This window comes from Arthrobacter sp. W4I7 (assembly GCF_030816215.1).
Classification (GTDB): domain Bacteria; phylum Actinomycetota; class Actinomycetes; order Actinomycetales; family Micrococcaceae; genus Arthrobacter; species Arthrobacter siccitolerans_A.
The window spans coordinates 3,325,520-3,440,862 of the sequence record NZ_JAUSXU010000001.1 but is presented as its reverse complement, the minus strand read 5'-3'; the positions used below and the strand labels follow the sequence as shown (position 1 = coordinate 3,440,862).

The window sequence follows — 115,343 nt, the reverse complement described above, 5'->3', positions numbered from 1 at the left end:
TACTCGTCGAATATCAGTTCTGCGGGGAGCGGTAGTCCCGCGCGACGTCCTACTTGGGCAGAAACGTTCAGGCGGCCACGGAACACTTGCAACGAGTCCTCGAAAGTCTTGTAGCCCTGCAGGAGTCCTTCTTCAGTCGCTCGTGCTGATTGACGAATGAAAGCATCACCAATTGTGTTAAGTAGATCATCATCCTGATCGATGATGATGTCCTGCGCTTTCCAAATCTTCCGGTCCGCGGAATAGCTCATCATGAAAAAGAGCCGCGAAACGGGTATTTTTGGTTTTATTTCAACTTGAAAGTCGCCGAGACGAATTACGCCTACTTTTCGGATGTTGGAGATAATCCAATCCTCAGCGCCAGTCGGGACGGCTGTGATTACGTCCAGTCGGCAGAGGGCGGCGACTATGTCTGTCGAGAGCTGGACACGTTCGGGTGCTGCTCCCTCCGTGAGTTCGAGCCCCTTCATTCTGCTGATTCGCCCGCTTCCTCTGCCCTCGCAGCAGGGATAACTTGGGGTTCCTGTCGGGTCTGGAGGGCAGTGAGGCCATACACCTGTTCGATGTTCAGGCCCTCGCCGTAGTGATGTTCTGCCAGCAGCGGGAGGATCTCGTGCTCCCAAATTTCGCCTAGCTGGTCCTGAAGCAATTCCGGGATTTTGGGCATGAGGAAGCTGGGACCGATTTGAAAGTCGCCGCCGCCTATCCGTTCGTTCACAGCGTCTAGGAGGTTTGCTGGGGCAGCATCCAGTCCGTGATGCGCCAACCACTTGCGGAGAACGGATTTTGTGGGTTCCCTCTGCGGATGTAGTTCAACAAACGAGAAACGACGGCGCATCGCAGCGTCGAGCAGTGCAATGGAACGGTCGCTGGTATTCATGGTCCCGATGAAAAAGAGATTCGAGGGAAGAGTAAAGGCAGCATCGTCTCCTCGGCTGTACTGCAGCTGGATCGGGGTGTCACGGTACTCGAGCAGGAAATAGAGTTCACCGAAAATTTTGGCAAGATTGCCCCTGTTGATTTCGTCGATGACGAGTACGTAGTTGAACTCAGGGTTGGAGGCCGCCTGCTCCACAATCCGACGCAAAGGTCCGTCCTGGAGCCTGTAGGTGAGCGAGCCGTCGTCAGAGGTGTCGGGACGGTATCCCTGGAAAAAGTCTTCATAGGAGTAGCTCGGATGGAACTGAACGATCGCAGTGTACTTTGAATCGCCGGCAACGTGTTCGGCTAGATGCATGGCTAGATATGTCTTGCCGGTACCTGGCGGCCCATAGAAAATAATTTGTCCCCGACGCTCGAGCAGGTTCAGCTGCTTCTGAAGCCACGTCTGATCAATGAACAGTGCCTCGGAGAGGACGGCATCTGCTGGGGCGAATGCGCGGCGAGCCCCCGTTGCTGGCGCCAGGAGGTTTTCCTCGTCCGGCGCAACTGTCACTTGCGGTCGTTCTTCCGGAGAGGGTGATGGATTCCACTCTTTTTCAAGGGGATCGGCGTAGAAGTTTACTGGTTGGCCTGTCTTTTGTTGGAGTTTGAGGATGATAGCTAGGAGATCGCGATCAATGTCTCCGCTAGCTTCGCTGATTTCGCCCACGAAGGCATCGCGGATTCGTATCTTGTGGTCTTCGGACACGGTAGATGCGATGTATTTCGGGTGGACGAGGTACAACAAGGCGTTTCGTTGCGTACGGAAGCTGTGTCCGGGCAGGTCATTGACAAATTGCCGCCACTTCCATGGGTCAGCCAGCAGCGCTTCCTTCTCGGCTTCGGACTTTTCCAACCAGGAATCGAGAAGTTCGATGATCAGCACGAGCGCTTCATAGAGCTTGTTATTCATGGCTTGGCCCGGATCGAAGCTGCCGAACTTGAAGGCCTTGGCGACCTCACTAGGGATCTGGACTGGGTGGTCCATATAGCCCAAGAGCGTTTGTACACGTTCTCTTTTTGCCCGCTCGCCGATTCGGTTCGGGCTGATCGGAAGTAATTGCCAACAAACGAGTTCGGCCATGAGCAATCGTGCATCGTCCGATACTTTTTCGAGCTGGTGCTTGAGCTTCCCGACGAAGTTGCCGGCGTCCGGATCGGGAGCATCGATAAATACTGAGCGTAATTCCTTCACCGGAGCGCGTTCCCATACGGTTCTGCCCTCGGAGAAGACTGATCCGCCTTCTTGGAGTCCACGTTGTACGAACGGCAGTGCCGCGTCCCGGATGATCTCCTCAGGCTTATCTACCGGCACTATGGTGCTTCGGAGCTGTTCCCTCTTTTTTTCCGCACTGAGGGCGCTCCAAGCGTTGTACCGGTTGCGGGCTTCGGAAGCCAAATCTCCTGCTTCTGGGAAGTCCTTGAGTGCCTGGCGTCCTTCATCGGTGATTCTCCAAAGACCCGTTCCGGTTTTTTTCAGCCATCCTGCTTTCACTGCGTCTACAGTTGACCATCCAAGTTGGATGTCCGCACGTGTCCTGCCATCGGGGCTCGTTTCGATCTCGGGGCCTTCGGGTGGCAGACGTTCAAATACTTGGGACAGGATGCCTTCGGACCCGGTGGTCTTATAGAAACCATCTGGCTGGGCTGCCAGCAGCTCGAGGACTAGACGCAGACGCCGAGCATTGTTTTCTGCGACCGTCATTGTGGCGGATCTCCTTGGTCAAGTAATTCGAGTCCTACCAGCAGACTACGACAGAGTCCAGGGCCATGGTGCTCGCCTCATGATGGAAAATTTGCTACGCACACTTTTCGTCATATCTTCTTCCATCTGCTGGCAACAGGTCATTGGTAAGTGGTGTTAGCCCCCGACCTCGGCCAGCCCCATAAACATCGTCCGGTGCAGTATGTCCACGTGCTTCCGGGAAACCTCCACTGCTTCCTCAACGCGACGGGCTCGCAGGGCTGCCACTAGCGCGATGTGGTCGTGGTTGGACTTGTGCAGCTTCTCGATGGGGTAGGGGATGAAGTAGTCGTAGAGCTCGGCCAGCGTCTCGTGATAAACCACGACGGCGGTGTCCAGGCACGACGCCCTGCCAACCAGCTGATGGAACTGTTCGTCCATCCGGTGGTAGTACGACCAGTCGCTCGACTCCGCCATCTCACGCGTGAGCCGCTCCAACTCATCCAGCTGATCAGCGGTGGCGTTGACCGCCGCGTAGTGCGTCACGGCGCATTCGAACAGCAGCCGCCGGTCCACCAGCCGGTTCACCGCCTGGGACTCCGCCGGGGAAGCCGAAAGTGACGCCAAAACCTCCGTAGGTGGCGAGTCCGCCACAAACGTTCCGCCCGCCCGGCCGCGCCGCCGGACCACCACGCCCTGCTCCGCCAGGCTCGCCAGCGCACGCCGGGCGGTAATCGGGCTGACCGAGAGACCCAGGGCCACATCCTCCTGGTCCGGCAGCCGCTCGCCCGGCTTCAAGAGCCCTAAAGAAATCGCCATGCCGATCCGCATCCGGACCGCGTCCATGGCGCTGCGCCGCTCCATCCCGGGCATCCTGCCGGCACCGAGGCGCGGGGACTCGGTGGTGTCTTCCAGCTGATCCGTCATAACCGCTACTTTACGGCCCACACCGGACCCTTCCCTTTATTGGATCATTCTGATCTAATATAACTCGGATCACACCCCAACGCGGAGAAAAACCCATGCAACGCATCCTTCCCCTCGTCGCCGCCCAGGCCCGGCCGCGGCTCATCGGCGAACCCCTCTCAGCCTTCGCGGACGAGGTCAAAGCAGCCCTCGAGGCACAGCCGCACAGCAAGCTGCTGGTCTTCCCCGAACTGCACCTCTTCGGCGATGAAAACCCGGACCTGCAGCGCACCGAAATGCTCCAAGCGAGTGCCGAACCCCTCAACGGGCCAAGAGTCAAAGAGCTCAAACAACTGGCGAAAGACCTCAACATCTGGCTGGTCCCCGGCAGCGTCTGCGAACGCGGCCCGGAAGGGCAGCTGTTCAACACCCAGCTGGTCCTGTCCCCGCAAGGGGAGCTCGCCGGCTACTACCGCAAGATCTTCCCCTGGCGCCCGTTCGAGCCCTACGACCCCGGCGACCGGTTCACCACCGTGGACCTGCCCGGCATCGGCAGGGTGGGCCTGAACATCTGCTACGACGCCTGGTACCCCGAGGTGTCCCGCCAGCTCGCCTGGATGGGGGCCGACGTCATCCTCAACGTCGTCAAAACCACCACCCCGGACCGCAAACAGGAATTGATCCTCGCCAAGGCCAACGCCATCGTGAACCAGGTCTTTATGGTCAGCGTCAACTGCGCCGGTCCCACCGGCCAGGGCAAGAGCATCATCGTGGACCCTGAGGGCAACACCCTCGCCGAGGCACCTGACGATCAACCGCAGCTGCTCACCGCGGAACTGGACCTGGCCGCCGTCGACCGCGTCCGCACCCACGGAACGGAGAACCTCAACCGCCCCTGGTCGCAGTTCCGCGAGGGGGAGCCCGCCGTCGAACTTTCCGTCTACCAAGGCCGGATCAACCCGGCCACCTGGACACCGCCGTCCTACAAGCCCTGAGGAAACACCGTGACAACAACCCTCACCCGCACGCTGAAGCTGCCCTCGTTGGTCCTGTTCGGCCTGGCGTACCTGACCCCGATCATCGTCCTGGGGATCTTCGGCATCATCGCCGAAACCACCGGCGGCGCCGCGCCCGCCGCGTACCTCGTGGCGCTTGTGGCCATGCTGTTCACCGCGCACAGCTACGGCCGGATGGCCATCGCCCATCCCGTGGCCGGCTCCGCCTACACCTACGTCGGCCGCTCGATCGATTCCCGCGTCGGGTTCCTGGTGGGCTGGGCCGTGCTGCTGGACTACCTCTTCCTGCCCATGGTCATCTGGCTCATCGGCGGCTCCTACCTCAGCGCCCAGTTCCCCGGCATCCCCATCGGCGTCTGGATCGTGGGCTTCATCGTCATCACCACGCTGCTGAACATCCTGGGCATCAAGGTGGCGGACAAGGCCAACTACGTGCTGATGGCGTTCCAGCTGCTGGTCCTCGTGTTCTTTGTGGCGCTGGCCATCGGCAGCGTGGTGTCCGCCAACGGCGCCGGGGGACTCGTGAGCAGCCAGCCGTTCTTCAACGACACCGCCAGCTTCGCCACCATCTCCGCCGGCGCGGCCATCGCCGCGTACTCGTTCCTGGGGTTCGACGCCGTCACCACCCTCACCGAGGAAACCATCAACCCGCGCCGGACCGTGCCGCGCGCCATCATGCTCGTGGCGCTGATCGGCGGCGGCATCTTCGTGGCGGTGTCCTACGTGACCCAGCTGGTGCACCCCGGCGGCGTGTTCGAGGACTCGGCGTCCGCGGCCAGCTCCATCGCCCTGCAGATCGGCGGGCAGCTGTTCGGCGCCGTGTTCCTGGCCGGCCTGGTGGTGGCGCAGTTCGCCTCCGGCCTCGCCGCGCAGGCCAGCGCCTCCCGCCTGCTGTACGCGATGGGCCGCGACTCCGTCCTGCCCAAGGCAGTCTTCGGAAGGCTCAGCGAGAAGTTCCACACCCCGGTGGCGAACCTGGTAATCACGGGCATCGTGGGCCTGATCGCGATCTTCCTGGACGTGGCAACGTCGACGTCGTTCATCAACTTTGGTGCCTTCACCGCCTTCACGCTGGTGAACGCCGCGGTGGTGTTCCACTATGTGCGCCAGCGCCGGGCCGGGCAGCAGCTGAACCCGGTGTCCTACGTGGTGGTCCCGGTGATCGGCGCCATCATCTGCGCCTACCTGCTCTCCCAGCTGGACAGCAACGCCATTACGCTGGGAGTGTCCTGGCTGGTGCTGGGCGTAGTGGTCCTGGCCCTGATCACGCGCGGCTTCAAGGCCGCGCCGCCGGAGATGACGGAAACGGAGAAGGCGACGGTCGAGGCCGCCGCCTGAGCTGGTCAGCTTTGTAGTTTGGCCCGCTGGGGCGAGGGAAGGAACTCTTGTGAGGATAGCGCTGGGGCAGCTGGAATCGGATACCGACATCCGGGCCAACCTCGCCGCGATCGACCGGTTCGCCGCCCAGGCAGCGCACGACGGCGCCGCGCTGGTCGCCTTCCCGGAGTACGCCACCTACGAGAAGAAGAAGGTGGACGCGACCTTCCCCGAGGTCGCCGAACCCCTGGACGGCCCCGTCTGCCGGGAGCTCGCCGGCATCGCCCGCCGCCACCGCATCGCGCTGGTGGCGGGCGTGGTGGAAACCTCGGAGGAGCCGGGCAGGGCGTACAACACCCTGGTGGCGTTCGGGCCCGACGGCGGCCGGCTGGCTTTCTACCGGAAGATCCACCTTTTCGACGCGCAGGGCTTCGGGGAGTCCACGTTCATCAAGCCGGGACCGTCCACGGATCCGGTGGTGTTTGAGCGCGGGGGAGTGCGGTTCGGGCTGATGACCTGCTACGACCTGCGGTTCCCGGAGCTGGCAAGGTCGCTGGCCGACGCCGGCGTGGAGGTCCTGCTGGTCTGCTCGTCCTGGGTGCCGGGCGAGCATAAGACGGAGCAGTGGCTGGCGTTGAACGCGGCGCGGGCCATTGAGAACAGCGTGTACGTGGCGGGGGTGTGCCAGGCGCCGCCGGTATCGGTGGGGCGGAGTGTGTTGGTGGATCCGATGGGCGTGGTGGAGGCTGACCTTGGGCTGGAGCCCGGGGTTCGTGTTGTTGAGGTCTCGCTGGACACGGTAAACCGGGTGCGGGAGTCGTTTCCGATGTTCCGGCAGCGGCGGCTGTTGGGGCAATGAACTTTGGGAAGTTCGGGTTATTGAGAGAAGTGCTCCGGTGCTTGCTCGTCGTTGGCTAACTGCTCCTGCCAATAGGCTGTGTAACGAGGAACGCGGGCTCTCCGTTCTCCCGCATTGAATTCCAAAGCGGCCGCGTAGACAAATTCTGGCGGGTCCCAATTTCCGATTTCTTCTACCGTTTTATTCATCACCCAAGCACGCAGACGCTCCAGCACCGGCTGGGTTGCATGTTCCACTGCGTCCTCCATATTGGCAACCAAGTCAGCAAAGCGTTCTGCGATTGCCATAGGCATTTGATTGATGAGGGATACCGGAGCAACCTTTGTTGGGTTTCCGGCATTGTCCAGCAAAACAACCGGAAGGGGCAAAGCCAAGTTTGATTGCGAATGCGCGATAGTCGTGTTGCGGTACTGCCGAACAACCTCGTGCAACCACTTCAGCGACGGCGGCACGGCTGGTACAAAGGGCATCTCGTCGAGGCGCCTGCGGACATTCGAGCGAATGAAGGGACGAATATAGGCGGTCACTGAGTGTGAAGTCAGCGGGAGCCACAGTTCGGCGCTTTCACCGGCCGCGAAGGCACTGGCCAACGTATGGGAGGCTTCCGACAGATCGCTCGCATGGCTGGTGAGTTCCACTAGCAGTCTTGAGTCGGGCATGTCCGGCAGCACGGCTATACGTTGCTGAGGGGATGTCACTGGATCTGTTGCTCCTGTCCTCTATGACTGGTGCTGGCTGTAGTGTTTAGGGGCTCGATCGACCTGAGTGTTGTTCATCCGCATAGCCAAGCCCGGCAGCTTGGAACAGGTGGCCGAGGCGCAGTTAGCAAGAAGCACCAACGTCCATACTCAGCCTTCACATGATCGGTCCCGGGCAAGCGAACCCTCGCATCGTTGGAGACGGACTCAGTTCTTCCTGGTCTTCCTGATGAACTCCGCGGCCTGTTTGTATGCCTGCTTTGCTTCCGGACTGGTCGCCGCCCTGTAAAGCTTCTGGCCGTCTGCGACCATGTTCCGAACCTTGGTCTGCACAGCAGGGTCCTTCGCCAAGGAGTAGAGTTTCCCGCTCCCCGTCTTTAGCTTGGCGCCGCCGTTCTTAATCAAGCCCAATGCTTTATCGCCCCTGTTAGGCATCGTTTTTCCTCCTATTCGTCATGGGACCCCACCTGAAGCGATCAACTCAGCAACCCTCAGAGGAATCCTCGTCATCCTTTCCCCGCCGAAACAGGGAGTGCTTTGAAATCTTGTTCGATAGTTTGTCCGTGACCGACTTGGCACGGTCAAGGGTGTCGTTACCGAGGTTTTTGGCCGCGTCCACGCCGTCGGCTCCGGTCTCGAGTGCCCGGTCTCTTGCCTCCACGGCCGCCTCGATCCATCGCTTGGCCTCAAGGGACTCACGGCTACGTTCAATTCCGAGTAATCCGTGGAAATCCACGACCCCGGAGGCTACGTGGTTGGCGGACACGACGACGGCCTGGGCGGTGATCGGGTGCAGCAGGACTTTAGAGTTGGCTGCGCTGGCAGCAGCCTGCATGCGGGCCATAACTCGTTCTGTGCTTCGAGAGATGCGTTCGAGACGGTTGTGGCGAGCGGCCCTCAGACCGAGGCGGTGTTCGTCCAGTTCATCCGGCGACGCATCGAGCACGCGATCAAGCTCCAGCACTGCTATGGCATCCAGCAACTGGAAGCAACGAGCCAAGATGGCGAGCCACTCACGCACAGAAGATTCGGCTTCTTTAGCCGTCTTGGCCAGATCGCCGACTTTAGACTTGTTTTCCAGCTTTTCCGCCAGAGCGTCGAGCTGCCTGAGTGCGTAGGCTTGCGTTCTGCCAACCGTGACTGACGTCGCCTGAACCTTGGACCACGTCACCTCGGAAACTCGACCCACCTGCTTCCGAATGGTCATTGCGTCCTCGATAGCGAGGTCCACGCCGATCATGTCCGCCACGACGGCGTCTTTCTGTCCGCGCAGTAAATCGTCGACTTTCTCGTCGATCGTGGCGAGGTAGTCGGTGATCTCATCCATGGTCTGCTGCATGGCAAGCTGTGCCATGATCCCGGCAGCGCCGGTAAGAATCGCGGGATTGGTCGCAATCGAGCCTGGACCCTTCGCGAATTGAACAATTCCCTTGATGCCGTGGGCTTGGCCCTTTGCCTGGATCACACCCATGCTGAGTCCGGACTTCGAATTAGTCATCAGTCCGTACTTCTTGATGGCGTTGGCTGACTCCCCGGTGAGCTTGACCCACTGTCCGGAATTTGCGGCGAGCTCAGAACCTAGCTGAACAACGCCAGCTGCGCTGCTAAGCGTCGGACCCAATCGTTGTAGTCCGAGATCCTTCGATGACAAACCCTCCGAGACGAGAAATCGGTCAACGGCCGCCGGATCGCCGATGACCGCTAAACCGTCGCCGTCAGCGATCAGCTGAATCTCGTCATTCACAGGGGCTCCTTGAGTCTCTTTGTCAGTACTGCATTGTCTGAGAACATTGTCGCCCACGGAGGGATGTCACCCGTGCACGAAACGGTTCTCGCGGTCTCACCGAGACTAGTAGGTGGCACCGACACTGCAGGTTGGCAATTCCTGTTTGCGGGGTGGCTAGTGACTTGTCCGCACCTGACCTAGATCGCGGCCATGCCTACGTCGGGCCAGAGGACCAGCAGGTCGATATCGTATTCATGTGGTCGTCGCGGACGTGGACCGAATGGGCCAGGAAGCAGTCATCGGAAGGCTGCTCTTCAGCACCTCCCAGACGGCCTTCTTCGCGTGAAAATCGTCGCCTAATTCCGGTCCTCTGGAATGCATTTCATCGCGCCCCGACCCTAGTGTCCTGGAAGGGGACCAGTCCTAGCTCGGCACGAATGTCAGCCAGATCCCGGGTATTCCGGTCGATCTGCTTCATCTGATCTCTTTCGATTTTCGAAGAAACGATGCGATTCGCGATCGCCAGAACAACCAGCACAAGAGACGCCCAGCCCGCGGCGAAAATAAATTCCGGCATGGTGAGGAACGCGTTCTTCAGCGCGATGACATTGTTAACGCTGCCCGCCAGGCCGTCCAGGATGTCATTCAGAGTATCGGTGATGGGCTGGAAGAACGGTCCAGCAGACACTTCAGGGCTCTCGACCGTTGCATCTCTCCCGACAGACCAACGCGGATCCATGAGGTGAGCCAAGATGTAGAAGACCACCGCCAAGTTGGCTGCGGCAAAAGCCGCCGTCCCTGCCGTCGAGGCAGCTAGCACTCTCGCTGCTATTTTCGGCGCTGGACACGCGGCTTCCGATGAGGAACAGCAGGCCGATAATCACGGCAACGATCCAAACAAGATTCTTGAACGTGTCTACGCTGGCTCCGCTGAGCATTTCAATCACGGCGTATCAATCTTTCCACTGCTGCGCTTTTGCACGCGCACGGTTCTTAAGCTCCGAACACCGCAGCGTGGCAATGCTCCGCGCAGAGTTCAGAAGTTATTTCAGGTCATATTTGTACCAGCAGTCTCCACGAACCTAGGACTGGGGTCCGGTGTCCGGACGGTGGATGTTTCGTTAAAAACTGTGGAGAGGGGCGGCGGGGAGTGGTTCCCAACGTTTCGGCAGCGGCGGCTGTAGGAATACGGGAAATCTTGAGAAGTGGTGCCTAAAGCGGCACCATAGTGGTTGCGGTGAGCATCGACAAGATCGAAAAGCAAGCTAGAAACTCACCTGACAACGTCTCCTACAGTGACATGCTCAAACTCTGTACTCATTACTTTGGGGAACCGAGGTCAGGTTCCGGGAGCCACAACGCAATCTTCAAATGCCTTGGTCGGGGGATCCCAGGATCAATCTGCAGAACAAGAATGGCAAGGCCAAGCCGTACCAGGTGAAGCAAGCCATAGCCGCCATCGATCGGAGCAAGAAGAAGTAGATGTCCACTCGAAAAGCAGCTGCCGCACCTTCCACGGTGGCGCAGTACCGTTACTCGGTCCAGTGGTCGCCCGAGGACCAAGAATTTGTGGCCACTGTCCTTGAGTTCCCTTCCCTCTCTTGGCTGGACGAGGACCAGTTCGAGGCGCTTCGGGGCATCGAACGGTTAGTGTCCGATGTCATCGATGAACTTACACAGTCAGGAGAGCCCGTGCCTGAACCCATCGCGACGCAAAAGTTCAGTGGCCGCCTCAACCTTCGGGTACCTCCGGAACTCCATCGCAAACTGGCAATTGAGGCTGCCAATCGCGGCGTGCCCCTGAACAAGTACGCCACTGAGCGGTTGACGGCATAAGCGAAGTTCACGGGTTACAAAAAGCGCTTAGCGCTAAGAAGTTTTTGTAACTGCCTGGAATGTCCGCGGCCAGGGCTAGGTTGCTTGCATGACCAAGGACGACAAGACAACGAGAGCCAATGCGACAACGAGAGCCAATGCGACAAGGAAGTGCCCCGTGTGCGGGCATGAAGCCTGGCGGGTCATGTACGGCATGATCATGCCCGACACCCGGGAGCAGTTTCCAAAGGCAGAGTTCGCCGGCTGCGTCATGATGGAGGAACTCAGGGTCTATCCCGCCACCGGAAAAGTCGAAATGGGTGTGCCGAAGTGGGCATGCCAGAATCCCGAGTGCCGCCACCGGTGGTGGTGACGGCATACGGCGACTACGATCCGCCCTCAGATGGGTCATGTCGTGCCTGATGGCGGATTTCGGCGTCTCCGGCCCTGCAGAAGATCAAGACGAGCTCACTTACCGTCTGGCCGGTGATGCGTTCCACCATTCCGGCGTAGGTCGTGAGCTGGCGCCAGTACGCCGCCAGCCTCTCCTGCGGAACACTGATGTCCGTCTTGAAATCGGCTATAACCAGCGTCCCGTCGTCCTCCCGGTACATCAGGTCGATGATGCCCTCCAGCGTCACACCATCCATGGACGTGACAACGGGCAGCTCTAGCCAGTGTTCCCGGTCGGCGGCGCGCTGAACCGGTGCGCTCCTCAGCGCGGAACGGGCCCGCTCCGCAAGGCCCTCCGGATCTGACAGTCCGGACGCGCTGGCGATCCTCTCGGCCAGCTCATCGAGGTTCGAGGCCTCGCGCAGGTCGCTGAGTTCCAGCAGCCGGTGCAGCGCTGTCCCGAATTCCTGGCCGTGCTCCCCGCCCGGCGGTGCGAATGACGGCAGTGTTCTGTCCTCTTCGATGCTCATAAAACGCGGCCACCCGTCGGATTCAAGTCCGGCCAGGTCCCCGGCTCCCTTGGCAGTCGCGGTGACCGAGGTGGCGGATGCGATGGCGGATTTCTTCTGCCACGTGTCGCGGCGCTGTTGCCACGCGTCGAACGCTTCCACTGGCAGGACCTTGTGGGACGCTCCCGGCTGCAGTGGCATCTCCTCCGGAATGTCGAGGTCCGGCGCCGAGGCAGTGTCTGCGTCCCTCAGGAACTGGCCAAGACTGTTTCTGGCGTTCACGTAGTGGGATACGACGAGGTGGCTTTCCGCGCGTGTGCACGCAACGTAAAGCAGCCGGATCCGCTCTGCCTCGCCGAACAGGTCCTCCACTCCCTCCGCGGCACCGTAACCGGCCGACCGGATGTCGCGGATGAAGTGCACCTGCACTTGGGAATCCTGGTCCCAGAGGGCTGCAGCTTTTTGGTTGTTCGGGCCGGAGCCCGTTCCCGCCAGGATCACCATGGGAAATTCCAGCCCCTTGGAGGCATGGATGGTCATGATCCGCACAGCCTGGACATCGGTCTCCGGCACGACGGCTTCCTTGACCCGGGAGTTCTCCTCCTGCTGCGCGGCAGCCCAGACGAGGTAGTCCCGCAGGCTGCCGTGGGTGGCCTCGGTCCAGGCGCGGGCCTGGTCGACGACGAAGCGGAGCCGGCGCCACACGTCCCGGTAGCGCGGGGCGTCGATAGCTGCCTCCAGCATGCGCCGGTCGGTGACAATGCGTTCCATGATCTCGGCCGGCGTCAGCACCTCGATATCGCGGCAGAGGGCCGCAAGGTACTGCAGGGAGTCTGCCACAGGGGAGTTACTGAGCGTCTCCGGCGCATTCGAGAAGATGTACCAATTGCCTCCCGCCTGCTTCCACTCGAACAGTTCATCGTCGCCGCAGCCAAACACCGCCGACCGCAGGGACAACACCAGCGCGGCTTCATCCGCTGTGTTGGAAATGGCGCGCATCGCGAGCAGCAGGTCCGTGACTTCCTGGGTGGAGTAGACCAGCGAAGATGCCTCGGCCCGGTACTCAATGCCTGCGTCGTCCAGAGCATCCTCAAGCGCGGCAAGCGACGTACGGGTGGGGATCAGTACACAGATGTCCTTCAGTTCGATGGGTGAAAGCTGGAATTTCCCTTTCCGTTTGCTTTGCTTTTGCCAGCCCGGCAGCCCTGCCGTGCCCGTTGCGATCCTGATTGCTGCCGCGACGTCGGCCGCTTCCTGCCGGCGCATGGCATCAGCTGTGACCTTTCCCGATTCGCCAGCTTGGGCGCCAGCCCGGCCAATGACCGTCACAGCGGGGCCGTGTTCGTTGTTCCAGTCAGGGCGCTGCGGATCGGGTGTTAGCGGGCAGTATTCGGGCTGGATGGTGCCGCTCGGCATGATGAGCTGCCCGAAGGTGCCGTTGATCCAGTCGAGGAGCGTCCCGGTTGAGCGAAAGTTGGTCTGAAGCGAGGCGATACTCGACGAGGGGTCGTTAGAGAAGCGCTGCTGTGCCGCGAGGTAGGTGGCGATGTCGGCCCGGCGGAAGCGGTAGATGGACTGCTTCGGGTCCCCGACGGTAAACAGCCGGCCCGGCGGGACGCTCAGCTGTTCCCAGCCCTCGGGCCCGCAGACCTCGTCCGCCGCAATCCGGGAGGCAAGTTCCGCCTGGACGGGGTCCGTGTCCTGGAACTCGTCCAGCATGATGCAGCGGTAACGATTATGGAGTGCCGCATGGACGGCATGTTTTTTTTCGCCGACCAGGAGGTCCCGGGCATGGATCAGGAGGTCGTGATACTCAAGCTCGCCGCTGTGCTGGCGTTCACGTGCAGCCTCCAGAAGAATCTCAGCCATGGCGGCCGTTACGGTTTCGACGGCGGGTTGGACGAAGCTGTTACGCAGGGCGATGGCTTGATCAGCCAGATCCTTGCAGGAGCTCCGCACTTCAGCGACATTGACGGACCAGTTGCCCTTTTGGCCTCCGCCGAAGCCCTTCGTCGGGACAGCATGCAAGAGCTCGAGGACCAAGCCAAGTTCGCCGGTTTCGGCCTCGGCGAGCCGGCCGTGCCAGCTCTTGATGTGTTCGAAGGCGGTGAGCAGCTTGTCCGCCGGATCCGTGCAGTGGTCAGCATTCGCCAGGACCTCGGAGGTCTGGCGCAGAAGCGGGCCCAGCGCCACGGCCGGGATGTGGCGCCGCTGAGGAGGGTGGCTTTCCAGCCGGTCCCAGTTCGAGTCCAGGTCAGACGCCACATTCTGCAGGTGGTCCAGTGAAACGCCCACGGCGAGGAGGATGCGGAGGGCGTCGTCGATGGACGGGTCGGTGAAAAGTTTATGCCGCGCAGCCTCCCAGCGGCGGGCAAAGGCGATCCGGGACCGCAGCTCATCCACCACGGTGATCAGGGGAGGGACACCGGCCTCGATGGGATGTTCGCTGATGATGCGGGCAGCGAAGGAGTGAATGGTGCCGATGGGCGCGGTGTCCAGCTGGTCGAGGGCCCGCCGGCGCAGGTCTGTCGGGCTGGCGTTCTCCAGCTGCCCCCGGACCCGTTCCCGGAGCTCTCCTGCCGCCTTTTCCGTAAAGGTGATGGCTGCGACGCTCCTAAGTTCCATCCCGGCGTCAACCATGGCGCAGATGCGCTCGACGAGTTCATGCGTCTTGCCGCTGCCGGCACCGGCTTCGACGAAGATGTTTGCGTCGAGCTCCTTCTCGATGAGCGTGCGGTCAATCTGGTCTGCAAGGTCCAGGACTTCGGATTTCATTTCTCCGCCTTCAGGAGCTGGGCATACGGCTGAATTTCGGGGGCATTCTGAAGCTTCAGCCACTGCTGGCCGAGCTCCGGGGCTCCCGTCATCGTGGTGAAGTTGACATAGCGGTCGGACTCGGGCCGTGGGGGGAATACCCCGTTCCGCAGTGCCGAAATGATGAGGCCAGCATCCCTGCGGAGCTGCTCCACGACGTCATCCGTCACGGTGTAGCCGATCTTCTCGAAGTTGCCGGCCTTCGAGATGAACCAGTATTCCGCTGCTACAGGGGAGGCAGAGGTTCGGAGGGTTTGCGCGAACAGTCCGTAGACGGGCAGCTGGTAGCGGGTGCCTTCCGCGGTCGGATGTTTCCCGAGGGCCTTGTACTTGTCGTTTACTTTGCCGGTCTTGTAGTCGATGACCCGGACCCGGCCGTCGTTATGGCCGTCAATCCGGTCCACCTTCCCGCGGAACCGGACCACGGTGCCGTCCTTGAGGGCCAGCTCAACCGGCGGATAGCTGTCCGTGTCCTCCGGGCCGAAGCTTGCCTCTTCCTCGAGGTAGTTCCAGCCGTCCGCGAACCTCTCGTTGTCATCTTCCAGCACCCGCGCCAGATCCTGGCGGATCATGGCCTGGTTGCGCTCCCAGACGTGGTTGAGCCACGCCGGGTTGGCGGATTGTGCAAAACCCGCGTCTGCCAGCTCCATGAGGCGGTCCGACGACGGCGGAAGGCCGTCCTTGGTGATGCTGCGGACATAGTCCTCCAGTATCTGATGGACAAGGGTGCCCCGCTCCTGCGGTGAAATCTGCACCTCCAGTGCGGCGTCCTCCAGGATGTTCACCTTCAGGACGTGCTTCAGGAAGTAGCTGAACGGGCTGGTCACCCAGTCTTCGAGGCCCGTGGGGGACAGCGCTTTCTTGGGGTCAATGATGGCGGCCCCGGCATCGGCGCCGAGGTTGCCGTTGAACCTGGAGAAGATGCCGTCGCGTCGGTCGCGGCTAGCAGCCAGTGCGCGCTGCAGCGCAGTATCGTCCCGGAGCGCCGCTGTGCGCTCCTCGGCAGTGAGGACGCGGCGCAGCCGCCATTCCTGGGCTGTCGGGGGAAGCGCAGCCACGGTGGGGGCGCTGTTTTCGATGCCGCGGGCAAATGACTGCAGTTCGTCCTCGGGCCTGGGCCTGGCGGTGATCCACCGGGAGATCTGGTAACTGCCGGATCCGCGCAAATCGCCACGCGGGTATGTGATGGTCCGCTCGGATCCGGAAGCGAGGGCGGCAAAGAACTGTTCTTTGGTGGCTTCCGCTCGCTGCTCCACACTGGGGAGTCCGCCGCCCATCAAGGCCCGCACGCTGTCCGGAAGGAGCGGGTCCTCCCGGATTCTTGCCGGTGCCAGACTTTCCGCCGCGCCGAGAAGGAACTGGACGTCCAGATCCCTTGCCACGGCGTCGGCATAGCTGCCGATGACGACGCCGGTGCCGCTTTTCCCGGTCCAGCCGCCTTTTGAGGTTATGGCGTCCTCCATGGCACTTTGGATGAGCGAGGGACGGGGCTTGGGGCCGACGCCGTCGAGGTGCCGGAGATCCAGGGCGGCCTCGACCAGGGCGTCGCGGGCAGCCGTTTTTTCCGGCCGTTCACCGGCTGTGCGGGGGCCCATAAAATCTTCAAGGAGCGAGACCAGCACGGCTGATGCCTCGCTCCAGGTTGCAGCCGTGTGGACTTGGCCAAGCCGGGCCGCAAGTGCTCCGGCAAAGGACTGGAAAATTTCGAACCGTTCAAGCCTGGAGGTGAAGGCAGCAGGGTCTTTCCCGACGGCGTCCTCTTCGGCCGGTGGATTGGCGTAAAGCCTTTCGCACGTGGCACTGCTGGGCAGTTGCTGTTCCCTCCAGACGAATGTGCCTTCCGCGTGGATGTTCAGGATGGTTCGCGTGTCGGGAAGCTGCGGGTCAAGTTTCAGCAACTGAAGCAATCCGCGCGCGAGGGGCGAGTCCGCGAGCCGGTGGGCTGCCGGACCGACGAACGTAACTCCGGCTTGGCTAAGCCGCTGCGTCAGCAAGGAGGCGTAGGGCTGGGCGGCGGAGTGGAAGATGCCTATGCGGTGGCCCGGAGTGCCTGCTGCCAGCTTTTCGACGACGAGCCTGACCACGGCGCGGACTTCGTCGTCGGCGTCTGAAGCGGTCATCAGGGTTGTGCCGCTCTCCGCGGACCCGGACGCGGTGATCTGCTGCATCCCGGCCTCTTGGAGGCGTGCTTTGAAGACGGCCGGTGAGGGCCGGGTTTCGGCGCCCAGCATGAAGCCGATGACAGTGCCGAGTCGCCGCGTCACAGTGCTGGTTCCAAGTTTGCTGCCTGCGAGGGCAAAGGCCTCATGGTCCGTGTACCACTGCGGTCCGAGCGCCTGCTTGGCCATACCGTGGATTCGAAGAACTTCATGCATGACGCCCGGAAGTGCAGAGTCGGGAAGGTCCGGTCCTGCGTCCAGCAGCTCGGCCGTCTTGGCTAGGGCGCGGGCGGTGGCGGGCTGGTCAGCGACATCCTTGAACAGCCCGGGTTCGTCGGTAAGGACCTTTGTTACTGCTCCCAGCCGGAGTACCGGAAGAAGCGGACGTCTTCCGTTGATGGTGGGCTCGTCGGCGATGAGGTCGCTAGCCAGGTCTTTCAGCGTGAGTGCTTTGATGCCCGCACTTCCTGCACCAGCGTTGAGGGTCCTGCCCAGGAAATGGGCCACATCCCTCCCGGAAGCGTGGGACGGGACCAGGATGGTGACAGGAGCGAGCGGATCCCGGGCCTGAATGCGACTGATAATTACTGCAAGTTCGGCCAGAGCATCGCCCACCGAAGCATAAATAGTGCTGGTCATACTGTCCCCCTCATCCTGACATCTCACAAAACATAGCAACCGGCACTGACAAAACTGCCACGGAAGTTAATCGTCGCTGTTCCCGCTGGCGCTTGCAGCGGCGGAGAGCAGACGGTCGAAGCTCGTTATTCCATAGTCGGGCGGGGTGGAGGTGATGGCGATGCGCGTTGTCCAGACCACGTTGTCCACGCGCTTTATGACAGGATTCCGCGCATGCATAGGCGGTTGCTCCCTGATCGCCACAAGCTCCAGCCCGGGAACACCATTGACGAGGATGGAGAGGGGTTTGCCGGTTTCGATCAGCGACCTGAACTGCTTCACCGACAACTGGTTGGCAATATTTCCTGTCAGCCCCGCGATTATGTCGTTGACCGTGCCTGTCAGTCCCTCCAAGAACCTGCGCTCGGCGGAGGCCTTCCCCTTAATTGCCAGTGTGGTGAAGACAAGGGCGAATACCCCGGTAAAGAGAGTGAAAGCCCCGCCGCTCCTGAGCCCGGGAATGAAAATCATCAGGACCAGGCACAGCACTGCGCCGATGACGGCGCATCCGACGAACATGTTTCCGGCGTCCTTTGCCGGCTGGCCGCTCCACTGTTCGGACGTAAAAGCTCTGAGGACGCGCGACTCCGGCTGGAATTTTGGCATCATTTCTCCCGTTTCGCTTCGAGCAGGGCCTCGGCCAGGATGATGGCGTGCCGTGCGTCCTGGAGATCGCTGCGCAGGCCCGGGTCCGGATTGACCACTCCAGGCACGTCCGCCGTTCCGCTGAGTTCGCCGATCGCCCTGCTGAGGTTCTCGCGCTCCTGCGAGAGCATCCGGGATGACGTCAGCTTGGTCCTGATCTTCTCCAGCGCCTGGAGGGCGCTGTTGATTTCGTCCCCGCGCGCCTGGACGGCGGCTAATCGAACATCGACCCGCTGCACCCGGTTTCTGAACAGGGGCTCCATCTTGAGCGCAACCTCATGGAGCTCAACCAGGGCAGTTCTCCTTGTGGACTTTCCAGCGGTACCTGCCAACAGCTCCTCGCACACGTGAAGCCGCTGTTCCCAGAACTGAAGACCGGTGGTGTTCTGCCTCATCAGCAGAGCCAGGATCTCAACAGTTGCATCCAGGGTGTTGCGCCGGGCCTTGAGTTTGGCGCTCGCGGCATCAAGGCGGCCGATGGACTCTTCGTAGTTGTCCACCGGCGCCGCGCTTTTGGTCGGCCACGGCAGTTTTCGTGGCTGCGCCATCAGGGTGCGCCTGCCTCGGTGCTTGTGGATCCGTCGACGCCGTCAAAGTTGTACTCGCGCAGGGACAGGGATCGTTCTGGTTCTCTGAGCAGAGCCATTGTCTGCGACTCGATCTGGCGGATGCGCTCGCGGGTTACGCCGTAGACCTTGCCGATGGCATCCAGGGTCTTTTCCTCGCCATCGTCGATACCGAAGCGCATCGCAATGACTCCGGCTTCCCGTTCCGTTAGCGTATCCAAAACCGCATGCACTTGGGCCTTCAGCTGTTCCTTGGCGATCTGGTCTAGAACATCCACGTGCCACGGATCGAGGAGTTGGTCGGACAGCGGCTCCAGGCCGCCCTTGCCGTCCGGGACGAGGTAGTCCAGCGAATGCATGGGCATGTCCAGGTTCAGAAGATACTCGGCTTTGCCGGCGGACTGACCCGTGAGCTTGCCGAGCTCCTCAAGGGTGTACTCAGTGCCCTTCCTGGCCGCTTCACGCTGAACAGACCGCACTTTGTTGATCTGCTCCACCATATGGACAGGGAGCCGGATTACCCGTGCCTGGTCAGCCAGAGCCCGGGTGACGGCTTGGCGGATCCACCACGTTGCGTACGTGGAGAACTTGAAGCCCAGGGTGTAGTCGAACTTGCAGACCGCCCGGTGGAGGCCGATGTTGCCCTCCTGGATCAGGTCCAGCAGGTCCATGCCCTGATACACGTACTTCTTGGCAATGGACACGACCAACCGGAGGTTCGCTTCAAGCAATGCGTCCGCAGCCCGCTCACCCAACTGTGCGATCATCCGCAGCTCCCGGGTTTCACGGCGCCCGCGAGGTGTCGAATCCGCGAGCAGGTGTGAAGCATAAAGACCGGCCTCAATGTCTTTGGCGAACTCCACTTCCTGCTCGGCGGTCAGCAGATCAGCCCTACCGGCGCGCTGCAGGTAGTCCGAAACCCCATCGTCGCTGAACCCCTCGAGCCCTTGAAGCTCCTCCAGCCAGCCGGAGTCCTCAAGATCAAACGCCGTCGGCGCACTCTCGTCGTCCTCCTCCACAGGAGGCTCCACCACCGGTTCAAGCGCACTGCCGCCCTCCGACCCAACCCCGCTCCCCGACGTACGCCCGGCCGGCTCCTCGGGTTCTTGCTTTGGAGTCTCTTCGGGTTCCGCCTGGCGCAGGAACTCCTGCAACCCGTCCAGGTCCGTCTTGATGTCGAAGAACTCAACGTTTCGTGCGAACGGGAGGACCTTGCCGAGGAATTCCTCACCCTGGACGTCCGGATCCTCCACAGTGCCCTTGGAATAGAGGACAACCAGTCTGCCGGGCCGTCCATCGGCCTTCTTACGGATCACACGGCCGAGGCGCTGGACCATTTGCCGCTGGCTGCGGTTGGCAGCGACGATGATCCCGAGGTCGGCCTCTGGGACGTCGATGCCTTCGTCAAGGAGCCTCGGCGCGGCCAGAATCTGCGATGCGCCAGTGCGGAAATCCTCCATGCCCTGCCGGCGTTCGTCTTTTGCCATGCCGCTGAACACCGCCGACGCCGTCGACCCGAGGGACGTGTAAAGCTCCTGCGCTCGCCGGGCAGACTCCTGGGTCTGGGTAAACACCAACGTCCCGCCTGAACGATCGACAGTTTCCTTCAAAGCGGCCAGCGCCAAGTACTTCGTCTTGGCCTCGGCCAGCAGGGTGAGCCGCGAGGACATGGCCCGCATGTACTTACGGGCAATGGTTGCTTCCCGGCTGGGCGAATCAGAAGCGGCGAGAGTAGCCACAGCGGCAATGAACTGGGGAAAGGGCCGCCGCGGGATGCCAGCGTAAGTCTCGAGGTTCCGTGCCGCTTCCACCATCACTGTCGAAAACTCGTCGTAGTCGGCCTGTTCTGGTGCAGTGAGGTCGACGCCAACCAAAGCGATGTCGAACGGGGCGACGACCTGGTCCTTCAGTGCACGGTCGTACCAGAGGTTGTAGATGACGCCACCGAAGTACGGGGTCAGGAGGTTCTCGTGCTCACCGTCCGCCCTTTCGAAGGTTGCTGTCAGTCCGAGCCGCCACGCGTACCCTTCCTGGAGGGCACCAGTAAACATGGGCGCCGCATAGCGGTGGCACTCGTCCGCGATGATCAATCCAGCCTTATGGCTCCGGAGCGTCTCGCGGTTGGACGCCGAATGAACGATGGCCACCAGGATGTCGACGTTGTCGAGCGAGTCGGAGCGGCCGTCGCCGAGTGCACCACGCCGGGCGGCAGGAAGGTCACGGCGCAGGGAGTCCAGCCACTGGCGCTGAAGCTCCGCGGTGGGGACCAGGATCAGGACCTTGATGCCCTGCCGGACCGCCTCGAAGGCGGCGGCAATGCCAACGCGTGTCTTACCGGAGCCGGTGACAGCTTCCACCACACCGCGGCGGGCATTCGAATGCCAGGCCTTCAACGCTTCCTGCTGCCACGGATAGAGGAAGGCATAGTCGTAAGAGGCAGGCACCGACGCGGGCACAGCGTGGACAGGCACCTGCGGAAGCGTCGCAACCGGGTAAGGCCCGGCGTCGGCTAGTTCTGGCATTTCATCCCCCATTGGACGGTTCTGATCTGGTGCCTGAAGAGTATGAGGAGGCACTGACAATTTAGGTGAGAGCCGCCACTACGCGCCGGTTAGCACCGGTTTCCACGCCTGCGTACGCGACAGTGCGAGTTTCAGCTCGCGTCCGCCTGCTTCCTCCAGCAGCCCGGAATCACCCACAACCACCAGCAGGCTCCGCGCACGGGACAGCCCCACATAGAGCTGTTCCGGAGCGCGGCCCATGTCCTTGAAGCCGTTGACGCACAGAACAACCACAGACCGTTCCAAGCCCTTGAAGCCCAGCACATGGCCGTAGAACTCCGCTTCGTTGGCATGGAACTCCCGCCAGTATTCTTCTGTGGCACCGCGCTCGTAATAGTCCAGATGGATGGGGTGCCGGTCCTTGGTGGTGAGGAGCGCGATCTGGTTGTTCGCCCAACCCTCCTCGATCAGCGCCTCCACACAGTCTCCGGCCACGTCGAGCGCGTCCTCCGTGGGGCAGTCCACAAACCTCACGGGCAGGCCAGTGCTTCCCCGTGGTGTGAAGTGCTCGCCGGCGAAGGGTCGGAAGGACTCGGCGATCTTGCGGGTGTTGCGGAGGTTGTCGTCGATGTGGATGGGCACGAAAGTGGCAGTAGGGCCGGCGGTGAGGTCTGCCGTCGCGCCTCCCCAGCGCTGGTAGACGTCCTGCCGGTCGTCCATAAAGGCGTACACCTCACCCGCGTCGGGATCGGTGGTGCACGCGAGAAGGGCCTCCCACCAGAGGGGCGCGAAGTCCTGTGCTTCATCGACGATGACAGCGTCCAGCCGCTCGTGCGGCTGCATTCCGGCTGCCAGTTCCTTGAGGAGTCTGGGCATTTCGACGTCGAAGTACTCCTGCCCTGTACCGTCCGGTACGCCCAGCCCGCGCACGTATTCGTGGAACTCGCCCGTGAACACCGGCTTCGCCTGGCGCCACGTCGCCACCCTATCCTGAAGGTATTGCCCGAGGCCTTTGTTGTAGCAGAAGAGGCCAACGCGTTTGCCCTGTTTGCTGAGCATGCGGGCCTTTTCGACGGCGAGCCACGTCTTTCCGCTGCCGGCGCCGCCGGTGAAGCGGATCCGGGGGAGTGACCGGGTCGCCTGGAGCAGCACGGACTGTCGCTCGGTGAGGTGGTCCTGTGCTGCTTCATCCTCTTGCGAGGTGGTGGAAGGTACGACGGCGGTGTCCAGGTCTCCGCCCAGCTTGCGGACGATGCGGTCCAGGAAAGCCGGGGCCAGCGGGGAGGCGCCGCCTCCTTCATTTTCGATGACTTGGCGGACTAGCTCGGCTGGGGACTTGCTGTCGGTCTGGTCAAGGATGAGTGACCGGGGGCACCCGGCCATGGTCCAGTCGCTTGGCACGTCCGTGTACGGCAGGCTGACTATGTAGACGCAGCGGCTGCTCAGGCGCGAACCAAGCTCGTTCTCAAGCCAGTTCTTGAGGGCATGAAGTGAGCTTTGGGACTGCGCGACGGGGCTTTGGATCTTGCGCCTTTGCGTCCGGTCCGACTGGTACCACTGCCCGTCTGCAATGCTGACCTGGCCACCCTTGACCTCGATCGCGGCCATGCCCACATTGGGCCAAAGGACCAGCAGGTCAATCTCGTATTCGTTCCGCCCGTCGCGGACCTGGACCGAGTGGGCCAGAACGACGTCGTCCGGGAGGCTGTTCCTGAGAGCAGTCCATACGGCTTTTTCCGCCAGCTGTCCGTCGCCGAACTCCGGTTCTTCCGGAATGCACCTCATTGCCGCCCCCAAATTGATAAACCGGTTCCCCGGTTTTGCGCTGATACAACGTTAGCTGGGTGCTGCGGGTTGGCCGTGGCGACACGAAGACGGTTTGTTCATAGGTGCGTTCCGTCAGACCTGTGATGGATGTCGGCGGCAATTTGAGAGTGCAGCTTCAGGCTTCCGTTTCTCGATTTCAGCGTCCTTCAGTGATGAACCAAATAACTTCGAAAGCCTTGGCGGAATCCCTCAGTCCTCCCTCGACGGATGCATCAGCTGCGGAGGCCGGTGCTTGCACGAATGCACATTGTTCAAGCCCGGCGATGAGGCCATTGACGAGGAGCCTCCAGGGACTGGTTTTGAAATAATTCCCCTCCGTCGGGACTGCCCAAACAGTAGGCTCAATGCATGGCCGAAGAAATTCAGTGGTTGGTTCCGCCCGTCTCCGTGCCCCTATCCGGTGACGAGGAATTCACCGGGATGGCAGGAACGACTGTCCGGGACTTTTGGCAGTTCGCTCTCGGGGATCTGCGGATGAACAATGCACGCGGATATCTCGCTGAGTTCCTTGTCGGCAAAGCACTCGGCATAGGAAATCTGAGGCGGGTCGAGTGGGACGCTTACGATTTACTCTTCGGAAACATCACTATCGAAATCAAATCGTCAGCCTATCTACAGTCTTGGGATCAGAAGAAGGTCAGCGCCCTGTCATTCTCCGGTTTGCAAGGAACGCGCTACCACCCGCGCGCACCAGGAGATGGCATGGATCCGGCAGGGCGACGTTTCAATGCGATGGTTTACGTTTTCTGCGCACACACTGAGACCGAGCACGCCAAATATGACCAGTTGAATGTTTTTCAGTGGGAGTTCCACGTCGTACCCCGCAGCGTTTTAGCTGCGACCGGCCAGAAGAGCCTTGGCATCGTCAAGGTTCGCGAACTCTCCGGTGGCCCGACTCCCTGGACTGAACTCGCGTCAAGGGTCACTACTGCCGCTGTCGACCAACAACGGGATGACGATGCGCCATGGTGGAACAGATAGGTTGGAGCGACCGCCGGCAACTCGACGTCCAGCAGCATCTGCTCGAAGTCGACACGGACTTTCCTCCATAAGGTCAAAGCTTTAGGGAAGAAGGATGCACCTACAGCAATTCCTGCCCATACACTTTTTTCAGTCCCAATATGTCGCGATCGGAAACAGGCCTCATGGATGCTCGCCCCATAATGCTCGGCACGCTGCCTGACGGCCGTCGTCTCCACCTCGGTGATACGGCTGGACGTTGGCCAGCAGGCGGAGGTGTTCTACTGATCCGCGGTGATGGGCCCGTTACGAGGGGGAATACGTACCTCGATGAGATCGTCAGTCAGTTTTGCCGTACAAGTGCGACACACGTCATCGACCTCGTCGAAGGTGACTACAGCTGGATGTTGGAAGGCATGAGGACACTCTCCAGATCCATGGGGCATGCCTGCATGAGTATCGGCGAGATCTTTGGAGGAATGCATGAGGATCCGCGCGGTACAACTGTCATCGTCAACGGCGCTGAGTCACTCCAGGCTGATGCCCATTCATTCTCATCCCTACTTGCGGAGAAGCTCAACCGTCTGATCACTTCCCCGCCTCAAGGAGGTGCTTCCTTGGTGCTGGCCGGTCGCGACTTGGACGTCTCCAAGCTTCTGGTGGGTGGCTTGAACGCTGCCCACCGGATCCAGTTCAGCAGCTGCGGCCAGACGAATTCCGCTCAGTATCTGCTCGGCGACCTGCAGGATGCTGTCATTCCTGCGGCCAAGGCCATCTATGAAGGGCCCGTCGGGTCTCCGTCGACGTTCTTCAGCCCTCTTGTAGGCCCCGATGTCAGCTCCGCGGGGCATGCGTTCTTGGAGCTGCCAATCGGTATTGAAGGGGCCAGCTTCTCGACAGCGTGGGCACAAAACCTGGTGGTACTCGGCGGTTCGTGTTCGGACAGATCGCGGGTGATCGCAAAGATGGCGATGGCTGCGCAGGAATCTGGAGCACTTGCTTGGGTCGCCGCGTCAGCCACAGATTCCGCTTCCAGTGCCAATTGGCGTCACCATCGAGGCACTATGTCCACAGGAGTCGTGCAGGCGCGAGAACTCCTGCGGCTCGTTTGTGATCAGGTTTTTTCGCGCATCGATGCGTGCCGAAGGCTTGGTACTAAAGATGTAAGAGACTTTCGGATTTCTGCGGATTTGGCGCGGCCTATTGCCGTCTTCATTGACGATCTTGATGCCCTGACAAAAGTCACAGCAGACCAACTTCAAATTGCCGAGTCAGCAGAAGCTGTGAAAGTCCTCACCGATTTCCTTGCCAAGACCGCCAATCAAACCAATGTCTCGCTGATTGTTGGTACGTCAAGCGGTGATGAAAATGGTTCTGCTGGATTCGAATCCCTATGGAGTAGCGCCGCACGGCTTCAGCTGCCTGGCTCAATTGCCGATGCCAGCTCGGAACAGGCACCACTGTACTTCGCGGCACCAAGGCTTCCCGCCATTCCTCTTGGGACGACAAGGGTCTAAGGGACGGCACTGACGGGGACGGGAGGTTCCTCTTGGTGGTCAGCTCGCATTCCGCAACGTTTGGACTTCGCCCTCCAGCGCTCGGTCTATCGTCACGCCGCCGTCCGGGCCCGGGCCGGAGGGAAACTCGCCTGTGCTCCAGCGGAGTCTGTGTGCGTCCCGGCAACCCCGACCGAGTCTGAGCCCAAGCACAACCTGATGACCGGCGTCGGTCAACGGCACCCTCGCCTTCCACCAGTTAGGCGCCTCGTCATCCGGCGCTGCCCAGTCATTGTTCGCAAAATAGCGCCTGTTGATGGGCCACTCAGCTGCCGGCAGGTATTGCTCAGACACAATTTCGCACCACACACCGTCCGCGCTGGGCGTCGCCTGCGCATAGGGCCGAGTTGTGACCTCCTCATTGCCGTCGTATTCGACGCGCAGAAAGCTGTTCCACGGCATCTTTGCCAAGAGTTGACCGATGAGTTCGCCTGCTTGGTGCCACTCCTCAGCCTCACGTTGGGATTTCGCTTCATTGATGGCCAGGCTTTCATCCTCAAATCCAAATGGAAAGCCCCAGTAAAACTCGTGGGTGTCCGGCTCTTCGTCGGCTTCTTCTTCTTGGGGGAGTATGACTTCGATGGCGGCTTCCCAGCTACCGTAGCGACGGATGAGCTCTACGGCTGAAGGATGTTCTTCTCTCACGGCGGCGGCCGCGATGACCCACTGGTCGTAAAACTCTATGTCCATGGGATTCCCGAATTGCATGCATTCCTCGGTGGAACGGTCGAGGACGTCCAAGTAGTCCAGCTCGGTGAAGCGGTGGTCACTGGACAGAACTCGCAGACCCACCGAGTTAAGCAAACTTTCCCAGGACCCGTGACCGTAGCGTGCACGCAAGGTTCGTCCCGGAACGGGCCAGGGACCATCCGGGTCGTTCGTAATTGAACCAAGGCGCCTCGACACTGCCTGCATGGCGCTCTCGTAGTCCTCGTGAGAAATGGTCGTGATGGTTCTAGCTCGGATGGCAAGAGCTGTCGTTTCGATGACGGCTAGAATCTCTGCCATGCGCCGATATGGTAATCGGGAATTCAGAGTGTCGCGGAGCTCCGACACCGCGGTGAGGGACATCTTTCCCAAGGCCAATTGGTAGTCCGGTTCTATTTTATGGTGGACTCCCGCGATATACAGCAGGCTTAACTTGTCACCGATTCGTCGTGTCGGGATGTCCTCGACTGTTTGACCCCCGGGAATACCCCGGATGTGCAGCAGCTCCGCGGCGGTCGGGATGTCGACTGAGATACCCAGTGCTTTTAGAACTTTAGGTATCTCATCGCGATCAATTCCCGAGGCGTGAAGCCGCTCAATCATTTCCTCATTGGCGAGCAGCACCTCGTTGGTTGCCGATGCGCGCCGCCGAACCGCGCGTGAGCGCTCCAACTCATCGCTTGGGCTGCTTTCTGCGATGATCAGGAGGCAGACCTCTTCAAGGTCGCGATCCGCCGCTTTGGCGATCGCACGGAGCGGATCACCCTTCCTGTACGAGTCCATAAAGTCAGACTCGATGATCCAGTCTGACGGCACACGAATGCCCACATGGTGCTGTTCCTTGCTGACAAATTCCCCCAATTCTTCTCGCCTACCCCTTCACCGAACGGATCGCATCCGCCCAAGTGCCGTAGATGTTTCTGACTGACGCCCCGGAGGGCCGGGAACGGCCAGCGGCTAATTCCTGCTTCACCCACTCGTCGTAGCCTGCATACGTCGCATTCGTTTCCGCGGCTGCGGGATGGAAGCAGAAATCACTCACCGCGTCGTCGTAGTCTTCGCGGGTGAACTTCAGCAGTCCCTTTGATCGGCCCTGCTTCGTGGTCCCGATGCCCATGGCCTCCAGGGCCTCGTTCCAGCCGCCAAATCGCTTCATCACGGTCTGCCGGGTGGGCGGCCAAGGAAATGCTCCCTGACGGGACACGAGGCCCAAGGCGACTACAAGCTCGTCGCGGAGCTCTTGGTAGCGCGCCCCGGTGATACTGGCACTCGGGTTCTCCGACAGGTGCTTCTGGGCGGCACCGACGACGCCCAAAATGGTTGCCACGTCGTCCGGCGAAACTTCAGCGGATTCCAAGGCCGCCCGGACCTCGCTCATGAGGGACAGTTCCAGGTTCACTGCCGCCCACTCACCATCCGGTGCGAGGCGCAAGTTGGAACCCAGCAGGAACCAGATCCCCGCAGCCAATGCCTCCTTAGAGAAGATGTCGTCTACATGTACTTTGGAAAAAACGATAGACGATGCTTTGAGTGCCTCTTCGGCCAGGTCGACGTCGATCGCCGGGTACAGGGCCTGCAGCTTCAGCACAGCGTCCGGTCGGGTTACGCCACGCTTGGCCATCTGGCGGGCAAGATCGCCATACTCTGCAAGGAAGCCTTCATGCGCAGCCTTCGTGGCTGACTCCCTTGCGGCAATCCGGTTCTTGCGGGATTCCTCCGCATTGGTTCCGCCCACTTTGGCAATGATCTGCCGGACCCGCTCACGGGTAATGCCGAAGCTCTGGCCGATGGCGTCCAGCGTCTCACCATCGGCGTAGCGCTCAACCATTGCAGCATCGCGCTGCTCCCGGCTGAGTTCAGGAGTTGTTGTCATGGTCATATTCCTATCAGCAGCCTCGGACATTATTGGGCACCTGCGCGCGTGGCACCCCCGGTCACCGGCCGGTGCTGGTTTCGGCCTCTGCCAGCACCCGCATGAATAGAGGATTTGGCCGTGCGTTGGGCAGTGCCCCCCGCACATCCTCCAGAGCCTTCAGCGGAGAAATTCCAGCAACACGGGCACCATACAAAGCAGCCACAGTAGGCGTCCGGGATTCTGCCCGGACACAGTGCAGCAGCACTGTCTTGCCCTCCGCCCGGTAGCGTTCGACGGCCGCCGCCCGCCTCCTGAAGGACAAAGGCCGCATGCGCGTTGTCGTCCTCAACAAGAGAGTCGACGACCCAAAAAGTCGCGTGGTCTTCAGGAGATATGCCCGGGACATCCAGCGTGCCCAGCCGGCAGAGCGACACCACCGCGTCGATCCCCAGCTCAGCCACCCGCCCAAGCGAACCCACCCCACCCAGCCACACGCCGTCGTCGTGCGGGTGCCGGACCAGCGCATCGGTGCGGCCCCACATGCTGTAGTCCTGACGCTCAGCCCGCGGCCAGGAAGCGGTCCGGCTGCCCTCGCCCCGGCCCAGCTCCATGCCCAGGACCATCAGGTCGCGGGCGCGCAAACCCGGCCAGCCGTGAAGGCGCTGCCGCCACTCGAACGGTACCCCGGTGAAACCGTATGCCGCTCCCAGCAGGCCACCGGCGATGGCGGCCACCGTATCGGTATCGCGTCCACCCCGCACCGCTTCCTCAAGGGAAGCCCGGAGGTGGGCAGGCCCTGACGCCGAAAGGCCCGCGAAGTGGATGGCACTCCATGCCCCCTGGAACGCCTCCACCACCCAGCCGTTGCGGGTGAAATCGCGGGGCCGGGACCGCTCGGCCGTTTCGATCCGCCCCAGCCAAACCGAAGCCCGCGCGTCGGACAGCAGCGGCAGACCCACCCGGACATCGAGCTGACCCGTGAGAACCGCGTGACGGATCGCCACGCACCACAACCCGCACGCCTCCTGGGCATCAGGGTCGGCGTGGGTCAGGGCGCTCACCACCCCGGCGCCAGCCATCAGTTCGGAAGGCTCCCGCTCCAGGTAGGCGAGGGCGAGGGGAGCAGTGCGCATCAAAGAACCGTTGCCCGCGCTGCGGCCGGTCCTGGCATGAAAGTCAGCGGCCGCAGCGGTGAAGTCAGCGGCCTGGACTTCGCGCCCAGCAGCAGCAGCCAGCCGACGGGCGGCAGCAATGACGGAGCTCGTCTGAGCCCCAACGTCCTTCGCTTCGGCCGCCCACGCAGTCCACGCACGGACCACCATGGTGAGCGCCGCGGGGGAGGAGTGGCCGGCGTCGGACGCGTACTCCAGCAGCGCCTGGGCGATCGGGATGGCCATGGACGTGTCGTCGGTCCACTCGGCCGGCGCGAACCCGAACGGTCCGCCGCCCTTCATGGTGACTTCGGCGCCGTCCGGCAGCGGGGGGCCGAACTCGTAACCGGCTCCGAGGGCGTCGCCGGCGGCCAGAGCGACGAGGACGCCTGCCGCGCGGTCATTCTGCAGGGGGTTCAGTTTCATGCCATCTCCATCAGCGGGTGTTGGGTGTTCCAGCCGGTCAGGTGGGCCAGCTGCGGCCGGCGCTGGGGGAGCGCGACGGCGATGCCGGCGGCGGTTACCGGTCCGGCGGCGCGGGAGACGTTGCGGCTCCGGAGGGAGCCGTGGTTCCGTACCTCCACAGCCGCGCCGCCGCCGTCGAACGTTCTGAAGTCGAACGCCTGGACCTGCGCGGCGAAGTCGCGGGCGCGCTGGCCCGGCATGGGTCCGGATGCAAGCGCCTGGGGCGGCAGGAGCTCAAGGTCCAGCAGCGCCGATTCGATCAGCTGCCGGTAGTGGCGGCGGAAGAGGGTGTGGGTGCCGAAGACCTCCAGGAGCAGCGGCTGCCGGCCCAGCCCGATCACCACGCCGCGCTGGCCCTCCAGCGGAGCGGGCGCGTCCGCGGTGCCGAACCGGTTCTGTTCCTCCTTGTCGTCCTTGAACCAGTCCATGTGCTGGAGGAGGGAACTGGTGGCGGAGGTGCCCCGGGCGGCGTCGAAGCGGCGGACCCGTTCCCAGATCCGGTCCTGCCGGTTTCCTCCGCGTTGCCCGTTCAGGCCGTTGGCCAGCTCCGACCAGACGTTCAGGGGAGCGCGTCGTGCCTGCCGTCGATGGCTGCTCTCTCCGGCTTCCCAGCGGCCGGCCTCGACGCAGAAGGTGTCGATGTCGCGGGTTTCGCCTGGGCCGAGGACGACGTCGCGGGCGCAGGTTCGGTGCTGCTGGCCGCCTTCGAGCAGCTCGCCTTCCAGCAGCAGTGCCGGGTGCGGGCCGTTGTTGGTGACCGTGAGACGGGATACCTGGGCGCCGCTGGCGAGTTCGGTCACGGCGACGTCTGCGTGGGTGCCGGTGCTGATGCCGAGGCTTCCCGGCGCGGAGGTCCAGACGGGGAAGATGCTGAGCGGGCCGAGGCTGGTGCCGGCGCCGACGTGAAGCTGCGGGACTTTCATGATGACCTCCAGGTGATTTATGGCATTTCTGCGCTAATTGATTTCAGTATGCACGTGTTGCTTCTTTAGCGCAAGACTGCGATAAATGGTTGTGTGAAGGATTCCAAAAACACTCCAGGCCCGTCGCTGCTCGACTATCCGCGGCCGTCGGTGGCGGTGGACACCGCGGTCCTGACCGTGGCGGAGGGGAACGTGTGCGTGCTGCTGGTGCGCCGCGCGGAGGACCACCAGCACGGAAAGTGGGCACTGCCGGGAACGTTCCTGCGTGAACGCGAGACCCTGGCGGACGCGGTGCTGCGGTGCCTGCGGGAAAAGGCGGGGATCTCCGGGCGGGTGCCCCGGCAGCTGCAGGTGTTCGACGAGCCTGGCCGGGACGACCGCGGGTGGGTGCTGTCGGTGGCCCACGTTGACGTAGTCCCGCTCGCGGAATTGCAGGAGGCGTTGAAGTCCGACGGCGTTCGGCTGGCTTCCGTGGACGGGGAATGGGAGCTGATCGCCGGGCTGCCGTACGGGCACGCGGACATCGTGGCGAAGGCGGTGGAGTGGCTTCGGGCCGCTTACGCGGAGGCGCCGGATCCTGGGGCGCTGTTAGATGAACCTTTCACGCTGAAGGATCTGCGGGAGCTGCACGAGGTGGTGGCGGGCGCGCCGCTGATGCGCGACACGTTCCGGCGGTTTATGGAGCCCAAGCTGTCGGGGACGGGGCAGATGTCCGATGGGACGCGAGGGAGGCCGTCGCGGTTGTGGGTGCGGTCGAACTGAGATGACCCGCGGATCCTAATTTCGCCGAGGCCGGGCCGGCCCTATGGCAGGTCCTCCAGCCCCAATTCCCGGAGGGCCTTGTCAAGCACGCCCCACACTTCGGCTGTCCCTGCTGATCGCTTTTGGCCGGCGAGGGCAAGAAGTTGCTGTCGTAAGTCGAGTTCGTCGTCGGCAAGTCCTTGGTTATAAGCGGAGGCCAACAGATACGAATGGTTGTCCGTCGCGTAGGCGGCCATCATGTCCAGAAATATCTCAAGATCCCTTCCAGCTGCCAGGAGGGCGGTGCGGGCGTCCGCCGGGCCGGCGTCGGACGCCGGCGCTCCAGCCAGGGGGAGGATGTCCAGTTTCCCTGCCCAGACCAGCTTTTGGAGTGGTTCTTGAAAGAGCGAGAGCACCGTGCCCATCTGGTGGTTCTTGGAGGCGTCGACAGGGAGTGCGCGCCGGACGTCGTGGACGATCTCATGGAAATGGTCGTCAGCGAGCCCGAAGCCGACAAACAGCAAGTGATGGGTCAGCAAGTGCGCCTTGACGAGCGCGGACAGCGCGTCGCGGTTGCTGTTGTAGCCGAGGTAGTCGTCACGGGTCAGTACGATGGTCTCCGGCTGGTTCACTGACCCGTGAAGTTTCAGTAGCCAGTTGTTGCCGACTGCGGGAATGTTCTCAGGTATTACGGTCCGCGGCCGCTGGGCGTCGTTGCAGGCTGTTTCGAAAAGCCGGTCATAGTTTAGGGTGATTGCCCCGGCCGAGGGCAAGGCGGCGAGGAGCGCAGGCGCCAACCCATACCTCGGCAGGTCGACCGCTTTCGCCACCGCCTGACCGAAAGCCGCTCTGGATCCGTGCTGGTCGGCATAGAGCTGCTCGAGCACCCCGGCCTGGTCAAGCAGGCCCAGCCCCTGAAACGCCTCGGCCTCCGTTTCCTTCAGGTGGATACCGGCCCGCAGGGTCCCGAGAAGCTGGCTCCAGTTTGGCGCGCCGGCGCTGACGCTGACGCCGGCACCAAGGAAAGGCACGAGGTGTCCGGCCCCTGCTATTTGGCCAAGCGACTTCGCTTTCTCCTGGAGGCGGCCATCGAGGGATGGCCAGGACGGGCCATCGGCTGCCTCCCGCCGCAGCTTCTGGGCCAGTGAGAACGCGGACCTGTCCCTCAGAACCAGCACGAGGTCGACGCCGAAGCGGGCCGCCAGTTCGGTGGAAGCATCCAGGATTGCGCGCAGGGCGGCGCCAAGGTGGCTCCCGGCGCCGCCCCCGGCGGTCCCGAAGAAGGGCAAGGCAAGGAGCCTGTAGGGCCGGTGATCTGGCGGCGCAGGTAGCGCCGTGAGAGCGCTCCGAACGAACGCTTCAACGCGTTCGGCGACGACGGCGCGGCTCCACCTGCCGTCGTCCGGGACGGCCGTCATGATCGGCAGCGGTTCCGCCGGGTCCCAAGGACGGATCGGCTCGGCCAGTGCACTTCCGTCACGGAACTCTCCCGAGGCGGACGCCACCGCCATAGTCCGCAGGTGTGGATGGGCCTTCAGCCAATGCTGCTCAATCCTGACCCTGGAGTCGGTGGGAAGCAGCCAGGCGTCGCATCGGAGGTTGAGGATGTCAGCCATGGCTATGAAAACGTGCGGTTGGGTCATTGAATCTGTTTATCAGCTTCAACAACTAGTGCCCTGCCTTGACTCGGATTTGCCTCCCACGAAAGTGAACGCTTGCAGAACAGAAGTTGCGCCCGACCGCGCCAGGTTCGCTGATGGCGTCCACAGAAGCTGCGTAATCGCGGACCCATCCAATTTGACGGCAACCAAAAAATCGCATGAGCTGACAGGTCGCTGGGTGTGAATCACCTCGGTTCCCCTCATTCCGCGTGCCTTGGTCTTGAATTGTCAGTGGCACCGTCTAATCTTGCGCGCAGAAGGTTCCTTTTTTATTTGGGGGTAATGGAAGTGGTAGAGGTAGCCGACAAAGATGTCGCTAAAGCGGGAGTCACAACCTATGAGGCCTGGAACGCCGCATTAGCCACTGCGTTCTTCAGTCACGACAAGGCCGGTGAGCTCGTCTATCTGGACAAGGACGACGATGCCTTTGCTCGCGCCTGTCGTGATGTCGGAGTAGGCCTTGACGAGGCCGACGAATCTCTGGCCCAAACTGTCCGAGACAAGCTCTGTTGGAAGGAATCGGGCAAGGCATCGTTCGCGGATTTCGACCGAATGACTAGGTCGTGGGTCAAGGCCAGGCGCAAAGCACTTGCCGCCGCAGCCGAAGTGCCTCCACCTCCTCACATCGCACTTTTGGTCCTGTTCTCATCGGCGGCCGAACGTATGGGTGGGGCCAACGTTGAAACGGGTGCTGCGGAATCGAGCTATTATGCGAGCCTTGAAGGGCTCCTGGCGATACCCCGTGTGGAATCCGGCAGATTTCGCCTCTCGTTCACAAAGTCAAGTGAGGCATTTTGGGAATCACTAACCCTGTGGCTTGAGGACCAGGATGGCCAGAGGGGATTGCCTAGCGCCTACGCTCTTATGCACCGTTATGTGGGCCTGCCGATTTCCCAAGCTCTGGTTCGCGAGCGTGAGCGACGCAATCTAAAGAAGATGTTCGAAGAACAGGGGTTCACCCCGGGAACAGTCGTGTCGCACATCGACATGCACGGCGCCATCGACGTCTGGATTGCATCGGCTCGAACTTCAGCCAACGCGGCACTTCGAAAGATGTGGGCTTCCAACGAGCTGCAGAACCGGATAGTCGAAATTGCGCTAGCGGAGCTGGCTGCGTGGGATGGTGTCGCGAACGGCGGAAGCGGCCGGAACATTCTCGGGCAAAAAAATCAACGGGCCCTCCTGACAGTGAGGGACGCCAGAGTCATGCTCCGGTCGGAAATGCGGTTTGGACTCTTGGCAGGATCGAACGTGTTCCCGGGGGACATCTGCCGAATAGAAGGACTTAATGCAGAGGCCCGCGAGTTCCCCCTAGATCTCATCGGCGTGGGCGCTGCTGGGTTTGACTTCCGAGCTGTCGGCGTGGACGTTGGCTCCGCCATAAGCGGCGACCTGCAGATCCAGCTGCATTCGGGCGTTCAACTTCAGCGCGTCCCCAAGAAGGTGGTCATCTTGATGCGGGATGCCTTTTCAGCGGCCTACGTTGAATCGGACCGGATCAACGCAGCCGTTCCTTCGCGCCTCCTTGTTCGGGACGAGCCTCAGCTGATAGCCGCGGTTTTCAAGATCCTTGCCGACGCAGCCCAGCCGGGTTTTGCCACAGTTCCGGGTGGCACAGACGGTGTACCGTTCGGCTGGACTGTTTTCAAGGACGTCATGCTCTTGCGGGCACCGGACTCGGCTCTCGTAACAGGGACTGATCTCTCCGCGTTTGAACCGAGGCTCTCCACTCAGATGACTATCTCGGGCGGCCTCAAGCTTCCGGGACGGATGCAACGGTGGAGCGCATTGAGCCCTATCCAGGTGATCGTCGCTTCCGAGACGGACGAACCCGTTGATCTGGTCATTCTGACTCGCAACGCAGAGACCCTACAAATCGAAGAGACCGTTGTCAGGAGTAGACTCTCCGTTCCCGCAGTGGTGAACCTGGACGCGGTCCCGGGAGGAGCTGACGACTTTACGCTTTCCCTCCGGCGAGGTAAAACCACCATACAGACGATTGCTGTGAAACGCAGAAGCTCATGGGTGCCAAGCCCGGACAGCTCCCAGCGTTTCAGGTCCTTATGCCACGATTTGAAAGACCCATTGTGGCTAATTCAAAGCGTCCCTAGCGAAGATGCGGCAACGCCCGGGGTCGACGGAGTCGCAGTCTCGGCGCCCGAAGTTAGTTACACTCCTCGCAGAGTAGCCACCCGTCCCGATTGGAACAGCCAAGGGAGAGTTCATCCGAAGGTTCCGCCTTTGCTCGTGGCGGGCCCGCCGGCAGATTCGTGCATCGTGACGGGGCGCCACCGCTGGAATCTTCCACTCTTCGACGGGAAGTGGCCAAAATCGCGATGGATGTACGGTGTCTGTGCGCAGTGTGGGATGAGTAAACGCCATCCAACCCGGATACTTAAGAGCCAGGCCAGCCGAGACCCGGCTATCCCGCGCACAAGAAGGGCTCTTCCTGCGCTCGGGGCCGCTTCTGCGCCGTGGACGGCGCTAATCGATGCGCTGTTCTATCTGGGCGCCGGATCCCGCCACGAATTCTCGACTCTCGCGCGCCAGCTCGAAGACTCCGCGATCTTCGAGAATCAGCTCCTACTCGACCTCGAGGCTTTGGGCATTATCGAGTTAGAAAGAAATGCTGCACTTGAAGTCACCAACTGGGAAGCAGCAGCAACGTGTATGGGCGAATTATCAGATGGAACCTGGCTGCTCACCGGCTACTGGCCCAGGCAATTAGATAACGACGTTATCGAGGCTCTGGAAGATTTGGGCGCAACGGTGACCATCAATGCGCCGCATCACCAGAGCCAACGGAGGATAGCCGACCTTGCAGCCCAAGACCTGGTCGAAATTGCTAAGAAGTTTGACTTCGATTTGGTGCCGCACGCGTCACATTCTCTTGCCCTGGCACTACCGACCCTTTCGTCCGTTGCGGCTGGCTTGATTCGGCGCGATATGCCTTTCGCCAGTAGTTATGACTATTTCGACCCTGGCTCCGGCGCCTGGATGGAAATTGAGGCCTCGCAACTCCCCGGCCTCTACCGTGTATCTCACAGCTTTAGCTCGAATTACTATTATCGGAATGCCCAAGACGTGCTTGATGGGATGGCAGCCATCGTGACCGTGCAGCTAGGCAAACACCTTGCTGCCCTCGAAGCCAAACGTCCACTGATCGCTTACGATCCCGTCGAAGCGACGATATCGGTCCCAGTTGGGGCCGAGCTTCCTGGGATGTTCAGCCGCGCGGCGGTCATGGGCGACGGCGATTTACCCGAAATGCGGCGACCAGACCGCTCCGTAAACTATTTCAACGTCCCGGCCGCCGCTGCTGAAGCGATCATTGGAAAGCTCACCTCATGAACCAATACCCGAATCCCATAAGTGTCAGCAACGACCTGAAAGAAGCGTTTTCACGGTATTTCTCCACCAATTATCGCCTCCGATCCCCGGGCCTTGCCGCTGACCGCGATGACCTTCTTAGTGCGCCAGGACAAGTCTTCCAAGAACCCATGCTCGAACCTGTCATTCCCTATCCCACCACCGACGACCTTGTGGACATCGCCACATCGGCAGGCTATTCGGAACCGGTAGCGCGTATCGTTGGGGACGCCTTTTTTCGGCAATATGTGAAACCTGGTGAACGCATTGGCATCCGCCGCCACCAAGCTACAAGCATCCTAACGAACAGAGGTGCAGGCGCGGCGGGAAAGCATAACGTGGTCCTTACCTCGGGGACTGGATCCGGAAAGACTGAAGCGATCCTGCTGCCGATCCTGCTCCGGCTGGTGGAGGAATCGGAGGCATGGAGCCGGCCAGGTCCTGTCAATACCTGGTGGACCGGAGAATCGTTCAGTCCAATGCGGAAGAACGAAAAGCGCAAGGCAGCAGTCCGGGCGATGATCCTCTATCCCACGAACGCCCTCGTGGAGGACCAGCTAACCCGCCTCCGTCTGGCCTTCCGAAGGATTTCCGAGAGCCGACCCGAAGCGCGGCTCTGGTTCGGTAGATACACGGGTGCAACGCCCGGAAATAACGCGCTCCCGAAGCCGTCAGCAAAATCGGTGACTGTCTCCCGGGTAATCGAGGAACTTCGCGAGATGTCCGACGAGTACGAGAGCCTTGTCGCTGCAGGGACCGTTGAGGAAGGTGACCTGTCTCTGTTCACGGACCCAAGGATTCACGAGATGGTAACGCGTTGGGACATGGTTCAGGACCCTCCCGACGTCATGGTCTCAAACTTCGCAATGATCAACGCCATCCTAATGAGGGACTTCGAAGAGCCGCTCTTTCAGCAAACGCGCGAATGGCTCGCCGCATCGCCGGATCACGTATTCACATTGGCAGTGGACGAACTCCACTCCTACCGTGGATCCGCCGGTAGCGAAGTGGCACTCCTGTTAAGAAGGCTTATGAATCGGCTCGGACTGGAGCCAGATAGCCCACAGCTGCGCATCATTGCAGCCAGCGCTTCGCTGAATGACGATGATGACGGCTTGAGCTTCCTGGAGGAGTTCTTCGGAGCTACGAAGGGCAGCTTTGTTGTCACTGCAGGCCAGGCCCGTGAAATCGTTAGCATGCTGCCAATTAGTCGCGATCAAGTGCTGGCGGAGCACGCTGCGGGGACCCTGGTGTCTCGATCGGCGGAACTGTCGGAGGCCATCGCGGCGGCCTGTTTTGAGTTGGAGGACGGCAGGCACAGGGCGCAGTTCCTTCGGACCATTTCTCAACGATTGTTCGGCGTCGACGACCCCGAATTGAGTGCACTTAAAGTGACATTCCAAGCCGTTGCATTGGGCGAACAAGTCGGGGTCCCTCTGCGCGGTCACATTTTTGCCCGCGTCCTATCCGGATTGTGGGCGTGCAGCAGCGCCGTGTGTTCGGGTGTGACCCCGGAGCGGCGAGACCGACACCGCAACGTTGGCAAACTGTTTGGGCAACCCCTCTCGGTCTGCGACGACTGTGGCAGCCGAGTCCTGGAGCTAATTCTCTGTGGCGAGTGCGGGGACACGAGTCTTGGCGGCTATGTCTTGCGGTTTAGCGACGAAACAGAGAGCCTGAGTGCGACGCCGGCCGGTATCCTGTCGGACGCCCCCGGATTGGTGACGCGTCGCAGCCGGGAAATGTATCGGTGGTTTTGGCCAGCCTCCGGCGATCAATCGCCGGTTGGCGCAGGTAGCAAGTGGTCGAGTCAAAAATTCGACGTTGCCTGGGTCCGAGCAAGTCTTGATGCTAGTGGACACGTTCAAGTTGGCGCTCCCGAAGGTGCAAACGGCTGGGTGCTTCAGATCAGCGGCAAGGGCGACGCCACCGCGGCGCCCGCCATCCCCGGCAGGTGCCCTCAATGCGGACAACAGGGCCGACAGACGGCGGAATTTGTCCAGGGGCAAGTCGCATCGCCTCTTCAGGGCCACGCTACATCGCCGGCTCAGACCACTTCCGTATACCTCCGTCAGCTCCCCCGAACGCTCGGTGAGCGTCCGGAAGACTACCGAACCATAGTATTCACGGACAATCGCGATTCCGCCGCGCGTACGGCGGCCTCGTTGGCAACGCGGCAGTACAGCGACATCCTGGTGCAAATGCTCCGAAGAGGCCTTTCCGACGCGGCGGACACAGATATTTTGGATATTCTTCGTCGCTTCACCTCGAACCCGTCAAGTCTGAAGCCTGCAGAGCTCGCCCAGGCCCAACACATACTGCAAACCAATCCCGACGCACTTATGGCTCTCATGCGTCAGACAGCCGGCGTCGCTACACCGGCCGACGTCGAATTGCTGTCGGAGCTGAACGCTTCGGGTTCGGAGTCCATTGCCTGGACGGACCTCCGTTCTCGGATCGAGACTCAAATGGTCGACTTGGGGATTAGCCCGGGTGGTCCCTCGCCCTATGCGCAGAAGTTCGACAGGGTGCCTTGGTACACGTTCTATGCGCCACCGGAGCCGGGACTCTGGACCAAGGCCGATGCAGCCTCCTCAGCTGTCGCCCAAGAGAAGCTCGGAAACATGCTGGACATGGAGCTGGCACGACAAGTCTTCGACTCCGGCCGGCGCGACGTCGAATCGACGGGGCTTGCCTGGATCCGCGCAGAAGTGTCAGGGTCAGGATCCGGCTTAGCCGACCACCTGGCCAGCGAAGTTGCCGCTAGCTGCGTGCGCCTATTGGGATTGGACCTCAACTATGAAGGATCTTTCGCAGCCAGGTCGGACGGGATAAAAACTCCGACCGCCGTGAGGGACTACCTCAAACGCGTCTCGGTCCTGCACGGCGTAGATTTGGGGACGCTCGAGGCCTGGGCGTACGGCGTGATTAAGAGCCTGGGGCTGACACACGACGGCTGGATCCTGAAAATACACGGGTCGACAAACCACATCCGCTTTGCCCCTCCGTCGACCCGACAGTGGACTTGCGACCGCTGCGGCTTTGTCCATCTACACGGCTCGGCGGGCGTGTGTGCCAACAAAGGCTGTGACTCCACATCACTGTCACAGCGCGAACAAGCGGCACATGCTGGAGACTACTACGGCTGGCTCGCTAACCAGGACCTGAGACGAATAGCAGTAGCCGAGCTGACCGCGCAGACCAAACCGGCCAGCGAACAGCGCAAGCGGCAGCGCTGGTTCAAGGGCATTCAGCTGCCGTCTCCCAAAGAGAACCGGCGCACTTGCCAGCTGGACGTTCTGAGTGTGACTACGACGATGGAGGTCGGCGTTGACATCGGTGCTCTCAACGCAACTCTGATGGCTAATATGCCGCCCCAGCGGTTCAACTACCAGCAGCGAGTCGGCCGGGCCGGCCGCGCGGGCCAAGCTTTCTCATTCGCGATCACATCGTGCCGCGACTCAGCGCACGATGAGTACTACTTCAACAACGCATACCGTATGACGGGCGATCTTCCACCACAGCCGTTCCTGGACCTGGGACGTCCCCGCATAGTGCATCGCGTCGCTGCCTCCGAGCTGCTGAAGCGGGCCTTCTCATCGTTGCCGGGAAAGCCGGAATGGACTGCGGACAGTCTGCACGGATCCTTCGGAAAGGTCGAATCTTGGCCAGACTTCAGGGGCGCCGTCGCTGAGTGGTTGAGGACGAACCCTGGCGTGGGCGAGGTAGTCCGGCAGCTGAGCCGCTACACGCGACTCAGCGACGCGCAAGTCTTGGAGATCGAGCGCTGGGCGCGCGCCGAGCTAGTCGCGGAAGTCGATCACATCATAGCGTCGCCGGAACGAAGCGAGGATGAACTGAGCCTTGTCTTGGCGCTGGGCGGGCTGCTTCCCCTGTTCGGGTTTCCCACCAGAGTGCGTAATTTGTACCACGGTGAAGTCATGGGCCGTGCTCTGGATGACAAAGTTGTTGCGGACCGTCCTCTGGCGATGGCGGTTACGAACTACGCACCGGGCGCGGAAGTCGTCAGGGACGGTCTCGTGCACACGGCAGCGGGATTTGCTCACTATGAAAAGACCGGCAAGTCTTGGGCGCCAGCAGACCCCTTGGGAACTGCCCACGACGTCGTCACCTGTCCTGAATGCGGAACGACTTCTATCGACAGGAAAGTCGGTGACGCGTGCGAGAATTGCGGCTCCGAAGTCGTCCGGTTCTCGATGTTTGAGCCTCGAGGCTTCAGAACGACCTACAAGGCGCGTCCCTACCGTATCGACGGCTCGCGGGCACAGACCAAGAGCCTTCCAACGTTCGTTTCCGCACAGAAGGAAACGGCCCGGGACGAAGTGCTCGGCGTGGACGTCCGCCTGTATGAGCAGGGCAAGTTACTGCAATACAACGACAATCGAGGACGACTTTTTGACCTGAAGCGACAGGGCGACGGGTCCGTCGTGGCCGTCGACAAGTCGATCTATCTTCGTGGCTGGAAAGACATGCCAACGACGGGGATCGACATAGGAAAGAGCGCTATTGGGGAAATTCGCACGACCGATGCGGTGACTGTCGCGTTTACGAGACTGAAGACGCCAACAGGCGGCCTTCCCACCTCGTCGGGCATACTCCCAGCAGGAATGTCTGCCCTTTGGTCGCTCGCGGAGGTGATGCGCGCGGGGGTGAAGGCGCAGCTGGACATTGATCCACAGGAAATGCAGACAGGCCTTCAGCACCTTACGACTGCTGGCGAGCCGACCGCGCGCGTGTTCTTGGCCGATAGCCTGGATAACGGGGCCGGCTACGCTGTGGAGATAGCAAAACCAGAGAATTTCCAAGCCCTTTTACGCTCTACTCGTGAATCATTGCGGCTCCTGTTCGAGGCCCATGACCACGCGCGGTGTTCTACGTCCTGCCCAGACTGCCTGAGGTCGTGGGACAACCAACGCCTCCACGGCGTTCTCGACTGGCGGTTGGCGCTAGACATGCTCGATCTATGTGCGGGTGATGAACTGAAACTCGCTAGATGGTTCGCACGCAGGCCGGAGGTTCAGTCTGCGGCGCAGTCGATCGATCCCGGTTGCGAGGTCGTTCCGGTGGGATCCTTGAACGTTCCGGTCGTACTCATCCCTGATGAGAAAGTGGGCGTTCTCGTGGGGCATCCTCTGTGGTTCCGGGGCGCAGCCGGCATCAAAGATGCACGGAGGGAAACCGCCATTGACGAGGCAAAACTGGCGCTACCCGGCTACCGACTCTCAATGAGCGATCACTTTGAGTTCGATAGGCGTGCACTCCCTGTCCTCGTTTCCGCAGTCGAACGCGAGGCTATGGCCCTCTGAGATTGATTGCCGTGGATTAAGTGTGTCAGCTCGCCTAGCGAGATCGCGGGCGAGCTGACATACGGATTGCCGCGTGTTGTCGGTGATCGCTAGTAGCCTGGCGCAGTGACTAATTTCTTTGGGGGAGTGGCAGCGGAGCAGCTGCCCGAGGGATTGTACGAACTTCTGAACACGAATGTCCTCGGTGACCATCTGAGCCAAGAGCAAGAACTGCAGCCAGTCTTCGCGGACATCGACGATGAAGACTCCGCGGAGATCCTCTCCCGCCACGTTGCGGATGTTGTCCGGCGAGCATTGGCGGCAGCCAAACCAGCCGACCGTGTGGCCTTGGCAAATAAGCTTCTCCAGGAACTGGACGGTGTTGACCCAATCGCCGATGGACCAACCCAGCTCCGCTCACTCCACCGCCCGGACGCTCTCAAACGCCGCCAACTCCGACGTCCCACCACCAAGCTCAGTGATTCGGCACTCCTCACCAACAGCAGGGACGAACCAAACCTCGCCGCGGAGCTCCGGGCCGAGATTGAGTCTGCCAACACTGTCGATTTGCTCTGCGCCTTTGTCCGATGGACGGGCCTCCGCCTGCTCGAGCCAGCCCTAGAGCAGCTCAAGGAGCGGGGAGCCCGACTGAGAGTCCTAACCACCACCTACATGGGCGCCACTGAACGCCGGGCAATAGACGAGCTCGTCACCCGCTATGGCGCCGAGGTGAAGATCAATTACGAAACACAGGCAACCCGACTGCATGCCAAAGCCTGGCTGTTCCGCCGCAACACCGGTTTCGACACCGCCTACGTCGGCAGCTCCAATCTAAGCCAAGCCGCCCTTCTCGATGGGCTTGAATGGAACGTCCGGCTCAGCGCGGTAGCTACGCCCGCCCTCCTGCAGAAGTTCGAGGTTACCTTCGACAGCTATTGGGAGCAGCGAGCCTTCCAAAGCTACGATCCGGAACGTGACGGCGAAAAACTAGACGCCGCACTGGAACGCAACGGGGGGCGGCGCACTGCGGCGTCTGATGCCGCCACCGGTCTTGAAGTTCAGCCGTTCCTCCACCAGGAGGAGATGCTGGAGGACCTGGAAGCGGAGCGCATCAAGGGTTTCAACCACAACCTACTGGTCGCAGCCACCGGAACCGGCAAGACAGTTATCGCGGCCCTGGATTACAAGCGGCTGTGTGAGGCTGCCGGCCGCGATCTGAAGCTGCTCTTCGTCGCCCACCGACAGGAAATCCTGAAACAAGCGATGCGCACCTACCGCGATGTCATGCAGGACGGCGCCTTCGGTGAACTCTACGTGGGGGAGCACAAGCCGCAAGAGTGGAAGCACATCTTCGCGTCCGTCCAGTCGCTGTCCTCCCTTGGCATCGAGCAGCTGGAACCGGACTTCTTCGACGTCGTCGTCATCGATGAGTTCCACCACGCTATGGCCCCCACCTACCGCCGCCTGCTCAACCACCTCAAGCCGCAGCAACTCCTCGGGCTCACTGCCACGCCTGAGCGCGGCGACGGCGTAGACGTCGCCAAGCAGTTCTTCGACGGTAGGACCGCCAGCGAACTGCGGCTGTGGGACGCTCTGGATGCTGACCTGCTGGTGCCGTTCCACTACTTTGGCGTCTCGGACGACGTGGACCTGAGCCAGTTGGAATGGAAACGCGGCAATTACGACGCCGCCCAGCTCAGCAACGTCTACACCGGAAACGACGCCCGCGCCTCCAAGGTGATCCGCGAACTCAGGGACAAGGTCACCAGCACCGACCAGATGCGGGCCATTGGCTTCTGCGTCTCTGTGCAGCACGCCCGCTACATGGCAGAGGTGTTCAACCGGGCCGGCATCGCCTCCGTCGCCGTTGACGGCACCACTGACAATGCTGATCGCGAGGAAGCCCTGCGGCGCCTGGGCAAGCGGGAGATCAACTGCATCTTCGCCGTCGACCTTTTCAACGAAGGGCTGGACCTGCCGCAGGTTGACACCATCCTGTTGCTCCGGCCCACGCAGAGCGCCACGGTCTTCCTCCAGCAGCTGGGACGCGGGCTGCGCCGTGCCGAGGGCAAGGCGGTCCTGACGGTCCTGGACTTCATCGGCCAGCAGCGCCGTGAGTTCCGCTTTGATCTGCGCTACCGGGCACTGACCGGCTACGGGCGCAAGGAGCTGGAGAAGGCTGTCGAGGACGAGTTTCCATACCTGCCGTCCGGCTCACAGATCGTGTTGGACCGGGTGGCGCAAAAGGTAGTGCTGGACAACATCAAGGCACAGCTGCGGTTCAACCGGGCACAGCTGGTCCGGGACATCGCATCATACGCCGAGACCGAGTTGGAGGCCTATCTGGAGCGGTCGGGGAACGACGTGAAGACGATCTACCGTTCCACCAGGGACTCGTGGACCGGTTACCTCCGCCAGGCAGGGCTGATCGAGGGGTTCTCGCCCCTGGAGACCGTGCTCCGCGGGAAAATTGAGGAGATGTCGGACGCGGAGGAAAAGAAGCTGTTCGGCCGCATGGCCGCACTTATCCACGTTGACGATCCGGAACGTGCCGCCGCCTATTCGATGCTGGTTGCTCCCGACGCGCCCCGCTACGCGGAGCTGGGCATGCGCGAGCAGGCCTTCGCACGCATGCTTTTTTACACGCTGTGGGATGACGGCGGCGGATTCACCACGTACGACGACGGACTGGACCACCTGCGCGGCTACCAGTTTGTGTGCCGCGAGATTCGCCAGGTCGTGAAGCTGGGAGTGGCTACGTCTAAGCACGCAGCCAAGAGCCTCGGTGTGGGATTGCAGTACATTCCGCTGCTTTCGCACGCCACATACCGGCGCGAGGAGGTGCTGGCGGCGCTGCAGTACGGTTCGCTGGAGCAGGGTAAGAACGTCCAGCACCGCGAGGGCGTTGCGTGGTGTCCGGCGACTGCCACAGACGCCTTCTTTGTCACACTCAACAAGGACGACAAGAAGCACTCCGCAACCACGATGTACAAGGACTACGCCATCAGCCCGGAGCTATTCCACTGGGAGTCGCAGAATGCGACGTCACCGACGAGCCCGACGGGACGCCGCTATCTCGATCGGGCTCCCCATGGTTCGAAGATTTTACTCTTCACGAGGGACACCGCGGACGACGAGACCGGGTTGACTGTTCCTTACACCTGCCTGGGGCAGGTTGACTACGTGCAGCACGCTGGCGAGAAACCGATCGCAATCACCTGGAAACTCCACCGGGCGATGCCGGCGGATGTCTACGCCACAGCTGCTGCCGTGGCGCAATAGTCGATGCTCGCCCCTTAGGCGGGCCCGAACATTGGGTCGGCCTTCTTGGTGCACCCCTCAAGCGCGATGCAGGCGGATTACCGTCCCGATATGGTGTCGTTGTTATGGCTTTGACGATGAAACTCAAAATTTTCCTGAGTTGCCTCTGAAAATGCCAGACAGCGGGAACCCCGAAGCTGGTCCAGCACGTGCAGCAACTCGGGGTCATCCGTCGGAGTAGTCCGAACGAGGCCGCCATCGTCGACAGTGAGATACCCCCGTTCGAACAGTGCATCACACCCCAAGGAACAGGCGAGCATGGCCGCCGCATCAAAATTGAGCCGATCTGCTTCGCTCGACTCGGAACGAAGCTTGATGTGCGCGGCGATTAGCAGGTTCTTGGGGAGATGCCGTCCGCAGATAGCGCATTGATTGCCATAGCGGGCGAGCAGGGCCTGCCTGAGGTAGCGCTGTTCCGCGCGTCGAAACATCGACCCCGCGATGTCAGTGCTCGCTAACTCTAGTTGCGGGCCGGTATTTCGCTCACACTCGGGCCCAGCCACTCGTGTGAGGGACTGCCTCGGCAGTGATCCGGCACTGAGATAGTTTGCAATGGCTCGCCTATGGTGCGCGGGATTGGGGCTATATAGACCCTGCCAGGGTTCCCGGTCCTGTTCATGGGGCCAACACCCGGTGGAAAAGCCGTCTTGAGGACGTCGAGACGCACTTCCATATCAACGATGCAAGGCTCAACAAGTACCAGCGTGCCATGAGGATATCCGTCATACCCCGGCGGACGATCCGATTCCACTCCCGCTGCTACAACCAGGGAAATAGCCTTGAACTGCTGAGCGGCGTAGTGAAAGACCACGTCACCAGGCAGCATACGGTGTAACGCCTGCCAGTCTTCGTGTCCGGGCTTCCCGTCGACGCGCAGGTGCGGAGCCCAAAGTGAGCCTTGTTCGATGACGGTCGAGTAGTTTTCTCCCTGGCTGACCCACCAGTGACTCCGTGAGACCGCGCCCGCGGAGTCCGGGTTGACGTGGCCATCCTCATGGTTTTTCAGATGGTCGGTATCGATCCAAGGGATGCCACAACCATCAAGTACCCGGGTCGTGGCCACGCCGCCTGATGAACTATCAGACGTAAGTGCAAGCGGCGGTTTGAGATGTGCAGCCACGGCAGCCGACAAAGCCTTGCTGTCGAAATGGTGCCCGGCGGCGACTGCGACGAACTTCTTGGCGGAGCCAAAACCGTACTTTCGTCTCAGACCGGTACGACCTAAGTCAACCGCTTCGTCGATGGCTCTCGACTTGGCCGTTCGGAGTTCCGACTCCGAGTATCGTCCGAAAAATGTTGCCATGATCCCCTCATCTCTGATGCAGTGAGTCTCGAACAGAGGCAGCTCTCCAGATCCCTTGATCAGACTAGCTGGGAGACTCAGTCCTGAACCAAGACGTTCAGACGTCCCGCGGCTGGCCCAGGCGGCAGGTCTTCTCTCAGGCCTATAACTAGCCTCGTCGCAAAATTTGACAATCTGCCAAGTGCGCTCCATAATGAAGTCAACCGGACTCCCTGCACCTTCAAGGTGTAGGGCTTCTTTTGTATCTGGGGAAATAACTATTCGGTATAAGCCCCGGATTGAGTTCCACCGATCATGTTGTAGTTTGAAATTGGATTCGAATCTCATTAGAAAAAAGTCATAGATCTAATTGCCGTCACGTAATCGTGGCGGCTTCACCTGTTAAAGGAGATAAATACTATGGAAAGAATCGCAGTCTTCCTCGATTATTCGAACGTTCACCTTGTGGGACATGAACTCTTCGCCAGGGATTTCCAGAAGTGGACCACACATGTTTCCCCCCGCAGGATCGCCGAAGCCATCATCTCCAAACGCACGCAAGAGTGCGAGTTGGCGGCGGTTTTTCTCTACCGAGGAAGTCCAGAACGATTCCTGGATCCAGAGGCTACGAAGATCTTCCGCGACGAGCAGCGGCGCTGGGGCAATGATGACTTAATCCACGCGACGTATCTGCCTCTCCACTATGCGAGCTATCGCGTTACCCCCAAGGAAGCCGGCGTCGATGTTCGCTTGAGTCTGGACCTCGTGAGGACGGCAGAATCGCATCGGTATGACACCCTGATTCTCTTCTCGGGCGACAGCGACTGCTTCCCGGCGGTGCAAGATGCTGTAAAGACTACAACGCATCTGGAACTGGCCGCTTGGTCAGATGGCAAAGGGTATCCGGGAAATCGCATAGCGCAGCAGTCTGCAAAACATCGCCTTCGCTTGTGGACGCATTCCCTTTATGAAGACGACTTCTGGGACTGCCAGGACAAGCAAAACGGCATCGCGGCCTAGTCACATTCGAGCAGGAGGTAAACGTGTACAAGTCTTCAGGTCCGTGCAACGGACTCGTGACCACTCTTCGCGGACAAACAGTGACCATGTCGGGCAAGGTTGTAGTTGGAGGGGTCCACATCAAAAGGGAAAATCTGGCTAAGATCATCGAGACCAAGGGTGCAAGGCTCAAGAACGACCTGACGGGCCAGATCTCTCTCCTCGTTCACGGCGACCTCACCAGCCAGGTTGTCACGAACATGAAGATTCAGTTCAGCGACAAATTACTTGAGATCGTCACTCAGGATCGCCGCAAGCATCATGTGTGCGTCGTCTCCTCCGCGGGGTTCTCCGAGCTACTGATCGGGAGGACTGCAAAATGCCTCCACGACTATGTCGCCGGGCGAGGCGCGGCGACATGATTGTAGGCGGCCACCCTTGTTGTGTCTCTGTCGTGCGCACCACCAACGCGGGACTATGGCCGCAAATTCATTGGCTTCAAATCAGCCCCGTCCTTGATCAGCCCTAGCAAGTCGTCCTGCCGGGCTTGCCCAAGAGTCAGCCGGTACTTCGCCAGCCCGGCAAGCATGTGCTTGGTTCGCGGCACATCACGGCTCAGCGGATGGTCCAGCAGGCGTCGCTCGATTTTGTGTGCTCCAGGATGAATCCAATGAGGAGCAAACTCAGTGCTGGCAGTCTCAGGCTGTGCAGCGATGTCTGCCGCAGCGACCTCGAACAATGTTCCCCAAGGGTCGCTCACCCCAGGTTTCAGCACTGCTGCACCATGGGCAGCAGCAACATTCTTCCGAACTGCATGCCCCAGATACCGGTGCACACGCCCCTCACGCTGTTCAAAATCGACAGGGTTGCCGGGAACATTCCAGTGGATAACCGAGTGCGCCCACCAGTGGAAGTCGATGCCTTCCTGGCCCACGGACGTAGAAGCCAGAACGAATGGCCAGAAGGGGCTGTTGAAGGCCCGGCGGACGTCGGGCATACGGTTGCTGTCGCCGTCGTCCGTCTTGGCGTTGCTGTACCTCACGGCAAAGCGCACACCCATCCGGAGGTCCTCGTGGGATCCGTCGGGATACTTGGCGAGCATCTGCGCCGGCTTGAGTGACAGCGAGCGACGGACGTCATCGGCCAGGGCCCACAGCTGCTCGTTGGTGATCTCCCCCGGAGCCTGCTGGCTGCGGAGCTGGAAGACGTACTCGTCCAGCACAGCCTGGAGGTTTCCAGCTTCGCAGTAGCGCAGGACCTTCTGCCAGTAATCGCCTTCGGGATACAGCTTGTCCAGCAGCTCCGTGGCGTCGAGCCGGTTGAACAGCGTACGCAGGCCGGTTGCCGCGAACACTGCGCCCTTCCAGAGCTCAGCACCGTCGAAGCCATCAGGAACCACACGCCGCAAGGCGCGGTAGAGGCAGTTGGCCGGGGAGTTGACGGCCAAGTCCTCGATTCCGTCTTCCCAACCGGCGTGCTCGCCGCCGGTTGCTTCCAACATGCGCTCAATGTGGGCAAGGTAGAGCCCGGCCTCGGAACCGCCTTCCTGGTCGGCTTCCCCGCCCTCGCTGGCCTTGCCTTGCTGCTGGGTGAACTCGTCCAGCTGCCGCAGCTCTCGCGTCGCCAGCTGGGCATCGTTCTTCCACTCTGCCGGCAGAGCGCCGGGAACTGCGAAATAGGAAGCCCATGCGCCGAGGCGGCTTGCATGGTCGACGGACTTGCCGCCCAGGATGGTGTTGCCGGCGGTCGCCGCAGCATCCCGCACAGTCTCGGCCGGCACGACGGAACCACTCATGGACGCGCTCTGCAATGGATCACCAACCAAGGCAAGGGCAGCGTGGGGAATGAACAACGCCAAGGTGGACATAGCCTGCGGTTCACCTTCGCGGACACGGAACCGCAGGCGGCCACGGAAACGCTTGCGGGCATCAGCGGTGTTCTCTCCATGCAGCGGAGACCCCTCAAGAATTTGCCGTTCAGCCTCGTAGGAGAGCATCGTGGTGATCGCCGTCGGAGCGGCGTTCCACGCGGAGAAGACCAGCTGCTTGGTGACGGCCGCTCCAACTCCGGCGAAAGCCCCGGAAGGCTCAACATACGGGAGCGACGGCGGCATCCACAGCAGCTTCCACCAGCCTTGCCCAACGGTGTGGTCCCGCACGGCCCTGAACTTCGCGTTGTCAGTTTCCACGGCGCCATAGCGGCGGTAGGCATCCGCGTCGATCGTGGTCAGCGAAGGCAGCACCGGGTCAACGGCTTCGCGGTCGCATTGGATCCGCCCGTCCAGCATCCTCCCCACCTTGTAGTCCGTCAGGAAGTGGGCGAACATCGGCACGGACTTCCAATACTCCATGGGATTGCCCGTGCGCGTGGCGCGGAACAAAGTGGAGAGAGATTTGTAGCTTGTAAGGTCAGTAGCCCGGACATCGGTAGGTGCCATCTCGATCACGGACAGCATGTCATCCTTGCCCAGCTGCGGGCGCTCCGTCCGGGCCATAAACATCTTCAGCCGGGCTTCGATCCGTTCGGTCAGCGCATCGTCCGGTACCTGCTTGAGCAGCTGCGTCCGCCGGTCGTCCAGATCCGCCTCAAGGCTTTCCATATATTCGCAACGCTCGCTGCTCAGGAACCGCAGCAGCTGCCGGAAGTCCGCGGCGTGGTCGTCGCCGTCAGCGTCATTCGCAGCCGTGTGCGCCTTGTAAGGCGTCGCCGACAGCAGGATTAGCTTGGCCCCCTTGTAATTGAGGAATTGCCGGGCGAGCTCCGCCGCAGGATCCTCATCGCTAGGCGCGGCGCCGGGGGAGTAGAGCAGATCGCGGAAGCGCTGGAACTCATCGAGAATGATCAGGTCCGGTTCCAGGCAATCCAGGCCTGCCTGGGCGAGGTCTCCCCGTAGGCCACCGATAATCGCGCTCATGCGAGGCCGAACAGCATTAGCTCCGTCGCGCGAAGCATCACGGAGGGCTTTGCGGAAGGCGGGCAGATTGCCGCTTTGGTGGGCGATCGTTCGGAAGCGGTTCCTTACTGGGACGGAAAAACCACTCGGGAATTGCTCGTGCATGTATTGCACGCGGCGAGCGAATCGCTCGGTCGAGGAGCCAGCGCGAAGAAGCTCAACGGCGTCGGAATGCTGCTCCTCGCTGATGACGCCGAGTTGCGCCAGGATGCGGAAGAGCACGGCACGTTCCCGTGCCTGCCCCGTGGCGCCTCCCACCTTAAACGAAGTGCCCGGTGTCAGCGAGATGAAGTTGACGCGCTTGCGGGTCCCCGGCGCCGCCGGCGCGTTGAGCTTGGCCAACTCGGTGGGCAGCAGCGTAAGCCGTCCAGACTCGATGATGTCCTTCTGCCCTGTGACGTTTAGCCGGCTAAGGTTCTGCTTTGCCAGGTCAGCATTGGAACAGACGTAGACGACGTCGATCCGGTCCACTCCGGAGTCCCGCTGATCAAGCCGCTCAATGGCCTTCGCGATAACTCCGCGGGCCACCATGCTCTTACCGAGGCCTGTCTCGTCAGCCACAAGAAAGCGGTCCGCGGGCTGGTCGTCCAGGTACAGGCGTTTGAAGACGTGTTCCACTGTCCGGCGCTGGAAGCCGCGGAGGCCCTCCAGAGCAGGCGTTGCGTCAAACCCCATGAAGTTCCCCCATGTCCAGTGCCTCCGTGGCCGCCGTCCACAGTGCATGCAGCTGTTGAATCTCCGGATCATCGCCGCGAAGGGCCAGCAGCCGGTCCATGACGACCTTCAGGTCCGGAAACACCGACATAGCGTCCGGGCCCGCCATAGCTCCCACCATCGCCTCAAAGAGGCCTGCGGTGGATCCGTCTCCGAATCCTGAGGTCGCGAACCACCCGGCGCCTGTTCCCGACCCAGGCAGAGCATCCTCGGGCGTGAGGAACAGCAGAAGGAACTGACGGAGCTTCTGAGGATCATCCAGCTGGCGAGCAACGATCTCATCCAGCCGCCCCTCGGGGTCTGTCCGCAGGCTGCCCTGGATCACTGTGCTCTTGGACAGCCTGGCGTCGGAATCCTCCAGCGTGAGCACCAGATACGGGGTTACGTCTGCGAGCGGTATTGCGTGGAAGGAATGGTCATGCGGGCCAGAGGAAGGCTCGACGACGGCGCTCGGCTGGGGGAGCGAGAGGAGCCTCAGCGTCGCGGTGAACTCAGGCTTCGGTGACCAGTCATGCGAGACGGTCACTGTAAAGGCGTTCTTGGGTCCGCCGTCGGGTACGGCGTCTAGGAGGAACCGGTGGGCTGCGGCATCCCGCAGCGCGTTCTCCAGCCGGAAGGCTGCTTTGTCTTCCTCCGAGCGGGCTTGGCCGCCCCTGCCGTCATAAACCGCGAAGGGAACGTCCTTCATGCTTTCCCTGATTCGTTGGACGCCGAGGCGCTTCTTGGCTCCGCGCATCTCCAGCAGGAATTCAACGTTCTTGGTGAAGCCAGCCTCGGTGGCGTTGGCGGAACCCAATAGTGCATAGGTGAAGTGGTCGTAGTCGCAGAAGTACGCCTTGGCATGCAGGCCAGTCAGATCGTCTGCAAGCTTCTGGCTCCCGGACACGTCCGTTTCGCTCAAGCCTGAATCCGCCGACTCCGGGATGCCGAGCTCGTCAAACGCATGAAAGGACGTCCGGGTGTCCGCCACGGTCTTCTCGTTGAGCAGGTCCAGCTGGTCGCCTCGCGAGTAGACGTAGAGGTTCTCTGTCCAGCGGTCCTGCAGCCGGCCGATCAGCCGGTCGTCCAAAAATGGCGAGATGACCAGCTTGTCGCGTCCCAGGAAGGCTGCGTTCCCTGTTTTATTGTTCAGCGCAATGAAGTTCTCTGGGTCTCGGAGGTGGGCCACGATCGAGCCCTGTTCGAAGTCTTCTCCCATGCCCATCGGGCGGAACGCCAGACGGTGGATGTCCTCGGGCAGGTCCCAGCGGACGTTCGCCAGGCGGGAGGCGAGGCCGTGCACCCGGGCCAGCCGGTCGGCGTCGGGCTCTACCGTGCAGAGGCTGGGGAGCCCCGCGATGAAGCGTGCCAGGGGCCCGCTGTTCGGGCCGACACCGTTGACGTCCTGCACTGGTTCGCCGTCCAGCCGGACGAGGAGGTCCCAACTGGCATCGGTGGTGAGGTTGCGGCTGCTGCACAGGAAGCGGTAGCGGCGCTCGTCGTCGTTCTCGAATTCAAGGAGCCAGACTTTGGGGTGGAACAGGCCACGCTTGACGCTTACCTGGTGGACCATGGGTTCCAGTAGTGCGAGCAGGTCGGAGGCGCCCGAAGGTGCCTTGATGTGGCCGGCCTGGCAGAAGATGTCCACGCGGTCGGAGACTTTACGCAGGGCACTGAGAACTGCCACCGGGTTGGTGAATTCTTCTCCGGAACCGGCGACGAAGCTCAGCGGTACCGACAGCGCGCTGGTCATGTCCAGAGTGAAGGTGGTACCCACGGCATGGGCGAGCCGGAATCCCGCTGGTGGGCGCAGTTGTTGGGTGAGTGCCTGCCTGTTTGCTGGATTAAGCATCTGCCTGTCCTTCCCGTGCCAGCCCGGCGTGGATATCAAGCACGTTTCGGCGGACTTGGGTCCAGCGGAAGGTCAGCGACGCAACTTGGGTTGGGGGTTGCCATGCGCGGAGCCGGCGTTCGTTGCGGAAGCGTGAGTTGGACTTCTTCATCAGCTTTTCCCTGGTTTCGACCACGGCGCGGAAGTCTGCATTGTCGATCAGCTTGCTTGGGCTGGAAGCCGCCCTGAGCATTTGCCGGGCGAAATCGGCAGTGTTGCTGTTGATGCCTTTGTTCAGGGCTTTGGCACGGCCGAGGTAATCCTCGATGTCCCAGTTGGCGAGGAGTTCGCGCTTGCTGTCGCGGCGTTCTTCCCAGGCTTCCAGGAGATCCCGTGTTGGCTCCAGAGTGTCGGCCTCATTGGAGAAAGTCTTTCCTGACAGCACCCCTAGAAGGTGCTGATAGAGGATGGTGGCGCCGTTGTGAATGAAAGAGAATGCTTCAGCATCTTTGAGCCACTGCGCCGGTGCGCCTTCTGAGCTGCCGCATGCAGGGTCAACCCAAGGTGCCCATGACTTTGGCTCGGGACTGGTCGCGGAGCCAACGACGTGAGCCAGCATTGTGCCCGCGCAGGTGGTGAGGATCCGCTCCTGGAGCCAACGAGCTTCATCGTGGGACAGCGTCAGTCCGTTCTCTTCGGACTGCGGAAAGCCTTCCGGCGGTTTTGGAAGGCTTGGATCCCAGATGTAGTAGGCGTTTTCGCCTTCCTCAGGGGAAGGAGCGTCCGCGCACATCAGTTGTGCGACGGCGGAGCGATCTGTTTCCGGGTGCACGATCCCGTAGCGGCGGAGTGCCGACCAGTAAGCGGCAGACGGAAGTTGCTGCACGTTTCTGCCGGCGTCGCGGCCGATGAAGCTCTCCACGCCCAGTTCCTTGAACCGGCCGATCAGTTGCCGCTCTGATTCCTCGGACCGTTTCCGAATGTCATCAGGGTTTCTGGTGCCGCGGTGAGCTGTTTGGTAGGCCCAGGGGACAAGCAGCATGTAGCGCGCGCCGAGATGCAGGACTGATGTGCCGGGAAACAGGCTGTTGCTGATCGCGTCACGGAGCTGGCCCATGCCAAGGTCGTCCGTCGTTTCCGGCGTGCCGAAGAGCTTGACGAGCTCGCGCATCTTCGAGGTTTCCTCGATGGACGCGTCGAGCCAGGAGATGAGGGAGGTCATGTGGTTCGTTGACTCGCTTCTTCACTAGCGCCGACAAATGTGATGGCGGCCCTTCGAAACTACGAATCGTCCCCCAAGTGCACACTATGGCACGGGGCTCCCGCGGCTTGCGAAGCTGCGACAATCCTGAGGAAGTCCTTCGTTTGAGCCAAATGCGGAACCTCCAGCGGAAGCAGATCCTGCCATCTCGAGAGGCAGCCCCTGCCACAAACATGTTGGCTGGTGTCGAAATAGGTAACGGCCATGGCAGCACCGACGAGTTCTCAACCCGGCGACGAATCATGACCGCGTAGCTTCACGTTCTTGCTCGTCCGCAACTGATCGCCTTGCGGCTGGTTTTCGCCCAGTGTTCCCGATACCCGTCCACCACCTCAGGAACCAGCTCATCTTCAATGGATCCTTGTTGCCGTTGTCGATAAAGTCACGCAGGGCCGGTAGCTCGGCCGGGTCTAGTATGTTCAAGGCATTCCTGTACGCCGGACGGGCGCACTGACTCTTCATGCCGTCAGCCCAAATTTCCCATGTCTTCGTCGAAATGAAACCGTTGCGTCGCAAATCGAGTTCATCCTCACAAAGTTGAAGGTAGGCGGAGACCCTGGATCTGTCGCTTTCAACGAGGTCGTCGACGGACGTAGCCGTCCAAGGATTTCCTTTGAAACTGTCCATCAGGTTCCAGTAGCGCTGGACGTAGAGGTTCTCGAAATCCCGGTGCTTAGCGGTACGGCCCTGGGTCAACTGCAGCAGGGCAAGAAATACTGCCAATGCGGTAACGATCGTCGCGAACTGCGCCCCAATTTCTACCCATTCCCACCCTGCCGTCATGACTGCATGTCCTCGTAAACCAGCTCGCTCAGCATCTTTAGCAAAGCCTGCATTTTCGTCTTATCGCCCAGTGCCTGAATGCTGAGGTTCCGGTGGCTCTCCATCGAATTAATGACAGCAGTGCTCAGCGCAACATGAAGCTCGGGACTCGTGTTGAAATGACTGCGTGTATTGTTCTGTGCCTGTTTCTGGAGCGTCTCGTTCTTCACTAACTCGCGTCGGACGCCCTCCACAAAGTGTGCCACTGCATCTAGCTCCTCGCCCTCGAACGGCAAGTTGGCCTGCTGGATGATTTCCTCCCAGGTCGCCAGAACGGGGTCCTTCGCTTGCCCGGTGCCGACGCCGGTCGGAGGCTTGAGCAGCGCATCCTCGCCTGAGAGCTGCAACTGGGCCTGGCCTTTGTCCTTGAGCGCGTACTTGGCCAGCACCACTCCGGAAAGGTCCAGCGCCACCTTCGCGTCGTGTACGCGGAGAACCGGGAGTAGATGCTTGTAGTAGATCGAGCGCTTCTCGAGATCAGTGTCGGCGAAGTCCACGATCTGTGACAGGAAGTCGTAGGCTCTCACAAATGAGCCGAGATCCTTCCGGAACAGGTCCAGCTCGTCCTGGGCGGCCTTGTCTCCGTCAGCCACTGCCGTGTTGTACCTAGTGTTAAAGCGCGACTTCGCCGGCGCCACCCAGCCGGAGAGCGCGTTGTTGCCAGCCTCCAGTACGTATGACTTCACCAGGCCGTCTACCTCGGACTCGAGGTAGATCTGGGCGGCGTCGAGCTTGGCCTGAAGGTCGTGCACGACGTTCGGATCGGAGACGCCGTCCAGCGCGGCCTCGCGGAAGTACGGCTGGAAGGAAGCTAGGATCTCGTCCGGATTGTTGACGAAGTCCAGCACGAACGTCTGGTCCTTGCCCACTGCGGTGCGGTTGAGCCGGGACAGGGTCTGCACGGCGGAGACGCCCGAGAGTTTCTTGTCCACGTACATCGCGACGAGCAGCGGCTGGTCGAAACCGGTCTGGAACTTGTTGGCCACAAGCATGATCTTGTACTCGTCGGTGGAGAACGCCTCGGGCAGCGTGCGGCCCTTGAGCCCGGGGTTCATGTTGAGCTCGGTGAACGCCTCGGGGCCGGATTCGTCGTCGTTTACTTCGCCGGAGAAGGCGACCATGGTGCCCAGGCCGGAGTAGCCGGCGTCGTGAATGTATTTGTCGATGGCGAGCTTGTACCGGACGGCTTCCTTGCGGGAGCCGGTGACGACCATGGCCTTGGCCTTGCCGTCGAGGCGCCAGGCGACGTTGGCGCGGAAGTGCTCCACGATCACTTGGACCTTCTGGCTGATGTTGTAGGGATGCAGTTTCACCCAGTTCATCAGGGACTTCAGGGCCTCGGATTTCTCCACCTGAGTGTCGTCGGAGTCGTAGTCCCGGCCCTCGTGGGTGAGCCGGTAGGCCACCTTGTAGCTGGTGTAGTTCAGCAGCACGTCCAGGATGAAGCGTTCCTCGATGGCCTGCTGCATAGAGTACAGGTGGAACGGTTGCGGCAGCCCGTCCGGGCCCTTGCGGCCGAACAGCTCCAGCGTTTTGGCCTTGGGCGTGGCGGTGAAGGCGAAGTAGCTGATGTTCTTGGCATCGGCCCGGTCGGCCATCTCGGCCGCCAGATAGCTTTCGACGTCGAACTCGCCGCCGTCGTTGACGTCGGCAAGTTCCTCCGCGGACAGCACCTTCTTCAGCTTGTTGGCGGTGGACCCGGTCTGTGAGGAGTGCGCCTCGTCCGCGATGATGGCGAAGTTCCGGCCCTTCAGCGCCTGGGATTCGGCGATGGCCTTGAGCGCGAACGGGAAGGTCTGGATGGTGACGATGATGATCGGCGTCCGGGCCGCCAGTGCGGCGGTGAGTTCGCCGGACTTGGAACCGGCGTTGCCGCGGATGGGAACGACGACGCCGGACTTGTGCTCGATCTGGTAGATCGCGTCCTGCAGTTGGGCGTCCAGAACGGTCCGGTCCGTCACCACGATTACGGAGTCGAAGATCTTTTCGTTGCCGGCGCCGTGCAGGGAGCTGAGCTGGTGCGCGGTCCACGCGATCGAGTTGGTCTTGCCGGACCCGGCGGAGTGCTGGACCAGGTAGCGGTGGCCCGGGCCCTCGGTGCGGGCGGTCTCGATGAGCTGGTTGACAACGTCCCACTGGTGGTAGCGGGGGAACAGCAGGGATTTGCGGACTTCCCGCTCTCCGGTGACGGGGTTGGTTTTGTCGCTGATCTGCAGGTGAAGGAACTTGCCGATGATGTTCAGCCATGAATCACGTTGCAGGACCTGTTCCCAGAGGTAGCTGGTGGCCGACCCCTTGGGATTGACGGGGTTGCCGGCGTGCCCATCATCGCCGAGGTTGAACGGCAGGAAGTAGGTGTCCTTGCCCTTGAGCTCGGTGGTCATCTGGATCTCGTCATTGCTGACGGCGAAGTGCACTAAGGCTCGGCGGCCGAAGGACAGGAGCGGCTCGTCCTTGTTCCTGGCGTTCCGGGGGAGCCGGTCTTTGCGGTACTGCTCGACGGCGTTATTGATGTTCTGCGTGAAGTCCGTCTTGAGCTCGATGGTCGCGACCGGCAGGCCGTTGACGAACAGCACCAGGTCGATGCTCTTCATCGTGTCGACGGTGGAGTAGTGGACCTGACGGATGACGCGGAGGCGGACTTTGCCGTAGCGCTCCAGCGTCTCCGGGTTCAGGCCCATGGCCGGCTTGAACTGGCACATCTCGAACTTGGCGGCGACGTCCTTGAAACCGGTGCGCAGGACGGAGAGCATGCCGGCTTCCTTGGCCGCCGGCTTGTCCAGGACCTTGCACAGCCGGTCCAGCAGCAGCCGCTTCGCCACCTCGTGCTCGGCGGGGGAGTCCGTTGGCTTCAGGACTTTGGGCAGCTGCTCCGACTGGGTGTCCGCCAGCCAAGCGAAGACGTCCTCCGGCACAAGCGCTCGGCTTGCGTCGTAGAGCTCACCGGACTTGCGGTGCGGCTCGTAGATCCAGCCCTCGGCCGCGAGAGCCTGGCAGATTTCGTCCTCAAATGTCACTTCATTGTGCTGCGCCATCTGGTTTCCCCCTAGAAACTGTCGAAAAAGTCCTGGTCCAGCTTCTTCACGACCACCGTGCGGTCGACCTGGACACCGACGCCGTACTCGAACATGAGCGACGCCAACCGCTGCCCGTCAATGAGGATCAGCGTGTAATGCGCTGTGTCGCGGGCGACCGCCCGCGCCCCGGTCGTGAACGTCGAGGTAGTGATGAAGATGCCCTTGGTGGCCCGGAACTGGCCCAACGCTCCGCTGAAGGCCTGCACCTCGGGTGCTCCGACATTATTGCCCTCGGAATAACGTTTGGCCTGCAGGTACACCCGGTCGAACCCCAGCGCGTCCTGCCATACGATTCCGTCGATGCCCTTGTCGCCTGATCGCTGCGTGGGCTTCAGGTTGTCTTCACGGTCCGTTCCGTAGCCAAGCGCCCGCACGACGAAGGGGATGAGGCGTTCGAGAGCGTCGGGGGAGAGCTCGAGCAGATTGCGGTAGATCTCGTCGATGACAACTTGGTTGAGCTGGTCTGCGGACGCTTCCAGTGACTCGGAGGGATCGGAATCCGCAACGGATGACGGGGGAGTGAGGCCCACTTCTGAACCGGCTATGAGTCCAACTTTGGGCGTACTCGGCTTCTTATTGTATTGCCGGTAGGACTCGTACTCCATCGGCGTCTGATAGGTAATGGGCGAGACGGCCGAAACACGCCGCAGGCCCTCCTCGCTGATCCTGTACTGACCACGAGCTTCTCTAACAAGGAGCCCAGCCTTCATCGAGTCAAAGACGGCCCAATTGGTGCGGTTCGACCACCGGGGCTCGCCGGAGGACATGATCTCGCTCATGTCCTCCTGAGTGAGGTGGGTACGTTTCGCCACCGCTTCCCGAATGTCAGCATTGCGTCGGGTTTTCCCGTCAGTCATTTCTCTGAGTACGGGGTCGATGAATCCATGCCACTGAGGCAACGCCATAACTATGCTGCTCCTTCTCGAACGTCAATTTTTCCGGTGACAGCAGCGGAGATGAGGGCGGAACGGCGCTCTTGGAGAAGGTCAACGGTGGCCTGAACTTTGGTGATAATCAGGTCCAACTCATCGGTCTTCTCGTCCAGGTACGTCGATATTGCTTGCTGTTCAGCGGCGGGCGGTATCGGAATACCGAAGCGCCTAATGTCGTCCTGAAAGAGATGGGGTACGCCCATGCCGCCCTTGAGGAGCTGGATTGTGTTGCTAAGGAAATCGGCCTGGAGCAGGTAGTAAAGGTATACACCGTCCACACTCGGCGATGGGGTCAGTACCGCGATGGAGCTATTCACCGTCATTGGCTCCGGAAGGGCCCGTACAACATTGACGGTGCCCAAAGTCGAGCCATCCTTGGCTAGGACAACGTCGCCGACTGAAAGTTTGATCTCGGGCGACTCTTCAAAGCGGAGGGGAGTAATCCGATTAACGTTTGTGAGGTCTATTCGGCGACCCTTGATGTTTGGGGTGGATAGGAATGCAATGCCGTCAGCGATATATTCCTCGGCCTTGAGACCTTTCCAACCAAGACGGGCCCTGACCCACACCTCGTACGACATCCGGGACGATCCCCATCGAGTTGGCATGTTTCCCAGCCAAGGGATCCCGGAAGGTTTGGTTGGGGCGGTGGGGTCGAGTCCTTTGGTGACGGCTTGGGTGATGATGGCCTGGCGTCTCTCGGCGAGCAGCTCGATGAGCCGCTCCTGCTTGCCGATCAGCTCGTCGATCTGGGCAGTCTCGCGATCGAGAAAGCCAGCGATGCCTTGAGCTTCTGCGGGGGTCGGTAGCGTGAAACGAAGGTTGGAAAGCTGTTCAAAGGTGACTCCATCGCGGGCCGCGCCTGTGAGGGATGCCGAAATCTGGCTTTGCAGTTCCGGAGACTGAAGGGCATAGGCGAAGTATGGGCCGTACCGGTTGTCGGCTGGCCGAATAATGCACACATGCTGGTTGACATTCGCCGGACCAAGGGTTGTTGGGACTAGACAGCATCGTCCGATTGAGGCGCCCGTGATGTTGAATAGCACATCACCTGGTTTTACTCGTGATATGGCCATCTCGGCGTCCACCGCTGGATCGATCTTGACGACGTCATCAAGTCGCAACCCATCGTCATAGACGTTTTGGCTTCGAAGGAATGTAACCCCTTCGGTGACGTAGACTTCGGCGCCACCGAGCGGCGTTTTCCCGCTGCCAATCTTGGTGCAGGAATAGCCTAGTTTGGGAAGTGTCACTTCTCCACCTCGGCGAGGAGCGTAGTGATCTCCGAGATCAACTTGTTGAGATCTGCGTCGATCTCGTCCAGTGACCTGGGCGCGACGTACTTGTAGAAGTGCCGGGTGAAGGGGACTTCGTAGCCGACCTTGGTCTTGGACTCATCGATCCAGGCGTCGGGGACGTGGGGGACTACTTCGCGTTCGAAGTAGGCGGTGATGTCCTCGCCCAGTGGCACGTTTTCTGTGTCGCGGAGGTCAGTGTCTGCCTCGGGTGTTCCCTTGGGGCCCTTGCAGACGTCGGCGGTCTCGTCGCGCTCGGAGAGCCCGACAAGGACGGCTTTCAGGACCGGTGCGCCGAGCTTTAAGCCGGCGCTGGCGAGGGCCGGCTTGAGGACTTTGAGGAAAGCCTCACGGTTCTTCCAGAGCTTCGTTTCGTCCTCGCCGAGCCGGGTGAGCGTCTTCTCGAGAAGCTGCCGGTCGTCGTCGGACAGTTTCTCGACGGGTTTCTGCGCCAGAACGGCGTCGATCCTCTCGGGCGTGGAGGCGAAGTTCAGCTTTAGCGCGCGCTCCACGGTGATGGTGGAATAGCCGAAGTCCTGGTTCGTTAAGATCTTGGAGGTCTCGCCATCGTCCTCGAATGAGCCATAGAGCTGGACGATGCGCGCGATGTCCTGCGGGCCGAGCTCCTTGCGCTTTGAACCAAGGCTTTTGCGCATCTTCCGGAAGAAGTCCACGCCGTTGATGAGCTGGATCTTGCCAACGCGCTCCGGGTGCTTCTGCTTCTTGCTGTTCGACAGGATCCAGATGTAGGTGGCGATGCCGGTGTTGTAGAACATGTCCGTGGGCAGCGCGATGATGGCTTCGACGAGGTCATTCTCGATCAGGTACTTGCGGATCTCGGACTCGCCCGAGCCGGCGCCGCCGGTGAACAGCGGTGAGCCGTTCAGGACGATGCCGATGCGGGAGCCGCCGTCGTGGGCCGGGCGCATCTTGCGGACCAGGTGCAGCAAGAACAGCAGCGAGCCGTCGCTCACGCGGGGGAGGCCGGGGCCGAAGCGGCCGTCGAAGCCGTGGAGTTCGTGTTCCTTCTGGATCTGTGGCTGGATCTTTTTCCACTCCACTCCGAAGGGCGGGTTGGAGAGCATGAAGTCGAACTCCTGGCCGATGTTCTGGTCGTTGGCGAGGGTGTCGCCGACGGAGATCTTGGAGATGTCCTGGCCTTTGATGAGCAGGTCCGACTTGCAGATGGCGTAGGACTCGTCGTTGATTTCCTGGCCGTACGCGACCAGGGAGGCGCTCGGGTTGAGCGCGTGCAGGTGTTCCTGGGCGACGGTGAGCATGCCGCCCGTTCCGGCAGTGGGGTCATAGATGCTCCGGACGATGCCCTCTTTGGTGAGGACGTCGTCGTCGTAGTTCAGTAGGAGCTGGACCATGAGCTGGATGACTTCGCGCGGGGTGAAGTGTTCGCCGGCGGTCTCGTTGGAGGCTTCGGCGAAGCGCCGGATGAGTTCCTCGAACATGAGGCCCATCTCGATGTTGCTGATGGTCCCCGGGTGGAGGTCGATCGCCGCGAAGTCCTTGGTGACGTGGTAGAGCAGGTCCGAGCCGTCCAGCTTTTCGAGTGTCTTGTAGAACTCGAAGCGTTCGAAGATGTCGCGGGTGTTCTCCGAGAAGCCCTGCACGTAGTTGAGGACGTTCGCCTTGATGTTCGTGGGGTCATCCAAGAGCTTGGCGAAGTTAAACTTGGAGGTGTTGAAGAAGCTGTGGCCCGAAGCCTTCTGCAGGAAGGTGTCCAGCGGAATGTTCAGGTCCTTCTTGGCCTCTGCTTCCTTGAGGACGGAATCCTTGGTTTTTTCGAGGACGCAGTCTAGTCGGCGGAGGATAGTGAAGGGGAGGATCACTGAGCCGTACTGTGCTGGTTTGTAGGTTCCCCGCAGAATGTTCGCGATGCTCCACACCAGGTTGGCGTTGTTGTTGCCGGCCACTGCTCCCACTTCCCTTGCTGCGGGCAGTGGGGAGGTGGCTACTTGACCTGCGACTGGCATCGCCCCCATTACCGTGCAGCGTTTATCGATCACGCACGTACTTGCTATGCATTGTATGGGGTACACGGAGCATTGGATTGTTAGCTCTGATGCCCCTGCGTCGGAGCCAACTCATAGAGTTGAAGATCCGACAGCCGCGGGTCCTAAGTGTGTCCTCAAGGTCCAGTGCAGGTGGGCGCCCCAACTGCAGGCAATTGTAGCGTGCGAAAAGAAGGTGCTACTGGGCCTGTAGAGGGTTCTCAGCTTCACGGAAAATGCGCCCTTCCGGTCAACCGTTGAGCTTGCATCTTGGCTCGCTGCCCGCGTCATAAAGTCGCTAGCGCCTTTGCAATTCCAACGGAGACGTCCTTTGCGGCTGAGTTACCGGTCATCAATGCGGTTTGGCGAATCTGATAGTGCCGCCGCAGGTCTTACGTTCGGACTTCCTGTGCTGAAGGAATTCGGAACCATAGATTTCAGCAAAAACTCGATCGCCCCACTGGCATTTCAGGTCAGAGATTTCGACGCTTACGTTGGCCGCGAAAGTTAATGCCTCCAACTCTGACTTCACCCGCTCAACGGAGGCATGCTGCCGCCTTGCCGCGGACCCGTCGGCGGACTCGCAAGGTTGGGCCACCTGGGTTGCCGTGGCGAGGACGGCAAGCTCGAGCGTTTCGAGTGGCGAGATTCCCTGGCTGGCTCATAAATCGCCGAGAAGCCTAGCTTCTTTGAGCGCATCTTCGACGCCGTCAAAGATCTTTCCGGCATACTCAACAGACACCTGCACATCGAAGTTCTCGCCAAACAGACCAAGGTTGATCGTTGAGCCTGAGGTTTCCCAGAATGAAAACTTGCTGAGATGACCACAGCCAACCGCCATGCCCCACTCTGAATAATCGTCTTTGTAGAGGTCGTTAAGCCAGTACGTCTCATCCTTGTATGGAGAGCCGTACTTCTTGTCAATTGAGCCCTTGAGCTCTTCGTAGACGGTGAGGAATTGATTCTGATTCTGGTATTCCTCGGTAATTAGGTATTTCCCGCGAACAAGTTGATCGCCTACGAAAATGTAAGCGGCAAGGCACTTGAACCTCCCCAGCCTCACTTCAAAGTCCAGGTATTCGTCCTGCTCCAGTTGCGGCTCACTGCCTTCTGAAGCTTTGACTTCTGAACGGGAGGCACCCCAATAGGCTTTTCTGAAGCCTTCTGTGAAAGGCGCTGCTCCATGCTTTGCTGCTGTCCAAGTGCCATCCTCGTTGAGGTCGATGGCAACGCCGGATTCCGTGACCGCTCTCATTTCTCCCCCAAGTGGTGTAGGTGCTCGTGGACCCCAAGCCCTCATGGCCTGGGACGCGACGGCGATTTCATTGGTAGCGTAGCGCGAAACTGTCGGCGAGCGATCTGCTGTCCAGAAATAGTGGGCGCCAGCCGTGTTAGTTCGGCCGTTCGAAGAACATTCAACTGTAGAGCCGGCTGACGAATGCATATCCCAACGCATCGGAGCTCTGTTGGTCGATGGCGCCGTAAACGCGCATTTTGATTGGGCGGGCTTGGCCGAGCAGGACCAAGACTATCTCCGGACGGCAAGAGACCAGTAACGTCCGGCAGTTACCCGAAAACAAGCAGGATTGTCAGCGGCGGGTGCCATGATTGGTTGCATTGATTGAATGACGGTGCTGATCCCGGTGCCGTAGATGGGGGAATCTGATGAGTCTGTCCAACCGCGAGTATGTGGGCCGGGGGCTTGAGGCCTTGGGGGTTGGCCTTGAGCCCTATATCGCAGGAGTGCTTGGTGAGGTGGCCCCCGGTGTGGCCTGGACCAAGATCATTCAGCATAAGGACGAGAACGCCGGCCGGGCTGCGCAAACCTACGCCCCCAAGGATCTCAGCCTGCAGCTGCGCATCATGACTGAATCCATGGGCTCACTTGGCTACCCCTTCAACCTCCCGCATGAGGCACGCAGCCACACCTCCGAGCTGCGCCAGGCACGGAACCGCTGGGCCCACAATGAGAGCTTCGATGACGCCGATACGTTCCGTGCCCTGGACACGGCAGGTCGGCTGGCCAAAGTGATTGGGCTGGACCAAACCCACAGCGAGTTGGTTGCGCTTCTCACCGAGTACCAGAACCGGTCCTCTCCGAACCGGGAACAACCGGAAGAAGACCAGCAGGCTCTACCCGCCGCCGTCGGGCCGTCCGACCACCCGGAGGAAAGCTTTCCGGGCGAGCCCTCGGTCCATGGACCGGCTGCATCCGCTGCCCACGTTGTGGTCGAGGTGACCACAGCAGATGCCCTGAGCTACGCGATGGCGCACAACGGCTTCCGCTTCGTCAGGCAGGTCAAGATCACCAACAATGGCGCGGAAATCCGTGGTGCAGTCGTCCAAGTGGAGGCCGCCGCGCAGTCAGGCCGGATCTCCGGCGACTTCCAGCAGTATGTGGACCTTGCCGCAGGCCAAACCATCACGCTCGATGACCTCAACGTTCCAGTTCAGGCCGCCACCATGTATGAACTGGCTGACCGCCAGATGGGTAAGGTGTTGGTGACCGTGCAATCGGCGGGTGCCGATGCCACCGCGACGGAGCTGGGCCGGGCAGAGGCGGACCTGACGCTCCTGCCCGCCCAGTTGTGGATCGCCGGACGGGGACTTGTCTCCTACGAGTTCCTGGCCGCCTACGTACAGCCGCACCACCCCAGCATTGCCAAGGTCATGTCCGAGGCCGCCGACATCCTCATGCAAACAACGGGCAGCGGCAGCTTCGACGGGTACCTGGAAGACGGGGACCGGGTTGACCAGATCGTGTTCGCCATCGCCCAGGCCATGAGCGCCCGCGACATCCGCTACAGCATGCCGCCCGCCAGCTGGGGACTGGAGGGCCAGCAGGTCCGCACGCCGGCGCAGGTCCTTGACGACCGTTTGGGCACGTGCCTGGACACCACGCTGGTCCTGGCCGCCGCTTTGGAATTCTGCGGCATCAGGCCTCTGCTCTGGCTGGTGGATGGCCACGCCTTCCTCGGCTACTGGCGCGAGGAAGGCAGCCTCAGCACTGCGGCCTCCGACGACGTGCCCGAGCTGGTTAGCCTCGTGCAGCGGGGCTTTATCGGCCTCGTGGAAACCACGCTGCTCACCGGCAGTCAGCCGATCTCGGCGGCCGCACTCCGCAGCAGCCCGCTGAACCGTTATGTGGAAAGCGGCAATGACGAGATCAACGCGGTGACTGACATCAGGCGCGCCCGCCTCGATGGCATTTACCCGCTGCCGGCCCGGACCACGTCCGACGCCGGAACGTTCACCGTGGTTAACTACGTTCCGGAAACCAGGACTGCGCCGTCACTGCCCGAGAAGGCGCCCTCGAGCGGAGGAGCCTCCCGGACCGCATCCGATGTTCCATCCCGGGTGCTCCAGTGGAAGAACGCCCTGCTGGACCTGAGCCTGCGGAACAGGCTCATCAACTTCACTGACACCGCCCGGTTCCCACTCGCAGTGCCCACCGCATGGATGGGCGCCTTCGAGGACCTCATCAGCAAGGGCACGTCCGTCAGCCTGCTTCCGTCCAACCAGATCAGTGCCATCCACCAGGAGCGCGGCGTCCGCTTCGGCAAAGACCTTCCCCAGGACGAACTCGCGGAGCTGCTCAGCTCGAAGAAGTCCGTGTTCGCCGAGGTCAGCGAGGACGGCTACAGCGCCAAGATGCGCGGGCTCGCCTACAAGGCGAAGACCCAGCTGGAGGAAACCGGAGCCAACAACCTCTACCTGGCCATCGGCAGCCTGATGTGGGAGCTGGACGGCCGGGCGCTTCGGTCCCCGCTGGTTCTGGTCCCAGTCAAACTCACCTCTGCAGGGAAAAACGGTCTGTACCGGGTCACACTTGATGAGACCGGCCAGTCGACGCCAAACTATTGCCTCCTCGAGAAGCTGGCGCAGTCCCATGACCTGCGCATTCCGGGCCTGGCCGAGCCGGAGGAAGACGGATCCGGAATCGATCTGGACGCCGCGTTCGCAGCTGTCCGGGCCGCCGTTTCGGCCAAGGGCTTGGCCTTCCGGGTGGAAAACACCGTGGACCTGTCCATGTTGCAGTTCGCCAAGTTCCGCCTGTGGAAGGACCTTGACGAGAACTGGAAGGAATTTACCGCCAACAGCCTCGTCAATCACCTGATCAGCACCCCCACGGAACTCTATTCAGACAGCGTTGCCGTCACGCCCGACGTCGACCTGGACGCCCTCGCCGCGCAGTGTCCAATACCAGCGGACTCGTCGCAGCTGGAGGCAGTCGCGTCTGCAGTCGCCGGCCAGACGTTCGTCCTGGAAGGCCCTCCGGGCACCGGAAAATCGCAGACCATCACCAACCTCCTGACCCGCGCCATTGCTGACGGCAAACGGGTTCTGTTCGTTGCGGAGAAGCGGGCAGCACTCGATGTTGTCCAGAGGCGGCTCGGCGACGTCGGGATGGGGCCCTTCTCCCTCGACCTGCATGACAAGGGCAGCAAGCCGGCGGTGGTCAGGGCGCAGATCAAACACGCCCTGGAGCTGAGCCTGTCTGCAAATAAGCAGCAGCTCGAGACTGCCTCCACCGATCTTGCCTCAGCCCGGCGTGGGCTGGTCCGCTACGCCAAGAACGTCCATGAGGAGAATGGTGCGCAGCTGTCCCTCTACAGCGCGCGGACCAAGGCGCTGACCTATGAACCTGACCATGCGACGGTTCCTCTCAGCCCGGAGCTGACAGCGTCCTTGAATGACTCCACCCTGAACTCGATCCGGCAGGTGTTCCGGGAACTTCCTGAGTTCACCGACCCCGTCCGTCCCGGGCCTGACCACCCGTGGCGCTTCGTCTCTGTTGCCGGTGGCGAGCAGCAGGAACAGCAGCTGCTGGCTCTGGGGCAGCGCCTCAACGAAGCGTTGAAGGCCCTGCGGCCGACCCCTGGGCTTTCGTCGGTTCTGGACGCAGCGCAAACTCCGGCCGACGTCGGAACTCTCGCCACGCTGCTGCAGGACCGGAACGTTCCGTTGGGAACCCTGGATGTGGTGCGCTCCGGCGACTGGTCAGTTAACGCTGAGCAGTTGGAGAAACTGGTGACCGCCTTTGCTTCCGTCCAGCATCCGGGCCTTGAGCAGGTAGCGCCGGGAGCCATGGATCTTCCTCTGCCAGAAATCCTGGGCCGTGCGCAGCAGGCCGCAGCTTCCGGGTTCTGGGGGCGCAAGAAGCGGTTGTTGACAGTGGCCGCCGAACTGTCTCCCGTGCTTGTTTCTGGAGCTGAAGTCCGCCATAAGGAGCTTGTGCCGCTGCTGGAGAAACTGGTGGCCGTCCAGCACGAGGTCTCCGGCCTGCGGGCAACGCGAGGCTCGTTGCCGGGGCTTCCTGCGGACCAGCAATGGAACCCGCTGACGCCGGATGCCCAAGCCGACCTGCGACACCGTATTTCCTGGCTGCGCTGGGCCGCCCAAGCGGTGCAGCCGTCTCCGGAGGCCGCCGTCGTGAGCTTCCAGAGTGAGCTCCGGACGTTTCTGAAGGACGCGCCGGACGTCCACCAGAACGTTGTTGGCTGGCTGCGGGAGCTTTCCCAGGCCTGGGAAGAATTCCTTCAGATCCAGGGCGTGGGTACCGCTGACCTGCGTACGTGGACCGGTGATCAGGGCTTCCTGGCCCGCTGGTGGGAAACGTCCGTGGCGCGGCGGCTGGACACGGCGGGGTCGGTGCCGCTGACGCGGTGGCTCGAGCTGGTCCGCCATGTCGAGCCGCTGCGTGCTGCGGGGCTGGTGGACGCGCGCAGTGCCATCCTCGACGGCGAGCTGGACGCCGATGACGCCGCAGCAGCCTTTGAACGTGGCTTGGCTGAAGGGTCGCTGGCCGAACGGCGCACCGCTACCGGGTTGAGCGACTTTGATGCCATCGTGCACGAGCGCACAATCGAGCGGTTCACCAGCCGAGCGGAAACGGTACGCGAGCTGCTTAAAACCAACCTGGCCGCCGGGGTCCTGCGTTCCCGAACGGTCTCGTCGTCGACCTCCGGGCGCATGGGCGAGCTAAAACGGCAACTGACCAGGCAGCGGGGTGGCATGTCCGTCCGCAAGCTGATGGAACACTACGCCGATCTCATCACAGGGATTATGCCCTGCACTCTGGTCAGCCCGGATTCGGTGGCCCGGTTCTTCCCTGCCAAGGCCGGCCTGTTCGACATCGTGGTGTTCGATGAAGCCTCACAGATCCGGGTTGCCGACGCGGTGGGTGCCATGGGCCGCGGTGCGTCAGTGGTGGTAGTCGGTGACAGCAAGCAGATGCCGCCGACGTCGTTCGCGGAGATTTCCTCCGATGCTGGCAGCGACGGGGACGCCGAGATCTCCGTGGTGGAGGACATGGAGTCGATTCTTTCCGAGTGCGTGGAAGCGCGGGTTCCGCGGCAGTGGCTGTCCTGGCACTACCGGAGCCAGGACGAATCCCTGATCGCCTTCAGTAACCAGCAGTACTACGACAGCAAGCTTTCGTCGTTCCCTGGCCCGTCCCACGGCGCTGCAAACGCGGATGTCCGCGGACACGGCGTTGACTTTGTCCGGGTTGATGGCCAGTTCCACCGTTCGGGGCCGTCCAAGGTCCTTCGTACCAATCCTGAGGAGGCTGCGGCGGTGGTGGCCGAGATCCGCCGCAGGTTTGATGCTGATCCCGCGGGCGCTCCCTCCATCGGTGTGGTGACGTTCAACCTGCAGCAGCGCGCACTGATCGAAGGTCTGCTGCGTGACACGGAGGAGCCGCGCATCGTCGTTGCTCTTGACGACGACTCAGAAGGGCTGTTCGTCAAGAACCTTGAGAACGTTCAGGGTGATGAGCGGGACGTCATCCTGTTCTCCACGGGGTTCAGCAAGAATGACAAGGGATACCTGCCGCTGAACTTTGGTCCCTTGAACCGGTCTGGTGGGGAACGGCGCCTCAACGTTGCCGTCACCCGTGCACGCCGGCAAGTTGTTGTTTTCTCCAGCTTCAACCCGGCAGACCTGCGCTCGGAGGAGACCAGCTCCGTTGGCATCAAGCACCTGCGGTCCTACCTTGATCTGGCCGAGCAGGGGACCACTGCGCTGCCTTATGACGGGCGCCGCGCCGCCAGCGTCGACCTGCACCGGGAAGAGATTGCAGATGCGCTGCGGGACCGCGGGTTCGTGGTTGTCTCGGATGTGGGATTGTCCGACTTCAAGGTGGATTTGAGCGTTGCGCTGGCGGAAGACCCGTCCCGCCAGCTGATGGCCATCCTGCTGGATGGTCCCGCCTGGGCTGCCCGGCGGACGGCGGGGGACAGGGATGGGCTGCCCCGGGATGTCCTGACGCGGATGATGCGGTGGCCTTCAGTGGAGCGCGTCTGGTTGCCGGCGTGGCTTGCGGACAATGAGGCGGTACTCGATCGGCTGGAACTCTCACTGCGGGAAGCTGCCGGCGACGTTTCGGAAGAGGCTGTCGCTGAGCCGGCTCCGCGCGAGGGTTGCCTTCCAGGATTTGCTGGTGGTGAGGCTGTAGAGGAGCCCGCTGGAATTGTCACAGACCCGCTCGGAACCCTGCCGCTGTTTGAGGAGATTCGAAAGCCAGCTGGGCTGTCCTCGTCGGTGCCTGTTGCCTCCGAAGTGGCTACCTACCAGCCTTGGACCGTGCAGGCGTTCGGAACCACGGACGTTCTTGACAGCCTGCACTCACGACGTTCGATTGCTGCCGTCCGAGATGCCATTGGTGTTGTTGTCGCGGCTGAGGGGCCAGTACATCAGGACCGATTGGCAAAACTGGTATGTGCTGCATTCGGCCTCAACAAGGTCAACGGTCCCCGTGCGGACTCCGTGCTTCGTCTGGTCGAACCGTCGACACACGTTATTGATGACGATGGATTTGTTTGGGATGCCACGGTGGACAGGCGGGCTTGGAGCATCTTCCGGTCTAACGACGCTGAGATCGTTCGTAAGCCGGATCACATCAGCGTTGTGGAACTCCGGAATGCGATGGTGGATATCGTGAGTGCGACGGGCGGCATCGGAGTGAGCGAGCTGCATCGGGAAACGATTCAGACGTTCGGCGGGAAACGCCGGACTGCTGGCATCACGGCCCGCCTGAATGAGGGGCTGCAGCACGGAGTGGACACTGGGCACCTGGAACTGCGGGGCGACATAGTGCGGCTGGCCACATCGTTCCAACTCAAATTTCGGAAGGACGATGGCCTGTAGGTTGTGCCCGTAAAAAGGACAGCCGTGCTTACGGAACTCGGTGGGTCCGCCGCAACGGTTGTTGAAGGAGGGGAGGCCGTACCGGTCAAGTCCTACACCGTTGGCTGGATGGACCGCGGCAAAGCCGAGCGCAGCACGTCTCCGGGGTCCGCGTGGACGGCGGTGTAGTCGTCATCATGACCGAAGAGTGTGACTGGTGGGCATCGCCGGCGAATGGGCTTCCAGGTTCAAAGTATGTCAAGAAAAACAGCTGGACCGTAACGGCAGGGCGGACGGGATCGGCGGCACCAAAATGCTCGTCACCGGCGGCTAAGTCGCATCCATGGTGGGCGGAGCCGTCGCCAAAGCATCAGATGATTTTCCTACCTGGCTGTTTTGGGCTGCAAAGGTTGCCGGTTTGAGGGCGGAAAGTACCTGTACCCGATCCCAAAGAGCAGCGCCGCGACCCGATCCGGCTCCACAGCAGTAACCAAGAAATCTCCTCACGAGTTGGACTATATAGTGCCTGCGGAGAGCAGGGCCTACGAGTTCAACTCGATTTCACCCAAGCAAAGGTGCTTCTGCAGTGTCATAATGTGCGCCGTTCCGTCAGGTTCCGTGGCTGGACCGCGCTCCGCGTGATATAACGATCACATTGGATGGCCACTGAGGAAATTGAGCACGGGTTCCAGATTGCCTCGGCAAGATGACGGAGTTACTGGTTTGCGAAATTCAGAATGGGGCGCAAAATATGCCAGCTACTAACGAGCGGGCTCGGTCACTTAGCCTGAAAGGCTGGTCGTTTCACGAATGCAATCATCAGTGGAGGCGGTCGGACTACTCACCCGAACAGTCACAAAGCCCAAAGGAGCCTCGCCCTCACGCGGGAGGTCGGCGCGTAAAAGAGGACTTTGTGGCGACCTTGCTGTGCGCCGGGTGCGCGGATCAGGAGGCGTCAAGGCGAAGCAGGACCGCATACTTCGGTCGCTTGGTTTATACAGCGCCGGTCAGATTTCTTGGGGATTCGCGGACGAGCCGACTTTCATCGGCCAAATCGCTAAAGTTCCTCACCACGTGGAAATCATACCCGTCACAGCAGGTGCGTATGAGTTCGTACAGGGGAACAGGACCATTGCGCGGTCCTCTTTCGATGTCAGCAGCGCACAGTCCGGTCGCGTCATGAGTAGGCAGAGATATGACGTTGCTGATTCTGACATGATTGGCGAATTGATCACTCTGGAGGACGGCGAGTTCATTCAATGTGAGCAAGGAGTGGGCTGTTTTAGCCTTTTATGGTCGAGTGCAATGCCCATAGAGACCGCTTATGCTCGAGCCTCGGAAATGATTAGCGAACGCGACAAGTTGAAGACTGGTTTTGTTTGTTTCGCGGATGGAGAGGTATTTGAGGGCTCGTCTGTGGAAGTCGGACGGGCAATGCGAGCTTCCTCGTCAAAGGTCGACCTTCTCAGAATTGATGGAGATAGGCTCGCCTTCGCTTGGACCGCTCGGGTAGGTCACTTAGACGGCCGGAATATTGAGATGAATGAGTGCTCAATTGTAAGCCGGGATATAGACCTAGCCTTTCTTGCCCAATTTGTGACAGCTTCCTCAACTATTCAATTGGGGTCCCAAGCTAAGGGCCTTGTCACGGAGCTCTCACCGCTCATGCGCCGCTCCAATGAGACTGCGGTGACGCCAGAGTGAGCAAGAATAATTGGAATAGATACAGAAGTTTTGACACGGCGAAAGGTTACGCCAAAGGTCAGTATTTGGTTGATTTAGAAGAAAAGCTGCAGACCGTCCGCCTTTTTCACGCTGGAAATGCCAAAGTCACGGTGACGCTGACAACGACCATACAGCCGAACGAAGCTGCGCTGCGTTACCCCATTTACGGCAAGGTCTGGAAGTGGCCGTTCACGTTGGGGGGGCCTAGTGCTCCGGGACTCTTCAAACCTGCGACTAAAGCGATCGCCATTGAGCATGATGATACACTCTGCCCCAGTTCTGGGACCCACCAAATACACGTGGATTCAGAGTATGATCGTGGTGATTATAGGGAGAAGCTTTACGAGCGGGGTGAGTTTATTTTCGACTGTTAGGGGCATCTAGCCGTGGAGTTGGCGATACCATTTTTCGTCGCAGGGGCGCTTCTACTTCTAACTTGGTTGCTGAACCGCTTTTTAGAATCACTCTTGCGAAAAGAGCTGGAGTACTGGGCGTCTGAACCGGTGCCGCTTCATGAGGGTGCTAACATTTCTGCACCTGTCGCCATGCGTCCTATATCCGAGGGCATGCATGAAGAGTTGGCACCAAACCTCCTGATGATGAGAATTAGCAGAAATAACGACTGCGTAGCTCTCGTGATCTCCGGTCTCTCGCTTCTGGCCTCTGCCCTTTTGCTTCCAGAGAGCACGACTCCGCCTCTCATCCCCCTGATATGCGCGGTCGTAACTTTTGTATTGGCGGGTATCGTGTATTCGCTGCGCCCTAGAGTGCACGACCATTTGAGCTTTCGGGGGCTGTCGCTCTCGAATGCAGTGTTTGCTCTCGCTAATATCTCTGTTGGCCTGCTTCTGGGCTTAGGTATCTGGCACCCGTAGATGAGACTGGCTTGAGCCAGGCGGCCCTTGCATTCGCCACCTTCAGGTTTTGGAAGGGGCCTTGCTCACGACTAAGTACCGTTTCTTGGATCACGAATCGTCGTTCGGGTAGGGTCAGCCGCCAGTTATGCTTCAACAGCCTCTGTGTAGAAAGGGATAATCCCTATCAACTACGTTAGGCGCCACAACCTGTCCCCTCGGTCCCGAACTTCCGCACCTGCTCGGGATCGGCGCCGTCATCCGTCACCACCGGCCACGGCAATGCTAATCAGGCCCAGGCCTTAGAGGGGACTGCCACGGTTTTTTGACTCTTTGGGGACTGTGGAAATAACGGTGTATCCGGCAAGGCGCGCCGAGTGGTCCCATGACTGGGTACACAGGTGGTCCCATGAGAGAGCCAGAAAGGCTCTTCGTGCTTGATGGTGAAACAGGTTCCGTGTCATGAAAGCTGAAGGGCTCGTAGCCCTGCTGTGATGGATGTTCTCTACGCATTCATCAAGAGTCAGGAGCTACGAGCCTAATCGAGCCTACTTCCCCGCGCCCCGATGCTGCGACCGCCATTTTCAATCTGCCCGACTACCGCGTCACCGACACTCAGGTCCTCGCCTTCGGGCAGCGACGGATCCACGTGGTGGCCACTGCCGAGGCCGGCTGCCCATCGTGCGGCGTGATCAGCAGCCGCGTGCATTCCCGTCGGCCACAACGCCTGGTGATATCCCTGTCGCCGGGCCGATCGAAGTGGTCTGGGCCAAGCGGAGATTCTTCTGCGATGAGTATCTGTGCACGCGGCAGACGTTCGCGGAGGAGACCGCCCAGGTTCCGCGCCGGGCACGGTCCACCCGACGGCTCCGCGACGCCCTGGTGGGCGCTGTCATCGGTTCCGGACGGGCCGCCGCCGAGGCCGCCGCTTCGTTCGGTGTCTCCTGGTGGCTGGTGCAGCGGGCTCTGGATTCCGCGGCGCTGACGCTGCCCAATGTTGATGCCCTGGCACCGCGGATGCTCGGCATCGACGAACACCGCTACCGGTCCGTGCGGTTCTTCCGCGACCCCGCCACCAAGGCCTGGAAACGCTACGAACCCTGGATGACCACCATTGTCGATCTGGACACCGGACACGTCCTGGGGATAGTTGACGGCCGCGACAGTGAGGGCGTCGGAGAATGGCTCTTCGCCCGTCCGCTCGAGTGGCGCCTGGGCGTGCAGGTTGTCGCGATCGACCCGTCGGCGGCGTTCCGCAAGGCCATGCGGATGTGGCTGCCGCGGACCGCTGTTTCGGTCGACGCGTTTCACCTGGTCAAGCTCGGTAACGACATGCTCACCGAAGTCCGGCAACGCCTCACGCAGCAGGTCCATGGCCGGCGGGGGCGCTCCATCGACCCGGTCTGGGCCAACCGGCGGCTGCTCCTGCGGGCCGGGGAGACGCTCTCGGACCGGGCCCGGGAGAGGCTCATTGCCGTGTTCGCCACCGACGATGCCACGGGGAAGCTGCAGGCCGCCTGGCTGGTCAAGGAGCAGCTGCGGACGCTGCTGGCCACCGGCTCTCTCGCCGACGCGGCCGCTGCGAAAGACCGACTGCAGGCTCTCGTCGAACGTGCTGCTCAGCCGGAAACGAACCGTCTCTGGCGGACGGTCTGCAGGTGGTGGAAGGAGATTGAGGTCCTCATTGTCACCGGCGCGACTACGGCGAAAGTGGAAGCTAACAACACTGCGATCAAGCACATCAAACGGACAGGCCGGGGATTCACCAACGCCCGCAACTACAAAAAGGCGTATCCTGTTGCGCAGTGCCGCCAGAACAGCGGCATGAATACCCATCACGGGAGAACATTCACCACGAACCGTGAAGAGCCGGGTTCCTTGGGCTGCTTAGAGAGCAACCTAGTCGCTCAGACTGTATCAAACCGTCGTAGGCATCGGCTATCGTGCTGTTTTGTGGCCGCAAAAATTCTTGACGTCGGGTTTGCCCAGCGCGTGAAGGCGTTGGCATGCACAGCACCGCTGCACGACCTTGACGCGCGCAAGATGCAGGTACAGACCGCGGATTTTACCGTTTACCAAATGAGCGAGCTGGCGTTGCACGCCATCGACTTGGTCACCCTGGCCATGGACTTCGACACCGGTGCCGACCCGCAGCAGGTCATCGCCGATCTCGCTGAGCAGGCCGCACAGCAGTTGCCAGATCGATCCGAGGCCGAGCACAACAAGGTCGCTCGTTGGGTGCTGGAGAACCTGATCAACGTCGGGTCCGCCGACCGGGGCTTTCGCGCCCTTTACGGGCTGACCACAGGCAACGGTGTCTACCGCACCTACGCGTTCGACTTCAAGTTGCTCGAAGAGATTCCCGGAACCGACGGGGAGATCTACCTGCGATCAACCAACGAGGCGGTGAACGTCCTTGTCGGCGCGCTGGAGGTTGACATCGAGTCCGCACAGATCGCCGCGGACTTCCGTCTGGACACCCTCATCCGCCGCGGCCGGCTCTCCGACGCCCAAGCTGCCGCCCAGACCGCCCGCTACCGCACCATCCAGTACGGCGAAAAGCTCCGCCTGAAGCTTGAGGCCACCGCCCGCGACGTGCGCAGTGTGGACTGGTTGACCGAAATGCCGGCGTTCCTCGACGAGGCGGTCGGGCACATCGAGGCGCGGTACAAGGCAGAGAACGCCATCCTGCTTAACATCACGGAGATCCGGGACGCCGCCGACACTGCCAACCGCAAGCGGCAGGCTGCGCAGCTGGTCGAGATCGTCCGCGAGTGTCTGCGCCGCCACGAGCAGCTGCAAGCCGCCGTGCAACTGGCAGGCCGTCGGTTCCGCGCCGAGCAGGACCGGCAAACGTTCACCCCCACCAGGGCCGGCGCCACCCTCGATTTACACGCCCAACTGCTGGTGCCCGCCCTGAGGATAGGTGTCGTCGCCGCGGACGTGGTGCTCGGCACGTTTTTCGTGCACAGCGTGGGTCCTATCGTGCCTGCGGCGGTGCGGCTGTCTGACCTTTGGTGCGGGCTGATAACCCCGCCGACGGAGCGGGAGGTCCTCGGGGGCGCGGTCACCGAACCCGAGCTGGACCAGGGCGAACCGGAGCCGCCGTTCCCCGAGGAGTGCTACGAGCTGCTCATGGAACTCCTCGACCTCGAACCGGACGCGCCACGGCGGTTGTCCGGGTTGTTGGAGGAAGCCCGGGAGGCGCACCCGTGGTTGCCGTCCCTTGTAGTCGTCCGGGTGCTGGCGCTGGCCGCCCAGGAGATCCAGGTCGCCGTTCGGCATGGCGCGACCGGTGTACTGATGGCCATCGACGACGGCACGCCGCTGCGCGACTGCGAGTTCGCCGGGTCCGACCTCATCGTCGCCCGCGCCGCCCTGATTTCCGCCGCCGAGGAGGGTGCAGCATGAGCAGCGCCATCGAGGCGATCATCGACGCCGCCCGGCTCATCGGGTACGGGCTGCGGCCCAAGCTGTTGCCTGCCCGGGACGAGCAGTATCGCGCACTGGTCACCCGCGCCCGCGCCGACGACGACTTCACCGCCGTCGTGCACGCCGTCGCCGTCGGTCTGGAGCTGGTCGTACTGGAAGTCAGCGAGCGCACCGGCATTGTAGTCGCCCCCACCTGGGAGAGCGCGTTCGCCATCCGGATGACCGACTACGCCCGCCGGACCAACGGCGAAGGCCGGGCCGCCGAGCGGGTCGTGCATGCTCTGGCCCACCTCGGTGCGGCCACGCTGGCCTTCCCCCGCCCGGCCGACCTAGCAGACGAGTCCTATATCGGGCGGATCTCCGTCGAAGGCGTCGACGCCTTCGTCCGTGAGGCCGCGACCCGGCTGGCCGACCGTGTCGGGGACGAGACGCCCGACCCCGACACCGCCGAACCGGACCTACAGGCAGCCTGGCGGGTCTATACCCGCCGAGCCCGTACGGGCACCACGGTTGACGGGCGCAAGCTGTCCAGCTCCACGATCGGCATCGTTGGCAAGGCGCTGGCGTTCCTCACCGACCAAGGGTTGCTGGTCCGTACCTCTGACCATCGCGGCGGCACCTTCCGCACCACGTCGCGGTACCGGGCGCAGGTCCGGGAGGCCGGTGCGGTCATGTTCGAGGAGTTGTTGTCGCTCGGCATCACAGAGGTGAGTGATGGTGCAGGCACCATCACCGTCGGTTGGGACGCCGCTACGATCCAGTCGCTTTAAGGAGCGCCCATGTACGAGCTCAACCGGATGCGACTGTTCAGCGTCGGGCCCCGCGGCGCCCGCTTCAGCGATGTCACCCTCGATATGTCCGGCGCCGGCGCTGTCGTCGGCGGCCAGGGCAACCTGTTCGCCGACCCACCGCGCCGGCCCAGCCCGTACAGCCTGCTGATGCTGGAGAACGGCGGCGGGAAGAGCGTGCTGTTGCGGCTGCTGTTCAGCGTGGTGCTGCCCGGCCGGCGTAATGCCGTCGGCGGGTCGGCCTCGGCGATGGAGAAGTTCGTCCTCGGCGAGGACCCCGCGCACGTAGCCCTGGAGTGGATGCACGTGCAAACCGGTGAGCGGATGATAACCGGCAAAACGATGCAGTGGCGCCGCACCCGCGCCGCCGATGGCAGCCGGCTTGCCGAGGCGTGGTGGGCGATGCGCCCTAACGATGTAGTGAGCTTGGACACCCTTCCGTTCGTCCGAGATGGGCGCCACGTCCGCCTCGACGGATTCCGCGACGTGCTGGTCGAGTTCGACCGCACAGTCCCGGCTACCCAGCTGACCTGGGCCGGGGACCAGGTGGGGGACTGGGCCGGGCACCTGCGGGCGCTAGGCATCGAACCGGACCTCTTCGCCATTCAGCGACGAATGAACGCCGACGAGGGCGACGCGGCCAGCGCATTCAAATTCAAGTCCAGCAAGGACTTCGTCGAATGGCTGCTGCGCACCGCGCTGGACGCGGAGGATGCCGTCACCACCGCGGAGAACTTCGACAGCTACGCCACCACTGTCGGCGATCGGCAGATGTTGCTGCTCGAGCAGGAGTTTGTCACGGGTGCCGTGGCCACCCTCACCCCGGCCGCGATGGCGTTCGGGGCGCTGGGCGAGGCAACAGCTGCCCGCCGCGACACGGAACAGTTCGCGATCAGACTGCTAACCGCGGTGCAGGCGCGCGTCGACGCGGAGAACGCGGCCGTCGACCAGTTGCAGGCTGCAAACAGCGAGGCCGCCGCCACGGCGAGCGCCCGGGTGGCCGACCGGGACCGGGCCCGTGACACCACCAACGAGATCCGCAGGCAGACCTTGGCGCTGCAGGTGACCGACGCCGAAGCTGCTCAGGCGGCGGCCGGCCGGGCGAGGGACACCGCCGCAGATGAGCTGGCCGCATGGGCTACCGTCGATCTGGTCGAGGAGCGCGACAATGCCGCCGCCCGTGCCGCCGAGTACGCCCACCGGCTGGCAGAAGCCGAACAGGCTGCCCGCCCCGCACTCGCCGCCCGCGACGACGCCGCCGCCCGGCTGCTGGCCAAGCTGCACGCGGAGGTGTTCTCGGCCCGGGCAGCGCAGGCCACGCACGACAAGCAGGCAGATGCACATAAGAACAGCGGTGCCGAGATCGACGGGAAGCGGACCGCCGCGTTGCTGACCGCAGAACGGCGGCGCAGTGAGGTCCGCGTCGCGCGGCAGGTCCTGGCCGCTGCCCGGGCCGCAGTCGACGCGGCCGTCGCCGCCGGGCTGATGACCGCCAACAGCGCCGTGTCCGAGACGGCCGCCCAGTCCGTCGAAGCTGCGGGTAACGCCGCCGAGCGGCTCCGCGTGATCGGCGAGGAGCTCGCGTCCGCCGAGGGCACCGCCCGCACCCTCGGCCGGGAGGCCACCGAGGCCACGGCTGCCCTGCGCGACGCCGAGGCCCAGTGCCGGGCCGCGGAGACGGTCCTGCAGCATGTGCTCGACCGCGTCGAGATCCTCGCCGGGCAGGAGCATGTGCAGCGGATCCTCGGCCTGGACACCGCCCTTGTTCCGGCTCTGGACAGCAACGCCGAGGCCGTCGCCGATGCGTTGCGCGCCGACATCGACGCCGCAGAGGACGCACTCGCCGCGGTCAAGGACAACCAGCGGCATGACCAGCGGCTGCTCGACGCGCTCGGCGACGGAGGTTTGCTGCCGCCGCGGGCGGACGTAGAGGACGCGGTGAGGGTGCTCCGCGGGGCCGGCTTGGCCGCCCACGCCGGCTGGCGCTACCTCGCCGAGAGTGTGCCGGCAGCCGACCGGGCCGGGCTGGTGGAGGCCCATCCGGAGCTTGCCGACGGAGTGGTGCTCGTCGATCCGAGTGCGCTGCCCGCCGCGCGGAAAACACTGACCGCGGCCCGGCTACTGCCGGCCGCCGCGGTCGCCGTTGGCAGCGGTGCCGGCCTGCTCCAGCCGGCCATAGCGGCGACCGGCGCAGGGGAGCAATTCGTCGTCGAGCCTACGCCGGCGCTGTTCGACGTGGACGCGGCCGCCGACCGGCGGGTGCAGCTGCGCCCGGTGATGGCCGAGCGCGGTGTCGAGATTGCCAGCCGGGAGGCAACGCTGGCTGAGCGGCGGGACGTGCTGGCCGAATTGACCTCCTGGCGGCGGACGTGCCCACCCGGTCGACTCGAGGAGCTCACCGAGGCCCTGGAGAAGGCCACTGCCGAGGTCACCGAGACCGGGAAGGGGACTCGCGCCGCCACCGCGGCAGCGGCCGCCGCCGAACAACGACGCGCGGAACTGGCCGGCGCACTGCCCGATCTGCGCGACGCCGAACGATCCGCTGCCGATCGGGCCGGCGACCTGTGCCGCCTCGCCGAGAAGGTCGCCGAGGCCGACGACCAGCAGCGCCGGCTACCCGAACTGGAGGAGGCCGCCACCACCGCCGATGCCGAGGCTACCCGGCTGGAGGAGGACCGCAACCGGGAAATGAGCCTGGTGGAGGAGGCGGCGCGCGCCGCTGAGAACGACCGCGACCGTGCCGAGCGTCACCGTGCCGAACTTGGCACCGTCACCTCCTCCACCGGAGAGGTGGCCGCAGGCGTGCCCGACGAGCCGCTGGCCGAGCTCCGGAACGCCTACGATGCGGCGCTCGCGGTGTACCGGTCCGTCGAGGTCGGGCAGGATCTTCGCACCGAGGTGCAGATCGCGGAGACCGCCGCCGCCCGGGCCCGCGCCGCGATCTCCGGGCCTATGCCGGCGGTCATAGCCCGAGCCGAGCAGCTGCTGGCCAGCCCAGATGGCGCCGACCCCGCCGGGCGGGCGGCCGCCGCTGCGCGCGTAGAGAGGGAACGTAGACGACAGGGCACCGCCTACGACGAGGCACTCGCGCTGGCAGCCAAGCTCCGCACCCAGCTGGAGGCCGCCACCCCAGGCGAAGCCGACCGCAACACGTGGACCGTCCTGCCCGAGGACCGCCGCCCCCGGGACGTCGCCCACGGCCGAGAGCTGATAATCACGGCCCAAGCCGACCAGCGGGGCGCGCAGGAGGAGCTGGACCGGGCTGGCGAGCAGGCCGCCGACCTCCAGCGGCAGCTCGATGCGGCCACAGAAGCGGCCCGTGCGTTCGGTGAGGTCGCCACCCCGCTGGAGACCCTCTTGGATGACGTTGCCGATGATGGCCTCCCCGCCTCCCCGGCGACGCCGTTCCCAGGGGCTGCCGAAGAGGCCGCCTCCTCGGCCACCGACGTCCGCCGCGAGCTGCGGACGACCCGCGGGGCGGAGGCCATTTCACGAGCGGAGGTCGGCCGGCGGGTCGATGATGTGCAACTGTTTGCCAACAACACCCGATTTGAGGCGATGACCGACACCGCCCGCCGCTCCCTCCTCATGCTGGACCGCGATCAGCTGGCCGCCCGCGCTGCAGAATTCGCCACCTCCCTGACCCAGCGGCTGGCGTCCCTGACCACCGATCTGGAGTCCGCCGCCCGTCACCGTCGGCTGATCGTGAACCGACTTGCTGGCCTGGTCGACGGCGCCCTCAGGACCCTCCGGACCGCCACCCGGCTGTCGAAGCTGCCCGAGGGGCTGGGGGACTGGACCGGCAAGGAGTTCCTCCGTATCCGATTCAGCGACCCCGACGCCAGCTTGCTCGCGGCCCGAGTCGGCGAGGTTGTAGACACTATGGCCGCGGCCACCGCCGCACGTGTTCCGGGCACGCGGGGCAGTGCACCCAAGCGGGACGCCTTCGCGCTGCTTCTGGCCGCGGTCGACGCCGCCGTGCCGAAAGGGTTCACCGTCGAAGTCTTGAAACCCGACTCGGTGCTGCGCGACGAGCGGGTGTCGATCGAGCAGATGAACGACGTATTCTCCGGTGGGCAGGAGCTTACCGCGGCCATCGTGCTGTACTGCACTATGGCCGCGCTGCGCGCCAACGAGCGGGGGCATCTACGGATCCGGCACTCCGGGGTGCTGTTCCTGGACAACCCGATCGGCAAGGCCAGTGCCGAGTACCTGCTGGACCTCCAGCAGGGCGTAGCGGCTGCGCTGGGCGTGCAGTTGGTCTACACCACCGGAATCTTCGACGACCGCGCCCTGGCGGCTTTTCCACTATGGGTGCGGATGCGCAACGACGCCGACCTGCGCGCCGGTCTCAAGCACATCCGCGTCGCCGAGGTCGTCCGCCGGCACCTGCCGGACCCATACAGCCACGAGGAGGCCGCCTCAGCGGCCCGCCCCGACACCTTGGGCGAATCGGGCACCGTCACCGCCGCCCGAGTCTACCGGCGACCGACATGACCAGCGCAACCACGTACCTGACACCTCGCGCCAGCAGGCTCGCCGCAGCGCTGGAGGAGTGGCCGGCACGCACTGTGACGCTGGAACAGCTCTGGATGCTGTTCGCCGCTGCCGACCCGGCCGGAGCCAGCCAGCCGTCCCGGCGCGCGGATCTTGCCGCCACCCTCGACGCGCTTGCTGCAGCCGGCGTGTTGAAGCCGTCGAAGAGCCGCGACACGACCGCGGCCCCTGCGCTGCCGACCAGAGTCACATTGCCCGCCGCAGCACCGACCGAATCAGCCGCGATCCTGGCCAAGGCCGTGCCGTGGCGTCCCGAGTTGGCTTGGGTGCCCGCGGTAAGGGTAACTATTGGCCAAGTGAGCTTGCTGCAGGCAGTCAATAGTTGGTTGCGTGACCGCGGCCGTGACGACGACATCGCCCCGCTGCGTGAGCGATCGTTGGAGCTTTTTGGGCACGAAAAGCAGCTGGATCGGATGCTCTCGACATCGCTGTTCGCTCCCGGCCGGCTTACCCTGAACCTGCTGCGGACGTTCCGTGCCCGCCCACCGTTGGCTACTCGACGTGTCGGGGGAGGCCCAGTGCTGCTCGTCGTCGAGAACTCTGACTCCTTCGACACTTTAACCCGCGTTCTAACCGCGGACCCTGGCCTGGTCGGATACGTCGCATGGGGTGCCGGGGCCGCCTTTGAATCCTCCGTGCTTTCCATTGAGGACTTGCCGGGCGTCGGTGCGGTCACATACTTCGGTGACGTCGACGCTGACGGTCTGCGTTTCCCTGCATCCGCTTCTAAGCTTGCAATCTCTCAAGGGTTGCCGCCGGTCCGACCAGCTGGTGGTCTGTACAGGCTGCTGCTGTCGGCCGGAGTACCCCAGTATGGGCAGCCCTCCGTCGACGTCGAGCGGGCCGTTGCACTTAGTACCTGGCTCCCTTTGGCACTGCGGACAGATGCAGCAGCACTCCTGTCGGACGGGGCCCGATTGCCCCAGGAAGCAGTGCGCGCCACACACCTCTTCCAAGATGTCGTATGGCGCCGCGGTCTGTTGACCTGACCGGGCTAAACCCTGGGCGAATAGGGTGCGTCATCGCTCAACTGCACCCACGAAAGATGTGTCGGTCACCGATACTTCCAGTAACTGGCCCTGCTGGCCTCCCCACAGGGCGGTCGGTATTGCGCCCAAGAAGGCAGCCTGCCGCGCCCCTAACCCCGGCACTCCGTCCTACACCGCGAAGGACGACTTCGTGCGGACGGGAGACCCCGGCGTCATGTCGTAGTCCGGTGTCCGTTAGGCAGCGGTGATGGCGTCCGGGGTGATACAGGAGTTTACATAGCCGGTTGTCGTTGTAGGACTTGGGTGCGGGTTCAAGGCCCTTGCCCTGTCTGTGGCGAGTTTTGTGAGCCGTTGCCGATGACGTGATGGACGTCCACACCAACTCCGTGCTCACCACTGGCGAAGCCGGGTCCTTGTGGCCGACTTTGACGTCGTTGGCTCAGTTGCCATTCACGTCTCCGGTCAAGACAACGGCGTTCGGCACGTTCGCGTCCACCCACCCTGTGTGATGCGGGGTGGGTGCGTATGTTGCGGCTGGGGAGGTCACAGAGCCTGGCGTTCGCCGTGGTGGCCGCCGTGTTTTCGTCCAGCCCCGTGGCGGTGTTTGTGGCCGTTGCCTGCCTGGGGATCTTCTACAACGGCTTCTTCCGTACCGCCATCAACGGGCTCTCGGTGCTGCTCTCGCCAAAGGAGGCCCCGGCGGCGCTGCCCGGCATTAACGGTGCGTCGTTCGGGATCGGGGCGAGCCTCGGCGTCGTGGTGGTGGCGCCGTTCGCCGCGCAGGCCACCGCCGCCGGGTACGCCACAGCCCTCTGGATCTCGGTGGGCATCACCGCCGCCGCATTCATCGTCAGCCTCTTCGTCGCCGCCCCCAAGGGCGAGACCGTCTAACCCCTCTATCTGTTTCGAAGGAACTTATTGTGACTGCCCCGTTTACCTCGACTGCGACACCGGCATCGACGACACCCTCGCCCTGGCCTACCTGCTCGCCTCCCCGTTTGCTTCCATGGTGGGCATTGGGACGGTCAGCGGCAATGTGAGTGCCGCGGTTGGTGCCCGGAATACTTTGGATCTGCTTCTTTGGCTGGGGCCGCTTCCGTGCCGGTGGCTGTTGGCGCGCATAATCCTCTTGTTGGTTCGTTTGGCGGCGAGTCGCCGTGGGTGCATGGGGAGAACGGTGTTGGCGAGGTGTGCGCGGCCTGTTCGCGGGCTACCCGGCGGTGAAGGGCGCGCGGTGCCGTGTGGTCCTTTCGCTGGAGGAGGACTTCGCCCCGCACCTGGTGGAGACGCTGCTGTCCCCGGCTCCGGTTTTGAAGCCTGTGCCCACACCTGTTGGATAAGCCCAAAACTGCCAGTTCCGCCGGGCCCGCGCCAGGGCCATGATTGGAAGTACAGAGCGCTGCGATGCTGATCGGAGGCTGTCATGATCCAGGCCCTGCTGTGCAAGCTGAACATGCGGCACGAATGGCATCTCGAACACGCCGAGGACGGAGCCGTCTATAGACGCTGTCGCCGGTGTGGCAAGGACGACGACCAGCGCGGCGAAGGGAGAAGGGGCGACTTCAGCGCCTGGATTGGGCCCTCAGGCGGGTGATCTGACCCGGACACAGAAAAAGCGGTACGACAGCACCGGAGTGCTGCCGTCCCGCCGGTTCCGTTCCTGAGGGCCTCTAGTTTTGTGAGCCGATCGGAGAGTGTGCGATCACGGCGTCGAGATCAGATTTGCGCGGCCACGCTCACCCACAGAACGCCGAGGAAGCGCGGAACGCCGAATACCGGGGATCATCGCGGCCCACCAGCTGTCCCAGCACTTTCACACCCTCCGCGTCGGCACACCCCATATCCGTGGACAACCATCGGACGAGGAAGTTGGCGTCCCCGCTGCCCCGCACCGCCGAACCAACAGTCATGTCCAGCTGGTCCCGCAGCAGCTGCACGGCCAGGACTCCGGACCGGCTGAGCAGGGGAGCGGTGTACGCCTTCAGCGCCTCGGCCACACGTCCTTCCCTGAGCAGCCGCAGCACCTGCGCCGAATCCGAACACCCGGCCAGCCCCGCAGCCAGCCGGTACGGGTTCGACTCCACCGCATCACCCAGCATCGACCGGACCCGGAACATCTCCGTCCGGATGGCCTGCGGCGTGCCGGCGTCGCCGTGCAGCTCATACGCCAATTCGTCGGCGCTCCAGCCCCGCGAGCGGGAGTCCAGCAGCGCCAGGATCTCCGCCCGGCGCAGTGTCAGCGGCACCCGGCTCCCGTCAGCAAACACCGCGGCGGGCCGGGGGCGCGGCACACCGGCGATGACGAGCTCGTGCGCCCGGCGCAGGGCACGCGCGTACTTCGCCGGGTCCGAAAACCTCAGGCCGTAGTCCACCGTCTCCTCCTCACCGCCGGCGTCCTTGCCGGCAGTGCCCGTGTAACGCGCTTGTTACCCCCACCGCGTTCCAATAGTGATGCAGCTCACGCCCGCCTCAGCATACCGCAGGGACCCCGGCGGGACGGGGCCGCCGGGACCACCTGAGGGACCGCACACAAAGGAGTGGAGATGACCGAAACACCCACCACTGCCGCGCAGGCCTGGCTGGCCAGTCTGGACGGCGCACTGCAGCGCCGCGACGTGGACGCGCGCTGGACCTCTTCGAGGAGGGCAGCTACTGGCGCGACTTCGTGGCGTTCACGTGGAACCTGAAGACCCTGGAAGGCAAGGCGGACATCCGCATGCTCCAGGCCACGTTGGACCACGTGCAGCCCACCAACTGGGCGCTCGCGGAGGACGCCACCGGCAGCACCGGCCCCGACGGGACCGTGGAAGCCTGGATCACGTTCGAGACCGGCACCGCCCGAGGCTACGGCCACCTCCGGCTGCGGAACGGCAAATGCTGGACGCTGCTCACCACCATGCAGGAGCTGAAAGGCTTCGAGGAGAAGAAGGGCGTGCGCCGCGAGAAGAGCGTGGCGCACGAGATCATCAAGGGCCGGCGCTCCTGGCTGGAACAGAAGGAGGAGCGTGAGGCGCGGCATCATCGGCGGCGGGCAGGGCGGCATCGGCCTCGTGGCGCGGCTGCGGCGCCTGGGCGTCCCCACCATCGTGATAGAGAAGAACCAGAACCCGGGCGACTCCTGGCGGAACCGCTACAAGTCCCTGCACCTGCACGACCCCGTCTGGTACGACCACCTGCCCTACCTGAAGTTCCCGGACGACTGGCCCGTCTTCGCCGCCAAGGACAAGATCGGCGATTGGCTGGAGCACTACACCCGGATCATGGAGCTGAACTACTGGGGCGGCACCGAGTGCGTGGGAGCCGAGTACGACGACGGCACCCAGGAGTGGGTGGTCCGTGTAGTCCGCGATGGGTCGCCGGTGACCCTCCGGCCCCAGCAGCTCGTGTTCGCCCTGCGCGTCTCCGGCTACCCGAACATCCCCGCCTTCGACGGCGCGCAGTCCTTCCTGGGGGAGCAACGGCACTCCTCCCAGCACCCGGGGGGCGGGGACTGGACCGGGAAGAAAGCGGTTGTGATCGGCTCCAACAACTCAGCGCACGACATCTGCGCCGACCTCTGGGAGCACGGCGCCGACGTCACCATGGTCCAGCGCTCCTCCACGCACATCGCCCGCAGCGAGTCGCTAATGGACCTGGCGCTGGGGGACCTGTACTCGGAGAAGGCATTGGCCAACGGCGTCACCACGGAGAAGGCCGACCTGCTCTTCGCGTCCCTGCCGTACCGGATCCTGCCCGAGGCGCAGGTGCCCGTGTACCAGGAGATGGCCACACGGGACGCGCAGTTCTACTCGCAGCTGGAGGCCGCCGGGTTCGACTTGGACTTCGGCGTGGACGGGTCCGGATTGTTCGTGAAGTACCTGCGGCGGGGCTCCGGCTACTACATCGACGTGGGCGCAAATGCTGGGGATACGGGTCAGACACGCCAAAAGACCCTGGTCCGTGGGAGGGGGAGTTGCGCAATATGTGGAAACCAACCAACGTCCCCAACCTCTGGATCCACGGCGGCAACCTGCACCAGAGCCGGCACTACTCCTCCTAGCTGGCGCTGCAGCTCAAGGCCCGGATGGAGGGGCTGGAGACGCCGGTGTACGAACTGCAGCCCAGCCACCACACCCGCTGAAAGGAAGGATCACCATGAAGGCAGCACGTTTCCACGCCCGCACGGACATCCGCGTCGAGGACATCCCTGAGCCGGTACTCCGGGCAGGGGCGGTGAAGATCGACGTCGCGTGGTGCGGCATCTGCGGCACCGACCTGCACGAGTTCCTGGAAGGCCACATCTTCTGCCCGGCGCCCGGTCATCCGCACCCGCTCTCCCACGAGGAATCCCCGGTGACCCTGGGGCACGAATTCTCCGGGACTGTCTCTGAAGTCGGCGAAGGGGTGACGGGCATGGCGAAGGGGGACAACGTCGTCGTCGAACCCTACTTTGTGGACGGCGACTGTGACATGTGCCAGGCCGGCAGCTACCACCTGTGCCGGCAGATGGGCTTCATCGGGCTGTCCGGCGGCGGGGGTGGGCTGAACGAGAAGATCGTGGTGGACCAGCGGTGGGTGCACCCCATCGGGGACATTCCGCTGGATGAGGCGGCGCAGATCGAGCCGCTGTCCGTGGCGCACCACGCGGTGGCGCGCAGCGGCGTGAAGGCCGGCGACACGGCGCCGGTGGGCGGGTCCGGTCCGATCGGGCTGCTCACCGCCGCGGTCCTTAAGGGCATGGGGGTGACCACGATCATCAGCGAGCTCACCCAGGCGCGCAAGGAGAAGGCCACGTCCAGCGGGGTGGCGGACCACGTGCTGGACCCGAGCAAGGAGGACGTTCCGGCCCGGGTGCGGGAGCTCACCGGCGGGGCGGGGGCCGACGTCGCGTTCGAATGTGCCGGCGTGAACGCGGTGCTGGACACCATGCTCGACGCCGTCCGGCCGGGCGCCGTGGTGGTCAACGTGTCCATCTGGGGCGCGCCCGCCACCGTGGACATGCAGAAGCTGGTGCTCAAGGAGATCGACCTGCGCGGCACCATCGCCTACGTCCGCGACCACCCCGCCGTGATCAAGATGGTGCAGGAGGGCAAGGTGGACCTCAAGCCGTTCATCACGGGCCGGATCGCGCTGGAGGACCTGGTGGAGCAGGGCTTCGACACCCTCATCAACCACAAGGACACCGCGGTGAAGGTGCTGGTGCACCCGTAGGGCCTGGTTGGCGGACGACAGGAAGGACGACGGCGGAATGCAGTCCCGCCGTCGTCCTTCCAAACGTTGCTGCTGGCCCGGCGACGGAATCCCGGGGGAACTCCTAGCCCTCGCGGTCGATCTGCAGGTAGCTGAGCCCGCTGACGTCGAGCCAGAACTGGGTGGGAGTCTCCACCAGGCGCAACAGGACGCCCTCGCAGGAACTGCAGCGCACCACAATGCCCGGGGCGTCGGCGTAGACCTTTGCCTCCGCGAAGGCCCGGACCGCGCCGCAGTGCTTGCACCGTCCGATCGCCGCGACGATATCGATGCGGAACACTTCCCACAGCGGCCCTGCCGCCGCGTTTCCATCGAGGTGGGGGATCGGGTTGTGCTCACTGCCGGCGATGTCCCGGTCCTCACGGCCCGGGTTCTCGGCTCCCGGGGAAGCGTGTTTGCCGGTCACTGGGTTCCTCCCGTTCCGCCGAAGCGTTCAGTCTTGATCGAGGCGGCGGGATAGCCAGCCTGGACCAGCCATTCTGCGACTGTTTCGACGAATACTGTCTGGCCACAAATGAAGGTGTCGGGTGCAGGGTCCGGCGGCAGGATGCTCGCCAGGAGGACCTCCGCCGTGAGCCGTTTCGGTGCGGCCTGCCAGCCTGAGGGCACTTCGCGTGTGTAGACGTAGTCGACAGTCAATTTGGGGGATTCCCGGCTCAGGGTGAGCAGCTCCTCGCGGTAGAACCCCGCCGCGGGTGACTTGAGCGAATACAGCAGCCGGAACTGGGACGGGTTTTCCGAAGCCTCATGCGCGCGGATCATGGACATCAGCGGCACGATGCCGGATCCGCCGGCGATCAGTTGCACCGGGTTCGTGTCCGTCGGCCGCCAGACGAACCAGCCGCCGACAGGGCCACGGATCTCCAGCTGGTCGCCGATGGCAACATCCCTGACCAGATAGGGGGAGACTTCACCGTCAGGCAATTCGTCCACGGTAATCTCCAGAAGCTCATGCATGCCGGCCGTCGCCACGGAGTAGGAGCGGACGGCCGAATAACCGTCGTCTGCCGTGAGGCGGATATCGATGTGCTGTCCGGCGAGGTTGCCCATCAAACCATCAACCCGGAGGCCTATCGTTCTGGCCGTTTCCGATTCGGGCGCGTGGCTCACCACTTCGGCGACGCGCCACAGCCCGCTCACGGGTCCCGCCTCATGAATACCGCTCTTCACGCCACGGGTCGCCGTGGAGGTGGTACCCGTTGGATTCCCAGAAGCCCGGGATATCGTTCGCCGTCAGTTCAAGGCCGTTGACCCACTTTGCGCTCTTCCAGAAGTACAAGTGCGGCACGAGCAGCCGGGCGGGGCCGCCGTGGGCGCGCTCCAGCGGCTCACCGTCGAATTCCCAAACCACCCAGGACCGGCCGCCCAAGAGATCCGCTAACGGGACATTGGTCGTGTAGCCGCCGTAGGAGTGGGCCGTCGTGTACTCGCAACTTGTTTCCACCTCCTCGAACAACGTGTCCAGGGATACTCCGCGCCACGTGGTGCCCAGCTTGGACCAGCTGGTCACGCAATGGATGTCGGAGGGGATATCAACCTGCGGAAGGTCCATGAATTCATCCCACGACCAGGCATGGCGCCGACCGGCTTCAGTGGTGATGAAGAATTCCCAGTCCTCCGTGGGGATGTGGGGTGCAGGTCCGGCACTCAGGACCGGAAAACTCGCCGTCTCGTATTGGCCTGGCGGTACCGCACGATTGCCGCCGTGCCGTTTGCCATGAAAACCGGACGAAATGATGCCCATCATGCACCTCCAGTGCGGAGCTTCCGGTCGACTCTGATCGGTTCCCCAACGATAGGGCAAGTGCCCGGCGCGGTCTAGGGACGGGCCGTTTGCAGCTCGCGGCGTTAAAATCGCTGCAGGGGCACGATCGAACCGTTCAAGGAAGAACAATGAAACCGATCCGTCAGAGCATTGAGGTAGCCCGTCATGCCCACGGCACAATCGAACCCGTGCGGGACGGCGCCGGGTCGCAGGTCACCGTCGACATGGACTTTGAAGGCCACGGCATAGGCAGGTTCTTCATCCCCAGCATCGCCCGGTTCACGGCCAGGAGGCAGCTCCCAAAGAATCTTCAGAACCTCAAGCGGGTTCTCGAACAGATCCGATGAGTGTGGCCCTGGCCCTCATGGGCGGGTCAAGCGGGATGGCGACGGGAGTTCGATGAAGACGCCGGCGGCCATCAGGGCGGAGCGGATAACGAAGGCCTTGGGCGGATTCCCCGTCCTGCAGGACGTGTCCCTGGACGTGGCGCCGTCGGAAATCCACGCCCTGGTCGGGTTGAACGGTGCCGGAAAGACGACGCTGATGCGGATCCTGCTGGGCATGCTCACACCGGACCGCGGCTCGGCTCACCTCACGGGGTTCCCGGTATCCGGTGCGGGGACACAGGTGTGGTCGCGGGTCGGGCAGATGCTGGAGACCCCGTTCGCTTACCCGGAGCTGACCGCCAGGGAGAACGTCTATTCCTCGGCCCGGCTGCATGGAATGGACCGTGCGGCCGCCGGCTCTGCCGCGGAACGGGCATTGTCTGATCTGGGTCTGGAACAATTTGCGTCCCGGCGTGCCGGGACGCTGTCGCTGGGAAACCGGCAGCGCGTAGGCCTGGCTGCCGCCTTGGTCCATGCACCGGACGTCCTGGTCCTGGACGAGCCGACCAACGCACTGGACCCCCGCGGTGTCATCGTTCTCCGCCGGCTGCTCCAGGAGGCATCCCGGGACAGGGGCGCCGCCATCCTGGTCTCCAGCCACCACCTTGATGAAGTGGCACGGATGGCAGACAGGATCAGCGTGCTTCACCAGGGAAGAATCATCGGCACCCTGCAGCCCGGGACCTTGGACCTTGAACGCCTGTTCTTCGACCTGGTGCTGCAGTCCGACATCCAGGAGCAGGAGCAGCCATGAGCGCTTCCGGGCAGGCCATGGAATTCGAGGCCCTGAAATTCCGCCGGGCGCCGGTGGTACGGACGGTGTCCATCCTGATCGGCATCGCCCTGCCGGTGCTCGCAGCCGCCTTCATGGTTGCCGCGACCTCCGACGGGTCCAGCCAGATCGGCCTCAAAGCCGCAGCCATGCTGACCGGCACCGGCTGGGCCGGGTACCTGGCGATGGTGGGAATGCTCCTGTCCGTCGGGGCGCTGATGGGCATCGGCTTCGTGGTCTGTTGGTGTTTCGGGCGCGAGTTCACCGAAAAAACCGAGGCCTGTCTGTTTGCCCTGCCGGTCAGCCGGCTGCGGCTTGTCTCCGCGAAGTTTACGGTGATCCTTCTTTGGGCCCTGCTGCTGTGCCTGGTGAGCCTCGTGGTTGCCTTTCTTGCCGGCGGCCTCATCGGCCTGGGCGTGCCCGGTCCGGAGGATCTGGCAGTCGCGGGCAAGGCATGGTGTGCCGGCGCCCTGGCAGCCCTGCTGGCTTGTCCTCTCGCCGTGGTGGCCAGCGTTGCCCGCGGCTATCTCCCCGGCGTCGGCGCACTGGTTCTGCTGGTGGTCATCACCCAGGTGGTGACGGCGTTCGGAGCCGGAGCCTGGTTTCCCTACGCGGCGCCCGGGCTATGGATGGGCATGGGTGGCGCGGCGGCCGCCGAAACGGTCAGCCCGCTGCAGCTTTTCCTCTGCGTTCCGGTCTCCGCGCTCGGCATTGCCATCACCGCCCAATGGTGGAAGAACATGCAAATCAGCTAACCCCCGCGTCCTGGAACCTCTGGGGCTGGACGACGGCGGGAGGCAAGGCCCGCCGTCATCTTCCCCCCCACGCGCAAGTACGACGGCGGTGCTCACCGCCCGTGCGGCAGCTGCGGGACTTTAGGGGCTTTCCCCCTATCCAGCCATTGCCCGGACGCAGAAGATGACCCCATGAAAAAACTCGTGCTGGCCGGCTTCGCCGCTTTTGTCATGGTTGTTGGCACCCTGCTGGGCGCCGTCGTCCCGGGCAACGCAGCCCCCGACCCCTCCATTACGGCGGGGCAGATCCTCGTGAAGTTCCGCGACAACGCCGTGGCCGCGGGTGTCCTCCGCCCACACGGGCTCAGCGACGGGCCCGGCGTCGGCAGCACCGGTGCCCACCTCATCACGGTGCCGGCGGGGAAGGAATTGCAGCTCGTCGAAGCCCTGAGCCGGAACCCGGCGGTTGAATATGCGGAACCGGACTATGTGGTCACTCCGGCCTCAAACGACACCTACTTCCCGAGCCAGTACGCCCTGGACAACACAGGCGAACCGTTCACGAACACCGCCGGTACAGTGACTGTTGCCAAGGGCACAGCTGACGCCGACGTGGACGCCGTCGAAGCCTGGGACGTTACAAAGGGCGGCGGGATAGGAGTTGCTGTCCTCGATTCCGGCGTCGCAACCGACAACCCCGACATCAGTCCGAACGTTGTTGCACGGGCCAACTTCACTACGTCGAGAAACAACGAGGACAACTACGGCCACGGCACACACGTCGCCGGCATCATCGCTGCAGCCGAGGGCAACGGCATTGGCGTGGCCGGGGTTTGCCCGCGCTGCACCATCCTGGCCGGCAAAATCCTCAGCGACACCGGGATGGGGTCCAGCTCAGGCCTGGCGAACGGCATCAACTGGGCGGTCGGCAGTGGCGCGAAGGTTATCAGCATGAGCCTCGTAGTCGGCGCGTCAACCACTCTGGAAACTGCGGTCAATAATGCCTGGAGCGCGGGTGTGGTGCTCGTTGCCGCAGCCGGCAACGGCGGTAACCAGACCATGATGTATCCGGCCGCGTACCCCAAGGTCATTGCCGTGGGGGCAACGGACAACAACGACAAGAAGGCGTCGTTCTCCACTTTTGGCACGTGGGTGGATGTCGCAGCGCCGGGTGTTGGCGTCTACTCCACCTTCCCCAACCACAAGTTTGTTCTTGCGAGGCAAGACAACCGTTCTTTGGGTTATGACATCAGCAGCGGCACGTCAATGTCCTCACCGATCGTCGCGGCCGTCGTTGCCCTCGCCTGGAACGCCCACCCCACCCTCACCAACTCGCTCGTTCGCGAAAAGGTCGAATCCACCACCGACGCAGTTGGCGTCATCGGCTCCGACTGGGTGCACGGCCGGGTGAACGCAGACCGAGCCGTGCACTAGCCACTCGGTGTCCGGCTCCTCGGGCAGGGCCCTGCCCGGTGCGCCAGCAGGTTTCTACTTGCGGGAGGTTGCCTGGCGGGCGCTGTTGCGGACCACCAGGGTGGGCGGGATGGGCGTGCGGTCCACGTCCCGCCCCTCCATGGCACCGATGAGCACCTCGGTGCTCATCAGCGCCAGCGCGGTGAAGTCCTGGCGCACGGTGGTCAGGGGAGGCAGGAAATAGTCGGACCCCTCAACGTCGTCGAATCCCACGATGCTGACATCATCCGGAACCCGGATGCCGTTTTCGGTGAAAGCGCGGATCAGCCCAAGCCCGGTGTGGTCGCTGGCGGCGAAAATGGCCTGCGGAACCGTTCCCTCGCGAACCAGCCTGAGGCCCGTCTCGTAGGCCCACTTGGGGCTCCAGTCACCTTCGATGCAAAGCCCCGGCTCCAGCCCTGCATCGCGCAGCGCCGCTTCCCAGCCGCGCTTGCGGACCCGCCCATCGAACCAGTCCATGGAACCGGCAATGTGGGCGATGTCCGTATGGCCCAGGTCTATAAGGTGCTGGGTGGCCAGCCTCGCTCCGAGCTCCTGGTTTTCCGAGTAGGTGAAGACATTGGGCGTGGACGAGGCTCCGGCGGCGATCATCTCCACCGGTACACGGCATGTGGCATTCCAAACAGCTGCCGCCATATCAACAACCGGTGCGATGACGATGATCCCGCCCACGCCGGAATCATCCAGGCTGTCGAGGGCGGCTTGAACAGACTCTTCATAGGGCTTCTCAACGCTGATGACCGTTGTGGCATAGCCCTTCTTACGCGCAACGTTTTCGAGCGCCAGAAGCGTTCCCACCGGGCCGAAGCGCGGCGACCCGTCGGAGAGTATGCCGATGGACGTCGAACGGCTGGTAACCAGTGCGGTGGCTGCCCGGTTCCTGCGGTAGCCGATGTCCTTGATGATCTGAAGAACGCGTTCGCGGGTTGAGGCGCTAACATCGGGCGCGTCATTCAGGACCCGCGAGACAGTGCCAAAGGAGACGCCGGCCATTTCCGCCACATCGTTGATGGTCGGTTTCCTGCGCGACGGCGATGCCGGAGGCCGGTCATTGCCCTCCCGGCGGACTGCCATGCCTGTCATGCCTCTCCTTGTCCTGCGCTGTGCGGGCTGAGCCTGGCACCGCTGTGAGCCTGCTTAAGCTTACGTCCCTGCCCCTGCACCAGCCTGACATGTGATCGTTGACACCATCTCCGTTAGCGTTTACGCTAATTACCGTAAACGTTCACGGAACCTTCGTAAACGTTAACGGACACCCATCTGGACAGAAAGCGAGCGGCATGAGCGACACAATCGTGGCCGCTCTTTCGCTCACTCCCGGCATGAGCTTCCGGAACGTTGATGAAGCCCAGTGGGCACACCTTGAAGTACTGCTAACGAGCGCAGCACGTGATGATCTCGCAGCAGCCGTCCACACTTTTGTCCCCGCCGGTTCCTCGGCTGTTGTCGGCGTCTTCGATGACAACACCCTGTGGGCAAGCCTGGTTGTCTCTCTCGACCAGACCGGCACGCCTGTGTCACTGACGACCATCCAGGGGCCAGTAGCCGAGGCTGCCGGCGGCATGGCAAAGGCGGCAGGGGAGGCGGTGAGGTGGGTGCAAGCCCACCACGGACCGTGTTCCTTGGGCCTTTTCGTTGAGAAGGTCCACGCGGAAGCCTTCGTGAAGGCTTCCGACAAGGCTGCCGCTGTCCGTACAGCCGCAGCCGCCGGCGGCCTTGTCCTGTCGCCGGTTCCCCCTGCCCTCGCCATAGCGCTTGCCTGACTCAAACAACCACACCACCCATTCCATACAAGCACTGGAGAACAATGATGATCCGCAGGCTTCCCCTGGTGGCCTTGGCCGCAGCTCTGTCACTTTCCGTCGCATCCTGCAGCAGTTCAACCGCGAGCACCTCCAACGCCCCTGATGCCGGCGTTTCCGAGAAGGCCCAGCAGGCCCTCGACAAGATCAAGGGACAGGTCCTGAGCAAGGGCCCCAACGGTGAATCTCCGTCCCCGGCCTCAGTTGCAGACCTGACGCCGGAAGAGATTGAAAAGGTCAAGGCACTCAACGCCAAAGCCGCCATCGTGATGCACTACGGGGGCAACGACTGGGCCACCGCCCAGACCAACGGACTCAAGAGCGAGTTCGAAAAGCTCGGCATCAAGGTGATTGCCACGACCGACGCGAACTTCAAGCCGGACAAGCAGGTCTCGGACATCGAGACCGTCATGACGCAGGACCCGGACATCATTGTGTCCATCCCCACCGACCCCGTGGCCACCTCCTCGGCCTACAAAAAGGCCGCAGCCGCCGGAACCAAGCTCGTCTTCATGGACAACATTCCCCAGGGACTGACCGCCGGCACGGACTACGTTTCGGTCGTTTCCGCGGACAACTACGGAAACGGCGTCGTCTCCGCACACCAGATGGCCAAGGCCATCGGCGGCAAGGGCAAGATCGGGCTTGTTTTCCACCAGGCTGACTTCTTTGTGACCAAGCAGCGCCACGAAGGCTTCAAGGAAACGATCACCAAGGAATACCCCGGGATCCAGATCGTCGAAGAGAAGGGGATCGCCGGTCCGGACTTCGCCGGTGATGCGCAGGCCGCCGCCAACGCCATGCTGAGCAAGTACGCCGACCTCTCCGGCATCTGGGCGGTATGGGACGTCCCGGCAGAAGGCGTCATGGCTGCCGCCCGCGCCGCCGGCCGGCCGGACCTGAAGATTGCCACCGAGGACCTCGGCAAGAACGTCGCCATCGCCTTGGCCAAAGACCAGCTCGTCGTCGGACTCGGCGCCCAGGTTCCCTTCGACCAGGGAGTCACTGAGGCCCGGCTGGCCGCAGGAGCCCTCATCGGCAAGCAGGCACCGGCCTACGTGGCGCTGAGCGCACTGCCGGTGGATCACTCCAACGTCCTGGAAGCCTGGAAGCAGGTCTACCACGAGGACGCTCCGAAGGACATCCAAGAGTCCTACAAGAAGTAGCCAGACCTGACCGTGCGGGGGCTGCCTGCCCCCGCACCGTCCCGAAAGGGCAACAATGAACACCGCAGACAATGCCGTCGAAATGCGCTCGATCTCCAAAGGCTTCAACGGGGTCTCCGTGCTGAAGGACGTCAGCTTCGACGTCCGCAAGGGCGAAGTCCACGCCTTGGCAGGCGGCAACGGCGCCGGTAAGTCCACGCTCATGAAGATCCTCCAAGGGGTTTACCAGACGGACGCGGGCGAGATCCTCATCGGCGGAAAACCCACCGTCATCAACTCGATCCAGGAAGCCAAGGCAGCCGGCATCGGCATGGTCTTCCAGGAATTCAGCCTGGTACCCAGCCTGACCGTGGCCCAGAACATTTTCCTTGCCGCCGAGCCCCTCAGCGCGGGCGGGTTCATTGACGACAGGGCCTCGGTCCGGCGGGCCAGGGAGATCTTCGCCGAAATGGAAGTGGACGTAGACCCCCATGCGGAGGTCTCCCGGCTCGGCACCGCGTACTGGCAGTTGACCGAGATCGCCAAGGCGCTCTCGCAGAACGCCCAGGTACTCATCATGGATGAGCCCACCGCCAGCCTTGCCCGGCACGAGTCCGAAGCGCTCTTCGAACTGATTGACCGGCTCAAGCAGCGCGGCATGTCCATCATCTACATCTCCCACCGGATGGACGAGGTCTACCGGCTCGCGGACCGGATCACCATCCTCCGCGACGGCCGCCGGCTCCTGACAGAGCCGTTGACCGCCGTGACACCCGAACAGATCGTCGAAGGCATCGTTGGCAAGAAAATCGAGGGCCAACTCGCATACCGCGAACGGGACACCGCCGCGCATGAGGGGGCACCCCTGCTGGAGGTCCGCGGCCTGAACGTCGGGCGGCGGGTGAAGGACATCTCCTTCACCCTTCAACCCGGCGAGATCCTGGGGCTGGCAGGGCTCATGGGAAGCGGGCGCACCGAACTCGCGCGCGCACTGTTCGGCATCGACCGGCGTGACAGCGGTGAAATCCTCATCAGGGGGAAGAAAGGCACCATAGCTTCCCCGCAGCAGGCCATCGACGCCGGCATCGCCCTCATCCCCGAGGACCGGCGGGCGCAAGGCCTTGTCCTGGACCATTCGGTCCGTGACAACCTCCTGCTGCCGCTGCTGGGCCAGATCAGGCGCGGACCGCTGCTGGACGCCACCAAAGGCAAGGAACTCTCGGCGTCCCTCATCAAGAAGTTCGCGGTCAAGGTGGCCCACCCCCACCGTCCGGTGCGGCTGCTCTCGGGTGGCAACCAGCAGAAGGTGGTCATCGCCAAGTGGCTGGGCACCGACCCGGACATCCTCATCCTGGATGAACCGACGGCCGGCGTCGACATCGGCACCAAGAGCGAAATCCTGGACATGATCCGCGAACTCGCCAATGCCGGCAAAGCGCGTCATCGTCATCTCATCCGAATACCCCGAACTACTCGCGGTCAGCGACCGCGTCCTCGTCCTCAAGGACGGCTCCGTCATCCGTGACATCCCCCGCAGCGAGATCGCTGACGAGGAATATCTTCAACTTGCAGTCCAGGGAGTCTGACCAGTGAGCAACGCAAACACCATCACCCCCCGCGATGCCGCGGTAACCCGCAATGTCGGGTCCATGCTCAAAGAGCTGGACTGGCGGCGCTACGTCATCTACATCGGCTTCGTCGTCGTCTTCATCTTCTTCGCCGTCCTGCTGCGCGACCAGGGCTTCCTGTCCCCGCAGAACCTCCTCAACATCTTCCGGCAGACGGCCACCATCACCGTCATCGCCGTCGGCATGACATACGTCATCTCGTGCGCGGAAATCGACCTGAGCGTGGGCTCCGTGGCCGGCCTTTCCAGCGTCTGCACGGCCATGGCACTGGCGCAGTGGGGCCTGGTCCCCGGCATCCTCGCGGGCCTCGCCGTCGGACTCGTGGTGGGCTCCGCCAACGGTGCGCTGGTCAGTCTCCTCGGGATCCCCTCCTTCCTGGTGACACTGGGCATGCTGGGCATCGCCGTCGGCGTCGCGCAGTGGATCACCGCCTCGGCCCCGCAGCCGATCCTGGACGATACCTTCAATACGCTGTTCGGATCCGGTGACTTCGGCCCGGTGCCCGGCCTGGTGGTCTGGAGCGCAATCTTCGTCGCCATCGGCGCCGTCGTCCTGAACCGCACCAGGTTCGGCCGCCAAGTCCTCGCAACCGGCGGTAACCGCAACGCGGCCGAGTTCACCGGCATCAACACCAAGCGCATCAAATTCCAGGTGCTCCTCATCTCGGGCATGGTGGCCAGCGTTGCCGGCATGCTGTACGCCGGCCGCCTCCAGTCAGGCAGGTTCCAGTGGGGCGCGGGCGATGAACTCTCCGCGATCGCCGCCGTCATCCTGGGCGGAACCAGCCTCTTCGGCGGGTTCGGCTCCATCATCGGCACCCTCTTCGGCGCCCTGCTGATCGGCCTGATCAACAACGGACTGATCCTGGCCGGACTCGACAGCAGCCAGCAGCAGGTGGTCCGCGGCGCAATCATCATCCTGGCCGTCGCCCTCGCCCGAAAGAAGTAGCACCGGTGGCTTCCACATCTTCCCCAGCAGCTGAAAGGCAGAAGCAATGAAACTCGGATACTGTTCCATCACCTGGGGCGGCGTCGTCGGCCACCCGCAAGGTGTGACCAGCGTGAAAGACCTCTTCTACCTGACCCACGGATCCATGCGGGACGCCGTCCAGGACATCGCCTCAGTGGGCTACCAGGGCGTTGAAATGTTCGACGGCAACCTCGCGGAGTACGCGGAAAAGCCCGAGGAACTCAAGGAAATCCTTGGTACTGCCGGCGTCGAACTAACAAGCGTCTACACCGGGGCGAACTTCATCTACGCGGACATACTCCCCGACGAGCTGCACCGGATCCACCGTGCCGCCGAACTGGCTGCCAGCTTCGGAGCGGAACGGCTTGTGGTGGGAGGCGGAGCGCGCCGCGCGGCCGGAACCACTGATGAGGACTACCACCGGCTTGGCATGGCGCTGGACCAAGTAACGGACATCGCGGAAAGCTTCGGGCTGTCAGCGAGCTACCACCCGCATCTGAGCACCATCGTGGAGAGCCCGGACGAGCTGGACAAACTGATGCCGCTCACCCGGATCGGTTTCTGCCCGGACACCGCCCACCTCGCTGCCGGCGGGGCGGACCCGGCCGCGGTTATCAGGAAATACCCGGACCGTATCCGGCACGTCCACCTCAAAGACTTCCAGCAGGACCCCTTCAATTTCCTCCCCCTGGGGCAGGGCGAGCTGGACTTCCCCGACATCATCGCCGCCATCCGCGAAAGCGGATATGACAGCTGGCTCATGGTGGAACTCGACAACTTCATCGGCGACCCCCGCGAAGCCGCGGCCCTCAGCAAGAAGTACCTGGACAAGCTCCTCTCCAACTGATTTTTCAACCGCAGGGGAGTGCCGCAGCCGGCACCTACCCCACCTTCCGAAAGGAACAACATTCACATGCAGAACCTCAACGTCGGCCTCATCGGAGGCGGCTTCATGGGCAAGGCCCACTCCCTGGCGTACGCCGCCATGCCCATGTTCTTCTGGCCTGCACCGGCAATGCCGGTCCGCAAGGTCATTGCCGAAGCCAACGAAGACCTCGCTGCCGAAGCGGCCCGCCGCTTCGGCTTCGAAAATTCCACCTCGGACTGGCGCAGCATCATCGACGATCCGGACATCCACGTGGTGGACATTGCAACGCCCAACCACCTCCACGCCGAGATTGCCATTGCCGCGGCCGAAGCCGGCAAACACATCATCTGCGAAAAGCCCCTGGCCCGTACGGGTGAGGAATCCAAGGCCATGTACGACGCGGTCAAAGACAAAAACATCGTCCACATGGTTGCCTTCAACTACCGGCGGACCCCTGCCGTTGCGCTGGCCAAGAAATACATCGAGGAAGGCGCCATTGGCCAGATCCTCAGCTTCCGCGGGACTTACCTGCAGGACTGGAGCGCCGACCCCAACTCCCCGCTCTCCTGGCGCTTCCAGAAATCCATTGCAGGTTCCGGGGCCCTCGGTGACATCGCAACGCACGTCTTTGACCTGGCCCGCTACTTGGTCGGCGAGTTCAGTGCCGTCAACGCTGTCCTGTCCACCTGGATCCCCGAGCGGCCGCTCCAGGCCGGCGGTGCCGACGCACTCGGCACGGTCCGCGGCGGAGAAGGACCCCGCGGCGAGGTTGATGTGGACGACGAAGTCATGACCATGATCCGTTTCGCCAACGGAGCCGTGGGTTCCGTGGAAGCAACACGCAACGCCCACGGCAGGAACAACTACATCACGTTCGAGATCCACGGAACCGAGGGAAGCATCGTGTTCAACTACGAGCGGCGCGACGAACTGCAGGTCTGCTTCGCGTCGGACCAGGCCGACCGCCGGGGATTCCGCACCGTTTACACCGGCCCGGCACACCCCTACGGAGAAGGACTCTGGCCTATCCCTGCCCTGGGCATTGGCTACGGCGAAACGAAGATCATCGAGGCCTACGACTTCTTCAAGGCCATCGCAGAGGGCGGCAGCGTCAGCCCGAGTTTCGCCGACGGCTACCAGGTGGCCTTGATCGATGACGCAATCGTCGAATCGGCTGCAAAGGAATCGTGGGTCGAGGTTCCGCAGATCAATTCATAACCCAACGGGATGGGGCGGCGGCCAAGCCGCCCCTCCTGCTGGCACACGACCACCCGAGGACGCCAAATTTGCCACACACAACAGTCAGCCAAGAAGAAGCGGAAGTCTGGCTCATGCCAGTGTTCATCGCAAAAGAGGGGCACGAAGCAACGCTTCAGAGAGCTCTCGCCGAGCTGGAGTCCGCGAGCCGCAAAGACGGCGGATGCCTGGAATACTCCGTCTTCTCTGACGACCACAGGCCCGGTGCGTTTGTCCTCTTTGAGGGATGGGCCAGTCGCGGGGACCTCAACGCCCACAATGAAGAAGACCATGTCAAGGAATTCGTGAAAGGGGTGGACTTCCTGCTGGCCGTGCCGTTCTCGGTAACTCCCATCACTCCGCTTACGGGAGCCTCCAGCTGAACCCCCGGTGCCTGGCTGGCCAGCAGGACTGTTAAAGTCGGGAACCATGACCGAACTTCGACCCGACGCCGCCGGTAAAGTCGGCTTCCTCCACACGGCGCAGGTCCACGTGGCGACGTTCGAGGCCCTTTCCTGTGAGTACCTGCCTTCCACCTTCACGGTCCACCGCGTGGATCCTGAAGCCCTGGAGCTTGCACGGCAGGACGGGACTGCGGAGAGCGTGCGGGCCGTCGTCGCCGCCCACCTGGCCGAACTTCGGGATGCCGGATGCGAGGTGGTCTTGTGCACCTGCTCCACGCTCGGCGAGGTAGCGGAGGACCTGTCAGGCGATGGGCTGGAGGTGATCCGCATCGACCGGCCGATGCTTCGCCGGGCCGTGGCCCTCGGCCCACGGGTCGGGGTCCTCGTGGCTCTCACGAGCACCGTCGAGCCAACCACCCGGGTCCTTGCCGAGGAGGCTGCGGACGCAGGAGCCGACATCACCGTGGAGGTCAGCATTGTCGAGGGTGCATGGGATGCCTTTCTCGCGGGTGATGCGGAGGCCTACCGCTCAAGCATTGCCCAGGCGGCGCATGCGCTCGCAGGCGGCTGCGACGTCGTCGTCCTCGCCCAGGCCAGTATGGAACCCGCTGCGGCCCTGCTGACCGGGCTCGCAACGCCGTTCCTCACGAGCCCCCGCTCCGCCGTGGAAGCGATGGCACTGGTGCAGAAGGGCCAAGCAGACGCGCCGGCAGGGGAACCCAACTAGGGGAGGGGCTGCCCTTCGCCAGCGGTCTACCTCGCGGCGTCAGGCTGCTTGGTGGCGGTGTTGCTGGAAGAGCGTCCTTCCGCCGATGCCCAGTGCCGCAGAAGCCCCTCGGCCAGCAGTCCCGGCTCGATCCGGTGGGGTGGGTCGAAGTGGTGGCGGTGGGGAAATACCTCGAGATGGAAGTCCGGGAAGAAAACCCTGGACAGCCGGGAGGCAACTTCGCCGTACTCATCCGGGTGGCTCAGCCCGCCGAGGGCAAAGAAGACCGGCTGACTGAAAGCGGCCAGCCGCGACCTGTCCAGGTCGTAGTCTTTGAAGGTCCGCAGGAAGGCCCTGATGCCCGCGGGCCGCTGGGCCATCCACGGCGGCGGGGGACCCGGCTCCGGTGGCGGAAGGACGACGTCGGGCCTGACTCCCAGCCTCATGAAGGCGGGCATGAACTGCTCAGGAGGGAGTGCCTCCAGCGTTTCGTAATGCTTCCGGTGCTCCGCGTAGGCAGGGCTCCAGTCCCAGTTCCCCGCCCAGGCCGGCTCCAGCAGGGTGAGGCTCTGCAGCCTTTCCGGATGTTTCGCAGCAAATGCCAGTGCCGCCGCCCCGCCACCCGAATAGCCCGCGAGGTGGAACGTCTGCCAGCCCCGTTGATCGGCTTCGCGCAGGACGCCGTCTATCTCGGTGTCCAAGGTCCAGCCCGGGGGCGGCTCATCCGTCTTGTAGAGCTCGAGTTCCTTCGCGACGGCCTGTACGCCCGGTCCCAGGGCTTCAATCAGGGCTTTGTATGCCAGGTGTGCGGGGAGCACGGCGCCGGGAAGCAGGATGGCCCGATACGGTTCCATGGACAGAACCCTACGCCCGAACCGGACGTACACAAGGGGAATGGGGGCCGCAGTGCTCGGCTACCGGAGTTCGAATTCGGGGCTCTTCTGGGTCGCGGAAGTATCGTGGGGCTTGTGATTCCCATCGAATTTTTCCAGGCCTGCGCCACCATCATTCCTACCCTGCTTGTGGCCCTTCTCATTGGAGCCAAGCATGGGACTTTGCTGGCAGAAGCAGCCAGAAAAAACCGGGCTACGCTCATCGTGTTGACGGCCGCAGGAGTGGGAGGGGCTGTACTAATCTCCGTGGGAGAACTCGCCGCGTTGATGGGCATCATGAACCATGGTGGCTCAAAGCCTCAGGCCGCGATTGCAGTGGCAGCGATATTCTTCATCATCTACATGCTGATGTTTGAGATTGCCGGTCCGCTATCCAGAAATATGCCAAATAGCCTCATGAGTCAGTCAGTTTCCGCGGTCTTTTCTCTCGCTGTGCTGTTGTGTCTATCTTTTGCCCTGTATTTCATTTTCGAATACCGGCCGCCTGCGTGAACGCTTGCAGGGCCCCACCGAACAGGTCCTCACCCGCCCCCAGGATCCAAACACCCGCGCGCTGCGGGCGGCAGCACTGGACCCGCTGACCATGACGGGACGCAAGCCCCGCGAAGTGGTATCAAGGGTGATGAGGTAGCGCCGCTGGGCGAACCCGTACTGATGGAGGAAGCAAGCTGATGCAGGGAACCACCGTGGCAGGCCTGGAGCTTCCCATCTCACAACTGGCGCTGGGCACCATGACCTTCGGGGACACCGCGTCGGAGGAGGTGGCTGCGGACATGCTGGCCGCCGCGCTCGACGCCGGCATCACGGCGGTGGATACAGCCAACGGGTACGCGGGCGGAGCCAGCGAGGAAATTTTGGCGAAGATCCTCCCGGCGCGCCGGGACGCAGTCGTACTGGCCTCCAAAGCCGGCATTCCGCACCCCGACGCGGGGGACAACTCACCGCTGTCAGCCGAGGGGATCCGCCGCTCCGTGGACGGCAGCCTCCGGCGCCTCGCTACCGACCGGCTGGACCTTTTCTACCTTCACCAGCCGGACCGGAAGGCCCCGCTGGAAGAAACGCTTGACGCCGTCGGGCAGCTGATCCGCGACGGCAAGGTGGGCGCGTGGGGCGTGTCCAACTTCGCCGCCTGGCAGATCAGCGAGGTGAATACGGCAGCCGACGCCGCCGGGATGCCGCGGCCGGCGGTGGCGCAGCAGCTCTACAACCTGCTCGCGACGCGGATCGAGGACGAATACCTGGAGTTCGCCCAGCATACCGGGCTGCTGACCATGGTCTACAACCCGCTGGGCGGCGGGCTCCTCACGGGCAAACACTCGTTTACGGAGTCGCCCGCCGAAGGCCGGTTCGGCACGTCCCGGCTGGCCGAGATGTACAAGCAGCGGTACTGGGACCCCCGGCTCTTTGACGCCGTACGCCAGCTTGCCGACATTGCCGACGGCGCAGGCCTGCCGCTGCCGGAGCTGTCCTTCCGCTGGCTGCTCAGCAAGCCCGGTGTGGGCTCCATCCTGCTGGGCGGCTCCAAGCTGGAACAGCTGCAGGCGAACATCGCCGCGGCCGCGACGGGCCCGCTTCCCGAGGACGTGGTGGGGGCCTGTGATGCCGTGGCTGCTGAGATCCGCGGGCCGATGCCCAAGTACAACCGCTGACCTTTGCCTACCTGTACTGCCCGCCGGAACTTTCGTTATCAACCGAAGAGGAAACTGCCATGACCGCCGCATCGTTCGCCGCCAAAGCCCGAGCCAATGAGCCCGTCGTCGGATATTGGGTGGTGCTGGACTCGCCGGTGTCCACCGAGCGCGTGGCGCGGCTGGGTTACGACTACGTGGCGCTGGATGCACAGCACGGGCTGATGGGGTATTCCGGCTGGCTGCACGGGCTGATGGCAATTGATGCCGCAGGCGCTGCCGGCATCGTCCGGGTTCCGTCCAACAACGCGGCGTTCATCGGACAGGCGCTGGACGCCGGCGCGGCCGGAGTGATTGTTCCGCTGATCAACAATGCTGACGAAGCTGCTGCGGCCGTCCGGGCTGTACGCTACCCGCCGCACGGAATGCGGTCCTACGGCCCCATGCGGTCGGCGCTCCGGATTGGACCAGTGCCAGCGGAAGCGGATGCGACCGTGCTGTGCCTGGCCATGATCGAGACACCCGAAGGTTTGGCCAACGTCAAGGAGATCTGCGCGGTACCGGGGATCGACGGCGTGTACATCGGCCCGTCCGACCTGTGCCTCGCGGTGGGTGGCAAGTTCCCCAACGATCCCGATGTGGCCGAGAAGTTCAACGCCGCGCTCGTGACCATCCGCGAGGCTGCACAGGACGCCGGCGTCATCGCTGCCATCCATACGGCGAGCGGCGAGATTGCCGCCCAGCGGATCTCGGAGGGCTTCACCTTCGTCACCGTGGCCTCGGACCTGACGCACCTGGAGATCGCGGCAGCGAACCACCTGGCCACCGCCCGCTCCGGTGGTTGAGCCTGCCGAAACCCGGGCTGGTAGTTGAGCCTCTCGAAACCCGCGAGCGAGGTTCCGAAAAGCTCAACCGCCGACTCCCGCCACTTCGACCTAGCAGCTCGAATGCGTCCCCTCGCTGCGCGTCTTGCCGTTGGCGATAACGTACCGGGTGTTGGTGCGGCATGTCACACCGGCCTCGGTAGTCGTCGTGATCTGGCTACTTATGTTCGATGCGTTCTCGAGCTCGATGTAGTGCTTCTTCCAGTCGGTGGAAGTGCCGTTGAGAACTTCCCGATCGCGGCTGTTGGTTATGGAGTAGTCATGACTTTGGTGTCGGATCACTTGGCGGTATTCAAGTGACCCATCTGGGGATTCGAAGTGTTCCACCTGCGCGCCGTTGCTGCGCGAGTCGGATGGTGGCGCGGCCAAGGCTGGCGAGGCAGTGAGAGCGAGGGCCAGGCCAGCGCCAGAGGCGACGACCAATCGGGCCAAACGGTTCATCGTGGGGAGTCCTTCCGCTTCTTTGTCGGGCTCCCCAGCACGCAGTGGATAAATCATAACGATTGCGTAAATCGCCGTCAACGGAGTTATCCGTTGTTGTCGCCGCTGCTCAACCGCGCATGCCGAATGTGAACGGGTCCACAGGACATCGCGGACGACAAGGCGGTGGTAACTACCTTCATGGGCATCGCGCGCCCTTGACAGCAGGTCCCGCGCTTAGGAGTATCAAGGTGCCGAGCGCCTTGCGGTCTCCCGCAAGCCGATCTGCCGTACTGCTGCTCGAAGGGGGTTATCGGATGCAGCCAACACTCTTTCGTCTGAGACTCTCCCGGGGTGTGGCCGCACTCGCCGCGGCCCTCCTGGCAGTCTCTGCCGCGGGGTGCACCGGCACTCCGGAACCGCCCCCGTCCCCTGTGCCTGATGTGCGGATTGCTGCAGTAGGCGACATGAACGACGCTGAGAATCTCGACCCTGACAGCCCCTCCGGCAAGAACGGTGCGGCGATCACCCAGCTCGTGGAAAACAATGAGATTGACGCGTTCCTGGGGCTTGGGGACTTCCAGTACTCCACGGCGCACTGCGAAGACTACGTGCAGTACTGGGAGCAGCTGTGGGGTGGCACGAAACCAAAGTTGTACTGGGTGTCCGCCCCAAACCACGACTGGGAACCCGGCCGCAACGAAGACCTCGACAACTTCATGAACGGCCAGTGCCCCGGGTCAACGGCAAAGGCTGCGATCAACCAGGAGCAGGGATTCATCAGGAACGGGAAACCCTACTCGAAGGACTTCGGGAACTGGCACTTCGCGTTCCTGCCGTCCGCGCTCTGGCGGTACAACCCCGAGGAGGCCCGCGCAGCAACGGAGTGGCTGGACAAGGACCTGGCTGCTGCCGAGGCCGCGGGCAAGCACCTGGCAGCGGTGTACCACGAGCCGTACTTCACCTCGAACACGGACGGACATGAGCGGGCCGCCGAGCACAAGCCGTGGATTGATGTGATGTGGAAGCACCGGGTCCTGCTCACCCTGTCAGGGTCGCAGCACAACTACGAACGGTCCTGTCCGGTCAACAACTCTGACGAGTGCGTCAGTGACGGGATGACAGCGTTCCAGGTCTCCACGGGAGGTACCGGTCTCCGTCCCTTCACCAGCAGGCCGCGGTATATCGAGAAGCGGTTCAGCGACACCTACGGGTTCCTGCGGCTGACCCTGCACGGCGACGGGTCTTTCGACTGGAACTTCGTTCCGACGTCGGGCTCGAGTACGGACTCGGGCTCGCGTTCCGCGCCGTAGGACAACCGCCGGGTTTCGACAGGCTCAACCACCGGCCGCCGCCTCAACCACCAGCCGCAGCCTCAACTGCCGACCGAGGCAACCTCAACCTGTACCCCGGCGTCCCGGAACTTTTGCACCTGTCCGGGGTCGGCGCCGTCGTCCGTTACCAGGGTCCAGGGCAGAGCCAAACGCGCCCACGCGTGGAACGGGCGCAGGCCGAGTTTGGAGGAGTCCGCCAGGACGTAGACGCTGTTGCCGCGCCGGGACATCAGTTCCTTGAGGCGGGTCTGGGCGTGGTCGGCTTCGCAGATGCCGTCCTCGGCGGTGACCGCGTCGGCGCCGAGGAACACGCGGTCGAAGCTCATCCGCTCCAAGGCCGCTTCGGCCAGCGGGCCGACGAAGCTCTGGCTGACGCTGCGGAGCCGGCCGCCCAGGCAGTCCACCTCGATGCCTTCGGAGTCGGCCAGTTCCTGCATGGTGTTGATGCCCGGCGTGGTCACGGACAGCTTTTCGAAGCCGCGCAGTTCGTGGGCCAGGGCACCTACAGTGGAGCCGGCGTCGAGCAGGATGTTCTCCCCGGGCCGGATTACGGCCGCGGCCCAGCGGGCGATGGCGTGCTTCTGCTCGAACGCTTCCCCGGTGCGCTGCCGCAGCGACGCTTCCGGGTGGGCGCCCAGGGCCATGGCGCCACCATAGGTGCGGGCCAGCCGGCCCTGCCCGTTCAGGAGAGCAAGGTCGCGGCGGATGGTGGAGGCAGTGACCTCGAACCTGGCGGAGAGTTCCTCCACGGATGCCAGGCCGGTGGTGACGGCGAGGTGGTAGATCTCCTCGCGCCGAGCGTTTGCGCTGAGCATTCCGGGTCTCCTTCCCGTGGCAGTGGTAACCATGCTAGTTCCGGCCCCTAGTTTCGACAGGCTCAACCACCGGGAGGACAGGCTCAACCACCGGGAGGGCAGGCTCAACCAACGGCAACGGCCGGTCAGCAATTCTACGCTGACCGGCCGTTTGTCTCTGGGAAGCGGTTAGAGAGCCTCGTCACGTGACGGCGCCAGGTCCACTGCCTGCCGCAGCGCCTCAAGAAGCGATTCGTGGTCGGCGATGTTCTTGCCTGCGATGTCGAAAGCGGTGCCGTGGTCCACGGACGTGCGCACCACGGGCAGGCCCACGGTGATGTTCACGCCGTTCTCCAGGCCGAGGACCTTCACCGGGCCATGGCCCTGGTCGTGGTACTGGGCCACCACCAGATCGAAGTCGCCCCGGCCGGCCAGGAAGAACAGGGTGTCGGCCGGGAGCGGGCCGAAGGCGTTGATGCCGTCTGCCTGGGCCTTCTCGATGCCGGGCTGGATCTTCTCCGCCTCTTCGCCATACCCGAACAGTCCGTTTTCGCCTGCGTGCGGGTTGATGGCGCACACCGCAATCTTCGGGTTTTCGATGCCGGAGGCCTGCAGCAGCTCGTGTCCACGCTTGATGGTCCGGTAGACCAGGTCACCGTTGATCTTGGCGATCGCATCGATAAGGCCGATGTGGGTGGTGACGTGGATGACGCGCATCTTCGGGGCGGTCAGCATCATGGAAACTTCCTCGGTGCCGGTCAGTTCGGCGAGGAGTTCGGTGTGGCCGGGGTACTTGTGCCCGGCTGCGTGCAGGGCTGCCTTGTTGAGCGGCCCGGTGCAGATGGCATCCACCTGGCGGTCCATGGCCAGCTGCACGGCCTTCTCAATGAAGAGGTATGAGCCGTTTCCGGCGGCCGCCGAGAGTTCACCCCAGGCGAGGTCCTCCGGAATGCAGTCGATGTCCAGCACGTCGATGGTGCCCTCGTCGAACAGGGCCTCCGAGGGTTCCGAGACCTTGCGCAGGGTCAGCGGGCTGGCGACGATGTCAGCAGCGAGCTGCAACCGGCGAAGGTCCCCGATGACGAGCATGCGGGCCTTTGACCGGAGTTCGCTGTCGGCCAGGGCCTTGACGATGATTTCCGGGCCGATGCCGGCTGCATCGCCCATGGTGATCGCAACAATCGGGCGTCCCATTATTTGATACTCATTTCAGTCGTAGTGCCAGTAAGAAATTGTTTGGTCCGGGCCAGTGTGCCAGCGTCCCCGAAGGCGCCGGCCTTGGTGACCAGCAGGGGGAGGGGCCCGGGCAGCAGGCTCATGACGACGCCGGGTTCAACCTCGCCGAGGACCGTGAAGCTTCCGGCGCCGAGGGCTTTCAGGACTGCCGTGGCCGTTTCCCCGCCCGTGAGGACGAGGGCGTCGCAGTGCCCGATGCCGGCTGCGGTGGCGCGGGCCAGGGCCTCTGCCACAACAAGTGCCTGCGACTTGTCCACGATGCCCATCGGGTCCGGTGTCAGCACCACGTCCGTCCGGGCCATGGCCTGGGCAACCTGGCGGGGAACTTCGGTATCGTCCAGGGTGGCGTGGTCCAGCGTGATGTGCTCAGCGCCGGCTTCGACAAGTGCATCGGTCTGCTGCCGCGCGAGGCCGGAGTAGCTGCCAATTACAGTCAGGGTCCGGCTAACGTGCCGCTCCTGCCCATTCCGCGCAGCTGTTCCTTCGTCACGCGCGGCGATGTGCCCGGCCAGTCCGCCGGAGCCTACCAGGAGCGCCGGGAAGTCCAGCAGCTTGGCGGCGGCCGCGATGGCCTTCAGGTCCTGGTCGGAGGAGGCGTCCAGTACGACGGCGTCAGTCCCGCGTTCCTGCACCTCCCGGAGGTGCCGCGCCAGTTCCTCGGGGTTACCTCCCGCTGCGCCGGCAACCACCTCGACGGTCAGCCCACTGGGCGCAAGTGCTGCGGAGACGTCGCCGCCGAAGCTTCCTTCAGTGTTCGGGACGCCGTTGATATGGACGATGCCACCCTCGGTGGTCCTCCCAGTGCCCGGGAACGCCGGGGCCACAATGGCGAGGCCGTTTTCGAGGCCCTGCGTGATCTGCGCGAGTGCCGCAGCGACTTCTACACCGACATTGCCTCGAAGCAATGAGTCGATCTTTTTGAAGACCCGGCGGTGCTGCCCGAGGGCCCGCCCCGCCGCCGTCGTGACAGCCGCGGCGGCTTCCGCTGGAGCCAGGTAGCGGCTCTCGGTATTGATTGAGAGGATTTCAGCGTCGGGCCAAGCGGAGTCGACGTCGAGGATGACGCAGCTGGTGTGCGTGGGGCCATAGGCGGCGGCCGCATCAGCCGCCCCCGTCAAGTCGTCCGCGATGATTGCCCACCGCGTGGCTGCGTCCGTGTTCATACCGCGTGCGAGACCTCAGGTGCTGCCGCGGCTTCCTTCGCCTTGAGTCGCCTGGCGTACCAGGCAACCATGAGGGGGCAGCCGATGGCGGTGACCACCACGGACGCGGCAACCAGTACGGTGGCGGGTCCGGCCGCGGGAGCGTAGGCAGGGTTGGCTGCGGCTACCAGCATGGGAACCGTGGCCGCGTTGCCTGCGGTGGTGGCTGCTGCCAGCCCGGCGATGCCGGAGCCTCCGGTCAGCTTGTCCGCGAAGAAGAGCACAGCACCGCCGGCGATGAGCACGAACAGGCCAAGCGCCACACCCAGCAGTCCAGCGTTGAGAACCTGGTTCAGGTTGAGGCCGAAGCCGAGCGCAAGGGCGAAGAACGGGATCAGGACAGGGGCCGCGGAGGAGAGGAACTTGCGCATCGCCGGGTCAAGAGCGCCCAGGATGGCTCCAAGGAGCAGGGGGATGATGGCGCCCACGAGTGCCTGCCACGGGAAGGCCGACAGGCCGGCAACGCCCAGGGTCACCATCGTCAGGAAGGGGCCGGACTCCAGCGTCATGACGGAGTAGGCCGCAACGTCTTTGGGCTTGCCGTACTGGCCCATGAGGGCCATGTACATGCCGCCGTTGGTGTCATTGAGGGCTGCCAGGATGGCCAGGACAGACAAGCCCGTCAGCAGCCCGCCGTTGATGGGAAGTTCACCCATGAACCGGCCGGCGATGACGCCGATGATGATGGCGAACAGGACTTTGCTGCCGAACAGGACGCCGCCCTTTTTAAGGATGTACGGGGTGGCCTTGATATCGATGCTGGCACCCATGCACACGTAGAACACGGCGAGGATGGTGGTGCCGCCGGTGAAGAGAGCACCCGTGAACGAGCCGAAGAATTTGGCGGAGTCCGGTGCGAACGTGCCCAGGAGGGCGCCGATGAGCAGGGGGATCAGCATCATGCCGCCAGGAACTTTTTCCATGGTGGCCTTGATTGGGACAGACATGAAGCAACCTCATTGTTGTGTTGGGGGAGGGGGAGGGGACCGAGCCGCCCGGCTCCGATCATGATTAAAATCATAAAGACCTTGCGCATTTAACGCAAGCCCAGATGCGCGAAGTGCGCATGCTACTGAAGCGGGCCCCGTGATTGAGCCTGACGACACCCGAAAGCGGCCCCGGTGGTTGAGCCTGTCGAAACCCGAAAGCGGCCCCTGGTGGTTGAGCCGCCCTGCGGGTTGGCCGGTGCAGTTAAATACAATGGCCCCGGCAGCAGCGGAAGCTGCGGCCGGGGCCATCGTCGTGTTCGGTGCGGCGTGATTACCGCCGTGGGAATGCCTTAGGCGCGGGCCTTGTGGCCCTTCGTGAGGATCAGGGCCAGGGCCACCATCCCGATGCCGAGCAGCAGGTGCAGGATGTTGTCGAAACTGTTCAGCGGGACGAAGTTGCCGTCGGAATCCTGGGGGATGACCAGGCCGTAGATGAAGAGCACCAGGTAGATGATGCCGCCGTAGAGGAGGAAGGAGCGGGCGCCGGCGGCGGTCCGCGCGAGGGCGATGCCGGCCGCCCCGAACAGCAGGTGGACGATGTTGTGCAGGGCCGAGACCTGGAAGAGGCCCAGCAGCAGGGCCTCGGAGTGGTGGCCGGCGAAGGCGAGCTGGTCGTAGTTGCCGGTGATGCCGGGAACGAAGCCCAGGACGCCGACCAGCAGGAACACGGCGCCGACAACCATCGATGCCTTCTGGACGTTTGTGCGGGCCGCCATGCGGGTGCCGGTGTGAGTTGCCATGGTGATCTCCTGAATGCGATATGTGTGGTTATGGAAGAGCAGGCCTTTACCTGCTGACCCAAAGGGTTATGCCTGCTATTCGGGCCTTACCGCGTTTCGGATGGCTGTCCTGGGAAAACTTTTTGGACTCTTTGTGCCGGCCGCACTCATGGCACGTGCCGCCGCCGGCCTTACAGCTCCAGCCGGAACACCCACAGCAGCACATCCTCACCCGGCACGTACCAGTCCCGCTCCGGCGCGCGGCGGAAACCCAGGGACTCATACAAAGCGTGGGAACGCTCCATGAAGGTGGCGCTGGTGATGCTGATGGCGCCGATGTTCGGCAGGGACCGCGCGTGCTCAATGACCCGCCGGACCACGGCCCGCCCCACCCCGCCGCCCTGGACAGCAGGGTCCACCGCCAGCATCCGGAACTCCAACTCCCCATCCACGGCGATCTCGCTGTACGGCTGGCCGGCGAACGTCAGCGTCACCGCCGCCACCACCTTCCTGGCGGCCTCCGCCACCCACACCTCCGCGTGCGCGGCGCGGTGCTCCACGTCCTCCAGCACGCCCATGTACGGATGGTCGGCGGCGAAGTGCCCCGCCCGGAGATAGGCGTCCCGCGTGATGCGCCGGACCTCGGGAAAGTCCGACGGCGTCGCCCGCCTGAACCCGACGCTCACCGTGTGCCTATGGCCGCGGCAGTCCGCTCAACATAGTGGCTCAGCTGTGCCAATTCCGGCTGCGAAGCGGGGTCACCTACGGCGTCTCCACCCACAGCATTGGCCACGGCCAGCGCCCGGCCATTGTCCAGTCCGTGCTGCAGGGCCAGGACCAAAGCAGCGCAGAAGGCGTCCCCGGCGCCGATGGTGTTCGCCACCGTCACCGATGCTGAGGGAGCTTCGGCCACCTTCCGCCCGCACTCGAACATCACCGAGCCCTCGCCGCCGTACGTCACGGCCACCAGTTTCGCGTCCGCGAGGGCCGGAATCAGGGCGTACTCGCTCTCATTGACGATCACCAGGTCGCAGCGCTCCAGCAGCTCCGCCGGCAGGTCCATGGCCGGCGCCGCGTTCAGGACAAAGAAGCCCTGGGCCTTCCGGGACGCCTCCAGGACGACCGGCAGGCCGACTTCCAGCTGGCACAGCACCGTCTCGTCGGGGCCGAACTCCACGCCGTCAAGCGAGAGGTGTGAGTTGGCGCCCGGGCACACCACGATCTGGTTTTCCCCGTCGCGGTCCACCACGATCAGCGCAGTTCCAGTGGCGTCCCGAAGGACGGCGACGTCCGAAATGTGCACGCCCGCTCCTGCCAACGCATCCAGCATCAGCTGGCCGTGAGCGTCGTTCCCCACGGCGCCGATCATCCGGGCACTCCCGCCAAGCCGGGCGGCGGCCGCAGCCTGGTTGGCGCCCTTGCCGCCCGGCTGCTCCGAAAGTATGGCCTCGCCGATGGTTTCGCCCGCCGTCGGAAGCCGTTGGGCGGTGGCGATCAAGTCCAGGTTGATGCTGCCCACAACGGTGAGGGCAGGAAGTTTGTTGCTCATGAAATTCCTTACGGGGGAGGAGCCGGAACCGGCTGGATTAGGAAATAGTGTACGGCACTGTTGTACTTGTCCGTCATACATGGTTGTATAACAACTCACATCCGAACCGCAGGACCGGCCTGCAGAAACAAAGGAGTTTGATGTGAACACCCCAACCCCCGCGGCAGCCGCGCCTCCCGCCCAAGCCTCGCCCGCCGTCGTCCTTCCCGACGAGGCCGGCAAGCTTTCTGGCCGCCGCGCCGCCCTGCTGATCTCGACGCTGCTGCTCGGCGTGCTGTCCTTCCAGCTCAACGCCAGCATGGTCACGCCGGCGCTGCCGGAGATCGCCGCCAGCTTCGGCCGGAACGCCGACGCCGCAGCCCCGGTCCAGTCCATGTTCTTCCTGGCCGGCGCCATCGCCGGGCCGGTCATCGGCAGGTGGAGCGACTTCATCGGCCGCCGCGCCGCCTTATTGCTGGTCCTGGGCATTATGGGCGCCGGAACCATCCTCTGCATCACGGCGCCCACGCTGGAACTGCTCGTTACGGGCCGCTTCCTGCAGGGTGTCTCCAGCGCTGTGTTCGCGCTCGCCTACATCGTCCTCAGCGAGAACCTGCAGGCGAAAGCCTTTGGCACGTCGGTGGGAATCATTGCCGCCGTCAACGGCGGGATCGGGGGAGTGGATGGCTACGTGGGCGGCCTCATGGCCGAAACGCTCGGCTTCCGGTCCATCTTCGTCGCCGTGCTTGTCCTGACCGCCATCGCGGCTGCGTGCATCGTCCGCATTGTTCCGAAGGGCCGTCCCAACGGCGTTCGTGGTGCCATGGACTGGTGGGGCGCGGGATCCCTGTCCGTGTTCCTGGTCTTCATCACCTACTTCGTTTCCGACGGCTCGGCCGCCGGCTGGACCGCACCCTCCACCCTGGCCCTGCTGGCGGGCACCATCGCTTCCTTCGCCGCCTTCTGGATGATCGAGAAGCGCCGCAGCCACCCGCTGATCGCCGTCCACCACCTGCGCTCCCGCCAGGTCTGGCCGGTCATCGCCACCACCGTCCTCACGCTGGCCGGTATCTTCGCGATCATCAACTTCACCGTGGTGCTGCTCAGCCAGGATCCCGACGGCGGTTTCGGGCTTTCCGCCTCCCTGTCGGCCTTGCTGTTCCTCACCCCGGCCGCTTTGATCGGCGTGTTCGCCGCGCCGTTGGCCGGGTGGCTGGCCGGCCGCCGCGGCTGGATCAAGACCCTGCGCGCCGGCACCGGGCTCAGCCTGGCCTGCGCCATCGTTGCCGCTATGTTTTCCACGAACCAGCTGGCGGTGCTGATTGCCGTGGCGGCGCTGGGCATCTTCTACAACGGGCTGTTCCTCACCGCCATCAACGGACTGTCGGTGCTCCTCTCGCCCAAAGAAGCTCCGGCTGCCTTGCCCGGCATCAACGGCGCCTCCTTCGGTATCGGGGCGAGCCTCGGCGTCGTCCTCGTTGCGCCGTTCGCCGCCCAGGCCACGGCAGCCGGATACGCCACCGCCCTCTGGATCTCCGTGGGCATCACGGCCGCCGCGTTCATCGTCAGCCTCTTCGTCGCCGCCCCCAAGGGCGAGACCGTTTGACCTCCCTTCCCCTTCACCGATTTTGAAAGAAGAACCATGACCTCCACCAACCCGATCTACCTGGACTGCGACACCGGGATCGATGACGCCCTCGCCCTGGCATACCTGCTCGCCGCCCCCACCGCCGAGGTAGTGGGAATCGGGACCGTCAGCGGCAACGTCAGTGCCGCCGTCGGCGCCCGCAACACCCTGGACCTGCTGCAGCTGGCAGGCCACGCCCACATCCCTGTTGCGTTGGGAGCACACGATCCCCTGGGTGGTTCGTTTGGCGGCGGGGCGCCATGGGTTCACGGTGAGAACGGGATCGGCGAGGTTGCGCT

At 62.9% G+C, this 115,343-nt stretch carries 84 protein-coding genes and 3 pseudogenes (2 of these 87 running past the window's edge); 44 read left to right on the top strand and 43 right to left on the bottom strand.

Annotation, left to right across the window (positions count from 1 at the left end; genetic code table 11):
- The 3 genes from QF047_RS15490 to QF047_RS15480 all read right to left on the bottom strand — a co-directional run.
- On the bottom strand, positions 1-470 hold the start of the coding sequence (locus tag QF047_RS15490) for an McrC family protein (protein WP_307278880.1). 739 nt of this gene lie to the left of the window's left edge; only the first 470 of its 1,209 coding nucleotides appear in the window; its start codon is at positions 468-470; its stop codon lies beyond the left edge, outside the window.
- On the bottom strand, positions 467-2,626 hold the full coding sequence (locus QF047_RS15485; RefSeq protein ID WP_307278879.1) for an AAA family ATPase: 2,160 nt from the start codon (positions 2,624-2,626) through the stop codon (positions 467-469). Before QF047_RS15485 ends, QF047_RS15490 begins: the two co-directional genes overlap by 4 nt.
- 156 nt (positions 2,627-2,782) lie before the next feature.
- Positions 2,783-3,532, bottom strand: a complete 750-nt coding sequence (locus QF047_RS15480) for a FadR/GntR family transcriptional regulator (RefSeq protein WP_307278876.1) — start codon at positions 3,530-3,532, stop codon at positions 2,783-2,785.
- 95 nt (positions 3,533-3,627) lie between these two features.
- On the opposite strand from QF047_RS15480, the gene QF047_RS15475 reads away from it, so the two are divergent.
- The 3 genes from QF047_RS15475 to QF047_RS15465 are packed head-to-tail and all read left to right on the top strand — an operon-like array spanning position 3,628 to position 6,703.
- The gene (locus QF047_RS15475; RefSeq protein WP_307278874.1) at positions 3,628-4,506 is read left to right on the top strand and encodes a carbon-nitrogen hydrolase family protein; all 879 of its coding nucleotides are present in this window, start codon (positions 3,628-3,630) and stop codon (positions 4,504-4,506) included.
- A 9-nt stretch (positions 4,507-4,515) separates the two neighbouring features.
- A complete protein-coding gene (locus tag QF047_RS15470; RefSeq protein ID WP_307278872.1) occupies positions 4,516-5,865 on the top strand; it encodes an APC family permease in 1,350 nt (449 codons plus the stop codon).
- 49 nt (positions 5,866-5,914) lie between these two features.
- A complete protein-coding gene (locus tag QF047_RS15465; protein WP_307278869.1) occupies positions 5,915-6,703 on the top strand; it encodes a carbon-nitrogen hydrolase family protein in 789 nt (262 codons plus the stop codon).
- A 17-nt stretch (positions 6,704-6,720) separates the two neighbouring features.
- Here QF047_RS15465 and QF047_RS15460 read toward each other — a convergent pair whose 3' ends face one another.
- From QF047_RS15460 to QF047_RS15445, 4 genes are all read right to left on the bottom strand, one after another.
- Positions 6,721-7,341 (bottom strand): hypothetical protein, encoded by a 621-nt coding sequence (locus tag QF047_RS15460; RefSeq protein WP_307278867.1) that lies wholly within the window; start codon positions 7,339-7,341, stop codon positions 6,721-6,723.
- 267 nt (positions 7,342-7,608) lie between these two features.
- Positions 7,609-7,806 carry a hypothetical protein gene (locus QF047_RS15455; RefSeq protein WP_307278864.1) on the bottom strand — a complete coding sequence of 66 codons (198 nt, stop codon included), beginning with the start codon at positions 7,804-7,806 and terminating at the stop codon, positions 7,609-7,611.
- Positions 7,807-7,882: 76 nt separating this feature from the next.
- A complete protein-coding gene (locus tag QF047_RS15450; RefSeq protein WP_307278861.1) occupies positions 7,883-9,145 on the bottom strand; it encodes a hypothetical protein in 1,263 nt (420 codons plus the stop codon).
- Between the two features lie 364 nt (positions 9,146-9,509).
- Positions 9,510-9,947, bottom strand: coding sequence for a hypothetical protein (locus tag QF047_RS15445; RefSeq protein ID WP_307278858.1), 438 nt, complete (start codon positions 9,945-9,947; stop codon positions 9,510-9,512).
- Between the two features lie 662 nt (positions 9,948-10,609).
- On the opposite strand from QF047_RS15445, the gene QF047_RS15440 reads away from it, so the two are divergent.
- On the top strand, positions 10,610-10,963 hold the full coding sequence (locus QF047_RS15440; RefSeq protein WP_307278855.1) for a type II toxin-antitoxin system HicB family antitoxin: 354 nt from the start codon (positions 10,610-10,612) through the stop codon (positions 10,961-10,963).
- Positions 10,964-11,051: 88 nt separating this feature from the next.
- A complete protein-coding gene (locus QF047_RS15435) occupies positions 11,052-11,315 on the top strand; it encodes a hypothetical protein (protein WP_307278853.1) in 264 nt (87 codons plus the stop codon).
- A 13-nt stretch (positions 11,316-11,328) separates the two neighbouring features.
- On the opposite strand, the gene QF047_RS15430 is transcribed toward QF047_RS15435, so the two are convergent.
- The 6 genes from QF047_RS15430 to QF047_RS15405 form a co-directional block, all read right to left on the bottom strand.
- On the bottom strand, positions 11,329-14,619 hold the full coding sequence (locus QF047_RS15430) for an exodeoxyribonuclease V subunit beta (RefSeq protein ID WP_307278850.1): 3,291 nt from the start codon (positions 14,617-14,619) through the stop codon (positions 11,329-11,331).
- A complete protein-coding gene (locus tag QF047_RS15425; RefSeq protein WP_307278847.1) occupies positions 14,616-17,456 on the bottom strand; it encodes a PD-(D/E)XK nuclease family protein in 2,841 nt (946 codons plus the stop codon). Before QF047_RS15425 ends, QF047_RS15430 begins: the two co-directional genes overlap by 4 nt.
- 66 nt (positions 17,457-17,522) lie before the next feature.
- Entirely contained in the window at positions 17,523-18,104 is a 582-nt protein-coding gene (locus QF047_RS15420; RefSeq protein WP_307278844.1) for a hypothetical protein, read from the bottom strand.
- Positions 18,101-18,688, bottom strand: a complete 588-nt coding sequence (locus QF047_RS15415; protein ID WP_307278842.1) for a hypothetical protein — start codon at positions 18,686-18,688, stop codon at positions 18,101-18,103. The genes QF047_RS15420 and QF047_RS15415 overlap by 4 nt, the downstream gene beginning before the upstream one ends.
- The gene (locus QF047_RS15410) at positions 18,688-21,228 is read right to left on the bottom strand and encodes a sigma-70 family RNA polymerase sigma factor (protein WP_307278839.1); all 2,541 of its coding nucleotides are present in this window, start codon (positions 21,226-21,228) and stop codon (positions 18,688-18,690) included. The genes QF047_RS15415 and QF047_RS15410 overlap by 1 nt, the downstream gene beginning before the upstream one ends.
- A gap of 78 nt (positions 21,229-21,306) precedes the next feature.
- Positions 21,307-22,992 (bottom strand): NERD domain-containing protein, encoded by a 1,686-nt coding sequence (locus QF047_RS15405; protein ID WP_307278836.1) that lies wholly within the window; start codon positions 22,990-22,992, stop codon positions 21,307-21,309.
- A gap of 390 nt (positions 22,993-23,382) precedes the next feature.
- Between QF047_RS15405 and QF047_RS15400 the strand changes: the two genes are divergently transcribed.
- Together QF047_RS15400 and QF047_RS15395 are read left to right on the top strand one after the other, a co-directional pair.
- The gene (locus QF047_RS15400) at positions 23,383-24,015 is read left to right on the top strand and encodes a hypothetical protein (protein ID WP_307278833.1); all 633 of its coding nucleotides are present in this window, start codon (positions 23,383-23,385) and stop codon (positions 24,013-24,015) included.
- Between the two features lie 164 nt (positions 24,016-24,179).
- On the top strand, positions 24,180-25,511 hold the full coding sequence (locus QF047_RS15395; protein ID WP_307278831.1) for a hypothetical protein: 1,332 nt from the start codon (positions 24,180-24,182) through the stop codon (positions 25,509-25,511).
- Positions 25,512-25,550: 39 nt separating this feature from the next.
- Here QF047_RS15395 and QF047_RS15390 read toward each other — a convergent pair whose 3' ends face one another.
- From QF047_RS15390 to QF047_RS15375, 4 genes are read right to left on the bottom strand one after another with little or no spacing between them, the layout of a single operon-like run.
- Positions 25,551-27,119 (bottom strand): hypothetical protein, encoded by a 1,569-nt coding sequence (locus QF047_RS15390; protein WP_307278828.1) that lies wholly within the window; start codon positions 27,117-27,119, stop codon positions 25,551-25,553.
- 10 nt (positions 27,120-27,129) lie between these two features.
- Positions 27,130-28,131, bottom strand: a complete 1,002-nt coding sequence (locus tag QF047_RS15385; RefSeq protein ID WP_307278825.1) for a sigma factor-like helix-turn-helix DNA-binding protein — start codon at positions 28,129-28,131, stop codon at positions 27,130-27,132.
- Between the two features lie 29 nt (positions 28,132-28,160).
- A complete protein-coding gene (locus QF047_RS15380; RefSeq protein WP_307278796.1) occupies positions 28,161-29,690 on the bottom strand; it encodes an ADP-ribosylglycohydrolase family protein in 1,530 nt (509 codons plus the stop codon).
- A complete protein-coding gene (locus tag QF047_RS15375) occupies positions 29,687-30,652 on the bottom strand; it encodes an ARPP-1 family domain-containing protein (RefSeq protein ID WP_307278792.1) in 966 nt (321 codons plus the stop codon). The genes QF047_RS15380 and QF047_RS15375 overlap by 4 nt, the downstream gene beginning before the upstream one ends.
- Before the next feature lie 93 nt (positions 30,653-30,745).
- On the opposite strand from QF047_RS15375, the gene QF047_RS15370 reads away from it, so the two are divergent.
- Complete coding sequence (locus QF047_RS15370; protein WP_307278790.1) at positions 30,746-31,414, top strand: NUDIX hydrolase; 669 nt, start codon at positions 30,746-30,748, stop codon at positions 31,412-31,414.
- 41 nt (positions 31,415-31,455) lie between these two features.
- On the opposite strand, the gene QF047_RS15365 is transcribed toward QF047_RS15370, so the two are convergent.
- The gene (locus tag QF047_RS15365; RefSeq protein ID WP_307278787.1) at positions 31,456-33,036 is read right to left on the bottom strand and encodes an SIR2 family protein; all 1,581 of its coding nucleotides are present in this window, start codon (positions 33,034-33,036) and stop codon (positions 31,456-31,458) included.
- Between the two features lie 300 nt (positions 33,037-33,336).
- On the opposite strand from QF047_RS15365, the gene QF047_RS15360 reads away from it, so the two are divergent.
- The 3 genes from QF047_RS15360 (at position 33,337) to QF047_RS15350 (ending at position 45,011) form a co-directional block, all read left to right on the top strand.
- Positions 33,337-36,405, top strand: coding sequence for a hypothetical protein (locus QF047_RS15360; RefSeq protein WP_307278783.1), 3,069 nt, complete (start codon positions 33,337-33,339; stop codon positions 36,403-36,405).
- Complete coding sequence (locus QF047_RS15355) at positions 36,402-41,750, top strand: DEAD/DEAH box helicase (protein ID WP_307278781.1); 5,349 nt, start codon at positions 36,402-36,404, stop codon at positions 41,748-41,750. The genes QF047_RS15360 and QF047_RS15355 overlap by 4 nt, the downstream gene beginning before the upstream one ends.
- A gap of 105 nt (positions 41,751-41,855) precedes the next feature.
- Complete coding sequence (locus QF047_RS15350) at positions 41,856-45,011, top strand: DUF3427 domain-containing protein (RefSeq protein WP_373427772.1); 3,156 nt, start codon at positions 41,856-41,858, stop codon at positions 45,009-45,011.
- Positions 45,012-45,088: 77 nt separating this feature from the next.
- On the opposite strand, the gene QF047_RS15345 is transcribed toward QF047_RS15350, so the two are convergent.
- Together QF047_RS15345 and QF047_RS15340 are read right to left on the bottom strand one after the other, a co-directional pair.
- Positions 45,089-45,481 (bottom strand): HNH endonuclease, encoded by a 393-nt coding sequence (locus tag QF047_RS15345; protein ID WP_307278779.1) that lies wholly within the window; start codon positions 45,479-45,481, stop codon positions 45,089-45,091.
- Between the two features lie 29 nt (positions 45,482-45,510).
- The gene (locus QF047_RS15340; protein WP_307278776.1) at positions 45,511-46,353 is read right to left on the bottom strand and encodes a hypothetical protein; all 843 of its coding nucleotides are present in this window, start codon (positions 46,351-46,353) and stop codon (positions 45,511-45,513) included.
- A gap of 399 nt (positions 46,354-46,752) precedes the next feature.
- Between QF047_RS15340 and QF047_RS15335 the strand changes: the two genes are divergently transcribed.
- Positions 46,753-47,352, top strand: coding sequence for an NYN domain-containing protein (locus tag QF047_RS15335; RefSeq protein WP_307278772.1), 600 nt, complete (start codon positions 46,753-46,755; stop codon positions 47,350-47,352).
- A gap of 86 nt (positions 47,353-47,438) precedes the next feature.
- Positions 47,439-47,753, top strand: a complete 315-nt coding sequence (locus tag QF047_RS15330) for a hypothetical protein (RefSeq protein WP_307278769.1) — start codon at positions 47,439-47,441, stop codon at positions 47,751-47,753.
- A 53-nt stretch (positions 47,754-47,806) separates the two neighbouring features.
- On the opposite strand, the gene QF047_RS15325 is transcribed toward QF047_RS15330, so the two are convergent.
- From QF047_RS15325 to QF047_RS15285, 9 genes are all read right to left on the bottom strand, one after another.
- On the bottom strand, positions 47,807-50,959 hold the full coding sequence (locus QF047_RS15325) for a helicase C-terminal domain-containing protein (RefSeq protein ID WP_307278766.1): 3,153 nt from the start codon (positions 50,957-50,959) through the stop codon (positions 47,807-47,809).
- Positions 50,949-52,829, bottom strand: coding sequence for a phospholipase D family protein (locus QF047_RS15320; protein ID WP_307278763.1), 1,881 nt, complete (start codon positions 52,827-52,829; stop codon positions 50,949-50,951). The genes QF047_RS15325 and QF047_RS15320 overlap by 11 nt, the downstream gene beginning before the upstream one ends.
- Entirely contained in the window at positions 52,822-54,030 is a 1,209-nt protein-coding gene (locus tag QF047_RS15315; protein WP_307278760.1) for a DUF6361 family protein, read from the bottom strand. The genes QF047_RS15320 and QF047_RS15315 overlap by 8 nt, the downstream gene beginning before the upstream one ends.
- A gap of 279 nt (positions 54,031-54,309) precedes the next feature.
- The gene (locus tag QF047_RS15310) at positions 54,310-54,852 is read right to left on the bottom strand and encodes a hypothetical protein (protein ID WP_307278757.1); all 543 of its coding nucleotides are present in this window, start codon (positions 54,850-54,852) and stop codon (positions 54,310-54,312) included.
- Positions 54,849-57,926, bottom strand: coding sequence for a type I restriction endonuclease subunit R (locus QF047_RS15305; protein ID WP_307278755.1), 3,078 nt, complete (start codon positions 57,924-57,926; stop codon positions 54,849-54,851). Before QF047_RS15305 ends, QF047_RS15310 begins: the two co-directional genes overlap by 4 nt.
- 11 nt (positions 57,927-57,937) lie before the next feature.
- On the bottom strand, positions 57,938-58,873 hold the full coding sequence (locus QF047_RS15300; RefSeq protein ID WP_307278750.1) for a restriction endonuclease: 936 nt from the start codon (positions 58,871-58,873) through the stop codon (positions 57,938-57,940).
- Between the two features lie 2 nt (positions 58,874-58,875).
- Entirely contained in the window at positions 58,876-60,153 is a 1,278-nt protein-coding gene (locus tag QF047_RS15295; RefSeq protein ID WP_307278747.1) for a restriction endonuclease subunit S, read from the bottom strand.
- Entirely contained in the window at positions 60,150-62,180 is a 2,031-nt protein-coding gene (locus QF047_RS15290) for a class I SAM-dependent DNA methyltransferase (protein ID WP_307278744.1), read from the bottom strand. Before QF047_RS15290 ends, QF047_RS15295 begins: the two co-directional genes overlap by 4 nt.
- A gap of 679 nt (positions 62,181-62,859) precedes the next feature.
- On the bottom strand, positions 62,860-63,453 hold the full coding sequence (locus QF047_RS15285; RefSeq protein ID WP_307278741.1) for a hypothetical protein: 594 nt from the start codon (positions 63,451-63,453) through the stop codon (positions 62,860-62,862).
- A gap of 410 nt (positions 63,454-63,863) precedes the next feature.
- Here QF047_RS15285 and QF047_RS15280 point away from each other — a divergent pair, with 410 nt between their 5' ends.
- From QF047_RS15280 to QF047_RS15240, 10 genes and pseudogenes are all read left to right on the top strand, one after another.
- Positions 63,864-70,349 (top strand): DUF3320 domain-containing protein, encoded by a 6,486-nt coding sequence (locus QF047_RS15280; protein ID WP_307278739.1) that lies wholly within the window; start codon positions 63,864-63,866, stop codon positions 70,347-70,349.
- Between the two features lie 24 nt (positions 70,350-70,373).
- The gene (locus QF047_RS15275; RefSeq protein WP_307278736.1) at positions 70,374-70,517 is read left to right on the top strand and encodes a hypothetical protein; all 144 of its coding nucleotides are present in this window, start codon (positions 70,374-70,376) and stop codon (positions 70,515-70,517) included.
- Between the two features lie 621 nt (positions 70,518-71,138).
- Entirely contained in the window at positions 71,139-72,032 is an 894-nt protein-coding gene (locus tag QF047_RS22375) for an uL30 family ribosomal protein (protein WP_373427771.1), read from the top strand.
- A complete protein-coding gene (locus QF047_RS15270; protein ID WP_307278733.1) occupies positions 72,029-72,427 on the top strand; it encodes a hypothetical protein in 399 nt (132 codons plus the stop codon). Before QF047_RS22375 ends, QF047_RS15270 begins: the two co-directional genes overlap by 4 nt.
- Before the next feature lie 1,161 nt (positions 72,428-73,588).
- Positions 73,589-76,318 carry an ISL3 family transposase gene (locus tag QF047_RS15265; protein WP_307278731.1) on the top strand — a complete coding sequence of 910 codons (2,730 nt, stop codon included), beginning with the start codon at positions 73,589-73,591 and terminating at the stop codon, positions 76,316-76,318.
- On the top strand, positions 76,315-77,109 hold the full coding sequence (locus QF047_RS15260) for a hypothetical protein (protein ID WP_307278729.1): 795 nt from the start codon (positions 76,315-76,317) through the stop codon (positions 77,107-77,109). The genes QF047_RS15265 and QF047_RS15260 overlap by 4 nt, the downstream gene beginning before the upstream one ends.
- A 9-nt stretch (positions 77,110-77,118) precedes the next feature.
- Positions 77,119-81,624, top strand: a complete 4,506-nt coding sequence (locus QF047_RS15255; RefSeq protein ID WP_307278725.1) for a hypothetical protein — start codon at positions 77,119-77,121, stop codon at positions 81,622-81,624.
- Entirely contained in the window at positions 81,621-82,673 is a 1,053-nt protein-coding gene (locus QF047_RS15250; RefSeq protein ID WP_307278723.1) for a Wadjet anti-phage system protein JetD domain-containing protein, read from the top strand. Before QF047_RS15255 ends, QF047_RS15250 begins: the two co-directional genes overlap by 4 nt.
- 537 nt (positions 82,674-83,210) lie before the next feature.
- Positions 83,211-83,564, top strand: a pseudogene (locus tag QF047_RS15245) (MFS transporter); the annotation flags it as partial.
- A 7-nt stretch (positions 83,565-83,571) separates the two neighbouring features.
- Positions 83,572-83,879, top strand: a pseudogene (locus QF047_RS15240) (nucleoside hydrolase); the annotation flags it as partial.
- Positions 83,880-84,409: 530 nt separating this feature from the next.
- On the opposite strand, the gene QF047_RS15235 reads toward QF047_RS15240, so the two are convergent.
- Positions 84,410-85,045, bottom strand: coding sequence for a hypothetical protein (locus QF047_RS15235; RefSeq protein ID WP_307278720.1), 636 nt, complete (start codon positions 85,043-85,045; stop codon positions 84,410-84,412).
- Between the two features lie 171 nt (positions 85,046-85,216).
- Here QF047_RS15235 and QF047_RS15230 point away from each other — a divergent pair.
- Positions 85,217-86,793 (top strand): annotated as a pseudogene (locus QF047_RS15230) (NAD(P)-binding domain-containing protein).
- 14 nt (positions 86,794-86,807) lie between these two features.
- Positions 86,808-87,863, top strand: coding sequence for a 2,3-butanediol dehydrogenase (locus QF047_RS15225; RefSeq protein WP_307278717.1), 1,056 nt, complete (start codon positions 86,808-86,810; stop codon positions 87,861-87,863).
- A gap of 103 nt (positions 87,864-87,966) precedes the next feature.
- Here QF047_RS15225 and QF047_RS15220 read toward each other — a convergent pair whose 3' ends face one another.
- Genes QF047_RS15220 through QF047_RS15210 form a run of 3 tightly spaced genes read right to left on the bottom strand, consistent with a single transcriptional unit; the run spans position 87,967 to position 89,646 of the window.
- Positions 87,967-88,308 (bottom strand): DUF6510 family protein, encoded by a 342-nt coding sequence (locus tag QF047_RS15220; RefSeq protein ID WP_307278714.1) that lies wholly within the window; start codon positions 88,306-88,308, stop codon positions 87,967-87,969.
- The gene (locus QF047_RS15215; protein ID WP_307278711.1) at positions 88,305-89,042 is read right to left on the bottom strand and encodes a ferredoxin reductase; all 738 of its coding nucleotides are present in this window, start codon (positions 89,040-89,042) and stop codon (positions 88,305-88,307) included. Before QF047_RS15215 ends, QF047_RS15220 begins: the two co-directional genes overlap by 4 nt.
- A 10-nt stretch (positions 89,043-89,052) precedes the next feature.
- On the bottom strand, positions 89,053-89,646 hold the full coding sequence (locus QF047_RS15210; RefSeq protein ID WP_307281981.1) for a sulfite oxidase-like oxidoreductase: 594 nt from the start codon (positions 89,644-89,646) through the stop codon (positions 89,053-89,055).
- 149 nt (positions 89,647-89,795) lie between these two features.
- Here QF047_RS15210 and QF047_RS15205 point away from each other — a divergent pair, with 149 nt between their 5' ends.
- The 4 genes from QF047_RS15205 to QF047_RS15190 all read left to right on the top strand — a co-directional run bounded on the left by QF047_RS15205 (position 89,796) and on the right by QF047_RS15190 (position 92,993).
- On the top strand, positions 89,796-90,014 hold the full coding sequence (locus QF047_RS15205) for a hypothetical protein (RefSeq protein WP_307278708.1): 219 nt from the start codon (positions 89,796-89,798) through the stop codon (positions 90,012-90,014).
- A gap of 52 nt (positions 90,015-90,066) precedes the next feature.
- On the top strand, positions 90,067-90,807 hold the full coding sequence (locus QF047_RS15200; protein WP_307278705.1) for an ABC transporter ATP-binding protein: 741 nt from the start codon (positions 90,067-90,069) through the stop codon (positions 90,805-90,807).
- Positions 90,804-91,580 carry an ABC transporter permease gene (locus tag QF047_RS15195; protein WP_307278702.1) on the top strand — a complete coding sequence of 259 codons (777 nt, stop codon included), beginning with the start codon at positions 90,804-90,806 and terminating at the stop codon, positions 91,578-91,580. Before QF047_RS15200 ends, QF047_RS15195 begins: the two co-directional genes overlap by 4 nt.
- Positions 91,581-91,751: 171 nt before the next feature.
- Positions 91,752-92,993, top strand: coding sequence for a S8 family serine peptidase (locus tag QF047_RS15190; RefSeq protein ID WP_307278699.1), 1,242 nt, complete (start codon positions 91,752-91,754; stop codon positions 92,991-92,993).
- Positions 92,994-93,047: 54 nt separating this feature from the next.
- Here QF047_RS15190 and QF047_RS15185 read toward each other — a convergent pair whose 3' ends face one another.
- Positions 93,048-94,115: a LacI family DNA-binding transcriptional regulator gene (locus QF047_RS15185; protein WP_307278696.1), complete on the bottom strand. Its 1,068-nt coding sequence runs from the start codon at positions 94,113-94,115 to the stop codon at positions 93,048-93,050.
- Positions 94,116-94,312: 197 nt separating this feature from the next.
- On the opposite strand from QF047_RS15185, the gene QF047_RS15180 reads away from it, so the two are divergent.
- The 8 genes from QF047_RS15180 (at position 94,313) to QF047_RS15145 (ending at position 101,811) form a co-directional block, all read left to right on the top strand.
- The gene (locus QF047_RS15180) at positions 94,313-94,795 is read left to right on the top strand and encodes a hypothetical protein (protein ID WP_307278693.1); all 483 of its coding nucleotides are present in this window, start codon (positions 94,313-94,315) and stop codon (positions 94,793-94,795) included.
- A 44-nt stretch (positions 94,796-94,839) separates the two neighbouring features.
- The gene (locus QF047_RS15175) at positions 94,840-96,000 is read left to right on the top strand and encodes a substrate-binding domain-containing protein (protein WP_307278691.1); all 1,161 of its coding nucleotides are present in this window, start codon (positions 94,840-94,842) and stop codon (positions 95,998-96,000) included.
- A 55-nt stretch (positions 96,001-96,055) separates the two neighbouring features.
- Positions 96,056-97,504: a sugar ABC transporter ATP-binding protein gene (locus QF047_RS15170; RefSeq protein WP_307278688.1), complete on the top strand. Its 1,449-nt coding sequence runs from the start codon at positions 96,056-96,058 to the stop codon at positions 97,502-97,504.
- A gap of 64 nt (positions 97,505-97,568) precedes the next feature.
- Complete coding sequence (locus QF047_RS15165; RefSeq protein WP_307278685.1) at positions 97,569-98,555, top strand: ABC transporter permease; 987 nt, start codon at positions 97,569-97,571, stop codon at positions 98,553-98,555.
- A 46-nt stretch (positions 98,556-98,601) separates the two neighbouring features.
- On the top strand, positions 98,602-99,423 hold the full coding sequence (locus tag QF047_RS15160) for a sugar phosphate isomerase/epimerase (protein WP_307278682.1): 822 nt from the start codon (positions 98,602-98,604) through the stop codon (positions 99,421-99,423).
- Positions 99,424-99,489: 66 nt separating this feature from the next.
- Positions 99,490-100,662: a Gfo/Idh/MocA family protein gene (locus QF047_RS15155; protein ID WP_307278679.1), complete on the top strand. Its 1,173-nt coding sequence runs from the start codon at positions 99,490-99,492 to the stop codon at positions 100,660-100,662.
- A gap of 68 nt (positions 100,663-100,730) precedes the next feature.
- A complete protein-coding gene (locus QF047_RS15150) occupies positions 100,731-101,063 on the top strand; it encodes a putative quinol monooxygenase (protein WP_307278676.1) in 333 nt (110 codons plus the stop codon).
- 46 nt (positions 101,064-101,109) lie between these two features.
- Positions 101,110-101,811 carry an aspartate/glutamate racemase family protein gene (locus QF047_RS15145; RefSeq protein WP_307278673.1) on the top strand — a complete coding sequence of 234 codons (702 nt, stop codon included), beginning with the start codon at positions 101,110-101,112 and terminating at the stop codon, positions 101,809-101,811.
- A gap of 26 nt (positions 101,812-101,837) precedes the next feature.
- Here the strand turns inward: QF047_RS15145 and QF047_RS15140 are convergent, their stop codons facing one another.
- A complete protein-coding gene (locus QF047_RS15140) occupies positions 101,838-102,644 on the bottom strand; it encodes an alpha/beta fold hydrolase (RefSeq protein WP_307278671.1) in 807 nt (268 codons plus the stop codon).
- A gap of 114 nt (positions 102,645-102,758) precedes the next feature.
- Between QF047_RS15140 and QF047_RS15135 the strand changes: the two genes are divergently transcribed.
- From QF047_RS15135 to QF047_RS15120, 4 genes are read left to right on the top strand one after another with little or no spacing between them, the layout of a single operon-like run.
- Positions 102,759-103,175, top strand: a complete 417-nt coding sequence (locus tag QF047_RS15135; RefSeq protein WP_307278667.1) for a hypothetical protein — start codon at positions 102,759-102,761, stop codon at positions 103,173-103,175.
- Between the two features lie 4 nt (positions 103,176-103,179).
- A complete protein-coding gene (locus QF047_RS15130; RefSeq protein WP_307278665.1) occupies positions 103,180-103,314 on the top strand; it encodes a hypothetical protein in 135 nt (44 codons plus the stop codon).
- Between the two features lie 40 nt (positions 103,315-103,354).
- A complete protein-coding gene (locus tag QF047_RS15125) occupies positions 103,355-104,332 on the top strand; it encodes an aldo/keto reductase (RefSeq protein WP_307278662.1) in 978 nt (325 codons plus the stop codon).
- Between the two features lie 59 nt (positions 104,333-104,391).
- Positions 104,392-105,156, top strand: coding sequence for an HpcH/HpaI aldolase/citrate lyase family protein (locus QF047_RS15120; RefSeq protein ID WP_307278659.1), 765 nt, complete (start codon positions 104,392-104,394; stop codon positions 105,154-105,156).
- A 90-nt stretch (positions 105,157-105,246) separates the two neighbouring features.
- Here QF047_RS15120 and QF047_RS15115 read toward each other — a convergent pair whose 3' ends face one another.
- Complete coding sequence (locus tag QF047_RS15115; RefSeq protein ID WP_307278656.1) at positions 105,247-105,693, bottom strand: hypothetical protein; 447 nt, start codon at positions 105,691-105,693, stop codon at positions 105,247-105,249.
- A 278-nt stretch (positions 105,694-105,971) separates the two neighbouring features.
- On the opposite strand from QF047_RS15115, the gene QF047_RS15110 reads away from it, so the two are divergent.
- Positions 105,972-106,928 (top strand): metallophosphoesterase, encoded by a 957-nt coding sequence (locus tag QF047_RS15110; protein WP_307278653.1) that lies wholly within the window; start codon positions 105,972-105,974, stop codon positions 106,926-106,928.
- A gap of 62 nt (positions 106,929-106,990) precedes the next feature.
- Here the strand turns inward: QF047_RS15110 and QF047_RS15105 are convergent, their stop codons facing one another.
- From QF047_RS15105 to QF047_RS15075, 7 genes are all read right to left on the bottom strand, one after another.
- Positions 106,991-107,764, bottom strand: coding sequence for a DeoR/GlpR family DNA-binding transcription regulator (locus QF047_RS15105; RefSeq protein WP_307278651.1), 774 nt, complete (start codon positions 107,762-107,764; stop codon positions 106,991-106,993).
- 168 nt (positions 107,765-107,932) lie between these two features.
- A complete protein-coding gene (pdxA, locus tag QF047_RS15100) occupies positions 107,933-108,937 on the bottom strand; it encodes a 4-hydroxythreonine-4-phosphate dehydrogenase PdxA (protein ID WP_307278648.1) in 1,005 nt (334 codons plus the stop codon).
- On the bottom strand, positions 108,937-110,142 hold the full coding sequence (locus QF047_RS15095; RefSeq protein WP_307278646.1) for a four-carbon acid sugar kinase family protein: 1,206 nt from the start codon (positions 110,140-110,142) through the stop codon (positions 108,937-108,939). Before QF047_RS15095 ends, pdxA begins: the two co-directional genes overlap by 1 nt.
- A complete protein-coding gene (locus QF047_RS15090) occupies positions 110,139-111,128 on the bottom strand; it encodes a 2-keto-3-deoxygluconate permease (RefSeq protein WP_307278643.1) in 990 nt (329 codons plus the stop codon). Before QF047_RS15090 ends, QF047_RS15095 begins: the two co-directional genes overlap by 4 nt.
- A 332-nt stretch (positions 111,129-111,460) precedes the next feature.
- Positions 111,461-111,910, bottom strand: a complete 450-nt coding sequence (locus QF047_RS15085; RefSeq protein WP_307278641.1) for a DUF4383 domain-containing protein — start codon at positions 111,908-111,910, stop codon at positions 111,461-111,463.
- Positions 111,911-112,080: 170 nt separating this feature from the next.
- A complete protein-coding gene (locus QF047_RS15080; protein WP_307278639.1) occupies positions 112,081-112,575 on the bottom strand; it encodes a GNAT family N-acetyltransferase in 495 nt (164 codons plus the stop codon).
- Complete coding sequence (locus tag QF047_RS15075; RefSeq protein WP_307278636.1) at positions 112,572-113,438, bottom strand: ribokinase; 867 nt, start codon at positions 113,436-113,438, stop codon at positions 112,572-112,574. The genes QF047_RS15080 and QF047_RS15075 overlap by 4 nt, the downstream gene beginning before the upstream one ends.
- Positions 113,439-113,580: 142 nt before the next feature.
- Between QF047_RS15075 and QF047_RS15070 the strand changes: the two genes are divergently transcribed.
- Positions 113,581-115,023 carry an MFS transporter gene (locus QF047_RS15070; RefSeq protein WP_307278633.1) on the top strand — a complete coding sequence of 481 codons (1,443 nt, stop codon included), beginning with the start codon at positions 113,581-113,583 and terminating at the stop codon, positions 115,021-115,023.
- 36 nt (positions 115,024-115,059) lie between these two features.
- Positions 115,060-115,343, top strand: the 5' portion of a protein-coding gene (locus QF047_RS15065; protein ID WP_307278630.1) for a nucleoside hydrolase. It continues 742 nt past the right edge of the window; the window shows 284 of its 1,026 coding nt (coding positions 1-284); it begins with the start codon at positions 115,060-115,062; its stop codon lies off the right edge, out of view.

What these genes read in the sequence shown, in the direction of transcription:
- QF047_RS15485 (WP_307278879.1), bottom strand. Translation starts at nt 2,626, where the DNA reads ATGACGGTCGCAGAAAACAATGCTCGGCGTCTGCGTCTAGTCCTCGAG.
- QF047_RS15480 (WP_307278876.1), bottom strand. Translation starts at nt 3,532, where the DNA reads ATGACGGATCAGCTGGAAGACACCACCGAGTCCCCGCGCCTCGGTGCC.
- QF047_RS15475 (WP_307278874.1), top strand. Translation starts at nt 3,628, where the DNA reads ATGCAACGCATCCTTCCCCTCGTCGCCGCCCAGGCCCGGCCGCGGCTC.
- QF047_RS15440 (WP_307278855.1), top strand. Translation starts at nt 10,610, where the DNA reads ATGTCCACTCGAAAAGCAGCTGCCGCACCTTCCACGGTGGCGCAGTAC.
- QF047_RS15435 (WP_307278853.1), top strand. Translation starts at nt 11,052, where the DNA reads ATGACCAAGGACGACAAGACAACGAGAGCCAATGCGACAACGAGAGCC.
- QF047_RS15430 (WP_307278850.1), bottom strand. Translation starts at nt 14,619, where the DNA reads ATGAAATCCGAAGTCCTGGACCTTGCAGACCAGATTGACCGCACGCTC.
- QF047_RS15425 (WP_307278847.1), bottom strand. Translation starts at nt 17,456, where the DNA reads ATGACCAGCACTATTTATGCTTCGGTGGGCGATGCTCTGGCCGAACTT.
- QF047_RS15420 (WP_307278844.1), bottom strand. Translation starts at nt 18,104, where the DNA reads ATGATGCCAAAATTCCAGCCGGAGTCGCGCGTCCTCAGAGCTTTTACG.
- QF047_RS15415 (WP_307278842.1), bottom strand. Translation starts at nt 18,688, where the DNA reads ATGGCGCAGCCACGAAAACTGCCGTGGCCGACCAAAAGCGCGGCGCCG.
- QF047_RS15410 (WP_307278839.1), bottom strand. Translation starts at nt 21,228, where the DNA reads ATGCCAGAACTAGCCGACGCCGGGCCTTACCCGGTTGCGACGCTTCCG.
- QF047_RS15405 (WP_307278836.1), bottom strand. Translation starts at nt 22,992, where the DNA reads ATGAGGTGCATTCCGGAAGAACCGGAGTTCGGCGACGGACAGCTGGCG.
- QF047_RS15400 (WP_307278833.1), top strand. Translation starts at nt 23,383, where the DNA reads ATGGCCGAAGAAATTCAGTGGTTGGTTCCGCCCGTCTCCGTGCCCCTA.
- QF047_RS15395 (WP_307278831.1), top strand. Translation starts at nt 24,180, where the DNA reads ATGGATGCTCGCCCCATAATGCTCGGCACGCTGCCTGACGGCCGTCGT.
- QF047_RS15385 (WP_307278825.1), bottom strand. Translation starts at nt 28,131, where the DNA reads ATGACAACAACTCCTGAACTCAGCCGGGAGCAGCGCGATGCTGCAATG.
- QF047_RS15380 (WP_307278796.1), bottom strand. Translation starts at nt 29,690, where the DNA reads ATGAAACTGAACCCCCTGCAGAATGACCGCGCGGCAGGCGTCCTCGTC.
- QF047_RS15375 (WP_307278792.1), bottom strand. Translation starts at nt 30,652, where the DNA reads ATGAAAGTCCCGCAGCTTCACGTCGGCGCCGGCACCAGCCTCGGCCCG.
- QF047_RS15365 (WP_307278787.1), bottom strand. Translation starts at nt 33,036, where the DNA reads ATGACCCAACCGCACGTTTTCATAGCCATGGCTGACATCCTCAACCTC.
- QF047_RS15360 (WP_307278783.1), top strand. Translation starts at nt 33,337, where the DNA reads ATGGAAGTGGTAGAGGTAGCCGACAAAGATGTCGCTAAAGCGGGAGTC.
- QF047_RS15355 (WP_307278781.1), top strand. Translation starts at nt 36,402, where the DNA reads ATGAACCAATACCCGAATCCCATAAGTGTCAGCAACGACCTGAAAGAA.
- QF047_RS15345 (WP_307278779.1), bottom strand. Translation starts at nt 45,481, where the DNA reads ATGTTTCGACGCGCGGAACAGCGCTACCTCAGGCAGGCCCTGCTCGCC.
- QF047_RS15340 (WP_307278776.1), bottom strand. Translation starts at nt 46,353, where the DNA reads ATGGCAACATTTTTCGGACGATACTCGGAGTCGGAACTCCGAACGGCC.
- QF047_RS15335 (WP_307278772.1), top strand. Translation starts at nt 46,753, where the DNA reads ATGGAAAGAATCGCAGTCTTCCTCGATTATTCGAACGTTCACCTTGTG.
- QF047_RS15330 (WP_307278769.1), top strand. Translation starts at nt 47,439, where the DNA reads ATGTCGGGCAAGGTTGTAGTTGGAGGGGTCCACATCAAAAGGGAAAAT.
- QF047_RS15325 (WP_307278766.1), bottom strand. Translation starts at nt 50,959, where the DNA reads ATGGGGTTTGACGCAACGCCTGCTCTGGAGGGCCTCCGCGGCTTCCAG.
- QF047_RS15320 (WP_307278763.1), bottom strand. Translation starts at nt 52,829, where the DNA reads ATGCTTAATCCAGCAAACAGGCAGGCACTCACCCAACAACTGCGCCCA.
- QF047_RS15315 (WP_307278760.1), bottom strand. Translation starts at nt 54,030, where the DNA reads ATGACCTCCCTCATCTCCTGGCTCGACGCGTCCATCGAGGAAACCTCG.
- QF047_RS15310 (WP_307278757.1), bottom strand. Translation starts at nt 54,852, where the DNA reads ATGACGGCAGGGTGGGAATGGGTAGAAATTGGGGCGCAGTTCGCGACG.
- QF047_RS15305 (WP_307278755.1), bottom strand. Translation starts at nt 57,926, where the DNA reads ATGGCGCAGCACAATGAAGTGACATTTGAGGACGAAATCTGCCAGGCT.
- QF047_RS15300 (WP_307278750.1), bottom strand. Translation starts at nt 58,873, where the DNA reads ATGGCGTTGCCTCAGTGGCATGGATTCATCGACCCCGTACTCAGAGAA.
- QF047_RS15290 (WP_307278744.1), bottom strand. Translation starts at nt 62,180, where the DNA reads ATGCCAGTCGCAGGTCAAGTAGCCACCTCCCCACTGCCCGCAGCAAGG.
- QF047_RS15285 (WP_307278741.1), bottom strand. Translation starts at nt 63,453, where the DNA reads ATGAGAGCGGTCACGGAATCCGGCGTTGCCATCGACCTCAACGAGGAT.
- QF047_RS15280 (WP_307278739.1), top strand. Translation starts at nt 63,864, where the DNA reads ATGAGTCTGTCCAACCGCGAGTATGTGGGCCGGGGGCTTGAGGCCTTG.
- QF047_RS22375 (WP_373427771.1), top strand. Translation starts at nt 71,139, where the DNA reads ATGCAATCATCAGTGGAGGCGGTCGGACTACTCACCCGAACAGTCACA.
- QF047_RS15260 (WP_307278729.1), top strand. Translation starts at nt 76,315, where the DNA reads ATGAGCAGCGCCATCGAGGCGATCATCGACGCCGCCCGGCTCATCGGG.
- QF047_RS15255 (WP_307278725.1), top strand. Translation starts at nt 77,119, where the DNA reads ATGTACGAGCTCAACCGGATGCGACTGTTCAGCGTCGGGCCCCGCGGC.
- QF047_RS15250 (WP_307278723.1), top strand. Translation starts at nt 81,621, where the DNA reads ATGACCAGCGCAACCACGTACCTGACACCTCGCGCCAGCAGGCTCGCC.
- QF047_RS15225 (WP_307278717.1), top strand. Translation starts at nt 86,808, where the DNA reads ATGAAGGCAGCACGTTTCCACGCCCGCACGGACATCCGCGTCGAGGAC.
- QF047_RS15210 (WP_307281981.1), bottom strand. Translation starts at nt 89,646, where the DNA reads ATGGGCATCATTTCGTCCGGTTTTCATGGCAAACGGCACGGCGGCAAT.
- QF047_RS15205 (WP_307278708.1), top strand. Translation starts at nt 89,796, where the DNA reads ATGAAACCGATCCGTCAGAGCATTGAGGTAGCCCGTCATGCCCACGGC.
- QF047_RS15200 (WP_307278705.1), top strand. Translation starts at nt 90,067, where the DNA reads ATGAAGACGCCGGCGGCCATCAGGGCGGAGCGGATAACGAAGGCCTTG.
- QF047_RS15195 (WP_307278702.1), top strand. Translation starts at nt 90,804, where the DNA reads ATGAGCGCTTCCGGGCAGGCCATGGAATTCGAGGCCCTGAAATTCCGC.
- QF047_RS15190 (WP_307278699.1), top strand. Translation starts at nt 91,752, where the DNA reads ATGAAAAAACTCGTGCTGGCCGGCTTCGCCGCTTTTGTCATGGTTGTT.
- QF047_RS15185 (WP_307278696.1), bottom strand. Translation starts at nt 94,115, where the DNA reads ATGACAGGCATGGCAGTCCGCCGGGAGGGCAATGACCGGCCTCCGGCA.
- QF047_RS15180 (WP_307278693.1), top strand. Translation starts at nt 94,313, where the DNA reads ATGAGCGACACAATCGTGGCCGCTCTTTCGCTCACTCCCGGCATGAGC.
- QF047_RS15175 (WP_307278691.1), top strand. Translation starts at nt 94,840, where the DNA reads ATGATGATCCGCAGGCTTCCCCTGGTGGCCTTGGCCGCAGCTCTGTCA.
- QF047_RS15170 (WP_307278688.1), top strand. Translation starts at nt 96,056, where the DNA reads ATGAACACCGCAGACAATGCCGTCGAAATGCGCTCGATCTCCAAAGGC.
- QF047_RS15160 (WP_307278682.1), top strand. Translation starts at nt 98,602, where the DNA reads ATGAAACTCGGATACTGTTCCATCACCTGGGGCGGCGTCGTCGGCCAC.
- QF047_RS15155 (WP_307278679.1), top strand. Translation starts at nt 99,490, where the DNA reads ATGCAGAACCTCAACGTCGGCCTCATCGGAGGCGGCTTCATGGGCAAG.
- QF047_RS15145 (WP_307278673.1), top strand. Translation starts at nt 101,110, where the DNA reads ATGACCGAACTTCGACCCGACGCCGCCGGTAAAGTCGGCTTCCTCCAC.
- QF047_RS15140 (WP_307278671.1), bottom strand. Translation starts at nt 102,644, where the DNA reads ATGGAACCGTATCGGGCCATCCTGCTTCCCGGCGCCGTGCTCCCCGCA.
- QF047_RS15125 (WP_307278662.1), top strand. Translation starts at nt 103,355, where the DNA reads ATGCAGGGAACCACCGTGGCAGGCCTGGAGCTTCCCATCTCACAACTG.
- QF047_RS15120 (WP_307278659.1), top strand. Translation starts at nt 104,392, where the DNA reads ATGACCGCCGCATCGTTCGCCGCCAAAGCCCGAGCCAATGAGCCCGTC.
- QF047_RS15115 (WP_307278656.1), bottom strand. Translation starts at nt 105,693, where the DNA reads ATGATTTATCCACTGCGTGCTGGGGAGCCCGACAAAGAAGCGGAAGGA.
- QF047_RS15105 (WP_307278651.1), bottom strand. Translation starts at nt 107,764, where the DNA reads ATGCTCAGCGCAAACGCTCGGCGCGAGGAGATCTACCACCTCGCCGTC.
- pdxA (WP_307278648.1), bottom strand. Translation starts at nt 108,937, where the DNA reads ATGGGACGCCCGATTGTTGCGATCACCATGGGCGATGCAGCCGGCATC.
- QF047_RS15095 (WP_307278646.1), bottom strand. Translation starts at nt 110,142, where the DNA reads ATGAACACGGACGCAGCCACGCGGTGGGCAATCATCGCGGACGACTTG.
- QF047_RS15090 (WP_307278643.1), bottom strand. Translation starts at nt 111,128, where the DNA reads ATGTCTGTCCCAATCAAGGCCACCATGGAAAAAGTTCCTGGCGGCATG.
- QF047_RS15085 (WP_307278641.1), bottom strand. Translation starts at nt 111,910, where the DNA reads ATGGCAACTCACACCGGCACCCGCATGGCGGCCCGCACAAACGTCCAG.
- QF047_RS15075 (WP_307278636.1), bottom strand. Translation starts at nt 113,438, where the DNA reads ATGAGCAACAAACTTCCTGCCCTCACCGTTGTGGGCAGCATCAACCTG.